We start from the raw sequence: 115,343 nt of genomic DNA on the forward strand, positions 1-115,343 counted from the left end.
ACTTTCGTGTTTAAACCACATTTCAGAGCCTTTGTTCTGCTCTTCTCACGATACACTAACGTGTATTCTTTTGCGGTCTTTTTTTCCGAAGTTCCGCCTCTTCCTGTCCGGTCGCTTCCACTCTCTCAAGTGAAAACTCTCAAACTGTTTACGGGTTCCTTTTCTCTCTTCTCGTTGTTTAATTTTCAAGGTCCTGTTTTACTCACCGTTAACTTCGCACCGGAGAGTGTTTACTATATTATCACACCCTTAAGAACTTGTCAACCATTATTGGCAAATTTATTTTGTAATTTACCAAAAAAGCATAAATTCACCAATAGCATTGCAGTTTGGCCATCATTTTGTTATAATTGTATATGTATTACTTTAAAAAATGATATGTTACCTTTAGAACGGCGGAGTAACCGGTTTAGGCCTAGCACAAATTACCGGTTATTCTTTAAAACATTCCGTTATTTTAACAGATCACCTTGGAGGAAAAGTCATATGCCGATTCGGATTCAATCCCAACTGCCTGCAATTAAAGTTCTTGAAGAAGAAAATATTTTTGTTATGACGCATGAAAGGGCAATCTCACAGGACATTAGGCCTCTTAAGATTGTTATTTTAAATTTGATGCCAACTAAAATAGAAACTGAAACACAGCTTTTGAGAATGTTGAGCAATACCCCTTTACAGGTTGATGTTGAGCTGCTGCAAATGGCGACACACACGAGCCGTCATACTCCGGCAACCCATCTGGACACATTTTACCAAACATTCGACGAGTTGAAAGCAGAAAAATTTGACGGAATGATTATAACCGGAGCCCCCATTGAAAACATGCCCTTTGAAGAAGCAGATTATTGGCCGGAATTATGCGAAATTATGGAATGGAGCCGCCACAATGTCTATTCTGTTATGCACATTTGCTGGGGTGCTCAAGCAGGCCTTTACTATCATTTCAATATTCCCAAATATACCTTGCCGCAAAAGCTATCCGGCATTTTTGCCCACCGGGTTTTGGACGAATTTCATCCGTTGGTACGAGGCTTTGACGACATCTTCTATTCTCCGCACAGCCGCAACACCGAAGTACGCCGGGAGGATATCGACCAGCATCCCGAGCTCACAATCCTCACGGACTCTGATTTAGCAGGCGTTCACATTATCGCCAATAAAAACGGACGCCAGTTTTTTGTAACCGGCCATCTGGAATACGACCGCAATACCCTTGCCAATGAATATAACAGGGACCTCAAGAAGGGTTTAAACCCCACCGTCCCCTACCACTATTTTCCAAACGACGACCCAAGCCAGTCCCCATTATTTACCTGGCGCAGCCATGGCGCGCTTCTCTTCTCCAATTGGCTGAATTATTACGTTTATCAGATTACACCATATGATTTGCTGGGAACGCCGTTTTAATGCGGATTCTCAGCGGCAATATGAAAATTGGACTTATCATAAGAGCGGGCAAGCCCGTAAATTTGTGAGTACGGAAGTTGTGGTTATGGATAAGTTCATTATAAAGAATATTTTTATAATAGGAGGGTGCAGTGTGAGATGGCAGCCTCTTATTTTATAGTTATCGAGCTACTAATAATTATATAGTTATATCAGTATCGAAATAATGATTGTGGCAGATTACAGAAATACGATATAATTAAATATAGAGGGTAGTTGGCGTGTGGACAAGCGGCAAAGAGAGGGTAAAATACAAATGAGGAAGAAAAGAAAAAAAATTAAATTTATTTTTCTGTTTTCGGTTTTGGCGATAGTCGCAGTTTTATTGATACCGTTGGCATTGAAATCTGAAAATTTAAGAGGGATAAAAGATAAAGTTGAAGAAGCGTTCAATGGCGGTCAGTTTAAAGACTCCTATAATGCAAAATCACTTATTATGACAGATCTTTCAAATGATGAAGATTTTATATATAAATGTCCAGAGGAACAACAGCTTCCTGCAAGCCTGGCAAAATTGTATGTTATTGAATATGCTTCAACTTTTGTAGAATTAGAGGACGTAATTTGGGCAAATCCAGAAGCGCTTGCACTGACAAAGGAAGGGTCTTCAGTTGCTAATATTGAAGCAAAAAAGTATTCTATTCATAATCTGTTTGCGGCAATGCTAGTACCGTCTGGAAACGACGCGTCTTATGTATTAGCTGATTATTGCGGCGGGATCCTTTTCCCTGAAGCAAAAACAAGTAACGAACGTATTAACGGTTTTATGAAGAATTTGAATACCTATATGCAGAATCAGGGATATAAGGACACTGTTTTATACGACCCCAGCGGTTTCGACACAGGAGCAAGGACAACTGTAGTAGATTTGAAAGCAGTTGTAAAGAAGCTACTGGAAAATCAATGGTTCAGGGAAATTGTATCTCAAACCTCTTATACGGCAACTTTGCCAGACGGGGTTACACAGACTTGGAAAAACACCAACACTTTTCTTGACCCGTCCTCGGAATACTATAACGAAAACGTGATTGGAGTGAAAACAGGTTCTTTATCAGATGATTATAATTTAGTGGTACTTTATAAAATGCACGGAAAAGAATTTCTAATATGCAGTCTGGGTTCTCAGTCGAACTCTTCACGGTATGATGATGTGAATTATATTTTAAAAACAATAAATGAATCGGGCTATTTAAAAGGTAATTAAGGGGGATTACAGTAAATTTTTGTACTTTCCGAAGGTTTTTACGTCTACCAGTAAACGCCCTATGATTTAGGTACACTGACTGATTTATAAAACAAAAAGAAAAAGCGGCCAGGCCGGGAGCAAAAAAACATTACTCCCGGCCTGGCCATTCCATGAGGAAGCTTGAAGCTCGTGCTAATTTTTATCTGCTCTTACTCAATACCACCGGGGGCCAGCCGGCCCAGCTCATTGATCTTATCGCACCATTTTCTGTAATCGTCGGGAGAGAACTCAGGAGTGATAGTATAGTACCTTCTATCTTGCACCAACATTCCCTCAGAATAGTTAAATTCACCGATCATTTTACTGTCATGGTACAACTGAACATTTATCCCTTCCCCTGCCCGGGGGCTTTGGTCATCCTGCAAGCAAACCTTCACCTCTTTAAACTGATCCAAAAAGCCCCTTATCTGTTCAGGATCGCTGCAAAGATATTCTTTCCCGCTGTCACCATTGAAAAAACTAATCGCATCTACTTCGTCAAAATTGACGCCCACCAGCTTTTCAACCGTAGTTTCCCGCGGTGTGCAGGAAGTTAAGCCAAAAAGCAGAAACGCCCCCAGTACTAAAACGCATAGACGTTTTATCGTTACCACTTCCTTTTAGAAAACACTCAGTGCTTCTCCTCAAACAATCCCCTTCGTTGCTTGCCAGGCCTTTCGTTGAGCGCGTTCCACCATGCCGCATTAAAACTCTCTGGAGCAATTTGATAGTATGCCGTCCCACGCTGATCGGGATTAACCAACAGGCAATCTCCCACTACATTGAATATTGCCTCCTCTTTGCCGTCCTTCAGAAAACTCACCAAAATTCCCCCGCCTGTTCTTTCCGGGTCTTCTCCTGGCTTCAGCCTCATTTCCCGCACCAGCTCTACAAAACGGCGAAGCTCCTCCGGGTCGTCGAACTGCTGCTTATACACCCCAATCTGTATGGAAACTGCGTCCATCTCATCTAGCCGGCAGCTAAGCACTTGTTCAACGGTTCGCTCACCCGCAGCATTGTTATGAGAAATCAGTAAAAAAACGCCTGCCGCCACAAAAACAAAAACTACGGCAATGGTTATAATGGACTTCTTCTGTCCAGACACTGCTATCACTCCTGTTTGTGCCATTTTACCAAACACCACTCTGGCTGTCCAACTCAAAACGCAACACTGCCCCATGCGCCGCTTAAACGCTAGGAATACCATACTCTGCAACCCGCAGCAACGCCAAGGTCCGGTAAAAGAAGGAATCTGTACTAAGGCTTTCCGATGTTTCCTTGAGCTTATAATAGGTACTTTCCTGTTCTCCGTATACCGTCAGCGTATCCCCGACTATCGATATCCTCACCAGCCGATTTTCCCCTTGATAGAAACTTAACCCTACTTCGCCGCCGCTGCTGTTGTGTGATTCTCCCTCCACGATAGCAAATTTCTTGAATTCATCAAGGAGGGCCTTAATCCGTGCGGTGTCATGTATTTCTCCGTACCGCGCACCCTGACCAATCGTAATTTTATCCACCTTGTCAAAGTCCACCCGCAGCGTTTTCTCAACCTCAGACAAATCCTTTGTACTGCAACCGGCCATAAACGCCCACAAAACGACGAAGGCAAGAAAAGCAGAAACAAACTTCAGTCTATTCTGCAAGCGCGCCACATCCCTTCAACAGCTTATTGTCTTGATCCTCGTAATAAATTGCGACAACAAGCCAAGGGCAGTCTATCCACCTCCGGCTTATAAACAATGAGGAAGCTTGAATCTCGTGCTAATTTTTATCTACTCTTACTCAATACCACCGGGGGCCAGCTGGCCCAACTCATTGATCTTATCGTACCATTTGTTATAATCCTCACGAGAGAATGCTGGGATAAGATCATAGAAAGCCCTATCGTTCACCAACCTTCCCTTCGTATAGCTAAAGACCCCTATTTCTTTACCGTCTTTGTACAAATGCGCATTGATCCCTCCCCCCATCCGGGGACTTTGGTCATCCTGCAAGCGGACCTTCACCCCTTTAAACTGATCCAAAAAGGCCTTCACCTGTTCTGAATCGCTGCAAAGATATTCCTTCCCTGTGTCTCCATTAAAAAATCTAATCGCATCTACTTCGTCAAAATTGACACCCACCAGCTTTTCAACCGTAGTTTCCCGTGGCGCGCAGGATGTTAAGCCAGCTATTAAAATAAAGCTAAGTATGGAACATATAATACGTTTCATCGTCACTCCCACCTATAATACCACATACTAATGAAGTCGGTATAGGCCCAAGGCCAATAATAAAAATGCGAAAGACCCGTGTCCCACCCTGTACAAACACGAACATAATTTCCGTCTGAGCAGCGTTGATAGCCCAAAGCTAAAAAACTATGACCATCCGGGCTCCCATTATAATGGGCTAAAAGCGAGTTAAAAACCAACGGAAAATTACAGCTAAGGTTATGGGTCAGCCAGTTCCAGTCCGTCGAAACCTCATAATCATCGCCCAGCGATTTTGTACTGGCATATTTGCGGATATAGCTACCCATTCCATCAAACCCCAACCGTGAATTGGTACCATCATCAGTTTTCATTTCAGTGTGCAGTTGCGCAAAAGACTGGGCATAGTAAGAAGAATACAGGCCGCTGACCCCCCGCTTTGTCTGCCAATATTTCAGCATATTCAAGCCGGCAACAGGAGTACAATGTTTATCATAATACGAAAATTGATTCATGGTAAACGGTACAAAGTCCGGGTACCATAAATTTTTGACATCTACCGCCTCATAAACCACCTGCCGGGTCTGTCCCGCGGAGCGCGCCGCACGCAGCGCGGCAGGATTTTCCCCCAGTTCCGCCGTACGCATGGCGCTCTCCGCCATCTGCAGCCGCGCTTCCGCCAGCTGGGCCTTCTGCAACGCCGTGCCGGAAGCCAGGTCATAATAATTGCCGTTTTTCTCTTTCAAATAAGTGTCCAGGCCGACAAACAGCACTTTTTCACCAGCCTGCGGCGCCTCCAGCGCTTCGCCCTGTACACAGTAAACGCCGTCGTAGCCAAATTGCACCAGGCACGCCTCCGCGCCGCTGAAGCTGTACACCATGTAGCCGGTTGCCGCGCCATCTGTTTGCAGGTTCAGCACGCAGCCGTTCAATGACCCGCTCAGGTCATAGGTCGGAATACAGGACGCGACCTGGGTGCGCTCATTCCAGGTACAGCTGGCATCCGCCTCGGCCCGCGGCAGAATCGAAGAAAACACCAAGGCCGAAAAATCCGGGGAAAGCGCATACCCACCGATTTCGCCCTCTGCCGCCGCCACAAAATCTGCCGTTCCCGTCTCCTCGGCTTTTTCCGGTTCCGTGGCCGAAACCGGCGCCGCTACGCAAAAGAACAACGCAACCGCCAAAATGACCGACCAAAAACGTCTGGATTTCCAACTCCTTGCCATTTTCATTCTCCTTTCATAAGTCAAGCTTCCTCACATTCATTATACTCTTATTGTTTTAAAACTCAACCCTTTATTGATATTTTTTATTATATTTATATAATTCAAATGAAACCGGCAGCAACATGCTTGTCCTGCAAACCGGCGCCCCTTTATCCAGCCTGGCCAACAAAATGATTAAAGAAAATGCAAAATAGTCCCGGCCAGCACCATTAGCCTGGCCGGGACTACCGCTTCACCCCGTCAACTGTTCTCTTAAATTGCGTAAAATAACCTTTTCCCGCCGGGAAACCTGCACCTGTGTCATGCCAAGCTCGCTGGCAGTCTCCGTCTGAGTTCTGCTTTTGATATAGCGAAAGTAAATGATGCTGCGGTCGCGGGCCTCCAGATTGCGAACAGCCTCCTTCAGCGAAAGCAGCTCCGCAATATTTTCCTCTTCGCCTTCAACGCGCACATCTACCTGCCCGCCGCCCTCCTCAGGATCCGCGGTCAGCGACAACGGCTGCTGGCCTGCGCATATTGCCTGGGCTGCAAGCTCCGGTTCCACCTGCAAAATATCAGCCAGCTCCCCTACCGAAGGCGGACGGCCCTCCCGCTCGGTAAAATTTGCCGTTTCGCGAGAGGCCTTGAGCGACAGCTCTTTTAAGGTCCGGCCCACCTTAACGGTTCCCCCGTCGCGGAAAAGCCGGCGGATCTCACCTAAAATAACCGGGACGGCATAGGTTGAAAAGCACAGCCCACGCTCTTCCTCAAAATGATCGACTGCCTTTACCAGCCCAACACAGCCGGCTTGGAAAAGATCGTCATACTCAATGCCACGCCCTTTGAAACGACGGGCGCAGGAATGTACCAGCCCCAGGTTTTCGCTGATCCGTTCTTCCCGGCTACTCATGCGCCACCGGACGGCGGGCCAGGCGTTTTCTCATGGTAACAGTCGTCCCCTTTCCCGGGTGGGAGGTTACACGCAGCCCATCCATAAAGCTATCCATGACGGCAAAACCCAAGCCGGCCCGTTCCTCGCCCCCAGTGGTAAACAGCGGCTCCATAGCCTGCTTTACGTTTTCAATGCCGCAGCCCTTATCGCGTATTTTCACCTGCAGCTCTCCGTTTTCAAACAGCTTTGCCGTTATGTATACCGTGCCAAGGGTGTCGCGGTAAGCATGAATAATACAATTGGTCACCGCCTCTGATACCGCCGTTTTAATATCGCTCAGTTCATCAATGGTTGGGTCCAGCTGCGCGGCAAAGGCCGCCACCGCTGCACGCCCAAAGGCCTCATTGGACGAACAGCTGAGAAAAGAGACCGCCATTTCATTAATGATTTTTTTCTTCTGTCTCATTTTTCTTCCACATCCTTTACCATCGTGCATAGATTCCGGATTCCTGCCATGGATACGATTTTTTCCAACTTTTCCGGCATGTTAGCCACGCAGACCTGGCCGCCCCACATGCTGACCAGCTTATAGCGGCCTAAAATTAAACCTACACCGGAGCTGTCCATAAACTGTACGCCGGAAAAATCCAATGTGAGCGTGTGCGGCTTCACCTGTGAAGCCGCCGAGTCGATTTCCTCACGGACCTCTCTGGCTGTATGGTGGTCAATTTCTCCTTCCAGTAAAGCGGTGAGCTCTCCTGACTTAAATACAAGCTGCACTGACATGAAAAACCTCCTTCGTCCGTATGAAAAAATAATATTATTAAAGAAAAGCTAGTATGGGCAGATTTATCCAAATTATTCCTATTTTTATTCAAAACAGAAACACCGGTAAATATCGTCACACGGCTAAAATAAAAGAACCTCCATCCACTAGGATAGAGGTTCCAGCATGCATATTTCCGCGAAAAGAGGGGACAAGCCCTCAGTTTTCCTTCGTCTTTTTTCGCTCTAACTCCTGAAAAACCAACGGCCTTATATCGCCCGCCAAATATAAAGAGCCACAGATTAACAACGGTTCCCCCCCAGCCTTTACAAGTGCCAGCCGCAGCCCCTCTTCGACATTGGCGGCCGGCTGGGCCGGTATTCTCCGTTTTTCCCAATACTGCGCCAATTCCTCCGCCGGCAGCGCACGCGGCCCGTTCGGCGCAACCGTCACAACACTGGAAAAAATGCCATCAAGCTCCCGGACTGCCGAATCTACGTCCTTATCCCGCATCATCCCGGTTAAACCGACAATTCGCTTATGCGTGACCTGTTTTTTTACAGCTCTTGCCAAAACGCGGATTCCATCCGGATTATGGGCGCCGTCCAATAAAACGACCGGGCTTCTGGAAAGCACCTCCAGCCTTGCAGGCAGGCGAGCCGCCGCTATTCCCTCTTGGACAGCCCGGTCTGAAATCTGCCAGCCCAGGCCGCGGAGCTCCTCAATAACAGAAAGCGCCGTAGCCGCATTTTTCATCTGATGCTCTCCAGCCATGGCAACGCGCACCGGGATCCCGTTTTTCCATAGCAGCTGCGTACCGTCAATAGAGGCTTCTACTAGCATTAAATCATTTAAACCGGCAATGACGAAGCGATTTTTCATCACCTCGGCTGTAATCTTCAGCATATTGAGCGCCGCACGGGGTTGGTCGGGGTAACAGACGCAGATGCCGCCTTGTTTCATGATGCCGGACTTCTCAAAGGCAATTTGCTCAATCGAATCCCCCAGTACAGCGGTATGGTCCAGCGAGATGGAGGTGATGACTGAAACCAACGGCGCGTCTATGATATTAGTCGCATCAAAACGTCCGCCGAGGCCTACCTCCAGCACAACCAACTGGCAATCCTGCCGCCGGAACCATTCGAAGCCCAGCGCCGTGATCCACTCAAACTCCGTAACCTGGATGCCGGATGCCTCCAGCCTTCTGATAAGCGGCAAATATTCCTCTACCAGCTCTGTCAAATCCCCGTGCGGGATAGGAATACCGTTCACTTGAATCCGCTCGCAAAAATCGGTGACGTGTGGTGAGATAAAAAGCCCCGTCCGGTAACCGGCCCTTTCCAGCACCTTGGCAATCATCTCCGAGACAGAGCCCTTCCCGTTTGTTCCGGCAACGTGCACAAAGCGCAGCGCTTTATGGGGATTTCCCATCTCCGCCAATAAACGTTCGATGCGCTCCAGCCCCGGACGCCGGACAAAGCGCTGGAGGGAATCAACCGTATGGACCGCTTCCTCGTATGTCAAAAGAAACCTCCCAAAGCCGTAAGGGCTTTTACAAAACTCATTTATTTCGTCAGCGCCTCTATGCCGGACTGAAGCAGCGCAATATGCTCCTTCAGCTTTTCCGCATTTTGGCGTACCCCTTCTACAACATTTGCGGGCGCTTTGCCGGTAAATTTCTCATTATTCAGCTTGGCCTCCGCTGTCGCATACTGCTTTTGCGCGCTTTCCAGTTCCTTCGTCAGGCGCTTGATCTCCGCCTCCCTGTCCACCAGCTCCTCCATGGGAATAAAAATCTGCGCATCCGGGGTAACAATGGTCACAGCGCCCGGAAGATCAAAGGCTGTTCCCGCCTCGATGCCGGTTGCATAAGCCAGGCGCTGGAAAATCGCCCTGCCGGCTATAAACAGCTCCGGCCTGGCAGAAGCAATGTAGAGCATTGTTTTTCTGCTCGGCGGCACGTTCATCTCGCTGCGGCGGTTCCGAACGGCACGCACCGCATTCATAATACTTTCCATCTGCTGCGCCTTTTCTGTAAAAACAAGCTCCTCCCTGTAAGAAGGATAGGCTGCAGTGACCAGGGCCTCACCCTCATGCGGCAGCGCCTGCCAGATTTCCTCGGTAATATAGGGCATAAAGGGATGCAGCAGCGCCAGTGTTCGCGACATCACCCAAACCAAAACCTGGCGTACCTGCTGCGCCGCGGCCTTGTCTTCACCGTTCAGGCGGATTTTCGCCAATTCGATATACCAGTCGCAGAACTGGTCCCAGATAAAATCATACAGCTTCTGCGCCGCAATGCCGAGCTCAAAATGCTCCAGATTTTCGTTGACCTCACCCACCACGCGGTTGAAGGAATCCAGAATCCATTGGTCTTCCATGGAAAGCTCAACCGGCAGACTGTTCGGAACATCATGGCCGTCAATATTCATCAGAATAAACCGCGAGGCATTCCAGATTTTGTTGGCGAAATTCCGGCTGGACTCTACCTTTTCGGTGGAAAACCGGGTGTCGTTGCCCGGGCTGATGCCGGTAATCAGCGTAAACCGCAATGCGTCTGCACCGTATTGAGCAATGACCTCAAGCGGATCGATGCCGTTCCCCAGCGACTTACTCATTTTACGCCCTTGTGCATCCCGGACCAGGCCATGAAAGAACACCGTATCAAACGGCGCCTGGCCCATGTGTTCCAGCCCAGAGAAGATCATTCTTGCCACCCAGAAAAAAATAATATCATAACCCGTCACCAGGGTGTTAGTGGGGTAGAAGTAGGCCAGGTCCTCCGTCTGTTCCGGCCACCCCAGGGTCGAGAAGGGCCAAAGAGCGGAACTGAACCAGGTGTCGAGCGTGTCCTCGTCCTGCCTTAAATCCGCACAGCCGCAGTGCGGGCAGCACTCCGGCGTCTCTTTTGCCACCACCGTCTCGCCGCAGGACGGGCAGTACCAAGCCGGAATCCGGTGTCCCCACCACAGCTGGCGGGAAATGCACCAGTCCTTGATATTATCCATCCAGTTAAAGTAGGTTTTCTCCATCCGTTCCGGAATAAAGCGGATCTTCTTTTCCTTTACCACTTCAACCGCCGGCTTTGCAAGCGGCTCCATTTTTACAAACCATTGCTTGGACACACGCGGTTCAACAACCGTGCCGCAGCGGTAACAGGTGCCGACATTGTGGCGGATATCCTCCACCTTAATCAAATAACCCTGTTCTTCCAGCGCCTTGACAATCGCCTTCCGGGCATCGAGCGCCTCCATTCCCTGGTAAGCTCCGCCGTTCTCATTGATGGTGCCATCCTCATTCATGACGTTGATGACTTCCAGCTGATGGCGCAGCCCAACCTCAAAGTCATTCGGGTCATGTGCCGGCGTAATCTTCACGACGCCTGTTCCAAAGTCCTGTTCCACATATTCATCCGCGATGACCGGAATTTCCCGGCCCACTAACGGCAGGACAAGCATTTTTCCAATCAGGGACTGATAGCGCTCATCTTCCGGGTGAACTGCAACAGCCGTGTCGCCCAGCATGGTTTCCGGACGGGTAGTCGCCAGCTCCAGGTAGCCTGAACCGTCCTTAAACGGGTAACGGAGGTGCCAGAAATGGCCGTTCTTTTCCTCAAATTCCACCTCAGCATCGGAAATGGAGGTCCGGCAGTGCGGACACCAGTTGATGATTCGCTCGCCGCGGTAGATCAGCCCTTTTTCGTACAGGCGGACAAAAACCTCACGCACAGCACGGCTGCAGCCTTCATCCAGCGTAAAGCGCTCACGTTCCCAGTCGCAGGAAGAACCCAGCTTTTTTAGCTGCTCGACAATGCGCCCGCCGTACTGAGCCTTCCACTCCCAAGCCTTTTCCAAAAACGCTTCGCGGCCCAACGCCTGCTTGTCAACGCCCTCCTTACGCAGCATCTCCACGATCTTCGCCTCTGTCGCAATAGAGGCATGGTCCGTGCCCGGCAGCCACAAAGCCGCATAGCCCTGCATACGGCGCCAACGGATCAAAATATCCTGCAGCGTTTCATCCAGAGCATGCCCCATGTGCAGCTGCCCGGTAATATTCGGCGGCGGAATCACAATTGTATATGGCTTTTTCTCCGGGTCACGCTCTGCGTGAAAATAGCCGCCCTGCAGCCAAAAGTCATAAATCCGATCCTCTACCTCCTGCGGGTCATAGGTTTTTGCCAATTCCTTACTCATCATTAAGCCCCTCTTTCCTCAATCATGCCGGGTGTTCCCCCGCCGTAAATACAAAAATCCCGCGTACAATGCTACTCGTACGCGGGACGAAACCAACAGCAACGGTTCGCGGTACCACCCGTCTTCGGACGCTGCTCACACAGCCCCCCTCCAGCTCCTCAAAATAAGGATACAGCCTGTAACGCGGCCAGACGGCCTACCCTAATAAAAAGACTTTCCTCGGGCAGGCGGCTCCGGGACGACTCATTCACAGAAAAGGGGCATCTGGTTTTCACCGGCCACCAGCTCTCTTTCTATGCCGGACTCTTCTGTCTTTTTCCCTTCACAGCCCTTAAATAAAACCTTAAATTTTATATATAGTATATACACACGTGCATTCTTTTGTCAAGCCCGTAATCATACGGATGCTTCCGGCTGATACGGCTCTTTCTTCACGCCCGTACGAATGGGCTTATGCTTAGTATTCTGGAGGGAAAAGGCAATATTCGTCGCATGGTCGGCAATTCTTTCCAGGTTTATCAATACATCGTTGTAAACTGCTCCGGACTGTGCGGAGCACGCTCCGCTATTCAGCCGCTCGATGTGCTCATCCTTCAAGCGATCGGTCTCCGTGTCTATATATTCCTCCTCATTATTGACCTTAAAGGCCAACTCATGGTCACCGCTGCCAGTAATAAATAGCTTGTAGGCGTCGTTTAAAATCTCTGTAACAGCCTTCCGCATCGCCTGCAGCTCCTGCGTGGCTAATGGGCTTAAATCCGCCTTGCCGCCGATCAAGATCTGCGCCTGCTCCGCGATGTTCTCGCTGTGGTCGCCGACACGTTCATAATCGTTGACTACATGGAACAAGGCCCCGACGACATCGCGGTCATTGTCCTCCAGATCCAGCGCATTTATTTTAACCAAATACTCCGTAACCTGTTGATTCAGATAATTGATGATTCCTTCCGTTTCCGCAATCTCCTGTATTTTTGCAGGATCCTTTTCCAACAGGGCCTCCATGGAACGGTTAAAGTTCCCCTGCGCCAATGTGCCCATCCGCTCCACCTCTTTTAAGACCTGCGCAACGGCAATCGGCGGAGTTTGGAGGATACGGGGGTCCAAGTAGTGAAGGCTCATGGCTTCTACCTTCTTATCCTCACCAGGAATAATCGTACAGGCAAGCTTTACCAGATAGTTGCTCAGCGGCAGCAAAATCGCCGTCGTTATTACATTGAACAGAATATGGATAAACGATATCTGCATCATGACATTATCGGGGAACAGCATCTGCACCCATGAGACAAGCGGCAGGCAGATGGTCAGCACCGTAAAGAGCGCTGCGCCGATGACGTTGAACAGCAAGTGTACCGCAGCCGTACGCTTTGCCGTTTTCGTCGTGCCGATACACGAGAGCAGGGCCGTAATGCAGGTGCCTATGTTCTGCCCGTAAATGACGAAAACAGAGGTGTTTAAGGTTGTGACACCGCTTGCCGCCAGCGCCTGCAGGACGCCGATTGAGGCTGAAGAGCTCTGAATAATGGCGGTAAATACCATGCCCACCAGCAGGCCCAGAAATGGGTTTTGCAGCTGGGAGACCAGATTAATAAAGAGCTCTGATTCACTGAGCGGCTCCATGGCCGTGCTCATCAGCGTCATGCCGAAGAATAGGATGCCGAACCCCGTGATGATCTGCCCAATATGCTTTTGAAAATTTTTCTTACAGAACATCATTATCACGACGCCTGTAAAAATAGCCAACGGGGCGATTTGGTTCAGCTTGATTGCAATCATAAAGCCCGTCACCGTCGTGCCAATATTAGCGCCCATAATCACCCCGACGGCTTGGCCCAGCTGCATGATGCCAGCATTTACAAAGCCGACCACCATGACCGTGGTCGCCGAAGAGCTCTGAATAACCGCCGTCACCAGCAGGCCGATCAACGCCCCCATGTATTTATTTGTCGTCAGGCGCTCAACCAGATTCTTCAATTTGGAGCCGGCAGCCAGCTCCAACCCTTCGCCCATCAGCTTCATGCCGTACAGAAAAAGCCCCAGGCCGCACAAGAGTGTCATTACATTTTCCAGCGTCATAAACACCATTCCTAAGTAATTTTGTTTTAATCATAAATTCTTATTGATACAGAGCATTCTTTTTCGATAAAATAATACCGTATATCCCCTTGTATATAATTCTTATTTAGAAATAAATATCTTTAATTTCAATCTTCCCCTTGGGTCAAAATCATAGTAAATCAATATTATATATTTAATAAATAATAAATTGATTTTGTGATTCTAGGCGTTTTTCTATTAAAGGATCTTAATTTCCGGTTAAAATTCTCCAATTTTTAGCGCACAATTTTATAAGGCTTTATTCCAAACGTGGAGCAGCTTGTCTTTTTACGGGACCCTGTATAAACCCGGCAGCAGCGTTCCTTTGCAGGCACAGTCCTCCGCCTGTAGCCACTGTGTATTAATTCAAAGGGCTTTGCGGCAGCCCGGCTGCCTCTGCCTGTCTTTTGGGCAGTACCGGCCCGGGCTCATGCGCGGAAAGCTTTCCATATGCCTTTTTGTTTTGTAAAACCTCCACGGTCTATACTGCCTTCCTGCCGCCCTGTCCGTATTGCCGGCAGGAGCGCCGCGGACATCTCACTAAACCGGTCCGCGCCTTCCGCGTAAAACAAGCTGGTGAAGCGGTAAAAAATATGATATAATAATCCCCGCAAAACGGATTGTCTTATCCTTGTTATGAAAGGACCCATGTTATGAAAAAAATAGGCGTCATGACTGACATTCATAATAATGCTGTCGCCCTTGAGGCTGTCTTGAATGTGTTTGACGCAGCCCAATGCGAGGAAATAATATGCTGTGGGGACATTGTTGGAATCGGCCCCTTTCCCCAGCAAACAGTTGATAAGGTCATGTGCATTCCGGGTTTAATTGCCGTTAGCGGAAACCATGACCGCTATTTAAGCGAGGGTATTCCCGAACAGGAACAAATGGATGCGGAAGAAATCGCCTATCACCAATGGGAAAGAGAAAAACTCTCCAAGCCCGCAAAAGATTTTATCACCGCACTGCCTGCCCGCATCGATCTTGAAATCGAGGCCGTAACCATCACTGTGCTGCATTACCCTATGAATAACAGAAATGAATACTACCCCTTGACCGGCCATTTACAGGCCAACGATTTCAGCCGTTTGTTGGGTGGCATTAATAGCAGCATTACCCTTTTTGGCCATGACCACAGGCAAATTTCCTATGAAACAGGCAGAAAAAAATATTTAAACTGCGGCCCTCTCGGCTGCCCGTCGGCAACGCGGAATATCGCCAGGGGCGGCATCCTGACCGTAGACAACGAGCACGCCGCTATGGATTTTATCGCTGTTCCCTATGATGTCCAAAAGGTAATCGATGAAATTGACAAAATAAACTATCCCTGCGCGGATAGTATCAAGCATATCTTCTACGGAATAAAATAGGAGCAAAGCCGCTGGACTGAAGTAAGCGGGCGTTCATCCATGCAGAAACATTGACATTGATTTCACAAAGATGTATGATAAAGGTTACGGAAATTAAGCCCCCTAATTTTTTATGACTATTTTATTCCCCGCCCGGTGCATCCCTGAGAATAGAGGAGATATTTTATGGAGCAGAACATACTACAGCGTTTACAAGGCATTTCCTCCCTGGTCGGCGGCACTCCGCTGCTGGAGATTTCTTTCCGGTTTGGCGGTCAGGAGCGGAAGATATATGCCAAGGCCGAATACTACAACCTGACGGGAAGTATAAAAGATCGCGTCGCGTACCATATTTTAAAAAAGGCCTATCTGAACGGCACTATTCACCCCGGCGACAGAATTGCGGAGGCAACCAGCGGAAATACTGGAATTTCTTTTTCCGCGGTTGGAAGCTACCTCGGGCACGAGGTCGTCATCTATATGCCGGACTGGATGAGCCAGGAAAGGATCCGGCTGATGGAAAGCTATGGCGCTACCGTCCGGCTTGTCTCCCATGAACAGGGCGGTTTCCTCGGCTCTATTCAAATGACGGAGGAACTTGCACGGGCGGGCGGCGTATTCCTGCCACGGCAGTTCTCCAACGGTGACAACGTCGAGGCGCACTATTTTTCCACCGGTGAAGAAATTGCCGTACAATTAGAGCGGCTTGGCCTGCGGGCCGATGGATTTGTGGCCGGAGTAGGTACAGGCGGAACCGTCGTCGGCACTGGGCGGCGGCTGAAGCAAGCAAACAGCTCCTGCAAAATTTTTCCGCTGGAGCCGTCTAATTCCCCGACGCTCTCCACCGGCTACCGTACCGGCGCACATAGAATTTACGGTATTTCCGATGAATTTATTCCCGATATTGTCAAAGGCGCCAGCCTGGATGATATACTCTCTGTAGACGATGGAGATGCCATTAATATGGCGCGCCTCCTTTCACAAAAGCTCGGCATTGGCGTGGGTGTTTCTTCCGGCGCAAATTTCCTTGGCTGCATCCTCGCACAGGAAAAGCTGGGCGGCGGCATCCTTACAACCGTTTTTGCCGACGATAATAAAAAATATCTGTCCACAGACTACTCCTGCCATCAGAATGAAAAAGACGGGGACCTCGCTCCTTTAGTTGAGCTATTGGGGGTAAGAGCCTATTCCTTCCGCCAATAGCATAGAGGAGCCCCAATCAAAAAGGTTTCCAGCCTCTGAAAAAGACGGCTGGAAACCTTTTTGATTAGAAACGATGAATGTTAATTTTCGTTGCTTGATTAACCGTCGCCAATCAGTATAATAGCTGGTAAAGGAGGCATTTTCATGATTGAAGATCGCATTAAAAGGCTGAGAAAGAATGCGGGTATGAGTCAGGAGCAGCTGGCTGTCCGGCTCTCGGTTGTCAGGCAAACTGTTTCAAAATGGGAAACGGGGCTCTCTGTTCCAGATGCTGAAATCGTCATTAAAATGGCGGAATTGTTTCATGTTTCCGTAAATGAGATTCTTGGAGTTGAGCCCAGCCCCTCCGTTGAAGATATAACCGAGGAACTGGCCAGGGCCAATGCACTCCTTGCCGAAAAGGCCGGCAGAGAGCGCAACCTCAGACTGGCAAACAAAAAGAGGGGATTTATTCTTTTATTATGCTTTACCGCGATGCTCCTTGCCCTTGCGGTAAAGCACCCCATTGTTTCCATCGTCCTCATCGGTATATGCCTTGTCTCAGCATTGCTTATTTTATACCGCAACCTTGCCCTGCTTACCAGTATTACAACAAGTGACCTGAAAATCCGAGCGCTGAAGGCGACAACCCTATTCGATGCCGCCCTTTTGTTGACAGGCATCGCCATTGCTGTTTTAACCGGGCTTCATGTCATTGAAATACCGGACGGCAACGAGAAGCTATTGGCCATGTCAATCGTTTCTGTTGTCATGATCTTTTCAGGGATAGTCTCTCCCAGGCTGCCGTTTAACAGGCATACGGGCCTCCGCCTGCCGTGGACCGTTCAGGACGAGGATACCTGGAATATCGCGCATCGCGTGCTTGGCTTTACAGCGTTCCCGATTGCGCTCCTCTACATTGCGGGCGCAATAACCATTGGGAACTTTGAAGCGGTTACGCTCTTCGCTGTCATTACCTGGGTGGGGCTCCCCGCGCTCATTTCCTTTATATTTTACTATCGTAAAATGCACGGCCGGTTATAGGGCCGCAGGGGCCTCCCTTTTCTAAAAAGCTCTAAGCCTGATAGCAGCGCCCCTTTTTCAGCATTAAAAGAGCCATCATATAACAAGCAGCCAACAGCAAGGAAAAGTTATGCTGGGAGCGGAACAAGACGACAAAGCCTAAAACAGAAAGCGGCAACAGCGTGAAAAAGGAAACAACCTCAATCACCTTACCAGCTGTTTCCAAGGGGTGGCGTAAGCATAAAAAGGCAAACAGCGTTTGCCCGCCGTCTAAAGGCTCTATCGGCAGCAAATTTAACACCGCTAACAGAAAATTAGCAGCAAAAAATACATTTTCCCCCTGCCCAAGGCTAAGGAATACCGCGCAGGCCACCGCATTGGCGCAGGGACCCGCGAGAGAAATCACCGCATCCTCAATATAATGGTTCGCCCGGCTCTCCCTTTTGACAATCTCAATACCAAAGGGGCACAGCCTCAGCTCTGCAGGCGGTGTTCTCAGTAAAAGCATAGCTAGTAAATGCCCGCTCTCATGAATCATAGCCGCCAATAAGCCATACAGCGCTACACCGTCCCGGTCTGTAAGCAGTAAAAAGGTCAATGCCGCCAAAAAAAAGAAGCTGATATGCAGGCGAAAACCCCTTATAGTAAAATTCATGGGGCCGGGCTCTCCGTTGCGGAATTTTCCTCGGAGGGTACGCCAGACGTTTCCGGGACTGTTGAAGCAGCCGAGGCCGCTGCGCCACCCTGACTGCTCTCGGTTATGGATGAGTCCGGCGAACTAACTGATGAACTGGGTGGAAACAGCGACCAAACGGCCTGGCGGACACCGTCAAGCTGCTCCTGCGCAACAATACTCTGATTCAAGGTCTGATAATACCAATCCTTTACCGCCTGGTATGCATCCCCACCCAGCAGCTTCACCACAAGCGCCGCCAGCAGCAGTACTCCGCAGACAGAAACCTGAACAATGGTTAAAAGGCGTTCACTGATTTTGCGCTCTTTTCGCCGGGTGCTCTCCAGCTTTACTTTTCCTACCCTATGTTCATAGGACGCCGCCTGCGGCATTTCTTGCAAGCTTTCATCTGCATCTTCCTGGAACAACCTCATCTTACAAACCTCCTTTTTCTTAGCACTACCAATATATGAGGAAGTTGTCCCAAACAGAACCGCGGAAACTCCGTTCAGCAATTAACATAAAAGCAGCAGCCTCCCGTATTGTATGGAAGCTGCTGTATCTTCTTTTTATTTATTTTTCATGATGCGGGTGAGTTCTTCCATAAAAGTATTAATATCCTTAAACTGGCGGTATACAGAGGCAAAACGCACATAAGCCACCTCATCAATACTTTTCAGCTTTTCCATTGCATACTCGCCGATCCGGCTGGAAGAAACCTCGCGATCCAGCGTATTTTGAAGTGTATTTTGAATATCATCCACCGCTTCCTCCAGGAGATTCAGCGGCACCGGCCTCTTCTCGCAGGCCCGCAACAAGCCGCGGAGCAATTTATCACGGTCAAAGGCCTCGCGGGATCCATCCTTTTTAATAACGATAACCGGAACTGTTTCTATAATTTCATAGGTTGTAAATCTTTTTCCGCATTTCAGGCATTCTCTTCTACGGCGAATACGTTCACCCTCGTCCGTTGGCCTGGAGTCGATAACCTTGCTTTCTTCATAAGAACAATACGGACACTTCAACGCCAATCACCTCTTCCTTCATCTTATAAATAAAGAATATACCATAATTACCCAGATATGCAAGAAAAACTTTTCAAAAAACACGCCGCTTCAACCAATTCTGACAGTTTATTGAAGTTTTTCCGGTACACTTCTATGATATAATCACCGCTGTAACCCATTTGCTGAAGCTGATTAAAAAAGTACTGATAGGGCACGCTTCCCCTCCCCGGCAGCAAACAGTCCTCCTGCCCGTCTCTATCATTGAGGTGAACATGCACCAACCGGTCCGCCATAGCCTCTGCCATTACAAAGGGGTCGCTCCCCGCCCGAAAGGACTGCTTAATATCCAAAACAAAGGCGCAGCTTTCTCCCAGCTGACAGCGCATGCGCCGGATAAAATCAGGAGACTCGCTGCGATATAGATTGACATTCTCCTGTGCCAGCGTTATGTGGTACCGCCGCCCCAACTGATACAATTTTTCATAGCGCTCAAAATACTGCTCTTCAGTCAGGCTTTTACTAACCTTCTTCTGCCCGTGCAGCACCACAATAGAAGCCCCCAATTCAGCGGCCGCCTCAAAGTACCGCTTATAAAACTCCTCTCCGTCATGAAACCGGCGAATATAGTCGGAAAAAAGCAAAAAGCTCTCGAATCCGGAGGTAAAGGGATGAATAGAGCGGACGGCTGCACCGCAGCCGTCCAAAATCCGCTTCTGCGTCTGAAGATAGGGCTTCTCAAGCTCAGAAAAAGAGTTTAAGAATACCTCAAAACGCCGGAAGCCCAATTGCAGGAGCCTATCCAGCGCATTTTCAGTTTCCAGCGGATATAAGCAAGCCGTAGAAATTCCGATCATCTGTACTCCTCTATACACTTTCTTTCCAATTTATTTTATCGAGCCAAACGCATTGCCATACCGCACCACTGACGAGGCCGCCATCGTGCCAATTTTTGTCTCGAAAAGCCATTGCCATTTCCGGTTGTCTAAAAGGCGCGGAAAAGCCCCACGGCTGTGGGACCATTTAAAAGCCGCCGGCTTATGAGGCGGCAGGAAAGGCAGGGATCACGCTGCCTCCTGCTCCCTATTTTCTCATAACCGATGGTCTTGGCGCCAGGCGCGTATGGTATCAATCATCGCCAAATAGCCCTCTGCCGGCACATAATCAGGGATGGAATTTCCGGAGCTGAACGCAATACCACCCCGCTCTTGAACCTTATCCAGACAGTCCAAAATGTAGTCCTTGATATAAGTCTCCGGATAGCGGCAGAGAACATCCGTGTCAATCCCGCCAAAATTTCCGATGCGATCTCCATACCGTTCCACCCATGTACTGAAATGCGCGATGCCGTCCTCATTCGAATGCTTGGCATCGATTTTTGCCCCGTCAATCAGCTCGTCAAAAACAGCAAACAGATTACCGCATGAATGCAGCAAAAACGGCTTACCCATAGCGTGAACCTTGTCCGTAATCCGACGATACTGGGGAATAATATTTTTACGGATATCATCTGTTGAAATCAGCGTCATGGTATTGAAGCCCAGGTCGTCGCCAAATCGCAGCACACAGAAAACATCTGAAAACTCCTCTATAAAGCGTTCCCAAATCCGATACTGCACATCCCCCATCGCCTTAAAAATATCTTCAAAAAGTTCCTCATCGTCTCCCTTGATATAGCACAGGTCCATATAGCCGACAAGGTCTTGCACCGTCTCAAAAAGCCCATTTCCAACTCCGCCTATCGCGCGCATTTCTGGGGGACAGGCCTCTGCAAAATTACGGATATAAGGCGCATAGGCTTCAAAATACAAACGGGGAATATCCTTCCAGGGGTACCGTTCAAAATCCGCACGATTTTTAATACAACCGTCCTTGTGTTCCCCTAGGGCTCCGCCGCCGACCAATACCCCGCAAAGGCAAAACTCCATAGAAGCTGTATCATATCCCATTTGTCGCCAGAAATCCCAATACTCTCGAAAGCCTTGCCTGCTTTCTGCCATGTCCTTTGAAAACATCTTGTCAAAGGGCCTGGTCCCCACGGTCTCAAAAATCACTTTCGCTCCAACAGCATGCTCGTACAGCGGTAATCGGGGCGCCCATTGGTTGTTGGCTGCCATGACAATATTTCGATAATCCGGCTGAAACTCATATTTCTTTAAAAGCACCACAGCAATTCCTCCCATAAGACCTCGTTTTGTCTTTGATAGCATTATAGCTTTATTCCCGGTAAGATTCAAGAGCTTGTTCTCACACCGTCTACAGGGCTGCTTCCGCTCCTTCCTCGGAGGGCGGGTCGTCGCGGATACAATCCAGAAAAGTTTGCAGCGGCTCTGTAAAATGCTTTGGCTCATTCCAAGCCGCAAAAATTTCATTTTGCAGAGAAAAGCCTGTAACCGGCAGCAGCTTCAGTGTTCCCCTGCATACTTCTCCCTGGATCAGCACGTCCGGCAGCACCGTGATACCCAGTCCGGCCTTGGCGGCCTGAACCAACGCCGTGGAATTTACACTTGTCCACAAGGGCTGCAGGGTTATGCCGTTCAGCAGAAAAAAGCTGTCCAGGGTGTCGCGAATTGCACTGCCGCGTTCCCGCAGCAGCAAGCGTTCTACAGCCAATTCTTCGGGGCTCCCGGGCTGTCCCGCCTGGAAGCAATAATCCGGGGCGCAAGCCACCTTCAAGGTATAGGCGGAGAAGGTTTCAAAGCCAAAGCTCCCATTTGGCCTGGCCCCCTCCAGCAGGGCCAGGTCGGTTTTCCCCGTCCGCAGCAGCTCCGTTACCTGAGTAGCGCTTGCCACCGTAACATTTACCGGTATTTGAGGCAGCCGTTGGGTAAATGCACATAAGACCCCGGGCAGCCAATAGCAGGCCATGGTAATGCAGGAGGCAATACGCAGCGGCGTTTCCTCCTGAAGGTGTTTTATGGTCCTATTGAGGTGCTCGTACTGCTCCACAATTCCGGAGGCCTGTTCCCAAAAACGGACGGCATAGGATGTCGGAGCCATCTCCCGCCCCCTGCGTTCAAATAAAACAGTGCCGGTTTCCTCCTCGAGATCTTTAATAGCATGTGAAACGGCAGACTGGGTCAGGTACAGTCTTTCCGCCGCCCTAGTAAAATGGAGCTCTTCAAAAACAGCTTTAAAAACAACCAAATGGCGTAGTGTCACCACAAAGCCCCCTTATGAATTAGATTCATGTTTCTTATTAAAAGATATAATTTTTATAATCAATTTGCAAGTGCTATACTGTAAACAAGGAGGAATGCACATGCGAACTCAAAAAAAGCGCTTACTCTACCCTTGGCTGTTTGGGGTAAACCTGTTCATCAGCACTTTCACCTTTGGCGGCGGATATGTTGTTGTGCCGATGATCCGCAAATACTACGTAGAGAAAAAACATCTGTTCTCTGAGGAGGATCTGCTAAACATGGCGGCGGTCGCACAGTCTACTCCCGGGGCGATTGCCATGAACCTTTCCGCGCTGGCCGGTTACCGAACCGCAGGCGTTCTCGGCGTGCTAGTCAGCTGCACGGCCGCCGTTCTGCCGCCATTAGTGATTTTATCCATTTTATCCGTATGTTATCAATCCTTCAGCAGCAATGAAATTGTGGCCAAAATATTGCTCGGCATGCAGGCAGGCGTTGCCGCCGTGATTGTGGAATTAATCATCGATATGTTCCGTACCATAATCCGTGAAAAGTCCTGGCTTTTTACCATTATGGCGCCCTGCGCCTTCGCTGCTAATTTTATCCTACAGGTCAATGTTGCCTTTATTTTACTGGCCTGTGCCGCGCTGTGCCTGCTCCGCGTTTATGTACGGCGTTGGAAAGGGGGCAACACGCTTGAATAAGCTAATCGCACTTTTTCTTGCCTTTTTTCAAATTGGACTGTTCAGCATTGGCGGAGGCTATGCTGTCATGCCCGCGATTCAGGAGCAGGTTGTTCACCAGCATGGGTGGCTGACTGAGAAAACCTTTACCGATATTATTACCATTTCACAGATGACGCCCGGCCCTATTGCGGTGAACACCTCAACTTTCGTCGGCATCCAAATTGCCGGTATTCCCGGCGCCCTGGTTGCCACCTTCGGCTGCGTTATTTCCGGCGTTGTCCTGGCAGTCCTGCTGTTTCGCTTCTTTCAGCGCCATCAGGGCTCTCTTTATGTTTCCGAAACGCTAAAGGGGTTGAAATCCGCATCACTCGGGCTGATTGCCTCTGCCGCCGCTACCATTTTATTGCTGACCTTTTGCGGGACCTCGGATCTGAATTTCGGCACAGCTATCCCCTTAAACTGGATGGCTGTCGCCCTATTTTCAGCCGCGCTTTTCTTACTGCACCGAAAAAAAATCAGTCCTATTCCCGCCATGCTGCTTACCGGGGTTGCAGGATTATTTTTATATTAATGAACAACCGGCGGCTTCCCTGTTAAAAGCTATCTCAAAAGCACAGCGCCAAGCAAGCTTCCACGCGTTGCCCGCGGAGCGGGCAGTAAACCCGTTATACTGCAACCATATAAGCCTTTGCGGTCTTGTTCCGCTCTTGAAATGCGCATTCTATGGTTTTGCGGACATTTTCCTGCCGCGCCTGGCACCCCCTCATACACTTACCGGGAAGTCTTTGCGCCGTCTTCAAAAAACTTAAAGACATGAACAAAGGCGATGCAGAAAGGTGACTTTCCGTATCGCCTTTGTTTGTAGCCAAATCACATAGACCGCCGTAATCCGCGGCTTATATCAGCGCCTGGGCAAGTCCATTCCGCCGCAGCAGCAGGGCCGCCTCTTCCGCGGAATGTGCCAGGCCGATATTGGGATAGCCCGCTAAATCCTTCTCATTTTTAAAGCCAAACCCAAAGCTGACGGCCATAAACTTCACACCTGCTTCCTGCGCCCCCACAGCGTCATAAGAAGTGTCGCCAATCAGCACTGCCTCTTCCGGGCGTATACCGCCCAACTGCTCCAGCGTAAGGCGTATAATATCCGCCTTTGTCCGTTTTGTTCCTTCTTGCGTACCAGTCACACAGTCAAAATATTCCAGCACGCCAAACTCCCGCAGGCCAATCAATGCCATATTCTCTCTTTTTAGGGTGCTGACGCCCAGCTTGACTCCCTCCGCATGCAGCAGAGCGACCAATTCGCGTATTCCCGGGTAAAACCGTACCTCATGGACGCCGGTGACGGCGTATTCCTTACGGTAGCGCCGCTCCGCTTCCTGTGCATCCGCAGCCGCCAGGCCCGAAACCGACCGGAAAGCGTCGTAAATCGGCGGCCCCACATATCTGCCCAGAAGCTCCTCACCCAAGGTCGGAAAATGCATCTCTTCCAAGGTCTTGTTAACACACTTAAAAATTCCCGGCGAGGTATCAATGAGCGTCCCATCCAGGTCAAATAATACGGCAGATAAGGCCATGCAATATCCTCCTGAAAAAATTAGTAAAATATTTTGCGATCCGTGTATTGGATTCATTATAACATATTTATTCTCTCTTTTCCACACACAAGCAGTGGATTGAACTGAAGTTTAACAAGGCAGGGCCACGGCCCATCGCTTAAATGAAAAGTCTTGCCGCAATCATTTTCGACCTGCTTTTACCATTTTCAGGATTCCTTTACCTTAAATTCTACATACCACAACGCATTTCCCTGCATGGTAATCGTGCTGCCCGGCCAGGAAATTCGTTCAAAGTCGTGCGCTTCGTCCACTGCATAACACACAGCTTCGTCAGGGTTCGCGCCTTTGACCGCCAAACTAAACCTGCATTCCTCCATATTTCTATTCACCAGCAGGACACCGCCTTTGAAACCATCTACCGCCGCACATACATAAACGTTCTCCGCGCCCGTCTCGCTGAAAGCTTCATTGCTAAGCTGGTAGAGCTTATGAAAACCGAAAAAGGCATAATACGCTTTATAGACATCATGCGTAGTAAAATTGAACAGGCCGCAATAGGTGGAAGTGATTTGAGCATCGTAATACATGCACATATCCGTGGAGGTCTTTTGCAGCGCGCACATCCCCGCCGCGATATTGGCGGCGTCCCGCAGGCGCCCCTTTTCCGCAATGCCCGGGTTCCATTCATTCAGGAATATTTCCACGCCGCCATAGCCGTACTGCTCCAGCTTTTTTCTCGCATAGGCGGCATAGCGCACATTATCCTCCACATCTGCATAACTATGCCAGGAAAAGAAATCTAGCACAGTGCCATTTTTTTGGCAATACTCCAGAAAACGATCCATAAAGTCTATAAAATAGCCGACCCTGGGGCTGGAATGCGCATCTCTGATAAAGCTGTCGGTATTGATGGCATAAAAACCGCAGGAACCGTAACCGCCCACCCGAATGCTGGGGAACAGTGCCTTCAAATGCCTGGCGGTAATATCATACATTTCAAAGAATTGCTCCGGCGTTCCCTTCCACATGGGATTATCCTCCACATCCGGCGTGTTGTCCGGTTCATTCCAAATTTCCCAGTACCGGATGCCAAAGTGGTAGCCGCCGGCCCAACCCTCATTATAATGGCGGACAATACCCGCACAAATGCGGGCCCATTTATGGAAGTCCTTCGGCGGATAGATGTGGTAGGCCCTTAAAAAGTGGAAGTTTTCAATAGTCGCGCCCAGACGGAAAAAGGGCTCTATCCCATATTTAACCATTTCCTCCAAGAGCCGGTCTGTAAAGGCAAAGTCATAGGAGGCCGGTTCTGTCTCATCCGCGTCAAAATCCGGAAAGATATTTTCAATATCCACAAAATGCGCCCCGCCAAACCGTCCGCCGGTATCATGCAGCCTTCCATATGGAACCCCGGCTTCCTGAAGCTTGGCAAACAAATTGTTTTCATGGGTGTCATAGGGCATGCAGGGAACATTGTTCACCGCATGCATGGGCTTAATCTTTCCCGTTTGTTTAGTAAAATCCACCTTAATCTTCTGCTCCATAAAAATACTCCTCCGCTCAATCATCTAAACCCACTCACCGGTTGGCTTTGCTTAGGTTATAGCATTGAGACGTTGTATTGTCAATAAAAATCGTTTTGGCTCACAGAGCTAACACGTTTGTTCGGCTCACAAAAGCCGGCGGTGAAGGTTTGGCACAGCCTCTAGTTTTATGCGCGCCTCATTTGACGGTTTGCCCCTGGGGCTCAAAGCACTGTGCAAATCCAGTCGAAATTTGCGGGTTAAACATTTAAAAAGAAAGGGTTCAAAAATACTGCGTCTTATTATGTTGAAAAATAGCGGTATCTGTACTTTTTCCTCATATGATAATGTTTGACAAATAAAATAAACGATTTTATACTGATAGTGTATTTTATTCACAATCAAACCGTACAGCTTGATTGAATCTAAAATGGAAGGAGGATCATTTTCGGTTTTTAGTCAAATATTGCGGGAAAATATAGGCATGCTTAACAGCTGTTTTAACAGCGGAAAATTGGAGGAACTTTTATGAAAAGGGTAAAGAAAATTAGTCAATTTGTTTCACTCTTTGTTTTCCTGGCGTTCGTGCTCGGAACGGTTCCCCTTTCAGCGCCTCAGGGTGTGGAGGCTGCCGCGCAGTCAACCGATTATGTTTTATTCGATTTCACAGAAAACGGCATGATGAAATTTCCACCCAAATGGGATACGGGCCTGTTTTACAGCACAGAGGATAATATGACCTATACCTACATGGACGATGGCTACTGGCGCCTTACCAGCCAGTCGGCGGAAGATCCATGGCTTGTTGCGTTACTGCCCCAAAACAGACAGTTCAGCGCAGCCTACAAATATGTTAAAATTCGTTATCGTACAGAAAGCACCGGCACCTACGGCAGGATTCTTTGGTCTCATGACGGCTCCGACTTGGGTGAAAGCCGCAGCCAAAATTTCAATATTCTGAATGACGGGCAATGGCATGAACAGATTATCGAGATATCCAATCCGGAATATACCGGGAATATTGATATTTTCCGCTTGAACCCCTTTAAAGGTGGAAATGTAAAAAATCAAACCTACGACCTGCAATATATCGCGCTTTTTAAAACCCGGCAGGAGGCAGAAGCCTACCAGCTCAGCCATGCCCCCATCTACTATGATTTTACCGACTCGTCGATTATGAAGCCCTCTGCGAGCTCCGGCACCGGCCTGTACTACTCGGATAATATGACCTACCAGTACACACCGGAGGGTTACTGGCGCTTCACCAGCCAGTCTGCGGAGGACCCCTTCTTTGTCGCAAATCTGCCGGCTAATCAACAGTTCGACTCCACCTACCGCTTTGTCAAGCTGTGTTACCGGACAACCAGCAGCGGGAACTTTGCCCGCCTATTCTGGTCTCACGATGGCTCCAACCTGGCAGAGAGCCGCAGTCAAAATTTCAGCATTCAAAACGATGGCCAATGGCATGAACAGATTGTAAAAATTACAAACCCGGAATTTACCGGAAAAATTGACATGTTCCGTTTGAACCCCATAAAGGGGCCCAGCGTTAAGGGCGACACCTACGACCTAAAATATATGGCGCTTTTTAAAACGCGGGCTGATGCCGAGGCCTACCAGACACTCCCGAAGCAGACGCATTCGGCAGTCAACGGCTCCACTGCGGCAATCGATGACCTCGGGAGGGAACTGCCGATGAACGATACCGCCGGCAACACCAAAAAAGACCGTTATGTCGGCCTATTTTACTTCCTGTGGCAAGGGCAGCATGGCGACGGCGGCCCCTATGATAACAGCAAAATCGTCGCAGCCAACCGGAATGCCCTCACCTCCGAGGCTAAATGGATGGAGCTGGGCGGCGGACCGGTAGGCGCTCATCACTTCTGGGGAGAGCCGCTCTTCGGCTATTACACCTCCGATGATGAATGGGTCATGCGCAAGCATGTTCAGATGCTGACCGACGCAGATGTAGACTACCTGGTCTTTGACACTACCAACGCGTTCACCTATACGTCCCAGGCCCTGAAGCTGATGGCGATTCTGGACGAGTATGCCGGGGATGGCTGGGATGTTCCGCAGGTAGCGTTTTATACCAATTCCTCCTCAGGCGATACTATGAATCGTATTTACAATGAAATTTACAAGGCGCATCCGGAATACGCTCATCTTTGGTTCCGCTGGGAAAGCAAGCCGATGATTATTGGAAACTCAAGTGACTCGGCGCTCTCCAACGAAGCTCGCAATTTTTTCCGCATCAAGGAGGCCCAGTGGCCCAACGAGGGCTACAAGGCGGATGGATACCCATGGATGGAATTTGACCGGATGTTTACCGGCAACGCCGTCTATGGGAAATATGGACGCCATGAAGTCATGAATGTCTCTATTGCCCAGCATTGTAATACCATCCGCTTCAGCAGCACAGCTTGGTACGGCGGCAACGACCACTCCAGAAGCTGGCATAATGGCGCCAACGACCTCTCAAACGGCGCCGTCAACATGGGCTATAACTTCGCCGAACAGTGGGAATATGCACTAGAACAGGATCCTGAAATGATCTTTATTACCGGCTGGAATGAGTGGGTTGCTCAGCGCCAGCCTGGCGCCGCTGGCCAGCCGATTGTCTTTGTCGACTGCGCCGACCAAAATACCAGCCGGGACGCCGAACCCATGAAGGGCGGCCATGGAGACAACTATTATATGCAGATGATCGATTACATCCGGCGCTATAAGGGAACGGACCCCGGTGTGGATGCCGGCGAAAATTATACCATTGACATCAGCGGCAGCTTCGCCCAGTGGGATAGCCCCAAAGTCACGGCCCAATACCAGGATTATGTCAATGATATCGGCAGCCGCAATACCAAAGGCTTTGGCAATATCTCCTATGTCAATACAACAGGCCGGAATGATATTCAAAACATGAAGGTTGCCCGGGATTCCGATAAGCTTTACTTCTATGTGGATACCGTCAGCAATTTAACAGCCCCCGTCGGCAATCACTGGATGACTCTGTTCATTAACACCGGCAACAGCCAAAACAAAAACTGGAAGGGCTATGATTATGTGCTGAACCGGGTCGCTCCCGAAAACGGCAAGGCCGTTTTGGAAAAATACAACGGCACGGGCTGGACAAAGGCCGCAGCCGTAGATATGAAGGCGGAAGGCAACAAGCTGATGCTTGCCGTCCCGCGCAGCTCTCTGGGCCTTGCTTCCAGCACAATTAACATACAGTTCAAATGGGCGGACAATTACCAGGAAGAACTGGATATTTGGACCTTCTATGAGGACGGGGATGTCGCTCCCTATGGACGCATGAACTATGTATTCAGCGAAATAGGCTGACAGGCCCTTATGTCCAACCGGCTAAAGCAAGCGGTAAAAGCGCTAAAAACCTGAGAAAACGGAGCCCGCTTCCTGTTCCTGCGCGGCCTCAGTAGAGGCTGCCGGAACGATGGAGCGGGCCTCTTATATTTTAAAACTCCGGCTTGTCTTTCACCCTTGTGTATGATAAGATAAAGCTCAGGTGGTGAATCGATATGAACGATAAAATCAATGCGAGCAGGTTTCTGGGGTTTGCGGGCCTTTATGAAAATGTTCGCCCCTCCGTCCCGGCAGCAGCCTGCGGCATACTCGTTGATTACTTCGGTAAAAAGCCCAGTACCACTGTCGACTTAGGCTGCGGAACAGGGCTGTCGACCATTGTCTGGAAGGACAAAAGCGAACGCATAATCGGCATTGAACCAAGCGATGATATGCTGGCAACCGCCAGGCATAAGGAAGCGGAAAATATTTCGTTTATCCAGGCGTTTTCGGACCACACCACGTTACCGGAAGATACCGCCGATATTGTCGTCTGTTCACAGTCCTTTCATTGGATGGAGCCCCAGTCAACCCTCGCGGAGGTAAATCGTATTTTAAAGCCGGGCGGCGTGTTCGCCACCATTGACTGCGACTGGCCGCCGGTCTGCGATTGGCGTGCTGAAAGCGCATACTGCGAACTCATGTCAAAGGTCCATCACATTGAAAGTGAGCATGCACGTATAAAGGAGAGCTTTCGCCGCTGGGATAAAAACGAACACTTATCCAATATAAAAAACAGCGGCTATTTTCGCTATTGCCGGGAAATCGTCTTTTTAAACCAAGAAAAGGGCGATGCCAACAGGTTCATTGGCCTTGCGCTCAGCCAAGGCGGATTACAAACCATCTTAAAGACACAGCCCAGCCTGATCGAAGCAGACATCGAGTTATTTGAAAAGAAAATACAAGCAATTTTTAATAACCGCGAATTTATGATTGGTTTTTGCTACCGCATGCGTGTAGGCATTAAATAGGGTAACTGCAAAGAAATCCATTGCCCCGCCAAGCATGCTTTTGGCAAAAAGCCGCCGTGGTTGGAGCATTTACAAATAAAGTACCGGAGCCGCCTGTCTGGCATAACTCCGGTACTTTATTTTATCCCTTTTCCCCGATTTTCTTCAGCAGCTCGCTCAGACTGGCCCGGTAGTGGCCGTCCCGCCCAATCAGCGCAGGCGCATGCAGCATGGAGCTGATGATGGCCTCCTCTACCGCACTGGCTGCGGCGCGAAAAACATTCTCCATCTCATCCTCCGCCAGCATACGCACATCAAAGGTCTGCGCCGTATTAAAATGTGGGATCCGGTTCGCTGTTGTAAAACCAATGGCAATTTCGCCGCTGCCGTGCCCCGTATAACCGCCCGTGCGGGTAATACCAACGACCGCACGCTTGCACATCCGTTTAACCTGACGGTCTATCATGGGAACGTCGGTCGCCAACACTACAATAATAGAGCCCTTGTCCCGCTCTTCTTCCTGAGCCGCCGCCTCTGCCAATTTTCGGCCTATAGGCTTCCCTGCCAGAATCATATCCTCCAGCCTTCCAAAGTTTGAGAGCACCAACGCTCCAATGGTGTAATCATGCCCATCGAGCGTTAAAATGCGGGACGAAGAACCTATGCCTCCCTTGATATGGTAGCAGCTCATACCCCGGCCTGCGCCGACTGCCCCCTCTTCAAACTGCTCCCGTGCATCCTCAATGGCGTCCTGCGCATCCTGCTCTGTCACATGCATGCCGCGGATATCATTTAAAAAGCCATCGTTGCACTCCATCACCACGGGGTTTACCGTGCTGGCTTCCCGCCCAATCTGCGGATTCTGCTGCTGCATATAGCGGGTCAGAGCAGCGGCAACCGTCCCCACACTATGCGTATTGGTCAAAAGGATAGGGGTTTCCAGTGTGCCCAGCTCCTCAACCTGCACGGTTCCAACGCTTTTGCCAAAACCATTGATGACATGGACCGCAGCCATGACCTTTTCACGGAACATATTGCCCCCATGGGGCAATATCGCTGTAACGCCCGTCTGCACCTCGCCGTGCGCCAGCGTTTTATGCCCCACCCGCACACCGGGAACGTCTGTAATCAAATTCCGCTTTCCTTTTTGAAAGCAATGGTCAAATTGGTATGAACACCCCATACAACTCCTCCTTTTAACATCTGAGCACCGTCCGTGCCTTCTTTATCATAACGCATCTATTTGCAAAAGGCAAATAAAGAAATAGACAAATATTTAGCGTAAACGTACTTAATCTTGTCTCTCTGCTCAAAGAAAAATGATAATTCTTTAACAGCATAATGGCTCTTCTTTTTTTCTTTATACTAATAATAAACAACTGTATCGCCGGTTTAAGAAAGGGGCAAGCTGGATGAATATAAAACTGATCGCGTTAGATATGGACGGGACGGTCCTGTTAAACGACCATACCACCATCACACCGCGCACGCTGAAAACAGTGCAGGCTGCCATTGACCAGGGAATCGAGGTTGTACCCGCAAGCGGGCGGGTTCTCTCTATTCTTCCGCGGGCCTTCCGGCAGTTGCGAGGAATCAACTACGCATTGACCTCCAACGGGGCTTCCGTAGTGAACATTCACACCGGAGAAACTATTTACCACAATGCCATCTCGGAAGAGCCCTCCCGTCAGCTGCTACGGCTGCTGACGGCCTGCAAGGCGGTTCCCGAGGTTTACTATGGCGGAAAGCCCCTGATTCAGAGCGGGCACCTCGACATTCTCCGCGCCAGCGGCGAAAAGCTAAATCAAGTTATATTAGACCACCTGACGCCTGTCGACAACCTTGCCGCTGCGATGGAAGGAAAATGTATTGAAAAAATTAATCTGGTTTGTATTGACCCCGCCAACCGCGCCGCTATTCTGAGTGGGCTGGAAGCAATCCGTGGGATATCGTTCATTGTTTTTGATACCAGTATAGAAATTAATTCCGCAACCGCAACCAAAGGCGATGCCTTGAAACATCTCTGCCGGTTCCTGGATATTCCCCTGGAGGACGCCATGGCAATTGGCGACAGTGACAACGACCTGGCCATGCTGGAGGCCGCAGGGTGGTCGTTCGCCATGCGAAATGCCAGTCCCCTTGCCCGGCGAACCGCCCGTTTTCAAACGTTGAGCAACGAACAGGATGGTGTTGCCCACGCCATTGAGCGCTATGTCCTGCGGCGCCCGGCCACTCAGCGCAGCAATACCCCGCTTATCGCTGCCGCAGCCGCCTTTGACCGCCATGACGCACAGCGTATCAACCATTTTATGAAGGTTTATGCCTACGCCAAGACCATCGGTGAAGGCGAATATCTGGAGGATACCACGCAATTCATCCTGGAAACAGCGGCCATTCTCCATGACATTGGCATTAAGCCTGCTTTAGAGAAGTATAACTCCTGCGCGGGCTCTTACCAGGAAAAGGAAGGACCCGCACCCGCACGTGAAATACTCCGGCGCCTTCGTTACCCGGAGCCCGTCATTGAGCGGGTCTGTTACCTGATTGCCCACCACCATACCTACAGCGGCATAGACGGGATGGATTATCAAATTTTACTCGAGGCCGATTTCCTGGTTAACGCCTGGGAAAGTTCAATGTCTACTGAGCAAATTCAATCCGCCTGCGAGCATATCTTTCAAACAGAGACCGGGCGAACCCTGCTGAACGATTTATTTCTGCTGCCGTAACCCCGGGTTATAAAAGCCGCCCGCGTATAAATTATAAAAAATTTATACGCGGGCGGCCTGCTTTTACCAGGGGATCGTGTTTTTCCGAACCTGACCGGGGGTACAGCCCATTTTCTTTTTAAAAATCCGGGTAAAATAGCTGACATCCTCATAGCCCACCAGCGCGGCGATATTGCCCAGCGGGACCGAGGTATAAACCAGCATATCCAACGCCTTTTTCATGCGCAAATTGAGGACGTATTGGTGTAACGAATAGCCAGACCAGGCGCGAAGCATGCGGTTGATATAGTTGGGATGAAAGGAAAACTGCTGCCCCAACATCTCATAGGTCAACGGTTCATTATAATGCGCATGAATAAAGTCTATGACACCCCGCAGCGATTGCTTTGTCCTCGCCTCAGGCTGTGCCTTTCCGCCAACTTCAACCAATTGCGCTACATAGGCAAGCCAGGCCTTCAAAAGCCCGTCGATCCGCGTTTTACAGTAGCGCTTCTGTTCCTCGTATTCCCTAGTGACTGCCAGCAGCTTCTCTCCGACCTGTACGTCCTCACGGCAGTCAATATGGTTTGGGAACCCGCTAAAGTCCTTGAACGATACCCTTTCCACAATTTGCTCCCGGCGGAAGAGCGACACCTCCAGGGGGCCAATTGGATAGGGCAGCTTTTCATGCGGCAAAAAAGTAAAGTGCAGCCCATTGAGTAAGAAGGGATCGGACGGGTCTGGTAAAATGTTATGCACCACACCGGGTTCATTAAAAAAAAGGTCTCCCTCACCGGCATGATAAGCCGTCCCGTTGATTTCGATCTCCCCCTTTCCCCGCATGACATACATAAAATGGTAGTCATAAATCATGCGCGGGCCATAAACACCGTTGGGCTCGCACTGAATAATATTCATATAATTGACGCGCGGATCGATTTCGTCCAGAGACAGCACCTGGTGGAATATCGGATTCATCATGACGCTCCTTCGGTTCGGAAAGTCCTAATTTTTGTTTTAATTATCCAGCGAAAATACTTCATTTACGTGCTAATATGAATGTACAACATGTGTCGGAAAAGTTCAATAGCCAATTCAATCCAGAGGAGGAGTTTTAGGATGGCAATGATCGAAAAGGCTCATGAAACCATGAGCAGCCGCGAACGGGTTGAAAGAACCTTCGCAATGGAGAAAACAGACCGCGTCCCCATAGACTATATGGCTAACGCCGCCATTAACCAACGCTTGATGGAAGCAGTCGGCGCCAAGGACGGCGACGAGCTGCTCTGCGCGCTCGGCGTGGATTACCGGGCCATTTCGGCGCCCTATATTGGGCCGAACCTTTTCCCCGCGCTGCCCAACCGCATGACCGACCCGGTCTATGGCTGCAACATGCGTTGGGTAGAGCACGAAACAGGCGGTTACTGGGATTTTTGTGATTTTCCCCTGCAGGAAGCGGACGACGAAAAAATTGAGAACTTTCCTGTACCCTCTCCCGATGACTTTGACTTCAGCGTTGCCGATGCCGCAGTGGAAAAATATCGCGGCTATGCCCTCTACGTCGGCAATGCCGGCACCTGCGACATCATCAATGCCACCGGGCGCGTCATGGGTATGGAGGACACGCTGGTCAATCTATATACGGAGCACGAGCCCACCCTGCATTATATTCATAGGCGCAATGACATGGAGATTGGTGTAATTGAGCGTATTCTCGACAAGCACGCCAAGGACATTTCCTTTTTGTGGATAGGCGAGGATCTGGGCAGCCAGATCGCGCCGATGATCAGCCTGGAACTGTACAGAAAGGTCTTTCGCCCCATTCACCAGCGCTACATCGACCTGGGCAAGGCCTACGGCCTCCCGGTAATGATTCATACCTGCGGCAGCTCAAGCTGGGCCTATGAGGATTTTATTGAAATGGGCATCAACGCGGTTGATACGCTCCAGCCCGAGGCTGTCAATATGGCCCCCGCCTACCTGAAAGAGCACTTCGGCGGACGGCTCTCCTTCCACGGCTGTATCTCCACCGCCGGCCCGCTGGCCTACGGAACCGCCCAGGCAACGGAGGCAGTCTGCCGCGAAACCCTGGAAATCATGATGGACGGCTACGGCTATCATTTCTCACCAACCCATGCCATTCAGGATAATACGCCGACCGAAAATGCCCTTGCTATGTATCAAGCGGCACACCGCTACGGTATTTACCGTTAAGACATCCCCCAAGCAAGGCGCTTGGGGGATGTCTTTCTACGGGGCCCGTATATGCTCAACCGGCGCTTCAGGCCAGAACCCCCATCCATTTCAAAACCAAAACGCAATCCCGAAAGGCCTGGCGATAAACATGGGACTCCTCCTGCCCGTCCGCAGACCTGATAAAGTCAAAGCATTCAAGCGCAAACGCTTTTTCATCCGTCTGGAACATCGCCTCGCAATCCTGTTCCATCTGCTCCATCTTTTCCTGTAGCAGGGCATATTGCCTTGTGCTCTTAAACGACTTTACCGCCTCCTCCAGCAGCTGGTCCATGATAAACTCAAACTCTTCCTTTGTACGCATAGCTTTATTTTCCTTTCAAAAATCGTACAACCCTTGAAAGCAGCCACAGCGTATGGTATAATATTTACGCTGTAATTGTCTTTCAGACAGTTGCCGTACTGGAAGTGGCTGGAACTTTTGTGGAGTGTTGAGCCACTTCCTTTCATTTTTTGAGGTCATCTTTTAACTTCTTAATCCCACGCCGGCCTGCTTCCATTTTATTGACGTTTTCTTGTTTGCAGTATTCTTCTAATATCTGCTTACACTCTTCATCATACTTAAGGGTCATGCGGTACGGCTTTGGATTATCCGTTGGACGCCCCAGTTTTTTTGTACCCAGAATCATCACCTCCAATTTAGGGCCTCCCTAATACTATCATTAAAGGCCTCCATAAGTCAATAGGTGTTTTCCATTTTTTGAAAAAATTTTTCAGAATTATAATCATCCAATATCACAGACGCTTAAAATGCGCCCGCTAATTAGTAAAACCCCGGAAATGCGCTTAAACAGCGTATTTCCGGGGTTTATTACTTATTCCCACTCGCTCCCCACGAAGCAATCCTAAACTGTTTTGTTTGGAGTATTTGTAAAACATTATTCTGATTCTTCTCATTATCCAGACATCATGGGCTATCTGAATTTTTGCTGCTATAGCGTTGCCACAACCGGACATCAATCCGCTGTCCATCTTGAACTAAAATCTTCTTTGCTCATTTCTAAAGCAGTATTTAGTTGGTTTAGAAATTGTTTTGATGAAATTCTCAATGAGGCCAGGTATTGCTTAATTGACATTCTAAGGTCTTTCAAAGAAGTTTTTGACTTAATCCAGTTTTGCGGCACAAACATCTTTCCGTTATCCAAAGCTTCTGAAGAGGCCGCTTCTAAAGCCATATTCAAGCAAATTCCAGCAGTTTCGACCACGGTATCCAACAAGTCAGCCGCTTTTAGTTTTTGTAATACCGCAGACGGGCTGGGCACAGAATCATTCATTTTGTTTATTTCACAAATAATTACCGAGATCGCATACAGCTGGTGATACGGCGCATAGGCCTTCATCGCAAGCAGGGTTTCATTCAACCCCATAGGATTGTCTTTATCCCATTTTGCATACAGTGTGCTAAACATAACATTCAACGCCTGCACATTTTCCGGCGAATACTCACGGCGAAATAGCTGATCAAAGTATTTATCGAATATTTTTGTTTCACCATAAGAAAGGTTGGGACGCTGTGAGTGCCACGCAATGAGCTGTTTGCCCAAATCCGTCAAATTAACGATATGGGCCGTATTATATCTGACCGTATCTACTTTCTCCCCCCGCTTGGTTACGAAGTAGCCATCTGTATAGAATTGCTCATATGCTTTTTTCAACGCTAATACCGCTTTATCATTGCTTCGTAAATCTCGAGCCTTTACCGCACTTTGACTGTTTGTCGAAGTGCTAATATTATCCGCTCTCTCCGTATCACTGATTTCATAAAAGCGAAACATTATGTAGGCATTGTCTGCCTTTTTTGCCGATTCACTACAGCCAAAAATTGTGCTAAGTGATTGACAACCGTTTACAACATTAAGCTCCTTTGCGGAAAGAATCCCATCATGAATGGATAAATGCGAACATATCGCCGTGATTCCATTATGCAGAAAGAAAAAATCTCCAGCATTATTCTTAATCGTTCTGGCGATTCCCTTATTAACTTTGTTGCCCGCTCCCAGTGACTGGCGAACATTTTTCCTGAACAAGCTGCCATCTTTGATTCCTGGAATCTTCACACAATCTCTTAAAGAAAGCGCTGCAATAACAGCTTTCGTTCCATCAATCATCAATTCCATATACTTTCCTTCTTCAAGCTGAAACTCATGATTGATATAGGGGCGATTCCTGTTCAACGCCTCATCATACTTGAATTTAAGCGTCTCGTTATCAACGACTACAAGATTGGCCGCAAAGGTTTCATCGTCTGCCAGCTCTCTTTGGAATATCTCAAGATCGTGCTGTGCAGAATTTGTCAATGCAGATGTCGTAATCAGTTCAAAACATACTTCATAGTCGTCCTCAAGTGCGGTTGCTATTTCATTGACCTTTATTTTCAGCTTTTGATTTGCGCCATCTTGAAGCCTCGCCAAGTCCTGTATTTGAATCCACGAAGAAAGAACTTCCCGGAGAGGTTCTGCGTCTATCGTATCCCCGCCATAAAATTTTCCCTGTATAATAAAGACTGTACTCGACTGGTTGTCGATATAAACAGCATCGATCTGCTTGTCCCCTGCACCGTCTGTGATACAGTCTTTTGTCTCGTGGGTATCAAGGTTATGAATATTACGAAGATACCACGCAACAAAGCGTTGACCGTCATTGGGAAAGTTCTCTTTATAATAGGGCTGATTGATGTCTGATAAAATCTTAGCGAACATTTTGTATAAGCTCACTCCCACTCGCCGAGTTAAATCCATTTCTAAACTTTTTTGTATAGAGGATTTCATTCGTTGTGGTTTTATTTGATACAGATTATCCTTATCCTACAGTCTATCCGAAATTCTGCTATCAAAAAACTATCAGTTCTGTGCTATCAACTAAACACTAAAAAGGTAGTTCCTCCGAATACTCTTGCACCATATGCTCTGTCTCAACTTGCTGAGAAGAATTATCCTCTGCAAGAATTGTGATCAGATCGATAATGTGCTGGTAAAGTTCATCAAAGGTCAATACCAATATATTGTTTAGGCTATTGCGGAAATTTTCAAAAGCGGCAATCTGATTAGTGGTCATTGATGACATTTTCCCAATAATCACAACACATTTCGGAGACAATACTTCAAATGATTCATTTCCTTGATGGCACAGAGAGTAATATTCTTTTGTGATTTTATCTCTGTAGTTCAGCACTTGATTAATGGCTCCGCTCAGTTCATAGCTGAAGCTAAAGGTTCCCCGATATGAATTTCCAATAATATCTGTACAGGGAGTTTTTATTTCAATCAGTGCGACATTTTGAGATAGCCTATTTTGATAAATGAAGTCACACAAATTTCCACCGCTATTGTTAATGCCTTTACCCCCAACATAAGCTTTATCTGCAAAAATAGTACATGGACATGCAAATATCTGTGCCAAGACCCATTGATTCTCTTTGAACACTGTAGTTTGCCAAAATTCCTCATTATCATTATCAAGGTTGCTCTCCATAAGCACTGCAATTCGTTTGAGCTTTTCAATGTTCAGAGACGCTGTCAAATGCTGCAAGTTCTCATCTTGTAACTCAGAAAGGCTTCTTTTCAAAGACTCAAGTGAACTCGTCTGAGTAATAAGACGAAGCAAAATTTTGACAAGGTCATAGTTTTCCTCATTTCCAATCATTCGTGCTGCGGAGGGATCATTTTGAATAATTGAGAGAAATTGCCGAAAACTACTGTCTACTCTCGTAAAGGTTGCTGAACCATATGGAATTTCACCCACATCATCAAACAGGTCGTAAAGCCGCTTTAATCCAATATATAGCTCATAAGTTTCACTGGTATCAAGCTGAAACTCCATCCAGTCTCCAACCTTAACTGAGCCTCGTGATACTCTTTCAGCAGAAGCATTACCATCACTCGGAAAAGCATCTCCACTTTTACGCTTCTTTTCGTAAAGAAGCTTCCCTGATACAGATTTGTGAGGTTCTTTTTCGTTTTTGACCAGTGTTGGCAAAAATTTGAACCTGAGCATATCTGTTTGATTTAAAACGATTGGGGAAGCAGTGGCGGTGACAGAAGATGTAGAAACAAGCTCAACAGTATCATCGGTCATATCGTGGACTTCTGGCGTCCGCAAATCTATTCTCATTTTCAACCTCCTATCTTTGCCAACTGCCGTGAAGCTCAAATCTTCTAAAACAGACTCACAACTCCATCCAGAGATTAGTTGAATATAAAAAATCCACACACCGTTGTATAATTGTTTTTTCTATTCCTGGATTTTTCATCATCTGCTTAATAGTACATTCCCATACAATCAGACACTTAATGCCACGCTCCAGCAATTCCGCTTTCACTGCAGCATCCCTTCGGACATTGTCATCAAACTTCTTCTGCCAAAAGTCCACGCGGCTCTTTGGCATATATGCATATTTGCAACCTGAGTGACGATGCCAGAAGCAGCCATTGACGAAAACCGCAGTATTGTATTTACGCAGAAAAATATCAGGATGGCCTGGAACAGACTTGTCTGCAATCCGGTAACGATATCCCTGTGCAAACAGCAGCTTTCGCAGATACACTTCAGGCTTCGTGTTTTTTGATCGTATCGCAGACATATTCTGACTGCGCTTTTCTGGAGAAACGATATCCGCCATCAGAGTCCTTCGACCTCGCGTACATAGGAAACGAACTTTGAAAGCGTCCATATTCTATCCTGTCGATCTGCAGGATAGGTCGTAATGTATTGTCTTGGAACAACAAGAATAACATTCTCACTTTGCATTTCATCCATCTGTGCCGGGGAAATTCCCTGCTGAAGCGTACAGAGATATTTGGGTCTGTCGCGCAAACGATCGGCTTCGTTGATAATCTGACGCCAGCGATCCTTGCAGGTCGTTTTGGCAGCCAGAGAGATTAGCTTGTCTGTCGGGAAGGTCATGTCATGATACGATGCCTGCGACGGGAAGATAAAGTCCGGTTTCTTGTTGCCCTCTGTAACAGCCTGTGCGGTGTATATAATTTCATTGCCGTCAAAAATTGCAGACAGATGATGTTCCAAGCTCTTTCCTGCTCGACTTTTCCTGCGGTTCAGAACCATATTGGCCATCGTGATAAATTCGTCTACGGATGCAAATCCACGCGCAATTGCATCTCCGTATCGGGCGTGTTCGATTGCACGAAAAAGTGCATACTCTGTATTTGTCCAGTCGATGATCTTGCGGTCAGGATTTGTGCGGATATATTCAAGATGATCATATACACGATTCTGTATGTCACGGGCTGCTGCGGACATATCCTCCGAAATTGGGAAATCTACTGTCAATCCTGCAATGAATTCCTGAATAGCAATCCGTTCCTGAGTTTCATCCTGTACCTGTCCAGCATCGATCAGTCGGTTTGTTTCTGTCGGACTGATACCGAACGCATCAAGGAACTGGTCGATGTCTTCTTCAGAGTTCAGTACAAATGCCTGATAGTCCTCGGCATCACATTTTGTAAATACAAAAAGAGCGCCCGTATACTCTGGCCGCAGGAAAGGAAAACCTCGTCCAAAATTCGTAATTCGATATTCGTTTCGTGTGCCCTGACCGTAGTAAATAAAACGAGTATCTGTTTCAATATCATCCTGCCACTTAACTTTTACCCATTTTTCCTTGTTTGCTCCTTTAATGCCCGGTTCATCAAAGAGAATGGGGATTGATGGCTTCGAAATATAGATTCCTGCCTGATGTCCTCCAGTTAAGCCGGTATCATTTGCCGAAAGAAATTTGCAGTAAGCCATTTGACTACTCAGAACTGCCTGTATTGCCTGAATTGCGTATCCTTCCATCATTTTAACCCACCATCCCTTCAACTTTATGAGAATTCATGGCAGAATCCATTTCTTCCAGTTTTTTTACGACAAGCTTTGCAACCTCAGCCATTAAAGGTACGACAACAGAATTGCCGAACTGTTTATACGCCTGGGTATCCGAGACGGGAATTTTGAAGCTGTCCGGGAAGCCTTGGAGACGGGCACATTCTCTTGGTGTTAGCCTTCTGGGATTTTTACCCTCCTGCGCGATCAGAATTTCAGACCCGTCTTTATAATATCTGGCACTGATGGTGCGGCTGATACCGTCAAGCGGTGCAATTCCATACCCGAATCCGTTACCTGCAGCCTTATGCTTGGCAGCATAATTCTGAAGATACGCCCACAGTTTATCAGAGAGAGTATACTTGTCACTTACATCGGGTTCAAGAATGTCTCTTATTACAGGAGCTTTTTCAGGCAGGGGCAGATCGAAATCAAACTCAACATCCTTGCCATATCGCTCCATGTCAAATCCAATAATCACAATACGCTCTCGGTGCTGAGGAACATAGTTTTTTCCATCCAGAATACGGAAAAATATTTTATAGTTAAGCTCAGCAAGAGATTCCTGAATCACCTTGAATGTGCGGCCTTTATCGTGGCTGCATAGATTTTTTACATTCTCAAGCATAAAGGCTTTTGGCCGCTTTGCCTTCAAAATCCTGCATACATCAAAAAACAGAGTTCCCTGTGTTTTGTCCTCAAAACCTGTCGCCCGACCCAAACTCTGCTTCTTGGATACACCCGCGATAGAAAACGGCTGACAGGGGAAACCTGCTACAAGAATATCATGGTCAGGTATATCGGCAGCATTTACTTTGGTAATGTCTCCATCGGGCTGCTCCCCAAAATTGGCGAAATATGTTTCCTGGCTGTATTTATTCCATTCATTGGAATATACACAGTGACCGCCGGCGCGTTCAAATGCTATACGCATACCGCCAATACCCGCAAACAGGTCAATAAAGGTATAACTGTACTCTTTGCAGGGAGTTTCCACTTTGTTTTTTATGAGCAATTGTCTGATAGCAACAGACAGGCAGTCCTGCATTGACTGTCCACTGAGTGCAGAATATTCACTTAATTCTTCATATATTGCATCATCAACACGAATGTGTACCTGCTTGGCCATATCAAAACCTCCGGCGGGAATATAGTGGTATCTATTGTTTCCCATTATAGCATGAATGCAAGTCTTTTTCAAGTATTCTGGGAAACGTAATACACCAGATAATTCCCAGAGTAATAAAAGGACCGCCCGTAGGGAGTCATTCTCCCTACGGGCGGCGTTTAATCAATTCTTGCCTTGCTGCAAGTTCTGGATATTCTTCTTTGCCAGCTCACTGGCCGATTTCCGGCGCTCTGCGCTATATGGGGCGTTCAGCTTGAAACTGAACCGCCCCTTTCTGATCTCAAATGTAAGGCATCCATTTTCATCGTCATCCACCAACCGGCACTCGGCCGGGTACTTTGCCGCATACTCACTTAACCTCTTTTTGAGGGAAGTGTTGTAGGTACACACCTCGATGATGGGGCTTGCCTCGTCAAAAAAGACGCTGGTTGTCTTTTGCTTCTTGGAAAGACCTGTTCTCATATAACCTCCGTATTTTTCATAAATTTTCTCCGGCTCTACACCGGAAAAAGTAAGTGGATTTTCGGATAGAAAGCCTCTTAACGATACCATGATTCAGTTTGGTTGCTTCTATCTGCAAAAATCCTTTTTTCTCAGGTCTACACGGGATTACCGAGCATCCCGGTCATACCGACGTTTTTGACTGCGTTTTTGCTCTTTTTCCGCCTGTTCCTGCCGCTTGACAGCGGCTACCGTTTCGGCTACGCGCTCCGACCCATAAGCCCGGCACAGCCGGTCATAATCTCTGGCGGTCTCCTGCAATTCTTCATTTTCGCCCTTGACCTCGGCCAACTGCTTTTTCAGATACGGAACCTCCGTATCATATTTGCGTTGCAACAGCTCAAATTTCTGGCAGACATCCAGATAAGCGCGGTAAACAGAGCGCACCACCTTGACAATCTTCTCCAACAGCGGCTTGGACTTTTTCTCCCGGTAGGATTTGGCGGACTCCATACGATCGGGGAGCGGTAGCAGGTCCTCCGGGTCGGAGGAATACTCGGCCGCCAATTTCTCCATGTGTTTTAGTTTAGGCGCTAATAGGCGAAGTTCCGTCTGCGCTTCTTTGGCCGCCTTCTCGGCTTCGACCTTATCTGTCCGAAGCTGGCCGATCTCCGCCTGAACCTCCGATTTTTCTGTTTGCAGCTCCGCCAGCCGCGCCTGTTCTCTTTCCACCTTAAACTGCGTCACCGTCAGATGCTCCTCGGAGCTGCCGCGCTCACCGCGCTCCACATCCACGTACCCGGCCTCACGCATATATTGGAAGAAATCGTCCTGCAACACGCTGTACGATTTTTTAAGAACAGGCTTGCCCTTCGCCGTTTTCAGCGGTTCGCCGGTGACTTCATCCAGAACTGGCTTGGACGCCCACTTCTTGCTCATGCTGACCTGCATGACCGTTTCTTTTACCTTGCCCACCAACGACTTGTCCTTGCAGCGTTTGGACCAGCGGATTTGCTTCTCCACCGCCGGTACATAGACCACATGGAGGTGGTAGTGGTACACATCCTGCCCCAGTGCCTCGGACATGGCCCGGTTGCGCTCGTCGGCGTGCATGACCGCCGATAGAATGTACTGTTCGCCGCCTACGATTTTGATTGCAGCTTGATATGCGTCGTGGTAAAATTGTTTTGCGAAATCATATCCGCCGTGGTTGAAGAAATAGGCGGAATTTACATCGAAGATCAGCTCGCCGTAGCGGAAAGCGTCCTCTTTGATGCCCCGTGTGGAGATCATCCCGTCCGCCTCCATCTGTTCAAACTGTTCCAGATAGCCGCCGTCCGGTTTCTTGAAGTGGACGTTTAGATGGGAACGTTCCGGGATGATATCCTGGTTGACATACGATTCTTTTTCACGCTCGTTATGTTGCTGGGCGTTTTTCAGTTTGGGTGTGGTCAGTCTCATATTTCTTGCGCTGGTACGATGGATACCGTCGCCTCTTGCCATAGAACTCCTTTCTCGCCCCACGAGGGCGGTTGAGATGCGGGTAGTTTTTTGGAGATGCACTTCTGCGGAAGTGTAATAACCCACTATGATACTTTCATCCTGCGGCTGCAAAGTATCGTGGGCTCTCCGAGGGGGAGTGCGGCTCCTGCGGGAGCCTCACCGCCTTTTTCGGCTTGCAGGTGATCCCCACAGCCTCAAAACGCGGTGTGACCGGCGCACTTTTCGCAACCGTGTTTGCTGCAATTCCGCCGCCCACGGGCCGGGAAAATCCACCGGATTCTCCCGGCCTTAGCCATCTCCAAATCTGCGGATTTCTCGATGGGGACGGGGATGCGGAAAGCGTGTGCCGTCAGCCAATTTGCCTTGTCTGCCAGCCACAGGAGCGTGTCACGCTCCTGTCCATGCCAACAGAGAGAAATTGACTTTGGTACTAATTTCATCTGCGGGATTAGTCTGAAAGTAAACACCTATTACCAGCGAAAATCCGGGAATACGCCGCGCCGGTCCAGGTACGCCTGCCGCGCCTGTTCCCGTTCTTCCGCGCTGGGTGCGGTCTTATATTTTGCATACAGCTCATGCCGCACCAAAGCGTCCAGCTTTTGCTCCAACCCCTGCCGGATTTCATCCTCGTATTCGTCATCATAGCCGAGGTGATACTCCACCAGCGCCACGAACAAGTCATAGGGAATCTGCACATTCTTCATTCGCTTCCGTTCCTCTCCGCGACGGCTGCGACGATAGCGACGGTTGTTTGGGTGGCAGCATTTTCACCGTTGCAACCGTCGCTACCGTCGCGCCCATCATCAACCACTTCAAAGGCCGGAGCCTCCACCAGCATATAAGTAAGTTTCACCTGCCGTCCGGAGTGGCGCGCCTTATTCTTATAGCCTACATGATATTCCTCCAGCAGCCTGCCGGATTTGACATTCAGATACTTACTCAGCGCGTTCGCCGCCATATTTACCTGTACCGCTGCGGCCAGTTCCGAGGGAGAGCCTGTCCACTCCTGACGCTCGGCGGAGACCAGCTTTGCAACTGCTTCCAGCACAGGGTCCGGCGGTTCCTTGTGCGGCTCGGTTTCCATGCGCTCCAAATTCCAAATCTGCGTTTCCGGGTCTTTTTTCAGATAGAGAATCTGATCCTGTTGGTCGCGCCCACCACATCAATGGTGGCCTCCAACGCGGTCCGCTTTTTCTTCTGCATCAGCAGAGAACCGTCCGCGCAGCCCAGCAGGCCAGTGGTGCCGGAGATCATCTCGAAAGCGTCCCCGGCGGGTTGTTTCCGGGTATGGTGGACGGTCAGAACACAGATACAATGCTTGTCTGCAAACTGCTTGAGCTTGCCGATGATCTCATAGTCGCTGGCATAGCTGTACGCCTCGCCGCCAACTTCCCGGATTTTCTGCATGGTGTCAATGATAATGAGTTTGGTGTCCGAATGTTCCCGCATGAAGTTTTCCAGCTGCTCGTCCAGACCGTTGCCGATTTTTCCGGCAGCGGTGGCGAAGTGCAGGTTGGGAGTATCATTCACGCCGTACATCATAAACATCCGGTTCTGGATGCGCTGGAAGTCATCTTCCAACGCGAGATAGAGAACCGTTCCCTGATGGACTTTGCACCCCCACAGTTCCTGCCCGGTGCTGACATGGTAGGCGATCTGCGCCACCAGAAACGACTTGCCGATCTTGGGCGCGCCAGCGAGAAGGTACGCCCCCGAATGGAGCAAGTTTTCAATAATGGGCGGGCGGCTTTTGTAGGTGGTCTGGAACAGTTCCGTCATGGTGAGCGTGTGCAGGTAGCGCGGGTCAGCCATACGCTGCATTTTGCGGTACATTTCCTCCAGATTTTCCGCTGGATTTTCCATTTCCCCGTTGCGTTTTGTCCCCGAAGCGGGTATACTGTTGTCAGAATCATTTTGAATGGACTGCCCGGCATCTGCGCCAACAGATGCGCCCAGGGCGGTCTTTTCTTTTGCGTCAATTCCCATAGGCAATTTCCTCCTGCATCCCGTTTAGAATGGTGGCGATCATGTGAATGGTGTCCAGCAGCTCGCCGTTCACACCCTGTCCGGCCTCAATCCGGCGCAGCTCGTCCAGCACAGCGGCCAGTTCGTCCCGGAGGGCCTTGTAGACTCTGGGATTGCCCTGCACTACGACCTCCTTTTCCAACAGCCGCCGGGTGATGTAGTCCTGTTTCGTCAGGCCGGACAGCTTGACGAAGATTTCAAGCTGCTCATCTTCTTCCGGTGAAACCCGGAAAGCCACCGTTTTGTTCCGCCAGCGGTTGTGGCGGTCAAGGTTTTTCATAGACATTGTTTTAAGCTCCTTTCTCAGTTTTCAGCGAGTCCAACTTGTCAGCCATTTCTACCTGACGGGTAGGGAACAGATGAGCATAGCGATATGTGATGTCGATACTCTCATGCCCTACCCGTTCTGCGATTGCCAAAGCGGTAAATCCCATGTCAATCAGAAGGCTAATATGGCTGTGTCGCAAATCATGTATGCGAATGCGTTTTACCCCTGTATCTTTGCAGCCACGTTCCATTTCTCTGCGGAGGTAGTGCTTTGTTATGGGGAATATCCGGCTGTCCGGTTCTACGCCGTAGAGTTGCTTGAGGTAGTCCTGTATCTCATCGCACAAAAATTGGGGCATCTGGATGACACGGTTGCTCTTGGGCGTTTTAGGTGTGGTGATAACATCCTGTTTGTTGAGTCGCTGATAAGATTTGTTGATGGTAACGGTATGCTTCTCAAAATCAAAGTCCGCCGGCGTCAGTGCTAACAGCTCGCCTTCCCGGATACCACACCAGTAAAGCATCTCAAAGGCATAAAAAGAAATAGGCTTATCCATCATCGCCTCAGAAAACTTGGTGTACTCCTCCCGCGTCCAAAACAGCATTTCCCGCCGTTCTTCTGTTCCCATATTTCCTGCCCTCTGTGCTGGATTGACTTGCAGGCCATAATATCTGATTGCATGATTGAAAATTGCGCTTAGCTGGTTGTGAACCGTTTTCAGATAGGTCTTGGATAGAGGTTTTCCATGACAATCAGTAAGGTTGCGGATTTCATTCTGCCAGTCAATAATATCCTTGGCCGTAATCTCCGACAGCTTCCGCTTGCGGAAATAGGGCAGAATTTTCTTCTGAATAATACTTTCCTTGGTGAGCCAAGTATTGAGTTTCAGTTTCGGTTTAACGTCCTTTTCGTACAGGGAAACAAAGCTCTCAAAGGTCATATTTATATCAGCCTGCTTTGCCATAAGAAACTCCCGCTCCCATGCTAATGCTTCCTTCTTAGTCGCAAATCCACGTTTGAGTTTCTGCTGGCGCTCGCCTTTCCAGTCGGTGTAGCGGAACTGTACATACCAGCTGCCGTTGTCCTTGTTTTTGAACGCTGCCATAAATTACTCCCCCTTCCTAACCGTCTCGGTTCTCGTGCCGTAAAACTTCTCATGGAAGAACTTGCGGTCAATCCGTCCTGCAATCGTGATGCAGCCCGTCTGCGCCAATTCCTCGTTCATTTTCTTGATGAGTTTGTAGGCATAGGGCTTGGATACCCCCAGCTCCGCGGCAACTTCATCAACACGCATAAAAATCTGTCCTACCATACGCAAAAACACCTTCCTTTCCTTGCCGTAATTGTTTCTTGTTTGCCGTTTCACCCTTCAGACTCTGGCAGGCAACCCTTCCCGGCGCTGTACCGTTTATTTTTCTCCTTGGCACGCTCATATCATCGCCTGCTTCTCCAGAGAAAGTATCTGTCGGACGGTCATTCAGTTTTGCCTCGTCTGAAATTCCCCCTTTCACCTTACAACGGACATTTTTTCGCCGTTTGGAGGGTACTCAATTTGTAAAATTTCTATGAACTAAACTAATTTGTTTATATCACCCTCATTATACTAAGCTTAATAGTTAAAGTCAAGCGGTTTGCAGAAAAATATTAAATAAATTTGTTTAGATTTATCTTGACTATCCTAAGCATTTCTGCTATGCTAAATTTATCAAGTTTCAGATAGGAGTTGGCCGTTATGGCGATTGGAGAGCGGATTCAGTTCTTTCGTAAATTGCGTGGTATGACCCAAAAATATCTTGGCACACAAGTTGGCTTCCCGGAGAAGTCAGCTGATGTTCGCCTTGCTCAGTATGAAACCGGAACAAGGACCCCCAAGGCTGATATGACTGCTGCACTGGCCAATATTCTGGATGTTTCGCCTCTGGCGCTGTCAGTACCGGACATAGATTCCTATCTTGGTCTGATGCACACCCTCTTTACCCTGGAAGATCGCTACGGCCTTAAAGTCTGCGAGTGTGATGGAGAAGTCCATCTCCGTGTAGATGTGTTTCAAGGCAAAGATGCTGCTGAGCTGAGCCGGTCACTGATTGCCTGGCGTGAACAAGCCGCCAAATTGGAATCGGGAGAGATCACCAGAGAGGAGTACGACCGCTGGCGCTACCGTTACCCCGAATTTGATACAACCCGCATCTGGGCTAAGGTCATTCCGCAGGGCCTCAGCGATATGCTGGCAGAGGAACTGAACAAGGACAAAAAGGATAAATAAAAAAGGTCTAACCGACTTGCAAAAATCGGTTAGACCTTTTCTCTTGGATAAGTTTTTAATCTGCACCTGCAAACCACCTGTTACCTGCCAGAAAATCAGCAAGTATGGATTTGATGAGTGCTATCAATCTGCTATCAAATGGGGGATTTTGGAAATCAAAAACCCAGTGTTTATGCGGGTTTGCGGACCCTCATATCCACTTTTTGCTTATTCCCACTCTATAGTCGCCGGGGGTTTACTGGTAATGTCATAAACAACACGATTGATATGCTTTACCTCATTGACAATGCGGGTACTGACACGGTCCAGCACTTCATAGGGAATCCTGGCCCAATCGGCTGTCATAAAATCGCTGGTAGTCACACCGCGCAGCGCTATGGTGTGGTCATAGGTACGACCATCCCCCATTACGCCGACACTGCGGATATTTGTCAAGACAGCGAAATACTGATTAATGGAACGGTCCAGCCCCGCCGCCGAAATCTCCTCCCGGAATATCGCGTCGGCTTCCTTGAGCAGTTCAAGCTTTTCGGGTGTAATATCACCCATAATGCGCACGGCAAGGCCCGGCCCGGGGAAGGGCTGACGCCAGACAAGCTTTTCGGGGATTCCAAGCTCCAGGCCTACCCGGCGCACCTCGTCCTTAAAAAGATTGCGCAGCGGCTCTATAATTCCCTCAAAGCCAATATTTTCAGGTAGGCCGCCGACGTTGTGGTGGCTCTTGATAACAGCCGCCTCGCCGGTTCCGCTCTCAACCACATCCGGGTAAATCGTCCCCTGGCAGAGAAAATCCATCCGGCCTAATTTTTTTGACTCTTCTTCAAATACACGGATAAATTCTTCGCCGATGATCTTCCGTTTTTTCTCAGGTTCGGAAACACCCGCCAGCCTTGATAAAAAGCGTTCACCGGCATCGACCCGAATCAAGTTCATATCAAATTGCCGGCGGAACACCTGTTCAACCTCATCGCCCTCATTTTTGCGCAGCATACCGTGGTCAACAAAAATACAGGTCAAATTTTTACCAATTGCCTTATGCACCATCACTGCGGCAACTGAGGAGTCAACGCCCCCTGAAAGCGCGCAAAGCACCCGGCGCTGCCCAACCCTCGCCCGAATTTGGCCGATGGCGGCTTTGACAAACGACGACATCTGCCAATCCCCGGAGCAGCCGCAGACCTCATACAGGAAATTTTTCAGCAATATATTTCCTTCGGCCGAATGCTCAACCTCGGGATGGAACTGTACTGCAAAGAGCTTTTTGTCCACATGCTCCATGGCGGCAACCGGACAATCTGCCGAACGCGCAACGACGGAAAAGCCTTGCGGTGCTGCGGCAATATAATCGGTGTGGCTCATCCAGCACACCGACTGCGCCTGCATATTTTTCAGCAGCAGGTTATCCTGCTGAAAGGCCACCTCTGTTTTCCCATACTCGCGAACCGGGCTCTGCGCAACGGTTCCGCCCAGCGCATTAGCCATCAGCTGTGCGCCGTAGCAAATTCCAAGTACCGGAATCCCGAGGGTAAAAATTTCCGGGTCGCAGACCGGCGCGCCCTTTTCATATACGGAATTTGGCCCCCCTGAAAATATAATTCCCTTATAGCCGCTCTCCCTGATTTTTTCAGCCTTGATATGGTAGGGCTTAATCTCGCAGTAAACCTTCAGATCCCGGACCCGGCGGGCAATCAACTGGCTATATTGGCCGCCGAAATCCAAAATAAGTACAACCTCGTTTTCTAACATCATTCAACTCCTGTTCTATTCTACGGTAACCGATTTGGCAAGATTGCGCGGCTTATCAATATCGCACCCCTTCATGGAGGATACATAATAGGAAAAAAGCTGCAGTGGCACCACCGCCAAGGATGGAAGCAGCATTTCATCAGCGGACGGGACATAGAGCGCATAGTCCGTTTCCTTTTCAATCATCCGGTTATCCTCAGAGGTAAGCCCTAACACCATTGCACCGCGCGCTTTTACTTCCTTGACATTGCTCATCATTTTCTCAAACAGTTTTGTTTGTGTAGCCAGCGCAATGACCAGTGTCCCATCCTCGATCAGGCTGATGGTCCCATGCTTCAGCTCACCGGCAGCATAAGCCTCAGAATGAATGTAGGAGATTTCCTTCAGCTTCAGGGAACCCTCCAGGGACATGGCGTAATCCAGATTGCGCCCAATGAAAAAGACATCCTTCACGTTGAAGAATTTGGACGCCAAATACTGGATGTCCTCCTTATTTTCCAGGATCTTTTCAATTTTCTCTGGGAGCAGCTTCAACTCCTCAATATAGGAGGCGTATACTTCCTGAGAGATGGTCCCCAGCTTCTCAGCGAAATAAACAGCCAACAGGTAAACCACCGCTAATTGCGTGCTGTAGGCCTTGGTTGTCGCTACAGCGATTTCCGGCCCTGCCCAGGTATAAATTACATCGTCGGAGTCATTCGCAATGGAGCTTCCCACAACATTGACAATGGACAGCGTTCGGGCCCCCAGGCGCTTTGCCTCGCGCAGCGCCGCCAGGGTGTCGGCTGTTTCTCCGGATTGGCTGATGACCAACACCAAGGTCTGCTCATTGACGACCGGTTCGCGGTAACGGAACTCCGATGCTACATCAACCTCAACAGGGATGCGCGCCAGCTTCTCAAAAATATACTTGGCGACAACGCCGACATGGTAGGCCGAGCCGCAGGCAACAATGCTGATCTTAGAGAAGCGTTCAATTTCTTCCTTGGTCAGCGTAATATCGTCAAGGACAATCCGTCCATCCTTCAGCCGCGGAGAAATGGTGTCGCGGACAGCCTTGGGCTGCTCCATAATCTCCTTCGCCATAAAGTGCTCATATCCGCCCTTTTCCGCCGCGGAAATATCCCAATCAATATGCACCTTTTCTTTTGAAACCGGCTCCAGGTCCAGGTTATAGACCTGAACGGAGTCACGCTTTAGGACGGCGATTTCATTGTCATTCAGACGGTAGATGCTTCTGGTCTTACTGAGAATTGCGGGCACATCGGAAGCGATGAAATTTTCATGCTCCCCCAAGCCGACAATCAACGGGCTGTCTTTACGCACCGCGATGATTTCATCGGGACGTTCCGCACAAATAACCCCCAACGCATAGGATCCCTCCACCTTCTGCAATACCTTTACCATGGCCTCCAGTATATTTCCTTGGTAATAGTAATCCAGCAATTGGGCCACGACCTCGGTGTCCGTCTCTGAAACAAAGGCTTTGCCGTGCCGGTGCAGGGACTCGCGCAGAGAGAGGTAATTTTCGATAATCCCATTATGTACCACCGCAAATTTTCCGGAGCCGCTCACCTGAGGATGGGAGTTGACGTCGGAAGGCGCGCCGTGGGTCGCCCAGCGCGTATGCCCGATGCCAATGTTCCCCGGCAGGCTTTTTCCGCCGTCGATCATATCATTTAATATCTTCAGGCGCCCTTTCGCCTTGACTACCTGAAGAGAGGTACCGTCATAAACTGCCACACCGGCGGAGTCATAGCCGCGATATTCCAGCTTTTCCAGGCCCTGCAGCAAAACAGGCGCCGCCTGACCATCGCCCACATAGCCAACAATTCCACACATTGCTTTCATCTCCTGTCATAAAATCTCTGCCATAGCCCGGCAGTTCAACGTATATCTTTCGGTTCTTGCAAAGGTACGAACCAGCCGCACTGTTCCCCGTCATTCAGCGGTAGATGACATCCTCCCTAGCCGGGCCATTGGAGACCATTGTGATGGGAAAGCCGATGCGCTTTTCAACAAATTCAATATAGCTTCGCGTATTTTCAGGAAGCTCCTCATAATTTCGGATGCCGCGGATATCGCATTTCCAGCCGGGAAGAACCTCAATAACCGGCTTACAATGCTTAAGCCGGCTGGTAGTAGGGAAATACTCAATTCTTTTTCCATCCAGCTCATAAGCTACACAAACGGGAATTTCATCTAAATACCCCAGCACATCCAGCACGGTAAAAGCCACGGCGGTGGTTCCCTGCGCCTCACAGCCATAACGGGTCGCCACCAGATCCAACCAGCCCATCCGGCGCGGACGCCCGGTGGTAGCGCCAAATTCACCGCCGTCACCGCCACGGCGGCGAAGTTCGTCGGCTTCATCGCCGAAAATCTCGCTGACAAATTCACCCGCGCCAACCGCGCTGGAGTAGGCCTTCACTACCGTTATAACCTCCTGAATGGCATAAGGAGGGACACCGGCGCCGACTGCGCCATAACCGGCCAGAGTCGAGCTGGAGGTAACCATTGGGTAAATACCCATATCGGGGTCCTTTAGTGCGCCCAGCTGTCCTTCCAGCAATATATTCTTACCCGCTCTCACCGCCTGATGCAACAGCGCTACTGTGTCGGCGACATAGGGCCGCAGCTGCTCGCGGTACTCCATCAGCTGATCAAATACAGCTTCCACCGTAAGCTCCGGCTGGTGGTACAGATGCTTATAAAGTACATTTTTGAGGGTGACCACATGTTCTACCTTTTCTTTCAGATCCGACTCGCTGCCAAAAAGCTCATGAACCTGAAACCCGATTTTGGCGTATTTATCGGAGTAAAACGGCGCGATACCCGACTTTGTCGACCCAAAGGACTTTGAGGAAAGCCGTGCCTCTTCAAAGGTGTCCAACTCAACGTGATAGGGCATAACAATCTGGGCCCGGTCGCTGACCAGGATATTGGGCTCGGGAACACCGCGCTCCGCCAGCGATTTCAGTTCCTTGATCAAATTTTCGACACTGAGGGCGACTCCATTTCCAATTATATTCGTAATATGGCGGTAAAATACACCAGAGGGCAGCTGATGCAGCGCAAACTTGCCGTAGCTGTTTACAATTGTATGACCGGCATTGCTTCCACCCTGAAACCGCACGACTATATCCGACCTAGCAGCCTCTGCATCTGTAATTTTACCTTTCCCTTCGTCTCCCCAGTTTGCACCCACAATTGCTTTTACCATATACCTTGCACCTACCATTCTTTAAATCGATCCTGCGTGGCAACACGCATAGTGAATATTCGTACCGCTTATAGCCTATCCTCATTCCCCCATTATTCTTTACTGGACACACTGGCATTTATTATATCAAAAATGCAAAAAATGAAAAGAGAACTGCACTAAACACAATAAAGCCGGCGCGTCCTTTAAACGTTAATTTCTGTTTTCTCTTCCGAAACGCCGGCATAATTGCGCAGCAGCGGTTCGACCGTCTCCGTGATAAACTCCTCTGTCTGCTGCGGTGCACAGCCGACATAGTTCTCCGGACGAACGATGCCAGCCAGTTCCTCCAGGGTCACTCCGAAGGCCTCGTCAGCGGCAATGCGTTCCAGCAGGTCATTTTCGCCGCCCTCTTCCTTGACGACCCTGGCGGCCGCCATGGAATGTACCCGGATGCGCTCATGGAGCTGCTGACGGTCCGCTCCTCGCTTCACGGCATCCATCATGATATTCTCCGTGGCCATGAAGGGCAACTCCTTGCGCAGACGCTGATCAATGACCTTCGGATAAACCACCAGGCCGTCTGTAACGTTGACATAAAGATTCAGAATACCGTCCACGGCCAAGAAGGCCTCTGGCACACTGATGCGCTTATTAGCAGAATCATCCAGTGTCCGCTCAAACCATTGTGTTGCGGCTGTAATCGCAGGATTCAGACTGTCCACCATTACATAACGCGCCAGAGAAGCCATGCGCTCCGTACGCATCGGATTGCGCTTATAGGCCATGGCCGACGAGCCAATCTGTGTTTTCTCAAAGGGCTCCTCCACCTCTTTCAAATGCTGAAGCAACCGGATATCATTAGAAAATTTCGCGGCGCTCTGGGCGATTCCGCTGAGAATAGAAAGCATCTGGCTGTCCAGCTTACGGGAGTAGGTCTGCCCGGAAACAGCAAAGCAGTCCTGATACCCCATCTTCTCCGCAATCAGATGATCCAGCTTCTTCACCTTTTGCCGGTCACCGTCGAAAAGCTCTAAAAAGCTGGCTTGAGTGCCGGTCGTCCCCTTAGAACCCAGCAGCTTAGCTTTGGAGAGCTGGTACTCCACATCCTCCAAATCCATGAGTAAGTCTTGCAGCCACAGCGTTGCCCGTTTGCCGACTGTTGTCGGCTGAGCCGGCTGGAAATGGGTGAAGGCCAATGTAGGCAGGTCCTTATACTTCAGTGCAAATGCAGACAGCGCACGGATGACCTGTACCAGTTTTGTCCGAACCAGCCGCAGGGCATCGTGCATGACGATGATATCTGTATTATCGCCGACATAGCAGGAGGTTGCCCCCAGGTGGATAATCGGGCGAGCTTTAGGGCACTGTTCGCCGAAGGCATAGACATGAGACATAACGTCATGGCGCACAACCTTTTCCCGCGCCTCCGCTACCTCATAGTTAATTTCATCCTGGAAATCGGCCATCTCGTCAATCTGCTCCTGCGTGATGTCCAAGCCGAGCTCCTTTTCAGCCTGAGCCAGGGCAATCCACAGCTTTCGCCAGGTTCTGAATTTTTTATCCGGTGAAAAAATAAATTTCATTTCAGCATCCGCATAGCGTGCGGAAAGCGGAGATTCATAACTCTCTTTTTGGGTGCTCATCCATCCCATTCCTTTCCTGTTTTCTGTCAAATTACTTCATGATGCATAAACGGGCGCGCTATGCGTAAAACCCGTATAGCCCTCCCGTTTATCCGTTTCATTCTAAAAAATTAAAGGCCGATTCTTTTCATCATTTCTGCATAGGCCTCTTCCACACCGCCCATATCACGGCGGAAGCGGTCTTTATCCAGCTTCTCATGGGTATGAATATCCCAGAAGCGGCAGGTATCCGGAGAAATCTCATCCGCCAGCAAAATCTTCCCATGGAAACGGCCAAATTCGAGTTTAAAGTCAATCAGTTCAACATCGATCTGCTTAAAGAAATCACAGAGGATTTCATTGACCTTCAGCGCCATGGCCGCGATTTCATCCACTTCTTCCTTTGTGGCAAAGCCGGCCGCGAGGATATGGTACTCATTGACCATTGGGTCGCCCAGGTCGTCATCCTTATAGCAGAATTCCAGCACCGTGCTTTTCAGCTCCGTGCCCTCTTCCAGTCCCAGGCGCTTGGCCAGGCTGCCCGCCGCCTTATTGCGGACAATGACCTCCAGCGGTACTATGGAAACCTTTTTGACAACCGTCTCCCGGTCGTTGAGCTCCTCAACCAAATGAGTGGGAATGCCATGCTTCTCCAACAGCTTGAACATAAAGTTGGACATGCGGTTGTTCACGATGCCTTTGCCGGTAATGGTTCCCTTTTTCTGGCCATTAAACGCGGTTGCGTCATCCTTGTAGTCTACAATGCAATAATCCTCATGATCTGTGGCAAATACCTTCTTTGCCTTTCCCTCATAGAGCTGTTCGCGCTTTTCCATGATGACTGACCTCCCAAAATAATTTTTGATGATCTTAACAGGGCTGTCCCTGGTTTAAATAATGTTCAGAAAAGATGAAACCTTCGTAATATCCACAACCGAAAGCTGCGTTGTTTTAACGTTTTTGCAGCAGGTCAAGAACGCGTTCGCCGTATCCAGCGACGTCAGGCAGGGCAGCCCACACTCTACCGCATTACGGCGGATCAGGTAGCCGTCACGGTTGTGTACCGCGCCTCTGGAGGGCGTATTGATGACCATGTCGATTTTCCCAGAGGTAATCAAATCCAGAATATCGGGCTTATTTTCACCGATTTTATTGGTGCGAATGGTAGGAATATCATGGTCATTAAAGTAATCCGAGGTGCCGGGGGTCGCATAAATGGTCCAGCCAAGGTCATGGAGCGCCTGTGCTATCGGCAGCACCTCTTCCTTATCGCTGTTTTTCACCGTAATAATAATACGGCCCTTGTTAATCATATGAACGCCGGCCCCGTAGAAGGCCTTAATCAGCGCCTCGTCATAAGTCCGGGCCACACCGAGCACCTCGCCGGTGGATTTCATCTCCGGCCCCAGATTAACGTCCGCGCCATAGAGTTTTTCAAAAGAGAAAACCGGCATCTTAATGGCAATCCAGTCCTTCTCCGGCTGCAGGCCATATTCATAACCCATCTCGGGCAGGGTTTTGCCGAAGAAGGTCCCCACCGCAAGCGGAACGATCGGAATATCCGTCACCTTAGTGATATAGGGCACCGTACGGGATGAACGGGGGTTGGCCTCAATCACATAGACCTCATTATCCTTGACAATAAACTGAATATTCAGCAACCCCTTGACCTTCAGCGCTTTTGCCAACTTGCGTGTATAGTCGACAATCACCTCCTGCATTTCCTTAGAAACGCCGATTGCCGGGTAAACCGAAATACTGTCGCCGGAGTGAACGCCCGCGCGCTCAATGTGCTGCATGATGCCCGGGATGAGAGAATCCACGCCGTCACAGACCGCGTCAACCTCAACCTCCGTACCCATGATATATTTATCGACCAGAATCGGATGCTCCTGCGTTACGCGGTTGATAATACCGATGTGTTCAATGACATCCTCGTCTGAATAGGCAATATGCATTCCCTGCCCGCCAAGCACATATGAGGGGCGGACCAGGACCGGGTACCCGAGATCATTCGCTGCCGCGATGGCTTCCGCGCAAGTAAACACCATGCGCCCCTCCGCCCTGGGAATATTGCACTCGTTCAAAACTGCGTCGAAGCGCTCGCGGTCTTCCGCACCGTCGATGCTGTCAAAGGAGGTGCCCAAAATTGGAACGCCCATTGCCTCAATGGCGCCAGCCAGCTTAATTGCCGTCTGCCCGCCGAACTGCACCACCGCGCCGTCCGGCTTCTCCAGTTCAACAATATGGAGCACATCCTCCTCGGTCAGCGGTTCAAAATACAGCTTGTCTGCTATATCAAAGTCTGTACTGACCGTCTCCGGATTGTTATTAACGATAATGGTCTCGCACCCCTGCTCCCGCAAGGCCCATACACTGTGAACGGAACAGAAATCGAACTCGATACCCTGGCCTATGCGGATCGGACCGGAGCCAATGACCAGAATTTTCTTTCTGTCCGAGTTCGGAATAGATTCATTCTGGCTTCCGTAGCGCGAATAGTAATAAGGCGTCTGCGCGTCAAACTCCGCAGCGCAGGTATCTACCATCTTATAGACCGGCGCAATCTCCCAGCGCTTCTGAAGCGCCCGCAGCTCTTCCACAGGTTTGCCGGTCAGTTCTGATATTGTCCGGTCCAGGAAGCCGGTCTCCTTCGCTTTCAGCAGCAGGGTACGGTCAAGTTCATCTCCGCTTAGACTCTTTTCCACCCGGACAATCTCCATAATCTTATCCAGGAACCAGGGGTCAATTTTGGTAATCGCATGGATTTCCCCGATGGTAACCCCTCTGCGAAGCGCTTCTGCAATTACAAACAGGCGGCGGTCGTCCACATCATGCAGTTTTTGCAGAAGCTCCTCTCTGGTCAGCCCCTTGAGGCTCTTATCAATCAAGCTGAAGGAATTTTGCTCCAAAGAACGAACAGCCTTCATCAGGCCCTGCTCAAAGGTCGGCGCAATGCTCATTACCTCGCCCGTGGCCTTCATCTGCGTCCCCAAGCTGCGTTTGGCGTAGACGAATTTATCAAACGGCCACTTGGGAATTTTCACAACGCAATAATCCAGCGTCGGCTCAAAGCAGGCAAACGTTTTTTGCGTAATGGCGTTGGGGATTTCATCCAGCGTATAGCCCAGCGCTATTTTGGAGGCCACCTTGGCAATCGGGTAGCCCGTCGCCTTGGAGGCGAGCGCCGAGGACCGGCTGACTCGCGGGTTGACCTCAATGACGCAATATTCAAAGCTGTTGGGATTCAGCGCAAACTGCACGTTGCAGCCGCCCGCCACCTTCAGCTCGGTAATAATATCCAGCGCAGCGGTGCGCAGCATCTGCGTTTCCTTATCCGCCAGCGTTTGGCAGGGCGCCACAACAATGGAATCGCCCGTGTGCACGCCAACCGGGTCAAAGTTTTCCATATTACAAACGGTAATGCAGTTGCCGTTGCTGTCCCGCATAACCTCGTATTCAATTTCTTTCCAGCCGGAGATACAGCGCTCAATCAAAACCTGATGCACGCGGCTGCGGTGCAGGCCCAAGGAGGCAATAGTGGCCAGTTCCTCCTTGTCATGGGCAATGCCGCCGCCGCTGCCGCCGAGCGTGTAGGCCGGGCGAATGACTACCGGGTAGCCAATCCGGGCCGCAATCTTCAGGCAGTCCTCCAGCGACTCGGCCACCTCGCTCTCCGCGCAGGGCTGGCCGATCCGGTCCATTGCCTCCTTGAAAAGCTCGCGGTCTTCCGCCATGCGGATGGTATCCGCACTGGTACCGATCATTTCCACATGGTGCTCGCGCAGGAAACCGGACTCCTCCAGTTCTACCGCCAGGTTCAGCGCGTTCTGCCCGCCCAGCGTCGGCAGAATACTGTCGGGATTTTCTTTCAGGATTACCTTTTTAACCGTCTCCGCCGTCAGTGGTTCAATGTATACCTTATCCGCAATTTCACGGTCGGTCATAATGGTCGCCGGGTTGGAGTTAATCAGAATGACCTCTACCCCCTCCTCCCGCAGCGCGCGGCAGGCCTGTGTACCGGCATAGTCAAACTCTGCGGCCTGGCCAATGATAATCGGACCGGAGCCGATGATGATTACTTTTTTAATTTCCTGTCTTCTGCTCATAGCTGGCCTCCTCCGATCAGATGAATAAATTTGTCAAAGAGAAATCCGGTGTCGAGCGGGCCCGGAGAAGCCTCAGGATGGAACTGCACCGAAAAGACCTTGCCGTTTTTATAGGTCAGGCCTTCCACGCTTTGATCATTCATGCTGACAAAGCTGACATCGGCAACCGCCGGATCCACCGTGCCGGCGTCAACGACAAAGCCATGATTTTGCGAGGTAATGTAAACCCGGCTTGTCTGTAGGTCTTTTACCGGGTGGTTAATACCCCGATGTCCATATTTTAACCGATACGTGCTTGCGCCCTTCGCCAGGGCCATCAGCTGGTGTCCAAGGCAGATGGCAAACGTCGGAATACCGTAGTCATAAACCTTTTTCAGTTCCTGAATTGCCTTTGTGCAGGCTGTCGGGTCGCCCGGTCCATTGCTCAGCATGATCCCATCCGGGTTAAAAGCCAGCATATCTTCAAAATTCGCGTCATACGGGAAACACTTTACCGTACAGCCGCGCTTCACCAGAGAACGGACGATGTTCAGCTTTACACCGTAATCCGCCAGGGCGACCCGGATTTTTCCATCCCCATACACCTTTCCGCCATTGCAGCTGACTTCCGGGACGTGGGACTTCAGCGCAAAATCTCTGATTTTCTGCTGCATAGCGGCGGTATCAATATTCTCGCCATAGCAGATCATCCCCTTCATCGTCCCGCTCTCACGCAAAATCCGGGTCAGGGCCCGGGTATCCAGGCCATACATGCCCGGAATTTTATTTTGCTTAAGATAAGTGTCAAGAGAAAGATCGCAGCGAAAATTGCTGGCAAGCCCGGAAACTGAGTGTACAATAAAGGCGCCGAGCCACGGCCGGGTAGATTCCGCGTCATCATAGCAAATCCCATAGTTCCCCATCAGCGGAAAGGTCATGACCACTCCCTGCCCGGCATAAGAAGGGTCTGTCAAAAGCTCTGTGTAGCCGCACATAGCAGAATTAAATACAACCTCACAAAGAACGTCGTGTTCGTAGCCGAACCCGACGCCTTCAAAAGTCTTTCCGTTTTCCAGCATTAGCAATGCCTTCATTCAACCACCATCCATCTTTTAAAATCAAGCCGGGCAGCGGTGAGACGCCTCTCCAGCAAACCTACAAACGACCGCGAACAGAACCCATCGGCTTCAACGCCCGCCGATGCTTGTCCTTTTTACATTATTATATCAAATTATAATGGAACCGTCAAAGACAAATTCCGCTCCGCCTTCCATATATACCGTGCCGTCCAAAGCCCAGTCGATCCTCAGGTCCCCGCCCAGCAGATGCACCAGTACACTGCGCTGTGCACGGCCCGTAAGAGCCGCAGCGACGGCAGAAGCACATGCCCCTGTACCGCAGGCCATCGTCTCGCCGGACCCGCGCTCCCAGACGCGCATCTCCAGTTCATCCGGCGAAATTACGCGAATGAACTCTACGTTTGTCTTCTGAGGAAACCAGGGGTGGTTCTCAATCGCCCTGCCTACGCGCTCAACCGGGGCAGCAGCAGGATTTTCCACAAACAGCACCGTGTGCGGGTTTCCCATTGAAACGCACACGCCATGGTACAGTACGCCATCCACCTCAAGCGGCAGGTCCTGCGCCGAGGCCCCCTCCGGCGGTAGCACGGGAAGCTCGGCGGCGTCCAAGCCGGGCTTACCCATGTCAACCTGAATAGACTTCACACAACCGTTCGCTGTATTTAAATGAAGCTCCTTGATTCCGCTCAGGGTCTCAATTTGCAGGCAATCCTTTTTTACAATCCCTTTTTCATAGAGGTACTTTCCCACACAACGAATCCCGTTCCCGCACATCATAGCCCGGGAGCCGTCGGCATTATATAGATCCATCATCGCATCCGCCTGTTCAGAGGGGCGAATCAAGATCAGCCCGTCCGAGCCAATGCCAAAATGGCGGTCGCTGAGCCGCACCGCCAGCTCCTCCGGATGGGGTACGTACTCTTCAAAACAGTTCACATAAATATAATCGTTGCCAATGCCCTGCATTTTGGTGAAATTCATGGGTAACCTCCGTGCAAACTCAGAACTTATTTAGGTATTTCTCAATCTCCCATTGCGAAACCCGGGTAGAATACTCATTCCACTCTTTTTCCTTCGCCTCGGTATATTTTTCATACACATGGTCGCCAAGCGTCTCCTTCATAAAGGGATCGGCTTTCATAAGAATAACGGCTTCACGCAGCGTGGAAGGCAAATTTTCTATTCCGTTTACCACGCGGTCTTCCTCTGTCATATCATAAATATTCGCGGAAACAGAAGCCGGAGGCATGAGGTCCTCTCGGATTCCTTCCAGGCCGGCCGCCAACAGAACCGCCAGCTCCAAATAAGGGTTGCAGGCCGGGTCGGGCGAACGCAGCTCAACACGCGTGCCCATGCCGCGGCTGGCCGGCACACGGATCAGCGCACTGCGGTTGCTCTCCGTCCAGGCGATGTAACAGGGCGCCTCATAACCGGGCACCAGCCGTTTATAGGAGTTTACCAGCGGGTTCGTAATGGCGCACATGCCCTGGATGTGCTTCAAAATCCCCGCAATGAAATTATAGGCAATACGGCTCAGGCCGTTGGGGGAGTCCGGGTCATAAAAGGCGTTTTTACCATCCTTAAAAAGGCTCATGTTGGTATGCATACCAGACCCCGCCTGCCCGAACAAAGGCTTTGGCATAAACGTAGCGCAAAGGCCGTGGGAATCCGCAGCGGATTTCACCACCATTTTAAAGGTCAAAATATTATCTGCCGCACTCAGCGCCTCACTGTACTTAAAGTCAATCTCATGCTGAGCGACTGCGCATTCATGGTGGGAGGCCTCGATTTCAAACCCCATATCCTCCAAAGTCAGGCAAATATCCCGGCGGCAGCTTTCACCGACATCGGACGGGCCCATGTCAAAATAGCCGGCCGCGTCATAGGTGTTGGTCGTCGGGTGGCCGTACTCATCGGTATTGAAGAGGAAAAACTCGCACTCAGGGCCCACGTTAAAGCGGTAGCCCATATCAGCAGCCTCCTGAAGGGTTTTGCGCAGCAAATAGCGGGGGTCCCCCTCAAACGGCGTGCCGTCCGGCTTATAAACATCGCAGATCAAGCGGGCAATATGCCCGTGCTGGTGGTGCCAGGGCAAAATGCAGAAGGTGTCCAGATCCGGCCGCAAATACATATCGGACTCCTCAATCCTGACAAAGCCTTCAATAGAGGAACCGTCAAACATACACTGGTTATCCAGCGCCTTTTGTGCCTGGCTTCTTGTGATGGCCACATTTTTCAGGGAACCAAAAATATCGGTGAATTGCAGCCGAATAAATTTGACGTCGTTTTCTTCCAGTAGTCTTAATACATCTTCTTTCGTATACGATGGCATACTAAAAATTCCTCCTATTGTATAAGTTCTTCAAAGAACCGGCAGACAAGCATACAGCCAAAATCCAGCCTAAACCGTTACTTTGGTGTAAATAAAAATAACAAGGCCGCTCTGCTGACAGAACCTCCTTGTTATGATTTCTATATAATATTTTACATTTATTTTATTATATCTGCCATAGCGTGTCAACATTTTTTCTGTTTCTTGGCACGATTTATCTGAATGCACAAAAAAAGAAGAATTTGCTCTCAATTTCCGTCTGTTTCCTTTTTATGCAATATTTAAAACAAAACTTGCATTTTGCCCATTTTCCCGCCCACCCGGATGCAAGAGGCTGCCCAAAGCAGGAGGCCGCGGCAAGCCCGCAGGCCCATAGTCCGGTTCCACCGTCAATAAGCCGTATAACCATCCTGCCTGTTCAAAAAAAGAGTCGTAAGAAGCCGCTGGTTATCTGATAAAACGGTCTTTCGCCAAAGCTTTATTTTTTTTTCGGAAACGATTGTTTTTTGAATAATTTTGTGATAAACTTGTAAACAGTAAGAATTTACATCAAAATATTAAGTGGAGGTTATTGCTATGTCCTATGTAAGTGAACAGCTGGAACATGTCATCCAATGTAACCCGGGCGAGCCGGAATTTCATCAAGCCGTTACGGAAGTGCTGAAAACGTTGGAGCCTGTTATTGAGCAGAACCCCAAATACCAGGAGGCCGGTATTCTGGAGCGCCTGACCGAGCCGGAACGCCAGATAAAGTTCCGCGTAACCTGGGTGGACGACCAGGGCAAGGTCCGCGTTAACCGCGGCTACCGCGTACAGTTCAACTCTGCGATTGGGCCTTATAAGGGCGGCCTCCGCTTCCATCCTTCCGTTAACCTTGGCATTATTAAATTTCTCGGGTTTGAGCAAATTTTCAAAAACTCTCTGACCGGCCTGCCCATCGGCGGCGGCAAAGGCGGTTCGGACTTCGACCCGAAGGGTAAGTCTGACCGCGAAATTATGGCCTTCTGCCAGAGCTTTATGACCGAACTCTACCGCCACATCGGTGCCGATGTGGACGTTCCCGCCGGCGACATCGGCGTAGGCGGCCGTGAAATCGGATATTTATTCGGCCAGTATAAGCGCATCCGCAATATGTATGAGGGTGTTCTCACCGGAAAAGGCCTGACCTTCGGCGGTTCGCTGGCTCGTACGCAGGCGACGGGCTACGGACTTCTCTATTTCACCGAGGCCATGCTGAAGAAAAGCGGATCTTCTGTTGCAGGCAAAACCATCGCTATCTCCGGCGCCGGCAACGTGGCCATTTATGCTTGTGAAAAAGCGGTGCAGTTGGGCGGCAAGGTCGTCACCATGAGCGACTCCACCGGCTGGATTTACGATGCCGAGGGCATTGACCTCGATGCCGTTAAGGAAATCAAGGAGGTCACGCGCGCACGTCTTAGCGAATACAAAAATTACCGCCCGAACGCGGAATATCATGAGGGCAAGGGCGTCTGGAGCGTAAAGTGTGACATCGCTCTGCCCTGCGCCACCCAGAATGAGCTCCTGCTCGACGATGCCAAGGCTCTGGTAGCCAACGGCGTAATTGCTGTTGCCGAGGGCGCAAATATGCCGACCTCCATCGAGGCAACTGAATATTTACAGGCTAACGGTGTGCTGTTCGCCCCCGGTAAGGCCAGCAATGCCGGCGGTGTTGCAACCTCCGCTCTGGAAATGTCCCAAAACAGCATGCGCCTCTCCTGGTCCTTTGAGGAGGTTGACGCCAAGCTGAAGGGCATTATGGAAAACATCTTTGCACAGGCTGACGCCGCCGCTGAAAAATACGGCGCACCAAAGAACTATGTTCTCGGCGCCAATATCGCGGGCTTTGTCAAGGTGGCAGAGGCTATGATGGCCGAGGGCGCTATCTAAGACCGGCCGCGGCAAGCAGGTAAAAATTTCTATATGGCAAAGAGTGGCGGATCCCTATGGATGATGTGTGAATCCATGAGGGCCGCCGCTCTTTTTTATTTTCAGGATAGCCTGTATTTTTCCGCAGGCATCTGCCTATTCTTGCTATATAGAACCCGCTATGCCCCCTCGTTTCTCTAAATTTTTATTGACAGCGGCCGTCAACGCCAGTATTCTATAAGAGTGTTTTTTTATTTTTGCCGTTTAAAGAAGCGCTTTCATCAGCCGGCACGATGAAAGCCTTTCTTTCATCGATCCAGCCGGCAGTTAGGATTTGCAACGATATGAAAAACAGTAGAATTTTACTTACCCTGAAAAGTATGATCGTAGGCGGCACCATGCTGGTTCCCGGTGTCAGCGGCGGCTCCATGGCCATGATTCTCGGTATCTACGACAAGCTTGTATCCTCCGTAAGTTCTTTTATGAAGGACAAGCGCAAAAACCTGATTACACTTGTCCTTTTTGCGATCGGCGGCGGAATCGGTATGCTGCTCTTTGCCAACCCCTTACTTCGGCTCATCGAGTGGTCCCCCATGCCTACACTCTATTTTTTCATCGGTGCTGTCGCCGGTGGTATTCCGCTTATGGTCAAGCAGGCAGAGGTTAAAAAATTCTCATGGAAACAGCCGTTTTATGTCGCCGCCGGCATTTTGATCGTCCTGCTTTTCACCTTTATTCCCACTGGCACCTTCCAAGCGGGGTCCGACAACGGTATTGTCAATTTCCTTTTGCTTATGCTGGCGGGCTTTATTGCCGCCGTCGCCCTAGTACTGCCGGGAATTAGCGTTTCCTATTTTCTGCTGCTTCTCGGCCTGTACGATGAGACCATGCGCGCTATTACCACGTTTTATTTTCCTTTTTTAATTCCCCTGGCCCTCGGGCTGCTGCTGGGGATCATTCTCACCACCAAGCTACTGGAACGCGCCATGAAACGCCACCCTCAACCGACCTACCTGATTATTCTCGGCTTTGTGCTGGGGTCTATCGCCGAGGTTTTTCCTGGTATTCCCACCTGGCCGGAGCTGCTTTTGTGCCTCGTTACCCTTGTTGCTGGCTTTCTGGCCATCTATTTCCTCTCCCGTCAGGAACTGAAGTATGAGGAAGCATGACACCGGCAACGGGGCGCCATACGGTTCGCGCCGGCCCCCGAATCCTGATAGAAGCCTCGTTGTTTTACCCGATAAATTGTAAAGTTTTAAGGTGCTTCCGCTCCGCCGGGCGGAGAGAAAAACGGCCTCTGCCCCGACAAAGGAACGCCGTTGGTTCGAGTAATTGAACCAACGGCGTTCCTTTGTTTGGTTATAAAGAGCTTATCGTATTTTTACTGAGAAGCCCAGACTTTCGCTCTCGCCCGGATTCAGTGTCCGCATAGCGTGCTTTTCTGTGAATTCATCGCCTTCATCCGTTCTTGTCGCGCAACCCGCCCATGGCTCCAGGGCAACAAACGGGCCCCTGTTCCGCGCGGACCAAATGCCCAGCATCGGGAACTGAGAAAAATCCATTTCCACTCCCCTGTCTGAAACACGGCTCAGCAAACGAACCTTTCTGGAAGAAAGATTCTCAAAAACCAAGGCATCTTCCGCAAACAGTTCATGCCGAAGCGGCAGGATATCCATGTGCTCAAAATGCTTGAGTACATGGAATACATCGATTAACCCGCCTTCCGCAATGCGGGGACAATCTGCCGTCTCCTTTTTCTCAAAGCGGACTTCATAATCTTCAAACCGTTCCCCCGGCAGCAGCGGCACGTTAAAGGCCGGGTGCCCGCCTATGGCATAGGGCATGGAAACATCTCCCGCATTCTCGACCGTAAAAACGGTGCTAAGCACATTTTCAGCCAAGCTGTATTCTACCCGCAGCACAAACTCAAAGGGGTATTCCTGTTTACTCTGCTCATCTGCCTTCAAGGTAAAAACTACCCGGCTCTTCGATTGCTTATCTGCCTGGAAAACCCGGTGGCGGGCCAGGCCGTGCTGCTTCATCGTATACCAATTTCCGTTGATCCGAGTCTTGCCATCTCGAAGAGCACCGACAATCGGAAACAGAACCGGGGCACAGCCGCTCCAGTAGGCCGGGTCCCGCTGCCAAAGATATTCCACACCGTCTGCGGCGCACAGGCTCATCAGCTGCGCCCCCTCCGGCGAAATCTCAGCCGTTAGGGTGCCGTTGGAAAGCTGAATCCATTCCTTCATGACGATTGTTCCCCTTTCTTCGCGCTATTTGAGCTCGTTTCTTAGCTTTGCCTTTTTATAAATAACGATGCCGATATACAGCGCCAGGAATCCGGCCAGAACCGCCACCAGTGTCATGGTCTCACCGGGGCCACCCATCTTTACCTCAGCCCACAATGTGTCAAGCTGAAGGCTTGTTTCGGTGGGTAAATTGACAAAAACCTCCGAACGATCCAGAACCTCCTGTGGGGGGTAAAAAATCGGGCTTTCCACCATCTCCTCCGGCAGCAGCTCTTTTGCGGCGCTTTCCGGTGTGGAGTAGCCAATATATTCCATGTTGGCGGCAGCAATTTCCGGGTCGCATAAAAAATTAATATACGCTTCTGCCTCAGCCTTATGCTGGCTGCCCTTAGGAATACACATGGCATCGACAAAGAAGTTGGTGCCCTGCTCAGTGGGGATGGTAAAACCGATATCCTCGTTATCTTCCACCAAAATCGCCGCGTCTCCTGCATAATAAGGCCCTAGCCAGGCCTCGCCGTTTTCCATCTTGCTGAAAATCTGGTCCATAACATAAGCCTGTACCAAAGGCTTTTGCTGCTTTAGTAGGTCTGCTGCTTGAATCCATTCATCCGCATCCGTGGAATTAAACGAAAAGCCGAGCAGCTTTTGTGCAATGCCGAATGTATCTCTCGGATTGTCAAACATGAGGATTTTACCCGCATATTTTTCGTTCCACAGCACATCCCAGCTCTTTGTCTCCTCCTCAGAGACATAATTTTTGTTGTAGAAGATGCCCACAACTCCCCAGGTGTAGGGGACCGAATACTCATTTTCAGGGTCATAAAGCGGGTTGCGGTACGCCTCGTCTATATATTGGAAGTTGGGAATATTGTTGAAATCTAGTTTTTCCAGCATCCCCTCGTCAATCATCTTTGAAATCATATAATCCGAGGGAATAATCACATCATAGCTGGCGCCGCCGCTTGCCAGCTTGGAATAAAGCGACTCGTTGTCCGGGTAAGTCGTATAATTCACCTGTATACCCGTGCGCCGGGTAAATTCCGCGTTGATGTCTATGGTTCCGTCCGTTCCGTCGGAGATATACTCCCCCCAATTATAGACGTTGATCGTCACGCCGGTGAGCGGGGCCGCCTCCTCGGTTTCTGCAAGAAGGGTTTTAGGAAAGGCTGCCCACACACCCAGGGCCAAAATCAGAACGCCGCAAAGGGCTGTTATACGCCGCCTCATGCTTCACCCTCCCTTTGCAGCTTTCTTTCCAGTTTTTTCTCCCTGGATTGCCGGATATTAACTACCAGCAACAGAAGGAGAATGATGACAAACAGAAGTGTGGAGAGTGCGTTGATTTCAGGACTGATTCGTTTACGAGTCATGGAATAGATAAAAATCGGCAGTGTCTGGGTAGTGCCGCTGGTAAAATAGCTGATGATAAAATCATCAATCGAAAGAGTAAAGGCCATTATCATGCCGGTAATAATCCCGGGCATAATCTCTGGCAGCACGACCTTGACAAAAGCCTTGGCCGGCGGGCACCCCAAATCCTGCGCCGCCTCATACAGATTAGCGTCCATCTGGCGCAGCTTCGGCAGCACCGAAAGGATCACGTATGGTAGGCAGAAGGTAATATGTGCGAGAATGATGGACAGCATTCCCAGCTCCCAGTCAAACGCGTTGGCAACGAACACAAACAGCAGCATAAGAGAAACACCTGTGACAATTTCCGGGTTAACCATTGGGAAATTCGTCACGTTCATAACCAGGCGCTTCCGCCATTTTTTCATATTGCTGATGCCAATGGCTGCCGCTGTTCCCAGCACCGTGGCAAATATTGCCGCCACCAGGGCAATAATCAGGGTGTTTTTCAGGGCATCCAGCAGCATACGGTCCTCAAACATCTGGACATACCATTTAAAGGTAAAGCCGGACCAAACTGTCCTGCTCTTTGTGGCAGAATCATTGAAGGAAAAAACAATCAGAACCACAATCGGAGCATATAAAAAAATAAAAATCAAAGCAACGTAAATTCTTGAGAGTAATTTTTTCATATCATAATCCCTCCCGTTGCCTTCTCGCCGTCATCAAACTGATTCATAATACCCATACAAATCAGAATCAGCACCATCAGCACCAATGAAATGGCCGAGCCCAGATTGGGGTTGTAAGCGCTGCCGAGGAACTGCATATCAATCAGGTCTCCAATCAGCAGATTGGCTCCGCCCCCAAGCATTTTAGAGATAATAAAGGTGCTGACTGCGGGCACAAACACCATGGTAATGCCGGAAATTACCCCCGGCATGCTGATGGGGAAAACCACCTTTAGAAAAACGCGTTTTCCATCGGCCCCCAAGTCCTGCGCCGCCTCAATGACCGAATTATCGATTTTGGTCAATACGGAATAGATGGGCAAAATCATATAAGGAACATAGTTGTAAACCATGCCGAGAACCACTGCTCCCGGCGTATTGATAAGCGGTAGGCGCCCCAGGCCGATTGCCGCCAAAAAATTATTTATTAGGCCGTTATCCTCCAGCAGGGTCATCCATGCATAGGTGCGCAGCAGAAAATTCATCCACATCGGCAGCATAACCAGCATAATCATTACATTCTGCCGCCGCGCCTTGCAATGCGCAATAATATAGGCCAAGGGGTAACCAATGAGCAAGCAAACAAACGTCGCAATTGCGCCCAGCCAGATCGAGCGCAGGAATACGTTGGAATACTGCCCCACCTGCATAATATTTTCCAGGCTAAAGGACCCGGATTTATCCGTAAAAGCAAAAAATATAACCAGGAACATTGGAACGATGATAAAAATCGCCATCCACACCAGATAAGGCGCCGCTGCAGCTTTCGACTTCAATCTACTTCCGCCTCCTCGCCATTGTCATTCTGAGGCATATATTCATCCATTTCGTCGCTGAATGTGCTGTAATCGCCAAAAGTCCCCGAATATTCAGACTTTTTCATAATATGGATGTCGTCCGGCGTCAGCTGCAAGCCAATACGCTTGCCAGCCTCCTGGTAATCCGTCGACTGGATCATCCATTTAAAGCCCTGTACATCCACAATGAACTCAAAATGGACCCCTTTAAATGTCACGCTCGTTACCTCGCCCGTGAGCATCGTTGACTCCGGCTCCACCATGTCGATGTCCTCCGGACGAATGACCACATCGACCGGCTCATCTTTGGCAAACCCCTTATCCAAGCACTTAAACTTTTTGCCTGCAAATTCACACAGGAAGTCCTCATGCATAATGCCGTCCAGAATATTACTTTCACCGATAAAATCCGCGACAAAGGCGTTTTTCGGCTCATTATAAATATCCTGCGGCGTACCAATCTGCTGAATAATCCCCTTGTCCATAACCACCACGGTGTCGCTCATAGACAGCGCTTCCTCCTGGTCATGCGTGACAAAGATAAATGTAATACCCGTGGCCTGCTGGATCTTTTTCAGCTCCACCTGCATGTCCTTGCGCAGCTTCAGGTCCAGCGCGCCGAGCGGTTCGTCCAGCAGCAGGATTTTAGGGTCGTTGGCGAGCGCGCGCGCAATTGCCACGCGTTGCTGCTGCCCGCCGGAAAGCTGGTGGATCCCCCTGTGGGAAAAGCCCGAGAGGTTGACAAGCTCCAGCATCTCCTTGACGGTCTTTTTTACTTCGCTCTCCTTTTTACCGTGGACCCGCATCCCAAACGCCACGTTATCATACACATTCAGGTGCGGAAACAGGGCATATTTCTGGAAAATGGTGTTGACAGCACGCTTATGCGGCGGCAGGTCGTTGATCCGCTTTCCGGAAAAAAAGACGTCGCCGGCATCCGGTTTGATAAAGCCCCCTATGATGCGCAGCGTCGTCGTTTTGCCGCAGCCAGAGGGCCCGAGCAGGGTAACAAATTCCCCGTCTCGTATGTTCAGGTTTAAATCCTGAAGCACATTCTCCCCGTCAAACGACATTGAGATGTTTTTGAGCGAAATAATTGGTGAGTTTTCCATAATCTGCATCCCCTTTGCGGTAATATCGTTACGTTAAGCCCGGCGCTTGGGCCCGCCGCAAAACAGGTTTACGGCAAACCCTCGAAAAATCACTTTCAGGCCGGCAGCGGCCCTATTTTCGCAATGGCAACGAAAAAATGCTTTTTCTCGGACAGCCTCCGCCGCATAAAGCGCGCATCGGCAAATCCAAGACGCAAGCCCCAGCCATATGGTTTCAGAGTTCTGCCCCCGCAAAGAAATAAAAAACGAAGTGGTCGCGGCAGTATCAGATGGCCAGTTATTTTACGGATGCAAACGCAACGATATAAATATAGAGAAAAAAGCCTTAATTGTCAAGATAATTTTTTATTTTTCTGCAAATTTCCACTTTAATCTAAAATACATGTAAAATTAAAGTGATTTCCTCTGTTTTTCTCTTGAATCCTTTTATTTTCTCTTTCTATATTTCTCCACTACTATTTTTATGCCGCGGGCTTCTTCAGCACCGTATCCCCCATCCGGCAAAAATTTTGTAATTTCACTGCAAACGTGGTAAAATATCAAACCAGGCGAATGCGCATAAATAAGCGGTAAAGGTTGGCGAATGTGCAGATGGCAACTGAATTATTTAGCAAAAAAAGCCTTAAAAGGCTGATTTTCCCCCTGATTATTGAGCAGATTTTGGCAGTGACCGTCGGCATGGCGGACACCATCATGGTTTCGTCGGTAGGTGAAGCCGCCGTTTCCGGGGTGTCCCTGGTCGATATGATCAATGTCCTACTCATTAATATCTTTGCAGCGCTCGCAACCGGCGGCGCAGTCATCACCTCTCAATACCTCGGCGCCCATGCCCCTGAAAAAGCGCGCAGCTCTGCAAACCAGCTTATACTTTCCTCTCTGGTGATTTCGGCCGCCGTCATGATTTTTACCTATTTCCTGCGTTCCGCTCTGCTTCGCCTGATCTTCGGTTCCATTGCGGATGATGTCATGCAGAACGCGCTGACCTACTTTGCCATATCCTCGTTTTCCTACCCTTTTATTGCCCTTTACAATTCCTGCGCAGCACTGTTCCGATCCATGGGAAATTCCAAAATTTCCATGGTAACCTCGCTGATTATGAATGCCGTCAATATTGCTGGAAATGCTATTTTAGTCTTTATATTTCACATGGGGGTCGCCGGCGTCGCTCTGCCCTCGCTGATCTCCCGTGTTCTCGGCGCATTGATGCTGCTTGTCCTGCTGCACCGCCGCAAGCATGAGGTCTATTTGACCTACCGCTCCTGTTTGCTGCCCAAATGGGCGATAATCAAACGGATTTTACATATCGGCATTCCAAATGCCCTCGAAAACAGCATGTTTCAGCTGGGCCGAATCCTCGTTGTCAGCATCATTGCTACTTTCGGCACGGTTCAAATTGCCGCGAACGCTGTAGCCAATAATCTGGACGCGCTTGGCTGTATCCCCGGGCAGGCCATGAGCCTGGCGATGATTACCGTTGTCGGGCAGTGTGTCGGTGCACGTGACTACGAACAGGCCAAGCACTACGCCAAACGCCTAATGAAAACGACCTACCTCATCACCGCACTTTTAAACGGCGCTATCTTGCTGGCCCTCCCCCTCATCCTTTTCTTTTACAACCTTTCACCGGAGACGCTCAGCCTTGCCACTACCCTTGTCTTTATTCATGACGGCTGCGCCATTCTGCTGTGGCCCGCCGCCTTTACCCTGCCCAACGCCCTGCGGGCTGCGAACGACGTCCATTTTCCCATGGTCATCTCTATTTTCTCCATGTGCCTGTTCCGCATTATCTTCAGCATCCTCCTCGGTCAAAATCTAGGCTGGGGCGCAGTGGGTGTTTGGGTTGCCATGGTTCTGGACTGGATATTCCGTGCCGTCTGTTTCATTTGGCGATTCGCCGGGGGAAAATGGCAGCTGAAAAAACTGTAAACCGCGTAATTTATGAATGAATAAAAAATGAATCGAAAACTATTTTAATAAAACGTTGCAGTTTTTCACAAAAAAATATACAATATATTTTATGAATACCACTTATTCTGCCCATATTATCTAGGAGGCCACTCTTTATGATTGATTATACCGGGCTCGAATGCCCCATATGTGGAGAAAAGTTTACCGCCCAGGACGACATTGTCGTATGCCCTGAATGCGGCGCACCCTATCACCGCGCCTGCTATTTGCGTGAAGGCAAATGCGCTTTTGCAGATAAGCACGGCACTGCTGAGGCATGGCAGCCGCCTAAAAAAGAAGCCGCACAAGAAAACGCGGAAGCACAGAGCAAGGATGAAAAGCGCTGTCCACGCTGTGGAAAGTCCAATTCCAGCCAAGCGCTTTTCTGCGACCACTGCGGTCTCCCGCTCTCCGGTGGCCAAGCTGCGCCGCCAGCCTACACCGCCTCAGGCGGGTTTCCCCCATTCCAGGGCGTTCCTCCGCAAGCCCCAACCGGAGGGCCTCAGAACGGCCCGGCGTCTCCTCAGGGTCCCTTTCAGAGCCCATTTGGCGCCGCCCCTTTCTTTTTAGACCCTATGGGCGGCGTTAATCCCAACGATCAAATCGACGGTGCGCCGGTAAACGATATTGCTAAATTAGTACAGACAAACACCGCCTATTACCTGCCTACCTTTTTTAATCTGCGCCGGTACCGCCGGAACCGTTTCAATTTTTGCGCCTTTCTGTGCAGCGGCGGCTGGATGCTATATCGGAAACAATATAAGACAGGAGCGATCGTGACCGCTTCCATGCTCTTGCTATTTATTCTGGAGATTTATTTTACCGGCCTGTCGCAGCCCATCATAACCAACATGCTGATTCAGGCGGGCGCATCCCCAGGTACTGCCGTCACTATGGAGCAATATATGCAGGCTATGCAGGGTCTTTATTCTCTCCCCTGGACAGACATGCTGATTTTAATCATCCCCTTCCTCTGCAGCTTGGGGCGCCTCATCATTATGTTTATTATTGGGTTTACCGGCAACAAAATGTATTGTAAGCACTGTGTCCAGAAAGTCCTGCGCATACGCGAATCCACCGGCGTCCCCGACGAACAGGCCCTGCAGCTGCAACAACAGGGCGGCGTCAATACCGCGCTTGCCGTTTGCATGTTGGTTTGCTATGTGATTTTAATGTGTATTCCCCAGCTAATGATTTAACGGTGTTCAGAGTCTGTTTATTAAGATTGATAAAAGCAAAGGAGTTTCGAGATCATGAAAGTTACAAAAGCAGTTATTCCCGCAGCCGGCCTGGGTACGCGTGTTTTGCCCGCTACAAAATCCATGCCGAAAGAGATGCTGCCGATTGTCGATAAACCCGCCATTCAGTACATTGTCGAAGAGGCCGTACAATCCGGCATCACCGACATACTCATCATTACTAACCGTGGCAAAGGCTTGATAGAGGACCATTTTGACCGTGTCCCCGAGCTGGAGGCCCGCTTAGAAAACGGCGGCCCCGAAAAGGAAGCGATTTTAAAGGATGTAATCGACATCGCCCACCGGGCCAATATCTATTTTGTACGCCAGAAGGAGACTCGCGGCCTGGGCCATGCCGTCAATTGCGCCCGCTCCTTTATTGCCAACGAACCCTTTGCCGTACTCTACGGCGACGATGTCATTTTGGGGAAAAATCCGGTGTGCGGGCAATTAATCCGTGCTTATGAGGAATTTGGGCTCGGGGTACTCGGTGTGAAGGAGGTCAGCCCTGCGGCTATTCACAAATACAGCTCCCTGAAGGTTGAAAATATTCGCGGCTGTTATTATAAATGTACGGACATGATCGAAAAGCCCAGTGAGGGGCAGGTCATGTCGCTGTTTTCCATTTTAGGCCGCTGCGTGCTGCCGCCGGAGATCTTCGACATTCTCGATCAAACCGCACCCGGGGCCGGCGGGGAAATCCAGCTCACTGATGCCATGTGTACGCTCGCACGCAGCAAAGGCATGGTTGCCGTGGACTTTGACGGGCGCCGTTATGATATGGGTAATAAGCTCGGCATTATGCAGGCAAACTGTGAGGTCGCGCTTGAGCATCCTGAAATTGGCGGCGCATTCCGGACTTATCTGAAGGAGCTTGCCAAAACTCTGTAAGCATGTTTTGCAGAAGATTAGCCTTGACTTTAGCAGGATGGTCTGGTATAATTTTTCTGTTAAACTGTGTGGGAATGCAGTTTTTATCCTTGCTCCGGTTTATGCCGGGGCCAAAGTCCAAAAGGAGGTGTCACAATGCCAGAAGTAAAACATTCCTATGAAACTGTTTTTATCCTCTCCACAAAGCTGGGTGAGGAGGAAACCGCCGCCCTGGTGAAAAAGTTTACCGATTTGGTTGCGGCAAACGGTACCGTAGACAGCGTTGACGAGTGGGGAAAGCGCAAGCTCGCCTATGAAATCAACAAGGAGAGCGAGGGCTATTACACGCTGATCAATTTCACCAGCGTTCCGTCCTTTACCGCAGAGCTGGACCGTGTTTACAAAATTACAGACGGAGTGCTTCGTTCTTTAATCATTCGCAAGGATGTATAAGGATTGAAAGCCTGAAAAGCTGAAAGAGAGTGATTTCATGCTCAACGCTGCTATTCTCATGGGCCGCTTGGTAGCCGACCCCGAACTGCGGCATACATCAAACGATATTTCTGTGACAAGCTTTACCGTTGCTGTCGACCGTTCATATGTTAAATCCGGGACGGACCGTCAGGCCGATTTTATCGACGTAGTCGCTTGGCGCAGCACTGCTGAGTTTGTTTGTAAGTATTTCCGTAAAGGCCAGCTGATTGCTATTCAGGGCTCCATTCAAACCAGAACCTATGTTGACAAGGACAACAACAAGCGCAAGGCGGTTGAGGTTGTCGCTGACAGCGTCCATTTTGCGGAGCCTAAGCGTGACAGCGCCGCTTCCGGGAGCACGTATCATTCGCGCCCTGATTCCATGGAACCAGCCGCGCCGGCCTATTCCAATGGAAGTGTTGGCGATTTTGAGGAGATTCCCTCGGATGACGACCTTCCGTTCTAACAGTTTCAGAAGATCACAATAAGGAGGTTTTAGCATGGCTGAACGCAACGATAGACCCGAGAGGTCTGACCGCCGTCCCGGCGGGCGCAAGGGCCGCAAAAAGGTTTGCGCCTTCTGCGTAGATAAAGTAGAATCCATCGATTACAAGGATGTTGCAAAGCTCCGCCGCTTTATTTCTGAGCGCGCGAAGATTCTGCCCCGCCGTGTAACCGGCACCTGTGCCCGCCATCAGCGCGAGCTGACCGTCGCCATTAAGCGCGCCCGTCATCTTGCACTGCTTCCCTTCAGCAGCGACTGAGGCACTATAACGGATTTAGATAAAAGAGACAAGCAACATTGCTTGTCTCTTTTTGAACTTTTAAGGAGATTACCGATGATTATCGATGCACATATTCACCTATTTCCGGATCCAATTGCCCAAAGAGCAATTCCGCACCTGGCCTCCATCTGCAAAAGCCCCGCCTTCACCGATGGTACTCTGGCCCAAACAGAACAAAAGCTGCGAGAATGGGGCGTAAATATCGGCGTTGCCATGCACATTGCCACCAAGCCATCCCAGCAAAAAAGCGTTAATACATGGGCCGCTTCCATTCAAGGCGGCCGGCTTCTTTGCTTTGGCTCCGTCCACCCGGATGCCGAGGACTGGCCCGAGGCTCTTCAATATATCAAAAACGCCGGGCTGCGCGGTATTAAAATGCATCCGGATTACCAGGATTTTTTTATTGACGATAAACGCTTATTTCCCATTTATGACGCGATAGCCGCCCTGGAGCTTCCCGTCACCTTTCATGCAGGCTGGGACCCGCTGTCTCCCGATTGTGTCCACGCATCGCCCGCGGCGATTAAAAGGGTTGCCAAGCTTTTTCCAAAATTAAAAATAATCGCCGCTCATATGGGAGGTATGCGCCTTTACGACGAGGTCGAAGAAACGCTGGCAGGGAGTGATCTCTTCTTCGATACCTCCATGTCCGCCCGTCTCTGTCCACCGGAACAATTTGTCCGCCTAGTCCATAAGCATGGCGCCGATCATGTTCTGTTTGCCAGCGACTGCCCCTGGAGCCGTTCCTGCGATGAGCTCCAATATATTGAGGCCTCTTCCCTCTCCAGTGCGGAAAAGGAAAAAATTTACTTTCGCAATGCCTGCGAACTTTTTCACCTGCCAATCTGACAAAATACTTGCAAAGCGCTGTCAATCAGGCTATACTTCTTTCATATCCCGATTATTAAAACTGGAGGAGTTAACAACCATGCAGTACACATCGATTCGCCCTGGGCAGGTTTGGCTGGATACCAACGGAAACCGTATTCAGGCGCACGGCGGCTCTATTATGGCTATTGGCGACACCTTCTACTGGTACGGCGAAAACAAGGAAAAGACACGGCCGGACAACGGCATTTGGCACTGGGGGGTTCGCTGCTACACATCCAAGGACCTCTATAACTGGGAGGACCGGGGCCTTATCATTCCACCCGAGCCCGACGATCCCTCTTCCCCCATTCATCCGTCCAAATGTATGGACCGCCCGCATATTCTGTATAACCGCTTCACTAAAAAGTATGTTTGCTGGCTGAAAATCATGGAGAAGGACGGTACTCAGACCGAAACCGTGCTGACCGCCAGTGATATTCTGGGCCCTTATACCATGGTTCACCGCGGCCTACGCCCCTTGGGTATGAGCGCAGGAGATTTCGACCTTGTGTGCGACCCTGTGGACGGAAAGGCCTACTATTACTTTGAACGGGTTCACAGCGAATTGATCTGCGCGGATCTGACCGACGATTACACCAATGTCACCGGCTATTATTCCACTCATTTTCCACTCGTACAGCCTCCCTTTGTCCGCGAGGCTCCCGCCCATTTTCTTCGCCGGGGCAAGCATTACCTGTTTACCTCCGGGACCACTGGCTATCATCCGAACCCCTCTGAGATTGCCTGTGCGGATACCTACCACGGTCCGTGGACGCTTTTGGGCGACCCGCATCCATTCGACACCTCACGCACCTCTTACAACTCACAGATTACGTCTGTATTTAAACATCCCGGCAAGAAGGACCTATACATCGCTTTAGCCGACCGCTGGATTCCTAATCTGCCAACCGAGGGCAGCGAGGACTTTGCCTCCGGCGCACAGTCCCGCCATACTCAAACCTTGTTTGAATATATGTTTAACCCCGACCCCGAAATTCGCCAAAAATGTCCCGTCCCCTTCACAGCATACGATGAAAGCCTCTCACATCCCAACACCTCCATTGCCGATTATGTGTGGCTTCCCATCCGTTTCGACGGAGACATCCCCTACCTGAGCTGGGAGGACGAATGGCGAACCGAGGACTTTGCGTAAGAACCTCAAGTACTTGCTTTCACGGCAAGACCAGAAGCACGAAAATTCTCTGTGGCTAAAAATTAATTCATGATATTAGAAGGACATCATAAAAGGCCTGTGCGGTTTTAACCGCACAGGCCTTTTGCCTATTCAAAACAAATATATTATCCCTGAGTGCTCGTATTCGTTTCTGGATTTGGGCCCTTGCTGACGACTAGAACCACCTGAGAACCATAGGGCAACTGCGTACCCGCCTGTGCATCCTTATAGCCGATTACGCTGCCAGCCGGTATCGTATCGCTATACTGCTCAATCTTCGTTGGAATAAAGCCTCTATCTGCAACAGCTGTAGAGGCCTCGGCCAATGGCTTTCCAGCAACATCCGGCAGTTCGCGGTTTCGCGGGCCTTTGCTGACAACAACCACAATCGCCGTTCCCTTCGCCATATCATTTCCTGCTTCGGGTGTTTGAGAAATAATATAGCCCTCCGGTACAGTGTCGTCAAACTCCTTGGCCGAAGCAGCCAAAACCTGATAATCTTTTGTAGTTTCGGCTGCCAGCTCATCATAATTTTTACCAACTAAATTAGGCGCGGGGATGGTGTCCTCCGCAGTGCTGGAGACCTCCGAGGCCTCCGATTCCAGTTGAGAGGGAAGCTCAGATAAAACCGCCGATGAACTTTCACTTTCCGTTCCTCCAAAGCTTCCGCCCGTTGAAAGCCAGATCACACCGGCCAAGGTAAAGACCGCTAGACAAATCAGGCACGAGCCTACAGCCCACACAAAACGCGGAACTCCTTTTTTCTTCTCGGGCAGCTCCGGCTCGGCATTTAGCGGATAAGGCGAAGGCATATTCCTGAGTTCTGTGTTGGCAATGCTGGACGTTACACTGGGCGCCGCCGAAAGCTCCTCACGTAAACGCTCAAAGGTTTGCGTACGCTTATCCGGCGCTACCTGAAGCCCGTTCGCCAATGCGGAAACCACGTGCGGGGGAATATCACGAATAATCGAGGTTGGGATCAGCAGCCTTGAATCCGCTCGCCTTTTTAGGGCGTCCTGCGGAAGTAAGCCGGTTAGCGCAAAGAAAAGCGAGGCCGTAAAACCATAAACATCTGTCGCCTCATTGGGCGTATAGCCTTTTACATACTGTTCAATTGCCGCACAGCCCGGAACCACGTCAAAGGGAAGCTCCATCTCGTCACGGCGAACCGCAGTGGTGCAAAAGCCCTCCAGGCGCATTTTCCCGTCCTGAGTAACCACCAAGGTTTCCGGCGAGATGCCCAAATGGCAGATTCCTGCCGCGTGCAGGGTACTTAAGGCCGACAGCACCGGCATAAACAGCGGCCTTGCGTCGTTCCACAGCAGCTTTCCACCCCTGCGCTCAACAAAAAAACGAAGGCTGATGCTTTCTCTCCATTCCGATACAGTATACGCGGTGTGGTTCTCTTCAAAAATATCATAGATCTGTACAATTGCCGAAAGCTCCCGCAAATGGGCCACTTTTCTCGAATATTCCAAAAAGTTAGCGATGCATTCATCAAAGGCAACCTCTTTTCCCCCGATGATGCGAACCACAGCGCCATCCTCTGTGCGGGCACACAGGGTCGATGGATAAAACTCGCGGACAGCAACAGAAATATTCAGTACCGTGTCGTAACCAATATAGGTAATCCCCTCGCCGTTACGGTTTTTCTCACGGCCAATGATATAACGCCCTTGCAGCCGAGTATGAAAAGGCAGCGCGTCGCCCCTTTGCCTCTCATTTGCCGGATAGCCGCAATTCGGGCAGGCCTCTTTGCCGTCGAGCTCCGACATACAGTTCATGCACAAGGTTTTACCCTCATGATTGATAATATCCGACATAGCAGCACCTCTCCCTTGCCCGTTATTGCCTAACAAGCTTATTCTTCGCTTTCTGCATCCGGATTATCCCAATTGTGCCATACATTTTGCACGTCATCGTTGTCTTCCAGTGCATCCAGCAGCCGCTGCATCTTGGTGGCGGTGTCTTCATCCGCCAAGGTCGTGTAGGTACTGGGTACCATTTCAATTTCAGCCGAAACAAATTCATAGCCTTTGTCCTCCAGCGCTTCCCGAACGGCACTGAAGTCATCCGCCTCCGTATAAACCTCAAAAACATCCTCATCCGCCTGAAAATCAGAAGCGCCCGCCTCCAGGCAGTCCTCCATTACCCGGTCCTCGTCGCGCCCTTCCTTTTCAATGACGATAACGCCTTTTTTCTCAAACAGAAAAGAGACACAGCCGGTGGTTCCCAGGTTCCCCCCAAATTTATCGAAATAATGGCGCACATCGGCCGCCGTACGGTTGCGGTTATCCGTAAGTGTTTCTACAATAACGGCAACACCGCTCGGGCCATAGCCCTCGTAGGTAATGTCCTCATATTTGGTCGTGTCGCCGTCGCCGGCCGCCTTTTTGATAATGCGGTCTATATTATCGTTTGGTACATTGGCAGCCTTCGCCTTCGCTATACAGTCCTTTAACCGGGAATTTGATGCAGGGTCAGGGCCACCGCCTTCTTTAACCGCTACAGCCAGTTCACGGCCGATTTTTGTAAAAATCTTTGCCTTTGCGCCGTCGGTTTTCTCTTTTTTTCGCTTGATGTTGTTCCATTTCGAATGGCCTGACATAAAAAATCCTCCGTTAATCTATAGAATAAAATAGCCAAAATACCTCGTCTTCTTTAAGTAGCGCCGTAAAAAAAGCCCTACTTGCTTCAAGAAGGGATTATTTAAGGTAATTATATCATAAAAACTTCCATATGACAAGTATTGCCGGTAAAGCGGGGAAAAGACGCTCCGCGCAAAGGAAAACTATTTGTTAATTTCCAAACCTTGTTATTGACATTACCGGAAGGTTTGAATTACAATTAATTGATAAGTATTTTATCCTATGAAATTTTAATTGATATTTCGTTTTTTTAATAATAAACAAATAGTAATTTTTGATTTCTACAAGAACAGAACCTCTTACTGAACCTAAGAAAGGCATGGTGAGCCCAGAATTATGAAGATTGGACTGGACATTGGCTCCACAACTATTAAATGCGTTGTTTTAGACGAAAATGAAAACATTGTTTACAAATCCTATGAACGGCATATGTCTCAAATCACCCAGAAGATGACCGAGCTTCTGCTCAAGATCAAAAACGATATTTTAGGCGGCGCCTCTGCACAGCTGACCGTGTCCGGTTCAGCCGGTATGGGGATTGCTCAAACCTGCCATCTCCCTTTTGTGCAGGAGGTTTACGCCACCCGCATTGCCACCGGCCGGCTTCTTCCAGACACGGACGTCATCATTGAGCTCGGTGGCGAGGACGCGAAGATTTTGTTCCTTACAGGCGGCACGGAGGTCCGCATGAACGGCTCCTGTGCCGGTGGCACCGGCGCTTTTATAGATCAAATGGCGACCCTTTTAAATATTACGCCGGACGAAATGAACCAGCTGGCCGGGCAATATGAAAAAATTTATACCATCGCGTCGCGGTGCGGCGTTTTTGCCAAGTCCGACATCCAGCCCCTGCTCAACCAGGGGGCCCGCAAAAGCGATATTTCCGCCAGCATCTTTGCGGCGGTAGCCAACCAGACTATTGCCGGCCTGGCGCAGGGCCGAAAAATTTCTGGTAAGGTGCTCTATTTAGGCGGACCGCTTACCTTTCTTTCCCGGCTGCGCTTTGCGTTCGACACCGCCTTGCAGACAACGGGCATCTGCCCGGAAAACTCCCTTTACTTCGTGGCATTAGGCGCCGCCTACAGCAGCATAGAGGATATCGATCTGGATAAGGCACTTGAAAACATTGCAAGCTACGGCAACCAGGCCGCCTTCCTTTTTATTCCCCCACTCTTTGAAAACGAGGCGGAATATAATGAATTTAAGGCGCGGCACGCCGCCAACAAGGCGCCCCGGGGAGACATTAGTGCCTATACCGGCAGGGCCTATCTTGGCATTGATGCGGGCTCCACTACCGTCAAGGCTGTGGTCATCGGCGAGAACGGAGAAATCCTGGACTCGGTCTACCGCGGAAACTCCGGTAATCCCGTCCCCATTATCCGCGAGTATTTGCTGGAGCTTTTTCATCAGTATCCTGCACTCCGTTTTGCAGCCGCAGCTGTAACTGGGTATGGCGAGGAGCTGCTGCGAAACGCCTTTGAACTGGACTACGGCATTGTTGAAACGGTTGCGCACTTTACAGCCGCCAAGCATTTTCTGCCGGACGTGGATTTCGTCATCGATATCGGCGGGCAGGATATGAAATGCTTTAAAATCCGCAGGGGCGCCATTGACAATATTTTCCTCAATGAGGCTTGCTCCTCCGGCTGCGGCTCCTTCCTGCAAACCTTTGCCAATACGCTGGGCTACGATATAGCCGAATTTGCCGAAATGGGCCTTTTTGCTAAACGCCCTGTCGACCTGGGCAGCCGCTGCACCGTCTTTATGAATTCTTCTGTCAAGCAGGCGCAGAAGGACGGCGCTACAACAGAGGACATTTCCGCAGGATTATCTGTGAGCGTCGTCAAAAACGCCATTTATAAAGTCATCCGTGTCTCCTCTGCCGAGGAGCTTGGACGTAATATTGTCGTGCAGGGCGGCACCTTCCTCAACGATGCCGTCTTACGTGTTTTTGAAAAGGAGATGGGCGTCCATGTAGTCCGTCCGGATATTTCCGGCCTAATGGGCGCATATGGCGCTGCGCTGTATGCCCAGAGCAAGAGCAACGGCCAGGAGAAAAGCAGCCTGATTTCTTTGGATGAGCTGAAGGATTTTAAGCACGAGGTAAAGGTAACCTCCTGTGGCTTATGTAATAACCACTGCCGCCTGACCATTAACATATTCGGCGGCAACCGGCGTTTTATCGGTGGCAACCGCTGTGAGAAGCCCGTTACCAAGCGCTCCGGCGGCGGCAGCGAGCTGAACATGTACGCCTACAAGCTGGATCAGCTGCTCTCCTATAAGCCTGTGGCGGGAAAACGCGGAAAAATCGGGATTCCCATGGGGCTGAACATGTATGAACTGCTCCCCTTCTGGCACACATTTTTCACCCAGCTGGGCTTTGAGGTTGTCACCTCTGGACTCTCCAACCGGGACCTGTACATTAAAGGACAGGCGACGATTCCCAGTGATACTGTATGTTTTCCGGCTAAACTCATGCATGGCCATGTACTCTCCCTGGTAGAAAATGATATTAAAACGATTTTTTACCCCTGCATGTCCTATAATTTTGATGAGGGCCTGGGTGACAATCATTACAATTGTCCGGTGGTAGCCTACTACCCAGAGGTTATTTCTGCCAACACGGCCGTATTGCAGAAACTGACCTTTATCCATGATTATGTCGGCATTCACCGGCGGAAAGACTTCCCCAAAAAGATGGCGGAAATTCTCAGCCAGTATTTTCAGGATATTGATGAAAAAGAGGTAAAGGCTGCGGCAAAAGCGGCTTATGGTGAATATGAGGCCTACCTGGCCCGAATCCGGGCGGAGGGCGACCGGATGATCCAACAGGCGGAGTCTGAAAAGAAACCGATTATTATCCTCAGCGGGCGCCCGTATCATCTGGACCCGGAAATCAACCACGGCATCGATAAGCTGATCACCAGCCTGGGCGCCGCCGTTATTTCAGAGGATGTCGTCAGCTGCCGTGTAGAACACTTTCCCACCACAGTCCTGAACCAATGGACCTACCATGCACGCTTGTACGCCGCTGCAAAATATGTTGGCGGCAAACCCAACATGAACCTTGTTCAGCTCGTCTCCTTTGGGTGCGGTGTAGATGCCATTACCACCGACGAAGTTCGCTCCATTCTGGAAAAGAACGATAAAATATATACGCAAATTAAGATTGATGAAATCAGCAACCTCGGTGCGATCAAAATTCGTCTGAGAAGCTTATTTGCGGCATTGGAACAGTAAAAGGAGGTTTATAATGGCAGAACTTATTTACGATAAAGACGGACGTCTTCTGTTTACAAAGGAGATGAAGGAAGAATACACCATTCTGTGCCCGATGATGCTCCCCGTTCATTTTGAGCTGTTTGTCAACGTATTCCGCAATTGCGGTTACAAAGTAGAGCTGCTCACCAACGACGGGCCCGGGGTCGTGCAAGAGGGGCTGAAATACGTTCATAACGACACCTGCTACCCCGCGCTTCTCGTAATCGGACAGTTTATCGATGCGCTGCACAGCGGGAAATATGACCTAAATCGCACCGCCCTCATTATCACTCAAACCGGCGGCGGCTGCCGGGCAAGCAATTATATTCACCTGCTGCGTAAAGCCTTGCACAAAGCCGGACTGGATCAAATTCCCGTCATTTCACTGAACCTTTCTGGGCTGGAGAAAAACCCAGGCTTCTCCATTAATCTCTCCATTATCCGCCGTCTGGTGGCCGCTATTGCCTATGGCGACGTATTGATGTGCCTAAACAACCAGGTCAAGCCCTATGAGGTAAACGCCGGCGAGAGCGAGAAGCTGCTGAAAACCTGGACTGCCAAGCTCTCCAGGCAATTGAATCAGGGACAAGGAATCGGCCTGAAGCAGGAAAAGGAAAACCTGTTTGCAATTGCGCGCGACTTTGCCGCTATCAAGGTTCAGCGTGTTCCGAAGGTCCGCGTTGGCATTGTCGGTGAGATTTATGTAAAATATGCGGCCTTTGCCAACAATCATCTTGAGGAATTTCTCGCCGATCAGGACTGTGAGGTGAATGTGCCTGGTTTAATGAATTTCGTTCTGTTTAAGGTCGACAACCGTTTGGAGGACATTAAGCTTTATGGCGGTAGTAAGGCCAAATACCGGATTATCAAGCTCTTGTTTGACTATTTGACCGATATGCAGGATATTATTACCGAGGCTATTCAAACACAGCCTCAGTTTGAGGTCCCCGGCGATTATGAGCACATCAAAAAGCTGGTAAAGGGCGTTATTGGCTACGGCAACAAAATGGGCGAGGGCTGGCTTTTGACTGCCGAAATGCTGGAGCTGGCGGAAGCCGGCTACGAGAATATTGTCTGCGCCCAGCCCTTTGGCTGCCTGCCTAATCATATTTGCGGCAAGGGGATGGTGCACCGCATTAAGGCTCTGGACGAGCGCGCCAATATTGTACCCATTGACTACGATCCCAGCGCCACACGGGTAAACCAGGAAAACCGTATTAAGCTCATGCTTGCGGTCGCCAGAGAAAATCTTGCAAAGAAAACAAACGCTGAAAAATAATAACAACACTCTAATTCCAAACGCCATGCAGCGTCTTCGGCCGGCTGCACGGCGTTTTTCTATGTTCCTACTCCGCTAAACGAGGGTTTGTCAGCTGAATACGATAAACAAAAGAGCATCTGCATTTTAGCAGATGCTCTTAAACATTGATATTGTTCAGTTTCTTAAGCTTTGGCGCCTGCTTCTAAACGCTTCTTCTGCTTATGGTTCTGCCACATCACATAAAGCGGCCCAGCCAGGCAGACGGAAGAATAACAGCCAGCGACAACGCCGACCATCATCGGCAGCGCAAAAGTCATAACACTTGAAATATTGAAAATCATGCCAACAATAAACACTGACGTAATTGCGGCAAACGTACACAGCGTAGTATAAATGGAACGGGTCAACGTCTGATTAATACTGGTATTAACCAGCTCGGAATAGGAGGCCTTGGGCCCCAGCAGCCTGCGATTTTCACGTACACGGTCATATATGATAATTGTGTTATTCAGCGAATAACCCAAGATGGTCAGCACAACCGCGATAAAGCTGTCGTTAATCGGAATCTGGAAAATAACGAACACAAAGTAGACAATCGACACATCATGCAGCAGCGCAACAATGGCCATAACACCAGCCGAGGTTCCCCCAATTTTGCGGAAACGGAAGCCGACATAGATAATCAGCAGCACAAAGGTAATGGCGATTGCCACCAGGCATTTTGCAAAGAAGGATTGCCCCATGGTCGGGTCAACAGAATTGGACTGCGACACGGCAAAACCAGCATCCGGATATTCCTTTGTCAAAGCCTCGGCAATTTGTTTCTGAACGTCAATCGAAATGGACTGGCTGCCGGTAAAAGAAATAGAAACACTGTTTTTCGCGGCCTCTGCGTCCTGATTCATATTTTCGTAAATCCGCACATCCACATTCTGGCCCGTAACCTCTTCGACCTTGCTTTCAACAACACTCTGATCAATTTCACCGGAATAGGTGTAATTAATCATTGCGCCGCCTTTAAACTGAATGTCCAGGGCTGTTCCAAAAATAACATTAAAAATAACGCCGGCCAAAATAATTGCTAATGATATCGTGAAGTAAATCTTCCGGTTCTCATAAAATTTAACATGAAAATTCTTCATTCCGCAGCACCTCCAAACAACCATTTTTTACGCAGCGGTTTGAAGCTGGAAAGCGATTTCGTCATTAGACGAGTTGTGCCGACACCAAAGAGGAAGTTGCCAATATTTCCTATCAGCAGCGTATAACCGAAGGAATAAATCGACCCCGTTGTTGCAGCGCCAAACCAGAAAGAAAGGATATTAGTGGGTCCAAATACAACCATCAAGATCAGGGAAACTAAGATCGTCGTTACATTGCCGTCAAAGATTGCCCAGAAGCTGTTGTCGTCGCCCTTTTGAATTGCGCCGTCCAATGTTTTGCCCGCCCACAGCTCTTCTTTAATCCGGGTCGCCGTAATAATGTTGGCATCCACGCCCATTCCAATAGACAAGATAATACCCGCAATACCGGGCAGCGTTAACGTAAAGCTGTTGACAAACGGGAAATAACCGGAAACCGCCGCGAAGCACAAAGCTACCTGACCCAACAGGGAAATCACCGCGACAAAACCGGTCAGCCTGAACACCAGAATCATGAAAATGCAAACCAGTGCAAAAGCTACAACTCCCGCAATCAGCATTGCCTCCAGCGATGCCTCGCCCATCAGCGGGCTAATGGTACCAAAGTTGGAGCTTGTCAGCTTAAACGGCAGGGCACCCGCATTAATCTTCTCTGCCAGTGCGGCAGCCTCGGAGGCTGTAAACTGGCCGGTGATGGAACACTGTCCGTTGGTAATTTCCTTCTGTACGGTCGGGTAGGAAATCATCACATCATCCATCCAGATGGAAATTGTCTTATTCAACAGTTTCTTTGTAGCCTCGGCAAACTTTTCCTTGCCGCTGTCCTCCAGCTCAAGGGCCACCTCATAGGCCACCTGTCCCGTTGTTGAGTCCTGATAACTGACTGCTTTTGCCGATTTGATGTCGCTGCCTTCTAAAATGACATTGCTGGCAGTATCCCCCTTCGGCGTCTTATAAATCACATTGCCGTCCTCATCAACATCCTCGCTCTCATATTCATTTCCCTCACGGAAAGTCAATTCCGCCGTGGCCGAGAGCTCCTGAATAGCCGCTTCCGGGTCGAACTCCGTTTCGCCGCTCTTCCAGGGGAACCGGACAATAATGCGGCCCGTTGTCGCATCGGTGTACAGCTCATAGTCTGTAATGTGATTACTGATCATGCGAAGCTCAATAATCGACCGCGCCGCATCGAGCTGCTCGCTCGTGGGCTTCTCCTCCGTATCAGGCACAAAGGTTGCCTCTACGCCGCCGTTAATGTCAATACCCCATCGAATGTCACTGGCACCTTTTATGTAGGTTTCCTTATTATCTCCGTTTTGTCCATGAATACCAAAAATTGACGTGCAGAACAAAGCTATAATAAGGAGGGCAACGATGAAAAAGACAGGTTTTCCTACTCGCTTCATGCGTATTTCCATCCTCCATTTGATATATTTTCCACGAATTAACGTAGAAATAACAAACTAATTATATGGTCATTCATCAAGAAAGTCAATGAAAATCCAATAATTAGTTTGTTATCATCATTCTGATATCCTGTTTTGATTCTTAAAATGCAGCGGCAGCCGGTTATTTTTGTAAAAGCTTTTCTACAGCCGCCAATTCTACGCTAAGGCAGAACAGCTCCATCGCCAGCTCCAGCTCTTCAATCGGCGGGTAGGTCGGGGCCACACGGATATTGCTGTCCTGCGGGTCTTTGCCGTAAGGATAAGTCGCGCCCGCGCCGGTCAATACAACGCCGGCTTCCTTGCACAGTTCCACCACACGCTTGGCGCAGCCCTCCAGAACATCCACACTGACAAAATAACCGCCGTTGGGTTCCGTCCAGGCGGCGATCCCCTTACCGCCGAGTTCCTTCTTCAGCCAACGTATGACTGCCTCAAACTTCGGCGCAATAATTGCACGGTGGTGTGCCATTTGCTCTTTTACACGCTCCATGTTGGGCAAAAAGTAAATATGCCGCAACTGGTTGAGCTTATCCGGGCCAATCGTCTGGAAGGAGTAATGGCGGCGCAGTTCCTTCAGGTTGGCCTCGCTGGCCCCCATCGCGGCGACACCGGCGCCAGGAAATGTAATTTTACTGCTGGAAGCAAAGAATATCGGCAAATCCTCCGAGCCGTTCTTCCTACACTCTTCCCAGAGGCTCAACAGACTCTCCGGACAATCCGTCAGGTCATGCACGCAATAGGCGTTATCCCAAAAAATACGGAAATCCGCCGCCGCAGGCTTGAGCGCCGCAAAGCGCCGCACGGTTTCGTCCGAGTACGTATACCCCTGCGGGTTACTATACTTCGGCACGCACCAAATCCCCTTGACGCAGGGATCCTTGACGTACTCCTCTACCAGATCCATATCCGGCCCTTCCGGCGTCATCGGCACCGCAATCAATTCCATACCAAAATACTCAGAAATGGCAAAATGGCGGTCGTAGCCCGGCGCCGGGCACAAAAATTTCACACAGTTCTGGCGGCCCCAGGGCTTACAATCCGAAAATCCGTGCGTCATCGCGCAGGAAATGGTGTCGAACATCATATTTAGACTAGAGTTCCCGCCTACGATGATATTGCCTGCCTCCAGGCCCATCATCTGTGCAAAAAGCTCGCGAAGCTCCGGCAAGCCGTCCGCAACGCCATAGTTCCGGCAATCGTCCCCAGTCGAGGAAACCAGCTGTGAGCTTGAATTTAAAAGATCGAGCATCGGCATGGAGAGCTCCAGCTGCTTTGTGCTGGGCTTGCCCCTGGCCATATTAAGCTTTAACCCCCTAGCCTTAAACGCGGCATAGCGTTCTTCCAGGTCGGCCTTCTTCAGCTTCAGTTGCTCCTCAGACATCTCGCAATAGTTCAATTTGCGCATCTCCCTTTAATAAAATGCAAAAATACAAACTTCAACTGTTAATATTGTATTCCAAACGCCATAAAAATGCAAGATAAATTTCATATTCCTTCATATTAGCCTATGAAACAAGTTTTTTTCGGCTGGTTTCTGTTTAACACGCTATACCGGCACATAAAAGGCGCAAAAGCCAGGTCTATGCCCCGCTTCTGCGCCCCAACGCTGTGAAAGCTATAAATTAAAATTCCGCTACACCCGTAGTGCGCGGGAACGGCAAAACATCGCGGATATTGGAAATTCCCGTCAAGTACATAACCAAGCGTTCAAAGCCCAGGCCAAAGCCGGCATGCTTGGTACCGCCATAACGCCGAAGGTCCAAATACCACCAATAGTCCTCTTCGCTTAAACCCAGCTCCTGCAAACGCTGCCGCAAGGCCTCCAGGCGCTCCTCTCTCTGGCTGCCGCCAATAAGCTCGCCGATGCCGGGAACCAACATATCCATTGCCGCCACCGTTTTGCCGTCATCATTCAGGCGCATATAGAAGGCCTTGATCTCCTTGGGGTAATCCGTCACAAACACAGGCCTGTGGAAAACCTGCTCCGTCAGATAACGCTCATGCTCTGTCTGCAAATCGCAGCCCCACTCTACCGGATATTCAAAATTGCCGTTATTTTTCTTTAAAAGCTCGATTGCCTCAGTATAAGTAACGCGGCCAAAATCTGCGCTCGCTACCTGCTCGAGCCGTTCCAGCAGGCCTTTGTCAACAAATTGGTTGCAAAATTCAATATCCTGCGGACAAGCCTCCAAAACCGAGCGAATGACGAACTTAACCATTTTTTCGGCAAGATCCATATCGCCGGCAAGGTCAGCAAAGGCAATCTCTGGCTCAATCATCCAAAACTCAGCAGCATGGCGCGGGGTATTGGAGTTCTCTGCACGGAAGGTCGGGCCAAACGTATAGACCTTGCCAAAAGCCATTGCCATGCATTCCGCCTCCAACTGGCCCGATACCGTCAAGGAGGTATGTTTGCCGAAGAAGTCACCGGCAAAGTCTGCCTTGCCGTCCTCCGTCTTGGGGACATTGTCCATATCCAGCGTCGTAATGGTAAACATCTCTCCGGCGCCCTCACAATCGCTGCCGGTAACAATCGGCGTATGCACATAAACAAAACCATTTTCATGGAAAAACTGATGAATCGCAAAAGCTGCGGCAGACCGTACCCGAAAAGCCGCGCTAAACAGGTTTGTTCTGGGACGCAGATGGGCTATTGAACGCAAGAACTCCACGGAGTGGCGCTTTTTCTGCAAAGGATAATCCGGTGTGGATGCCCCCTCCACTTCAACCTGCTGAGCATGCATTTCAAAGGGCTGCTTCATTTCCGGTGTTAAAATAATCGTACCCGTGACGCTGACGGCGGCCCCGACATTCAGTTTTACAATATCCTTAAAGTTTGTCAGATTCTGTTCTTCCAAAACAACCTGAAGCCCTTTAAAGCAGCTGCCATCATTTAAGTCCACAAATCCAAGCGCCTTGGAATCGCGTATCGTGCGAATCCAACCGCATACCGTGATTGTCTTTTCCGCGTAAAACTCTTTGTCTGCAAACAGCTTCGCGATTTCAACCCTATCCATGTGCTTTCATTACCTCCAAGCTCAAAATATATAAAATCATAAAAGACTATTCTGTAACTGTCGCGCGGCCCTTCACCCCTGGCCTTAACGCATTGCCCCTTACTGTTTTTTCCTATTTTTGTAATTATATAACAGATTCATATAAAACACAAGTACGGCGGCGCTTTGCCCGGTCCATCTTGCGGCCTTTTCCCCATAACCACCGGCAGCTGCGCACCATGGAAGCACCGGGTTTATCATTCGGAATGGACCTTTTTTTTATTATTTCGTACTTTAATTTCCCAATTATACAATAAACCGTCCACAGCAAAGGTAAAATACCTTCATTGCGAACGGTCAATATGTGCTTTAACCGGGACAAAAACTGTTTATTTGCGGTTAAAAATAGACATAATATCCGTGAAATCCTCATCCCCCAGAACAGACTGATCCCGGGTGGACGGTTTATCCGCAGTACGGCTGGCGCCACCTGTCGAGGAGCTGTTTCCCGCCGGCTGTTTGCTGCTCTCTGCTGCGGTTCCTCTGTCCCCGTCATGCGTTGGGAACCCGGTTGCAATTACCGTTACACTCATCTCATCTTCCATTGTTTCATCGAAGGCCGCACCCCAGATGATGTTGGCGTCCTCATGTGCCTGAGAGGTAATCATGGACGAGGCCACCTCAATTTCCTCCAGGCCAATGTCCGGAGAAGAAGTAATATTGATAATAACGCCCTTGGCGCCGTTAATGGCTGTCTCAAGCAACGGGCTGGAGATCGCCATCTCTGCCGCAGCCTCCGCCTTGTCCTTGCCTGAAGCCCTGCCCACGCCCATATGCGCGTAGCCAGCATCCTTCATTACTGCCGTAACGTCGGCAAAGTCCAGGTTTACTAGGCCGGGCAGCTTAATCAAGTCGGAAATACTCTGTACACCCTGGCGCAAAACGTCATCGGCGATAGAAAACGCATTCAACAAGGTAATTTTCTGCTCATTGACTAATTTTAAACGTTCATTTGGAATGACTACCAAGGAGTCTACATGCTCACGCAGAGCAGAAATTCCATTCTCAGCCTGCTCCATGCGGCGCTTACCCTCAAACAGAAACGGCTTTGTCACAATACCAACCGTCAGGATTCCCATGTCCCTGGCAACCTCTGCCACCACCGGCGCAGCGCCGGTACCCGTGCCGCCGCCCATACCTGCAGTAATAAACACCATGTCGCTGCCACGGATTGCCGCGGAAATCGCCTCACGGCTTTCATCCGCAGATTTCTGCCCGATTTCCGGCTTGGAGCCAGCGCCCTTCCCATGGGTGACCTTTTCACCAATTTGAATTTTCTGCGTGGCCTTGGAGCGCTCCAAAGCCTGATGATCGGTATTAACGGCAATAAACTCCATGCCCTTCGCACCCATTGTCACCATGCGGTCCACTGCGTTGCCGCCGCCGCCGCCGACACCAATTACTTTTATCTGAACTCCGTTATTATCGAAATCATTCTCAATCTCAAAAGACATCTTGCCGCGTCCTCCTTAAATTTAAACGTCATATTCAATAAGCAGCACATGAAAACGCTACCATATGCAGTACCAAATTTTCAACTAAAGCTAAAGAAACCAATATAAGTATAATTTAACACGTTTGCTTCATAATTTCAATAAGTATTTTTAAACAATACACATTTCTCAGGATTTCTGAGCCATTTTATTTTTTACCGGCGCTATTCCTCCGAACCAGCCGGGGAAGCACCGGATTCACCGCCCTCCTGTGAGGCACTTTCGGATTTGCTGGAAGATGTTTCCGGTGAGAAATAGGACTTATTATTGTCCTTTACCAGGGACAGGTCCAGGGTTCCCCTGTCCGAATCCGTCAGCTTGCCCCCATCCAGCAGGCTTTGCTTAAAGATTACGCGCAGCTTATAGTCAAAATCAACCGGCATGCCTAGATTTACTGTGATTCTGTCATCATAAAGCAGTTGAACCTTATACAGGTAGCTTAAATCGATCTCTGTGATTTTATCCAGGCCGCTGTCCGCTATTGCCTGCATTAGCTCTGTAAAGGTGGATGTTACGTTCTCATCCTCGTAGACAACCTCTTTCCCCGGCTCCGCCGAGGCTACCTGCACGCCCTTGATGAGCGGGCAGCCCGCCGGCTTTTCATCCGAAATCTCCAACGCCTTTCCTGTGCTGCCGACCAGGAGGTATTGGTTTTGGTAAGTAAAGGCAGCGGCGGCATGATCCTCCTCCACATCGATGACAAAGGTATCCGGCAGGCTCAATGAAATATGTGCCGCCTTTACATAGGGCAGCTTTGACTCCACCGCCTTCTCAGCGGCGCCAAGATCTGCTAAAAATAAATTATCGCCCTTTTCAAGCCCGGAAGCTTCCGTCACCTCCTCTGTGGAATAACGGGAAATCCCCTGAACCTCAATGGCCTCCACCTTAAATAAAATGGTAAGCGCAAGAATGAGCGCCGCACAAAGCACAATAAAAAACATGGAGGCATAAAAGAACAGCAGCCGGCGCTTCCTTTTGCGGTTCCGGATCGCCGCATTTCTTCCACGGTTTGGTCTGCTCATTTTTCCACTTCCTTTATGTTTGCCTAAATTCGTTTGATTTCAGCACCCAGTGTTTTGAAGCTGTCTTCTATATTTTCATAGCCGCGGTCAATATGATGAATGCCGCCGACACGTGTAATTCCGCCCGCAGCCAGCCCCGCGACTACCAGCGCCGCGCCGCCGCGAAGGTCCGCCGCTTCAACCGGTGCGCCGGACAGCCGCTCCACGCCTTCTACAATCGCTACACGGCCCTCCACTTTAATATTGGCTCCCAGGCGAAGCAGTTCACCGACATGCTTATAACGGCTTTCAAAAATATTTTCCACAAAAATACTGGTTCCCTTCGCCAGACAGGTCATTGTCATAATCGGCGCCTGCGCATCCGTCGGAAAACCGGGATAGGGCATTGTGCGGATGCTCTTCACACGCGAGAGCCGGTCCGGCGCCTTCAGGCGGATTCTGTTTTGGTCCACGCTGACCTCGCAGCCGCTCTCCTCAAAGACAGGGAGCACCGGCAGCAGATGCGCGGGAACAACATCCTTTAATTCGATATCCCCCCCGGTTACTGCCGCCGCGCTGAGATAGGTCGCCGCGGCGATCCGGTCGGGGATGACGCGATGCTCGCAGCCGCTCAAATGCCGAACCCCTTCAATAATGATCGTGCTGTCGCCAACGCCATGAATTTTCGCACCACAGGCATTCAGAAAATCCGCTAAATCGCAAATTTCAGGCTCACGTGCGGCATTGGAAACTACTGTAATCCCTTCCGCACATACGGCGGCAAGCAAAATATTCTCCGTTGCGCCCACGCTGGGGAAGGAAAGGCCAATGGACGCCCCCTTCAAATGCTCCGGCACGCTACAGGACAGGCAGCCGTGGTCCTCTTCAATCAGCACGCCCATCTTGCGAAGAGCCTGCAAATGAAGATCGATCGGGCGTGGGCCCAGCTCACAGCCCCCGGGGAAAGAAAGCGTAGCCTTGTGCATGCGGTTGATAATCGCGCCCAAAAAAACAATCGAGGAACGCATCTCCCGCATAAGCGCATCCGGTATATCCCAATATTGCGCATTTCTTGCATCCACGGTAACCGTGCTGCCCTCTCTGATCACCTTACAGCCTAGATGCCTCAGGATTCTTGTCGAGGCGTCTACATCCGATAACTGAGGGCAGTTATGTAGCACGCACTCTCCATCGCAAAGCAAGGTTGCGGCCATCAAGGGAAGCGTGCTGTTTTTCGCGCCATGCACCGACAAGGCTCCATTCAGGCGGCTGGGCCCCTGTATTACTAAATTGGCCATCGTAATTCCCCTCTACATATGAAACTCGTTCTACGATTTCTCGCAGAATTATTCCATACTATGCGGGGTGTTCCAGCGCTGTGAAACTCAGTTTACAAGTCCCCGGAGGATTGAATAAATGCGTTCATTGGCATCCAGGATTGCCATTTTTTTTGCATTGCCCCCCAGCTCTGTTATGGTTTTAGGGTCCCTGAACAACTCCTCTACACGTCCGGTCAACGTTTCCCCCGACAGATCCTTTTCCTCTAAAATGGAGGCCGCGTTTTGGTTGACCAGCGCCATTGCATTATGGTATTGATGATTTTCCGCCACATTGGGCGATGGGATCAGGATGGAGGCCTTTCCCTGCACCTGCAGCTCTGAAAGCGTAATGGCTCCTGCGCGGCAAATCACCAAGTCCGCAGCGGCAAGGCACAGCGGCATATTATCAATGTATTCCCGAATATCAATATTCTTATGTTTTTCCAGCAAAACCCCTTTTTCCCTCAGTAAACCAGGGAACCACTTCCCCCACTGGCCGTAACCGTGGATGTGCTGAAACCGGTCTGTTTGTGCGCTCCAAGCCAGCAGATCTGCAACCGCTTCGTTAATCTTGCGCGCGCCCAGGCTGCCGCCGAAGCTCAAAATCAGCGGCCGGCTGTCAAGGCCAAGCGCCGCTCGGGCCTCCAGCTTTTTGGCGCGAATCACTTCCGGTCTCACTGGGTTGCCCGTAAGCACGCACGCAGCCGAAGCCGGCAAATACTTTTGGGCCTCCATGACGGCAAGCATTGTCTTTGCTGCCCGCTTGCTCAGCGCCTTATTGGTCACCCCGGGATAGGCGTTCTGCTCATGAATAACCGACGGGATGCCCAGCTTCATAGCCTCACGGATGACCGGGCCGCTCACATAGCCGCCCGTACCCATGCAGACATCCGGCTTAAACTCCTGAATAATCCGCTTGGCCTCCTGTGTCGATGTAAAAAGGTGCGCCACGTTCTGTACATTCCTTTTTAAATTTTTCCAATTAAGCTTGCGCTGAAAACCCGCGATGGTAATGCTGCGGAATGTATAGCCGCATTGGGGTACCAGCCGCTCTTCCATGCCGCCCTTCGCACCTACATATAGTATTTGGGCGCCGGGTTCTTTTTCCCTTATGGTTCCGGCTACTGCCAGCGCCGGGTTGATATGCCCGGCAGTTCCCCCTCCGGCAAAAAGAATTTTCATACTCTTCATTACGTTCACCCTGTTTCTCTATGTTTTCTCAATCGCGGAATTTCGGCTGATTGAAAGTAAAATCCCCATTTCAGCCAGCAGGATAATCAAAGAGGTACCGCCGGCACTGAAAAAGGGCAGGCTGATCCCTGTATTGGGAATGGTGTTGGTTACGACCATGATGTTCAAAATAACCTGAATGCCGATTTGAACCGTAAGCCCGACTCCCAGCATCATGCCGAATTTATCTTTCGCCCTCAGCGAGACGGTAATTCCGCGCCAGATAAGCATCGCAAATAGAATAATAACAATCAGCGCGCCGATAAATCCCAATTCTTCACATAGTACGGAGAAAATAAAGTCATTCTGCGGCTCGGGCAGATACAGGTATTTTTGCCGGGATTGCCCCAGCCCCAGCCCCAGCAGTCCCCCGGAGCCAATCGCCATGAGCGACTGCCGTGTCTGCCAGGTGTCCGCCAGAATCTCCGCGGTAGCGTTGGGGTCAAATGGATTTTGCCAGGCGGCAATGCGGGCATATGCATACGTAAATTTATCCGTAAAAAACAACAGGTAGGCTGCCGCTGCCCCCAAAGCGCCGAACGCCAGACCAAACCAGCGCAGCTTTACGCCCCCGACAAACAGCATAACGCCGGCGAGCATTAGAATAATCAGGGTTGCAGACATATGATTTTCCATAACCACTAGGCCCGCGATAGACCCCAATATAAGCACATAGGGCAGCACACCATAACGGAAGGTCTGCATCTTATCAAAATTAATAGAAATAAGATGGGCAAAAATTAGGATTAACGCAAATTTGGCGATTTCAGAGGGCTGGAAATTGACCGGGCCGATGTACAGCCAGCGGTACGCCCCCTTGATGTTCGGCACCAGAGGGGTATCTCTGGCGACCAGCATCAACACCAGCATGATATAGGTAACCAACAGGATGGGAATGGCAAATTTATGAAAATGGTGATAATCAAAATATGATACCAGCACCATGATGATAACGCCGGCAACCGCAAAAATGGATTGGTTCCGAATAAAATAGTAGCTGTCACCATTCATATTGTAGTATGCATAGGCATAGCTGGCGGAAAACAGCATGACAAGCCCGATCGTCAGAAGTACCAGCACCAAGAAAAACAACGGCAGGTCCATCCCGCTGCGTACAGAAAAAAGCTTAAACTTTTTTTTGACCCTCCTCAGCATTCCGGAAGGCCCCGTTTTTGACGGCGTACCCTCTCCCCGGCGTTTGGGGGCGGTTCTTTCTTTCGCGCGCACAGCCATGAAGCGGCACTTCCTTTCTTCTACTAAAGAGGTCTAAAAAACAAGAATATTCATAGTATATCTATTCCGGTTTCTTTCATCCGTAAAATCCGGAAAAACTGGTTAAAACCATCCAGGTCGCAAGCGCTCCGGTCAGAATCGTTACCAAAGAGAATACAACGCAGATTTTCACCTCGCTCCAGCCGCACATTTCAAAATGATGGTGGATTGGCGTCATTTTAAAAACGCGTTTCCCATGGGTGAGCTTGAAAAACACCACCTGAATGACTACTGAAACAATTTCAACAATATAGACAATGCCGACCAGCAAAATAAGAATAGGCATATTCATGCCAAAGCCAAGCGCGCATACAATGCCGCCGAGAAACAGCGAACCGGTGTCGCCCATAAACACCTTAGCAGGGTTAAAGTTCCAAATTAGAAAGCCCAGGCAGGCGCCCGCGGTCGCCGCCCCCACAATGCTGGTGCCGTAGTACTCCAGCAGGCCTGACATCAGCATAAAAAAGGTGCTGTAGAAAAAGGTGACCGAACCGTTCAGGCCGTCAATTCCATCTGTAAAATTAACGGCGTTGACAACCCCGACAATTCCAAGGAGCGATAAAATCCAGTAGAAAACACCCAAATCCACCAGTCCTACCAAAGGGACATAGGTTGCCGAGCTTCCCCCTGAGAGGTAGACCGACAGAAGATATGCGCCGGCTACCAGGAATTGCAGCACCAGCTTCTGGCGTACATTCAGCCCCAGGTTCCGCTTTTTTACAACCTTGATATAATCATCCAGAAACCCAATCATGCCGAAGCACACCGCCATCAAAATGCCCGCGATTACCTGAGTGGTCCGAAAGCCCAGCGTCAGCTCCAGCTTCCCGCCTTCGGTGCTGAAAAGGTAGATTGGCAGGCAGATCGCGCAAGCGGTAACAATACCAATCATAAACATGAAGCCGCCCATGGTCGGCGTACCGTTTTTCTTTTGGTGCCACTTCGGCCCAACCTCGCGGATTGTCTGGCCAAAATTGATTTTGTGCAGAAAAGGGACCATCCATTTCCCCAGCAGTGCTGTAATGGCAAAGGCAATTGCCGCCGCAACCATTGTCCAAATCCCATCCATTTCAAAATTCCCCTTTTACTCTGAAGTTTATAGTCATCGGTCAGCCCAAATAAGCAGAAGCCGGAAATGAATTTAAAGCGTCCATCATTATCGCAAACGGTACGCCGGCTGTCAACGCAGCGGCTGCCGCCGCAATGGCCGGCAATACCGCACCGCGATCCGCCATTCCGTTCAGCCTTACTCTTCCAATCAGTCCAATGCCAACAATTTCAAACGCGGCCGCGCTGCCGGCCACACGAATATTGCGCGCCGTAAAATCCGCGCTGTCGCTGCTGTCTGAAAAGGTCACCAGGTGCGCGCCACAGCTGGCCAGCTCCGGCCGCAGCCTGATGTCGGCAATACAATCCATCCCGGGGCCAGGCAGCGGCTCAGCAAGGAAATCCTCTGAAGTAAACACCGCCATGTCTCCGGCGGCGCCTCCCTTCATTTCGGTAAGCGGAAGCAGCTCAAGCTCCCGCCCGCAGGACTGAACAATCCAAGCCAGAAGCGCTTTCGTCATTTGTGCCTTTGGAGGTAAATAGACCCGCCTGGGCCTGCAATTACAACCACTCATCGTACAAACACGCCTTCCTCTTTAATGCACCGCTTCTTTATCTACAAAATTAACTGTAATAACCGTTCCGGGCGCCACCTTGGTTCCCGGCTCTATGTCCTGTGTGTCCGACGTAACATTGCTGCCAGTCAGCGCTGCGCCTGTGATTTTTAGGTTCAAATTATACTGTGCCGCGGTTTCGTTCGCTTGAGACAAGGTCAAACCTGTCAGCGCCGGCACCTCAACCGTCGTCTCGGTGCTGCTCTCGTCCGTATAAAGGATCACCGTGCCGCCTTTAGGGATCGCCTTGCCTCCCTCTGGAATCTGAGCGACAACCGTATCTCCGGAGCCCATGACCTTACAGCTCAGCGAGGCGTTGCTGATCGTCTCCTTTGCCGTCCGAAGCTCATTGCCGGTGACACTCGGCGTTGTGGTGTCCAGCTTTTGCAGTTCTTCCTCGGTATATTTACGCTCAATTCCCAAATACGGCAAAATCTCCGACATGGTCTGTGCAAACGGGGGGCCCGCAATTGCACTGCCGAACACCTGGCCGTTTTGCGGAAGCGGTTCATCAAAAAACACCAGCATAACAATTTCCGGGTCATCCGCCGGCGCAAAGCCGCAATAGGATGCGATGTATCTCTTTTCACCCTCGCGGCCCTGAGCATTCCATTCGTCAATTTTTTCCGACGTTCCGGTTTTCCCCGCGATGCGGTAGCCGGCAATATACCCGTTTTTGGCGGTGCCGGTGGTCGCGGTATCCTGCAGCATCTTACTGACGCGCTTGCTGGTATCCTCGGAAATCACCTGGCGTTTTACAGATGTATCGATGGTTTTGACGATGTTGCCGTCATCATCAATAATCTTACTGACAACGTGTGGCTGCACCATATAGCCGCCGTTCGCTACAGCTGCCGCAGCAGTGATCATTTGGATCGGCGTCACGCGGAAGGTCTGTCCGAACGCTGAGGTCGCAAGCTGTGTCGGCCCCAGCCCCGCGGCATCATAATAAAGGCTCTTGCTGACCTCGCTTTCACCCGGCAGGTCAATCCCGGTCTTCTGCGTCATACCGAAGGCCTCGAAATATTTGAAAAAAGTATCTGCCCCCAGGCGCTCGCCCAGCTGCATAAATACAGGGTTGCAGGAATTGCTCAGGCCCTGGGCAAAGGTTTCGCTGCCGTGCCCGGCCGTACGCCAGCAACCGATGGATATGCCGCCGACAACATAATGCCCGCTACAGCTAAAGGGGGAGCTCTCATCAACAACCCCTTCCTCAAGCCCCATTGCGGCAGTAACCATCTTGAAAACAGAGCCGGGGTTGTAGGTGTCGCTGACACATTTATTACGCCACTGCTTTTCCAGCGCTTCTTTCTTTGCCGCCGCTTGCTCGTCGCCGCTCAGGGCTGCTACCTGGGCCTTTTCTGTTTCGTCAGCCAGTTCAGAGGGATTGTTAGGGTCAAAATCCTGCTTGACCGTCATTCCCAGGATCTCGCCGGTTTTTACGTTCATAACAATGCCGCAGGCACGGTTTCGCACGCCGCAGTTAACCGCAGCTTCCTCCACTGCCTTCTCCAAAATATGCTGGACAACCTCATCAATCGTCAGCACTAGGCTGTAGCCATTCTGTGCGTCGACCTTTTGCTCATATTGAAACGGCATATCGGTTCCGCGGGCGTTTCTCGCGGTAACCAGTTTGCCCGAAACGCCCGAGAGATAATCGTTATAAGAAGCCTCTACGCCAATAACGCCCTGATTTTCCGAGTTTGTAAAGCCGAGGACCGTAGAGGCCAGGGAATTATAGGGGTAATAGCGTTTAAAGTCCTCCTCCAAAATAATCGCATTGCCCAGCTCATTGTCATTTTTAAACTTCAGGACCTCGTTTTTGACATCGGTCTCAACCTTGCTCTTAATTCTGTAATAAAAGGTTTTTTTCTGCAGAGCCTTCATAATATCATCCGGCTCCATATCCAGAATTTCTGCCAGGCCGTTGGCAATCAACGTCCTGGTTTCGTCATCCTTGACATAGTTCGGGTTGAGCACTATCTTCCACACGGTAGCGCTCTGTGCAAGCACCTTCATATTGGCATCATAAATGGTTCCCCGCTGTGCGGTCAGGGAAACATCCTGCGTCTGTATGTTAATTGCCCGTGTGCGGAGCTCTTCGCCTTGGATAATCTGCAAATGAAACAAACTGACAATGATTGTTCCAAAGCCGCCAATAATTAAAAACAAGAGCACAAAAGTGGTCCGCCGCCACATGCGTACGGTTGGTCCCTTCGCCATCTAGCCACCACACCTTTCTGCAGCGCAAACTGCCGTCTAAGCCCTACGGCTCAATCCTATAAAAATGGAAGTCAAGATCAAGTCTTAACTTCCATATCCAGTAAGTCCCAGACCATGTCTGTATCCATACTTATTTCCAAAGGCCGGGGATTATGCCAAACTATGAGAGCAACTGCTGCAACCAGTTCCAAATGGCAGTGAAAATATTTTCGTCCTCCGCGCCATTGAGGACCTGCCCTTGATCCCCGCCGGAGACGCCGATATATTCTACCTGGTTTTTCTCAATCTTCTGCATGCCAAGCTGATTTTTCGCATAGTCCTCTACCGAGTCCAACGAAAGCTCGGCAGCTGATTTCATCTGAAGCTGTGTATATATACTTTCGCTTTCGGCCAGCGACTTATTTGCCGTATTGATTTTTTCTGTCAGCTCCGTCATTTGTACCTGCCCATAAATCAGCATGCCCACCGTTCCCACCGTGAAAATAAGCGCCACAAAAAACGAGAGCATTTTAAAGGGATGCAGCTTGGGCCTGCGGTTCTTTTCCAGCTCCTTTTCCGGCAGGGAAATCACGTTATTTTTTTGTACCCGGCGTGCCGGTTGGGCCCCTTCCCTGGGTTTGGGCTCAAACATCGCAAAATCATACGCCTTATTATCCTGTAAAGCCATTGCTGAACTCCCCCTGTTCTCTGTTGGTATTTTATCTCCGTTATCTATTCATCTGAAAGCTTTGTACACACCCTGAGGCGGGCACTTCTGCTGCGCGGGTTCTCTCGGACCTCTTCCGCGCTGGGTGCAAGCCCTTTTTTGTAAAGCAGCTCCGCTCGGGGCTTTTTTCCACATACGCAAACCGGAAAATCCGGCGGGCAGGTACAGCCCCGGCACCATTGCGCCATCTTCTGCTTGACAAGCCTGTCCTCTAACGAATGGAAGGTTATAACCGCCAGACGCCCCTGTGTTTTTAAAAGAGCAAACGCGGCATCCAGCCCCTGCTCCAGACAATCGAGCTCTCCGTTCACCGCGATGCGGAGCGCCTGAAAGGTTTTTCTGGCGGGATGCCCCTGCTCTCTGCGCACAGCTGCAGGTACCGACTCCTTGATGATCTCCGCCAGCTGGCCAGTGGTCTCAATTTGTCCTTTTTCCCTTGCCCGGGTTATTCCCTGTGCAATTCGTTTTGCGTTCCGGTCCTCTCCATACTGGCTAATAATCCGCGCCAGCTCCTGCCAGCTCAACTGATTGACCAGATCACGCGCGCTTGTGCCCGACTGGCTCATCCGCATATCTAGCGGTGCGTCCTGGTGGTATGAAAAGCCCCGTTCCCCATTATCGAATTGATAAGAGGAGACGCCTATGTCCAGCAAAACGCCGTCTACCGCCTTGAAGCCCAGCTTTTCCGCAATGCGGTCCATCGCGGAAAAATTCCCCTGGTAAATAATTGCGTTGGGGTTTGCCGCAAAGCGCTTTTGAAGCACTGCAACCGCATCCGGGTCCTGGTCAATGGAAATCAGCTTCCCGTTTCCCAGCAAGCGGAGTATTGCCTGAGAATGGCCGCCGCCGCCTGCCGTACCGTCAATATAGATCCCCTCCGGGGATATTGATAAAGCTTCCACCGTCTCCTGCAGCAAAACGGATTTATGCTGAAACTCCAAAGGCCACACCCCTTTTCTCTGTATGCGCTATAGGGAAAGCTCGTCCATAACAGCGGCAACGCTGTCTTCTGTAAGGGTGTCATTGAAAGCGTTCCACCTGCCGGCATCCCAAATTTCCGCACGTTTCGACGCCCCAATAAAAACAACGTCCTTCGCCAGCTGCGCGTAATCACGCAGGTTTTGCGGCAGCAGAATCCGTCCCTGTTTATCCGGCTCTACCTCTACGGCGCCCGCAAAGAAAAAACGCTGTAGCCCCTTAGCCTTGCTCATGGGCATAGCCATAATTTTCTCTTGAAGCTTGTCCCATTCGGACGGTGAAAGTACAAACAGGCAGTTATCAAGGCCCTTTGTAACATAAAATTTATCGCCGAGATCCTCCCGAAATTTTGCGGGAACAATAATCCGGCCTTTTACGTCAATATTATGTTGGTACTCTCCTATCAACATAGCCTTGCCACTTTCCTGAAGCTGAAATGGAGCAGCCGCCCCACTTAGCACCACTTTCCTCTACTTTCTACCACTTCATGCTATAAATTATAGCGTAATCCCCACTCAAATGCAACTACTAATTTTTTATTTATGTAAACTTATATGGCAAAATTTGGTTATTTTTTAATCAAATTCTCCCGGCCGAACGCCTTTTTTGCATTTCAAGCGCCGGGTACAGCCGGCAGAAGAGGGGCGGTTTACGAATAATGTATAAACTTTTTCTCTAGCCAACACAATCCACGAAGGCTTCCCTGCAATGTACACCGCCTTTTGTATATTTATCCTGTATATAATTTTATTCACTTAACCGCCATGCCTTTCTCGAATAACAAAAAGAAAAGCGAAGACGGATTGCTCCGTCTTCGCTTTTCAGCTTCCCTGTATATTTGCGGTTATTCTATTACCTTCTTTTTTCTGCAGCCGGTGATTAAGACGATGGAAATTACTCCTGCCGAAGCAACCATAAGGGCAACCCAAAGATTATAGTTGCTGTTGTCGCCCGTACCAGGGCTTTGCGTATCTCCATTCTGCGGCTCAGCCGGTTTGGAAGGCGTTACGCCGCCGATAGCCTTTACAATGAACGCCGCCTCTGCGGGTTCGGCAACCAGCCGGCCGTCCTCGTCACGGGTAATGTCTACCTCATAGGTATTGCCCTCGATAAACTCATAACCCTCCGGTGCAGTCACGGTCTCAATACCGCCGCCTATGCTGTCGAAGTATTCGGTATAACCCAAGTCCTCCAGCACGTTTCCGTCCGGCGTTTTGAATATGATATTCACCGTTGCTTTCGGCTCAACCATAATCTCTACCACAGGATTTGTGACCGTCCACTTGCCATCAGACCACACAAGGGAAGTAGGATACAGCCAATCTTCGTCCGGATGGGCGGGGATGATCTCCATATACTCATAGGGAATCGGAATGTCCTCACGGCTGTATGCCCCTGCTTGGTCGAACGTAATTGTTCCTCCGCCCGGCACAGGGTTGCCCTCTCCGTCCACATATTTTACTTCAAAGGAATAGTCGGAGGGATTCACTTGGGGAATGGGCAGTGTAATCTCTATTGCTCCAATGTTTGAGTAAAAAGTTTGATCTGTAGCAAGCAAATATGATTGGAACTTATAGGTCTTCCCAGGAGTCAGGCCGGTAAACACAGGAGATTCCTGCCAATCGCCGCCGTTGGAATATACCGCTCCTTCGATTTCCTTCAGAGTAACCGAGGTTTCGGTTACTTCCGCCGCCTCCATCTTAGGCGCTGACGGACGGCTTGGTACTGTTAAATGATAAATTGTACTGGCAAAATCCGCATTGGTGGCCTGCCGCTGGATATACAAATCCACGCCCGGCGTCACCGGAATGTTCTTTCCGTTCTCGCAACGGGTGGCATCAGACATATCCGGATTTACACTGTATGCGTAAACGTCACTGAAAGGGTCTACTGTTTGTTCGTTAGCATAGTCAATGTTAATCGTTGAAACCGTCCTGCGCTTCGGAATATATTCTGTCAAACTGCTGCCGCCTGCCAGCGGCTCAACCGTCAGCTTGATTTCTTCCTCCGTACTGATGAGGGAGGAAATGGAACCGCCGGAAGGGATTACATTTCCCTGATTGTCTTTTACTCGATAGGCTGATTCATCATAACCGATTGTTTCTGCTTCGTAATCATAAGTCAGCATACTCCGGTAAAGATTCATCTGATAGGTACTGGTGGTTTTTCCTTCTTTTTCCACTTGAACAGCAACCTGTGTGGTTTGGCCCGGCCTCAGAAGAATATCATGGCTCCAGTCAGACGAATTTAATTCCATGCCATTCACATAGATGGTATCTCCGCTTTGTGCCATCACCTGCACCATTTCTGCCTCGATAGGAAAATAAATGGTTTCCTCTGTCAAGCCGTCGGTTTCCAGATGCTTGGTTCCGCCTTCAAATCGAACGGCAAAATCGGTAAGCTGCGCCACCGCTTTCGTGTAGGTCTTCGTCACTGTATTTCCTTTTTTACCATCTTTGACCGCATACGCTGAAACTGTTGTTTCGGATCCGTCATCCAATAGATTATCAAGTACAACCCCTGTATCTGTCAATCGGAAAGCTTTTCTGCCGTCAACTGAAACCCAAATTTCGTCAGCGCCTTCGGCATCTAAAGAAAGGAACGTGTTATTTTCAACCGGGCCTTCCATCTCGGAAAAACGGACGGTTGGAACCGCTTCGCCTGACTCCGGCAGTAGGTTGGTAAAGCCTTTGATACAGACATTGGAAATATAAAAATCACCGGCGTTTCCCGCAACATCGAGCCACTGCCCGTCAGAAAGAACATAGCTTTCTCCTCCGTTCCCCAGATGTTCAGGAACATACTCTTCGTTTGGAACCGGGCACCACTCAATAGGCAGCGGCGATTCAAATTCGGGATTTTCCCATGTGACGACAATGCTGAAGCGTTCGCCGGCTTTCAAAGAAACCGGCTCTTTCAGCTCAATGGTATGGTAACCCGCATAAGGCTCCGTCCCGGTCTGATTTTGGAGTGCAAGCCGGCCGGATTCCGGCTGTCCTTCTTCCACCCCTGTGTAAACCGATATAGAATACTCTGTCCCGGCGTCGGTTGTGTAAAAAGACACTGCTTCCAGCTGTTCATCCGACGCTGCGGTAAAAATATTGGCAGCGGTTGACCTAGTAAGCTGTTCAGCATCCGTCGCTACTGAATAGGACCAGCCTGCCGTGTCATACTGATAATTTTTTGTATAGTTGTCCGCTTCCTCAAGCAGATAGGCGGGACCTGTCGTGATGCTTTTATCCTCATAGGAGAGCCAAAAATAACCGTCGTCACCCCAATCGGCGCCCCAGCTGTTGCGGATCAGCCATGCCCCGTCGTGCTCCGGCTGCTTCCCCTCAAGGAAATTTTCTTTTGGATAGTTGTCATCCCAGCCTGCAATCAGGACCGCATGGTCTGTTGAAACCGGTTCGCTGTTGTACCAGGCGGAGGTTTCCTCGTTATAATAGTCGGACATTCCGCTGGAATAATAATGAATGGTGATAGACATATTATTCATAAGCATCTGCTTGATAATTGCCGTATCGATATATACATCCAATCCCCAGTCCGAGTCAAAATAGTTACCATTAGGCATATAATAGGCGTCCTGCAAATGATAGTCCGCCGCATACCGCAAGGATTCTTCGGGATTCTGTTGATTTTGGGGATTCAGCGGCGCTCTTTCTTCAAATACCGGTCCTTTCCAGGCAGCCATGGCGGCAACTGCATTTGCATCATTACCGCCCGCCATATAAGGGTCTTCAACCGGCCGGCTTTCTTCTTCCTCCGGCCCGCGGAAAGTAAACCATGTGGTGTGAATCGGAGAAAACGAAGTTTGCGGGAACTGCTCCATCAAAGGGCTTGCCGCAGCAGAATTGGCGGCGATCGCCCAGCAGATGCCTAAAGGATTTTGATCGAGCACCGGCTCTACCTTGCCGTAATCCCGCAGATCGTATTCCTCCGGCAAAAGGGCGTTCTGCATGGCTCCTAGCCGCGCATAGCTTTTCGTCAAATAGGAAAAATCCTGATATACGGGCATAGCGCCCTGCTTTCCGTTTTCCTCCCATTCCACATAATCGGGATTTAACTGGGATTCATCAAAATATTTAGCCAGCGGGCTTGTTTTCGCCGTTCCGTCGCCGCTTGTTCCGTCCGTTCCCCTTGCGTAAACCGGCGTGGTCGCCAGCAGCGAAATTACAAGCACACCGCTTAAAACCCGGTTGATCCATTTGGATTTCAAAGAACCAGCTCCTTTACCTGATATTTGTTTTCCCTCTCAATAGGGTTGTTTTGGGTGTCGTTCATCCCGTTGTTATGCTGCGTCCTGGAGCCTATCCGCCGCTTCGGGCAGCCAGGAGCCATTTGCCAGCATCGAGAGCATTTCCTCAGTGGCGGCGGTATAGGCGACCTCGACCTCGCTGCCATTTGCTACCAGAAATTCAGACAAACCGTATTCATCCTCGGCCTCTGCCGCCCAGTCATAAGTATAGCCAAGCCGTGTCCAGGGGTAGGCACTGTCAAAATAGCTCCAGATAATATTGCCGTCAAACCACTCCTTAAAGGCCTCGTCCGTATTTTCCGCTAGGGAAGCGGTCATGGTAACGTCTCCAATCTCCTGTACATTCGCGGGGCGCTGGACATCCTCCGGCTTCACCCACATGGCGGTGAAATGGGTACTTTCGTTGTCCGGCGTCAGGCCGATGAGCTGCCGCAGGCGGGCGGGCCAATCGGTTACGCCGTCTTTGCTTTCCTGATACCAATCGGCCAGCTCGCCGCCGGTAAAGGTCCAGACCTCGCCCCATTCGATCTCAACATCCTTGCCGTCCGGGTAGCTGTCCGGATATTTGTGGAAGGTAAGCAGCAGCACCCGGCCTTCCTCGTCATATACGGCATAAGGCTCGCCTTTTTCCAGGCTGACAAGCGGAAAAATCTCGTCGGCTTCTACCGTCATGGCATCCTGTACTGCTTCGGCGTATAACTCTTCCGGCGTTTTTGGGGTGTCTTCTACGGTCCTCGCCGGCTGTGCCTCCGGGCGGGTAACGCCGTATGTAATCCCCCAGGTGCCGCCAACCGCTGCCAGCACAAGCACAAGCGCCAGCACCAGGCTGATTTTCGCCTTCAAAAATTTCTGCATTGATTATTTCTCCTTTTTGAAAAACAGGCGCACAGACGTGGCTGTGCGCCTGTTTCATTCGTTAATTTTCTTCCGCTATCGAGTCGGTACTTTCCATAATCGTATCCACTACGGCGGCGTATTCGCCGTCCGGCAGAGGATTATTTTTTAGTTCCTCCGCTGTTTTTGTCATCAACATCCATGCGGAATAGGAAAAATGCTGATTGCCAAAAATGTCAGTCACCACGAACTGATAGCCGTAATCACCGGCCTCCAGCGGTTCCTCGGTAATTACATACTCGCCTTGCGGAACCTCCTGCTCCCGTTCTAGGACTTTTGAATACTCCGGCAACCCGTCTGCACCAAGCGTCAGGGTTTGATAAGGATAATAGGCGGTAATCTTGTCGGTAGGCTTTAACTCGGTAATCTCCTTGTCCGACATCCCCGTGACCGGGTCAATGCCGTTCCATGCGCCCAGCAGCTTGTAGTAACCGCCGTTTTCATAGGCGTCATCCCAGATAAAGGCAAAACGCAGGTTGGTACGCTCCCCGTTAAGGGAGATGGGCGCTGTGAAAATGATGTAATCCTCAGTATCTTCCACCGGCGTGACATACAGCTTACAGCCGTTTAAGGCCAGCCAGATCCCGCGGAAGTTGCTGTGGAAGCTCAACCCATCCTCACTGGTAAACATATCGTTGTCCCGTCCGAACCACGAGCCAGTCATCACTGGCGTATCGCCGTTCATACCAAGCGAATACTCCAGCAGCAGGAAGTCCACCGAGAGGATATAGTTGCGAGAGGATTCGTCTAAAGCGATTTGGAACGAGCCGTCCTCCGCCTCGCTGCCAAGGTCGGTAAACTTAACCGGTTCCTCCGGAATATTGCTGTAAACGCTTTTCAGGTATTCCCGGTAGGATTCGGACGGGCAGATATTGGCGTAGTATTCGCTTAACTGCTGTTCCTCCACATGGGAAGGGTAATAGAACGAAAGCCCTCCCGATTTGCTTTTCTGCGCGCCGTTTACCTTGTAGACGATGGCATCGTCCAAAGCATCTATCAGCTCCTTCGAGTCATCCACATCCACGGCGTTCTCGGCAAAGTGGCGCAGGTCGATCATATTGCTATAGCCTTCCTCGCCGGAAGTGCCGCCGTATTTCTGGCTATTTTTAGCGCTTTGGGCAATGCTTTGAATGCCCTTGGCCTCCACCGCGCTTTCCTTCATATTCCCGGCCATGGCGTCAAAGGCTTTCTGCACGCCCTCCAGCTTGCTAAGATCTAAAACCGACAGGGTGGCGGTGGCTTCCTTTCCGCCCGCCTCGCATTTAGCATAGTAGCCGTCGCAGACCGCTTTGCCCAGAGCTCCGCCGGAGATGGACTTGTCTGCGGAGATAGCGCCGAACAGCACGCCATAATCCCAGCCGCCGGAAGGCTCGATCTCCTCGGAGGCCAGCAGATAGCGGGCATAGGGCTTCAGCGTGGAGGCCGTTTCATAGTTTGCCATCAGGCAGGCGTCAAAGCCAAACAATTCAAAGCGGTCGGTCATCTGCTCCGACACGGTCTCCAGGGCACCGTCCATCTCGGCGAGGGTCAGGGCGTCGAAGCCATAGTTTTCATCGTTGGCCGCGCCCTCGATGCTGCCGCTGCCGTGATCCCAAACAATGACGCACATCTTCTCGGCGGGGTAATTTTCAACCCCGTAGGAGAGGAAACCGGCAAAGGTCTGCTGATCGCCCATGTTCGCTTGGGGCAGGCTCTCCAGGAGGGAGAGCCCGCCGTCCTTTACCAGCCAGCGGTTAATGCTGTCATTCGGTATGTCGTGAGAGCGCCATTTTTCCGCGCCGCCGGTCTGGATCACGACGTTCACATTGTCCGGGATGTCGGCGGCAAGGATCTCGTCCAGGTTCTTGCCCGCCGCCCCCATCTGTGTTTCCAGGTTAGAGCCGCACAGGTAGAGGAAAACACTCCACGTGTCCGCCTCGCCCATGGGCTTTTCCTTTGGGGCGGAACAGCCGGAGACAAGCCCCGCCAGCAGGCACAGGCAGAGCATCAGCCCCATCGCACGCTTTTTCATATGCTTCACAATCTTCATCCCATACTTCTTTGCAAATGATTTTTAAGATATCTTAAAACAAATGCAGTCATACCTCGTCAGATCACTGAAGTCGGATTTGCAGTCATCTTCTAAATTCTTCCGCTGAATGGATGATTCGTTTAGCGGGGCATAGTCCAGATCCAGCTCATAATCATAAAAGAAGAAGCAATAGGTCTTATCCCAATCAATATCTAATACAAGCTTATCCCTATCGTTTGACTTTTCATATCCGATCATCTCCAGCTCCTGCTCGACGGTCTTCCCGTGCATACGGCTGTTAAATTCAGAGATTACGGAGTCTGTCCACGTAAACTTTGTACCGTTGTTCCAATATGATATGCTCTCGCGAGAGATGTAAAGTGTTTTCTTGGCGGCATACATATACACGTCTCCATCTGTTCTGCGCTGAACCGCCTTTTGCTCCAGGACACTGTTGAGCTTTTCAAACTGGCTGGTCAGATTCTGAATGGTGCTGGTATCCTGATCGCCGTACTGATAATACGAGCACAGGAGCAGGTATGAATTCAGCATCTCGAATTGGATAGCGGTCCGGAACGCTTCCCGTTCGTCATATCCCATGGTATCGAAGTTATAATAATACGTCATATATTTATCAAAGGAATCCAACACATTGCCGCTGCTTGTGGTAGTGACCGACGTATACACGTTCGTAAAGTAATTTTTTAAAAACGTAAAGGTGCCGTCCCGGTCATTGTCCGCAACCTGTTTCATCACCTGGCCCATATACTCTCCCCAGGCCTCGCCATCGTCCTCCGGCTTCGCCGTTGGCGCTGTCACGCCCTGTTCCTCCAGCTTTTTCTGCGCATTTTGGATTTTACTCAGCGCATATTGCCTATACTGCGACAGCATCATCAGCTTATCGGTGTAAAAATCACCGATAGACGCGCCGGCCATGTCGCCGCGCAGGCCGTCGATTTCCATGGAGAGCCCATTAATATCATCATGTAGGCTCATAACAGCGTCATAGACTTTATCCAGCTTTGCCTTCTCCGATTCAATCACACCGAGCATTTCCAACCCGCTGTATACGGCGGAAATGCCGCTGAATACGCCGGAACCCACATCTACGATGGAGCCCCAGGTGGTGTTCCCAAAGCCGCCGACAATATCCTTAATCTGACCAACTTCCATTTCGGTGAACAGGCGGCCCATACTCGCCTGGCTGTATTCCCGCGTATAGGATGTTTCCCGCGCCGTGGGATCGCCCCAGCGGCTGGCCAGCGCGCCTGCCTCCAGCTTCACCGTCCCGTTCAGGCTCATTTCCTCTACGGATACGCCGTTCGACGGCATGGACACCTTCAGTTCTGCTGTCGTATCGCTCGTGCGGGTGATGGAGACAACGGATGCGTCCCCAAAATCACCGGCAAAGGAAACCATGTCATTTTCTAAGCTTTCGGCAAAGACGCCCGCGTTGGCGTATAGAATCAAGGTAATATCATACTTCCCATCTTTTTCCTCCGCGTAGTCGAACACCGGGTAAAAATTCGCACTGCCTAAATCCGCTTCTACTGTCAGCGGCTCGCTGTTGCCGGCGGCATCCGCCGCGATGGTCAAGTTCTTGCCGTCCAAGGCGGCTCCCGCGCTGTTTTTATCCGAAACACCCGGCACATCTAGGGTCAAAACGCCCTCGGTACCGCTCTTCTTTTCAAAGCCGCTTACCGAAGCGCCGTCCATCTGAAAGCTTTCCGCTGCCGCCTTATCGGTAAAACGGTATCCGCCCAGAAGGATCGGAACAGTTACCTTTCCGTTCTCCGCAGTCAGCTTTGCTGCATCCAGATACACTGCCGCATCGTCTACCGGGATAAATACTTCTATCGGCTTCGCGCTGTCAACGACAGCGGATGAATCCAGGCAAATACCGCCGTCCAAATAAGCGTTGGAAGATTCGTCTTTGAGGATCTCGCCGGTGAGCTGCATGGTCAGGTTTTTGCCGGACGCGCTCAAATCGGCAACAGTAAGATTCGCAAAAGCGCCGCTTAATTGAATATCCTCTTGAGAAACATCATTTGTATAGGAGCCTTCATTCAGTTCCAGCGTAATACGGACTTCCTTATCCAGTGCCGATACCGATTTTACATTCGGGGTCAGTGTGTACTCCGGATAAACGACGTTGGCTTTCGCCAATACAGCGTCCTTGCCGTCATCTTTTTTTCCTTTTACGGCAATGCCGTACCCCGAAGGTTTATTTTCAGCAGCTTTCCCGTCGGAGAATGCAATCTCCAGCGTATGTTCGTCCTTGCGGGTTACACTGTCCACCGAGGCGGTAACTTCGGTACTGTAATCATCAAGATTGACATCGCTTTCCTCTTTATCCCCCTCGGCGTCAAGCGCTTCGCCAAGCGCTTTTTCGTCCATAACAAAATAACCGATATAAATATTCTCTGCGGAAATATCTTCGGGGAAGCTAACGTCTTCCGCTGTAACAACCGTCGTAAATTTTCCTTCCGCGTTATACGACATATCTGTTGCGCTTCCTTGGATTCCTTCTTTCTCTTCTTCCTTGCTGCTGCATCCTGCAAACACGGTCATCAGCATAACGCCGGCAAGCGCGCCGCTGATAATCCGCTTCCATCGTTTTTTCATCATTATTCCTCCTAACACAAATGAAAAATATGATTTATGATGTGAGACTGACCGGTTTCAAACCAAATCACTGTTAAGCGGAGAGCCAAGGATCTCTTCATTCTTTTGCAAGATACGCCCCTCCGCCAGCGGCTGATATCTTAATATTTTTTGAAGCAGCTCCGAGCCGGATAGATCTGACAGCTTCGCCCGGGTATAGACGAGATCAACAGGGTGATTCATTGTATATTGAATCGCCGGCAGGGCCGCTTCAAAAAGAACAACCGCCACAGCGGCATTCAAATTGGATAACAGCTTCGCGGCTCTATTCAGAGCCATTCGGTCGCTGTCAACGACCATAATAACCAAAGTATGTTCCTCCTGTCTGTTGTTTTGGCATTTAGTATAGCAGGCAAAGCGTATCAAAAGCGTATCAAAGCTTTACAAAAATAAAAAAGCCCGCATACTTTGACCCGGGCTTTTCATTCGTCTATTCTTTAAAAAAATGGAGCGCTGCGTTTTGAAGCTCTGCCCAACTGTATTGTGGGAGATAGTCGTCTCGAAAATGGTTGATCGCAATTGGGTCGCCATCCAAAAAGCGGTAATAATCACAGTCCAATACTTTTGGATCTACTGCTAAACGGTTGAAATCCCTCAATAGGATGCAGCCCGCGCCAACATTTTTTAATGTGGTTTTAAGACTGCGGACAATATTACGAAAATATGATTTTCCAGATGAGGAACCATCCGCATCCTCGAAAAGCGCAGCATAGGCTTCAGCCGTTGTTGTTCCCGTCCCTTTTTTGTCAATGAGGAAAGCAAGCAGCTCTTTTGCCTTGGAACGGTCAAATTTAACCGGTTTTTCATTTACGAAAAGTTCAAATCCTCCAAAAGTCTGCACACGGAATTTTTGTTTCGGCTCATCACCGTAAATAAAGGTCAGTTCACGAGCAATATCACCTTCCGAAATTGGCTTAAGCAAATATCCTGTGGCATGTATTTGATAAGCCTGTACCGCATATTCCTGATAGCCTGTCACAAAAACAATGTGAATATCCGGCTGTAGCCGTTTCATCTGTATGGCCAGGTCAATACCGGTCATACCTCCCATTTGAATATCTAAAAAAGCGGCGTCAACCATCTGCTCTCTTATTGCTTCCAAGGCCGTTATGGGCGATGAAAACGTCAGGATTTCATCCTTTGGACGCACGCTGTGAAGCGCCTCCGCTATTTCATCCAGCATGTAGGCCTCGTCATCTACTGCAATAAAAAGCATTACATCCCCTCCTTCGGTATTCGCATGGTGACGGTAGTTCCCTCATTGCTGCTTTTAATTTCAACCGTTCCGTGTACCATCGCTTGAAGCCGGGAACGGACATTTTCAATTCCGATATGCGCGTGTTCGCCCAAATTAGCAAATGTTTTCGCCTTTTCAATGCCAACGCCGTCGTCGGAAATGGTCACGATATGAGCGTCCGGCGCTTCGGCTGTGGAAATGGTAATCACGCCGCCTTCATCTCTGTGCAAAATCCCGTGCCGCACCGCGTTTTCCACAAGAGGCTGTAAGGTGAGCGGTGGGATTTTGAAATTGTTGTGCTGAATATCGTAGACAATACGCAGGCGGTTATGAAACCTTTGCTGTTCCAATGATAGATAATTCATCACATGGGTTAGCTCCTGCTCAAACGGAATGGGATTCCGGTTATGCAGGCTATCCATATTACCGCGCAGGAACATGGAAAACTCTTTGGTTGCCTTGCGTGCCGCTTCGGGATCGTGTCTGCAAAGGTGCGAGATCGTTGCCAATGCATTATATAGGAAATGAGGCTGTATCTGGCTTAGCAGGATATCAATCTGCAATTCCGCCAGTTCCTTTTCCCGCTGGTGAAAAGCCAGCTCCTGCTCATGCTGAATATTTATAAAAAGGATGAGTATATTCAGCGTAATAATCGGACTGACAATTCCAAGCCCGCGAAACATTGTTTGTATCAGCATAGAAACCGGCGGAAGCAATAAATAAAGGTGGAAAAACACCATTTCTCTGCCTGAAAGCTTCTTTCGATTTACAAAAATACAAATGATACATAAAATCATATTAAGAACCGGAATCACTTGTGAAAGCAAAAACAGATTGCCGCGCTGGTACCCGTTCTCGTTTATATAGAAGATGGATCCTGTGAGCGGACTAAGAAGCGCCAAAATTACCTGCACTATGCATAGAACGGCTACCGTTAAAATAAAATATTTGCTTTGCCGTTTTGTAAGCTTTAAATATTCCTTTACATAACTGGAAATAAAAAAAAGAACAAGAGCAGAGCTTATATAATAAAGGAGCGTCAAAGCTGTCAATAATATTTTTTCTCCAGACGAGATAATATCACGAATTGCCCAGTCCCCGATATCGCCTAAAATCATTAAAGCATTGGAGATACACAGTCCCATA

Annotated in this window: 96 protein-coding genes, 1 pseudogene and 1 other annotated feature; of the genes and pseudogenes, 24 read left to right on the plus strand and 73 right to left on the minus strand. The window is 49.9% G+C overall.

Annotated features, from left to right (window positions below):
• The first annotated feature begins 486 nt into the window (after positions 1-486).
• Complete coding sequence (metA, locus tag DPQ25_RS10725) at positions 487-1,407, plus strand: homoserine O-acetyltransferase MetA (RefSeq protein WP_112333181.1); 921 nt, start codon at positions 487-489, stop codon at positions 1,405-1,407.
• Between the two features lie 262 nt (positions 1,408-1,669).
• On the plus strand, positions 1,670-2,650 hold the full coding sequence (locus DPQ25_RS10730; protein WP_242978301.1) for a serine hydrolase: 981 nt from the start codon (positions 1,670-1,672) through the stop codon (positions 2,648-2,650).
• A gap of 191 nt (positions 2,651-2,841) precedes the next feature.
• On the opposite strand, the gene DPQ25_RS10735 is transcribed toward DPQ25_RS10730, so the two are convergent.
• The 11 genes from DPQ25_RS10735 to DPQ25_RS10785 all read right to left on the minus strand — a co-directional run bounded on the left by DPQ25_RS10735 (position 2,842) and on the right by DPQ25_RS10785 (position 13,995).
• Positions 2,842-3,285 carry a hypothetical protein gene (locus DPQ25_RS10735; RefSeq protein ID WP_112333183.1) on the minus strand — a complete coding sequence of 148 codons (444 nt, stop codon included), beginning with the start codon at positions 3,283-3,285 and terminating at the stop codon, positions 2,842-2,844.
• A gap of 17 nt (positions 3,286-3,302) precedes the next feature.
• Positions 3,303-3,800, minus strand: coding sequence for a hypothetical protein (locus tag DPQ25_RS10740; RefSeq protein WP_146740557.1), 498 nt, complete (start codon positions 3,798-3,800; stop codon positions 3,303-3,305).
• A 58-nt stretch (positions 3,801-3,858) separates the two neighbouring features.
• A complete protein-coding gene (locus DPQ25_RS10745) occupies positions 3,859-4,317 on the minus strand; it encodes a hypothetical protein (protein WP_112333185.1) in 459 nt (152 codons plus the stop codon).
• Between the two features lie 135 nt (positions 4,318-4,452).
• Complete coding sequence (locus DPQ25_RS10750; protein ID WP_112333186.1) at positions 4,453-4,887, minus strand: hypothetical protein; 435 nt, start codon at positions 4,885-4,887, stop codon at positions 4,453-4,455.
• Between the two features lie 2 nt (positions 4,888-4,889).
• The gene (locus tag DPQ25_RS10755; RefSeq protein ID WP_112333187.1) at positions 4,890-6,092 is read right to left on the minus strand and encodes a hypothetical protein; all 1,203 of its coding nucleotides are present in this window, start codon (positions 6,090-6,092) and stop codon (positions 4,890-4,892) included.
• Positions 6,093-6,324: 232 nt separating this feature from the next.
• Positions 6,325-6,981: a sigma-70 family RNA polymerase sigma factor gene (locus DPQ25_RS10760; protein WP_112333188.1), complete on the minus strand. Its 657-nt coding sequence runs from the start codon at positions 6,979-6,981 to the stop codon at positions 6,325-6,327.
• Positions 6,974-7,429 carry an anti-sigma F factor gene (gene spoIIAB, locus DPQ25_RS10765; RefSeq protein ID WP_112333189.1) on the minus strand — a complete coding sequence of 152 codons (456 nt, stop codon included), beginning with the start codon at positions 7,427-7,429 and terminating at the stop codon, positions 6,974-6,976. Before spoIIAB ends, DPQ25_RS10760 begins: the two co-directional genes overlap by 8 nt.
• Positions 7,426-7,749, minus strand: a complete 324-nt coding sequence (locus DPQ25_RS10770) for an STAS domain-containing protein (protein ID WP_112333190.1) — start codon at positions 7,747-7,749, stop codon at positions 7,426-7,428. The genes spoIIAB and DPQ25_RS10770 overlap by 4 nt, the downstream gene beginning before the upstream one ends.
• Before the next feature lie 199 nt (positions 7,750-7,948).
• A complete protein-coding gene (locus DPQ25_RS10775) occupies positions 7,949-9,253 on the minus strand; it encodes a bifunctional folylpolyglutamate synthase/dihydrofolate synthase (protein WP_112333191.1) in 1,305 nt (434 codons plus the stop codon).
• A 41-nt stretch (positions 9,254-9,294) separates the two neighbouring features.
• Positions 9,295-11,922 carry a valine--tRNA ligase gene (locus tag DPQ25_RS10780; RefSeq protein WP_112333192.1) on the minus strand — a complete coding sequence of 876 codons (2,628 nt, stop codon included), beginning with the start codon at positions 11,920-11,922 and terminating at the stop codon, positions 9,295-9,297.
• Between the two features lie 79 nt (positions 11,923-12,001).
• Positions 12,002-12,257 (minus strand) — a binding site (T-box leader).
• Between the two features lie 61 nt (positions 12,258-12,318).
• Complete coding sequence (locus tag DPQ25_RS10785; protein ID WP_112333193.1) at positions 12,319-13,995, minus strand: Na/Pi cotransporter family protein; 1,677 nt, start codon at positions 13,993-13,995, stop codon at positions 12,319-12,321.
• Between the two features lie 674 nt (positions 13,996-14,669).
• On the opposite strand from DPQ25_RS10785, the gene DPQ25_RS10790 reads away from it, so the two are divergent.
• The 3 genes from DPQ25_RS10790 (at position 14,670) to DPQ25_RS10800 (ending at position 17,591) form a co-directional block, all read left to right on the plus strand.
• Positions 14,670-15,386, plus strand: a complete 717-nt coding sequence (locus DPQ25_RS10790) for a metallophosphoesterase family protein (protein ID WP_112333194.1) — start codon at positions 14,670-14,672, stop codon at positions 15,384-15,386.
• 165 nt (positions 15,387-15,551) lie between these two features.
• A complete protein-coding gene (locus DPQ25_RS10795) occupies positions 15,552-16,568 on the plus strand; it encodes a PLP-dependent cysteine synthase family protein (protein WP_112333195.1) in 1,017 nt (338 codons plus the stop codon).
• Between the two features lie 144 nt (positions 16,569-16,712).
• On the plus strand, positions 16,713-17,591 hold the full coding sequence (locus DPQ25_RS10800; RefSeq protein ID WP_112333196.1) for an XRE family transcriptional regulator: 879 nt from the start codon (positions 16,713-16,715) through the stop codon (positions 17,589-17,591).
• A 31-nt stretch (positions 17,592-17,622) separates the two neighbouring features.
• Here DPQ25_RS10800 and DPQ25_RS10805 read toward each other — a convergent pair whose 3' ends face one another.
• The 6 genes from DPQ25_RS10805 to DPQ25_RS10830 all read right to left on the minus strand — a co-directional run bounded on the left by DPQ25_RS10805 (position 17,623) and on the right by DPQ25_RS10830 (position 22,409).
• The gene (locus tag DPQ25_RS10805; protein WP_112333197.1) at positions 17,623-18,225 is read right to left on the minus strand and encodes a site-2 protease family protein; all 603 of its coding nucleotides are present in this window, start codon (positions 18,223-18,225) and stop codon (positions 17,623-17,625) included.
• A complete protein-coding gene (locus tag DPQ25_RS10810; RefSeq protein WP_112333198.1) occupies positions 18,222-18,677 on the minus strand; it encodes a hypothetical protein in 456 nt (151 codons plus the stop codon). The genes DPQ25_RS10805 and DPQ25_RS10810 overlap by 4 nt, the downstream gene beginning before the upstream one ends.
• A gap of 135 nt (positions 18,678-18,812) precedes the next feature.
• Positions 18,813-19,268 carry a transcriptional regulator NrdR gene (nrdR, locus tag DPQ25_RS10815; protein ID WP_112333199.1) on the minus strand — a complete coding sequence of 152 codons (456 nt, stop codon included), beginning with the start codon at positions 19,266-19,268 and terminating at the stop codon, positions 18,813-18,815.
• A gap of 47 nt (positions 19,269-19,315) precedes the next feature.
• Complete coding sequence (locus DPQ25_RS10820) at positions 19,316-20,104, minus strand: sugar phosphate isomerase/epimerase family protein (RefSeq protein WP_242978302.1); 789 nt, start codon at positions 20,102-20,104, stop codon at positions 19,316-19,318.
• Positions 20,105-20,338: 234 nt separating this feature from the next.
• Positions 20,339-21,415: a uroporphyrinogen decarboxylase family protein gene (locus DPQ25_RS10825; protein WP_242978305.1), complete on the minus strand. Its 1,077-nt coding sequence runs from the start codon at positions 21,413-21,415 to the stop codon at positions 20,339-20,341.
• Positions 21,416-21,503: 88 nt separating this feature from the next.
• Entirely contained in the window at positions 21,504-22,409 is a 906-nt protein-coding gene (locus DPQ25_RS10830; RefSeq protein WP_177577009.1) for a LysR family transcriptional regulator, read from the minus strand.
• Between the two features lie 100 nt (positions 22,410-22,509).
• Between DPQ25_RS10830 and DPQ25_RS10835 the strand changes: the two genes are divergently transcribed.
• Both DPQ25_RS10835 and DPQ25_RS10840 read left to right on the plus strand, forming a co-directional pair.
• Positions 22,510-23,091, plus strand: a complete 582-nt coding sequence (locus DPQ25_RS10835) for a chromate transporter (RefSeq protein ID WP_112333202.1) — start codon at positions 22,510-22,512, stop codon at positions 23,089-23,091.
• Positions 23,084-23,644 carry a chromate transporter gene (locus DPQ25_RS10840; protein WP_112333203.1) on the plus strand — a complete coding sequence of 187 codons (561 nt, stop codon included), beginning with the start codon at positions 23,084-23,086 and terminating at the stop codon, positions 23,642-23,644. The genes DPQ25_RS10835 and DPQ25_RS10840 overlap by 8 nt, the downstream gene beginning before the upstream one ends.
• Positions 23,645-23,969: 325 nt before the next feature.
• Here DPQ25_RS10840 and DPQ25_RS10845 read toward each other — a convergent pair whose 3' ends face one another.
• Both DPQ25_RS10845 and DPQ25_RS10850 read right to left on the minus strand, forming a co-directional pair.
• The gene (locus DPQ25_RS10845) at positions 23,970-24,647 is read right to left on the minus strand and encodes an HAD hydrolase-like protein (protein WP_177577011.1); all 678 of its coding nucleotides are present in this window, start codon (positions 24,645-24,647) and stop codon (positions 23,970-23,972) included.
• A gap of 188 nt (positions 24,648-24,835) precedes the next feature.
• Positions 24,836-26,173, minus strand: a complete 1,338-nt coding sequence (locus DPQ25_RS10850) for a GH39 family glycosyl hydrolase (RefSeq protein WP_177577013.1) — start codon at positions 26,171-26,173, stop codon at positions 24,836-24,838.
• A gap of 507 nt (positions 26,174-26,680) precedes the next feature.
• Here DPQ25_RS10850 and DPQ25_RS10855 point away from each other — a divergent pair.
• Both DPQ25_RS10855 and DPQ25_RS10860 read left to right on the plus strand, forming a co-directional pair.
• Positions 26,681-29,494, plus strand: a complete 2,814-nt coding sequence (locus DPQ25_RS10855; RefSeq protein WP_112333206.1) for a glycoside hydrolase family 71/99 protein — start codon at positions 26,681-26,683, stop codon at positions 29,492-29,494.
• A 194-nt stretch (positions 29,495-29,688) separates the two neighbouring features.
• Positions 29,689-30,483: a class I SAM-dependent methyltransferase gene (locus DPQ25_RS10860; RefSeq protein ID WP_112333207.1), complete on the plus strand. Its 795-nt coding sequence runs from the start codon at positions 29,689-29,691 to the stop codon at positions 30,481-30,483.
• A 121-nt stretch (positions 30,484-30,604) separates the two neighbouring features.
• On the opposite strand, the gene DPQ25_RS10865 is transcribed toward DPQ25_RS10860, so the two are convergent.
• Entirely contained in the window at positions 30,605-31,645 is a 1,041-nt protein-coding gene (locus DPQ25_RS10865; protein ID WP_112333208.1) for a DmpA family aminopeptidase, read from the minus strand.
• A 229-nt stretch (positions 31,646-31,874) separates the two neighbouring features.
• On the opposite strand from DPQ25_RS10865, the gene DPQ25_RS15260 reads away from it, so the two are divergent.
• Positions 31,875-33,191, plus strand: a complete 1,317-nt coding sequence (locus tag DPQ25_RS15260) for a Cof-type HAD-IIB family hydrolase (protein WP_112333209.1) — start codon at positions 31,875-31,877, stop codon at positions 33,189-33,191.
• A gap of 63 nt (positions 33,192-33,254) precedes the next feature.
• Here the strand turns inward: DPQ25_RS15260 and DPQ25_RS10875 are convergent, their stop codons facing one another.
• The gene (locus DPQ25_RS10875) at positions 33,255-34,148 is read right to left on the minus strand and encodes a helix-turn-helix transcriptional regulator (RefSeq protein ID WP_207657310.1); all 894 of its coding nucleotides are present in this window, start codon (positions 34,146-34,148) and stop codon (positions 33,255-33,257) included.
• 141 nt (positions 34,149-34,289) lie between these two features.
• On the opposite strand from DPQ25_RS10875, the gene DPQ25_RS10880 reads away from it, so the two are divergent.
• Positions 34,290-35,384 carry a uroporphyrinogen decarboxylase family protein gene (locus DPQ25_RS10880; protein ID WP_242978307.1) on the plus strand — a complete coding sequence of 365 codons (1,095 nt, stop codon included), beginning with the start codon at positions 34,290-34,292 and terminating at the stop codon, positions 35,382-35,384.
• Between the two features lie 67 nt (positions 35,385-35,451).
• Here the strand turns inward: DPQ25_RS10880 and DPQ25_RS10885 are convergent, their stop codons facing one another.
• The 14 genes and pseudogenes from DPQ25_RS10885 to DPQ25_RS10950 form a co-directional block, all read right to left on the minus strand.
• A complete protein-coding gene (locus DPQ25_RS10885) occupies positions 35,452-35,727 on the minus strand; it encodes a hypothetical protein (protein WP_112333211.1) in 276 nt (91 codons plus the stop codon).
• Between the two features lie 142 nt (positions 35,728-35,869).
• Positions 35,870-36,052, minus strand: coding sequence for a hypothetical protein (locus DPQ25_RS10890; RefSeq protein ID WP_242978315.1), 183 nt, complete (start codon positions 36,050-36,052; stop codon positions 35,870-35,872).
• A gap of 327 nt (positions 36,053-36,379) precedes the next feature.
• The gene (locus tag DPQ25_RS10895) at positions 36,380-38,122 is read right to left on the minus strand and encodes an AIPR family protein (protein ID WP_112333213.1); all 1,743 of its coding nucleotides are present in this window, start codon (positions 38,120-38,122) and stop codon (positions 36,380-36,382) included.
• 166 nt (positions 38,123-38,288) lie between these two features.
• Positions 38,289-39,533, minus strand: coding sequence for a Shedu immune nuclease family protein (locus tag DPQ25_RS10900; RefSeq protein WP_112333214.1), 1,245 nt, complete (start codon positions 39,531-39,533; stop codon positions 38,289-38,291).
• Between the two features lie 55 nt (positions 39,534-39,588).
• Positions 39,589-40,041, minus strand: a complete 453-nt coding sequence (locus DPQ25_RS10905) for a very short patch repair endonuclease (protein ID WP_112333215.1) — start codon at positions 40,039-40,041, stop codon at positions 39,589-39,591.
• A complete protein-coding gene (locus tag DPQ25_RS10910) occupies positions 40,041-41,219 on the minus strand; it encodes a type II restriction endonuclease (RefSeq protein ID WP_242978309.1) in 1,179 nt (392 codons plus the stop codon). The genes DPQ25_RS10905 and DPQ25_RS10910 overlap by 1 nt, the downstream gene beginning before the upstream one ends.
• 1 nt (position 41,220) lies before the next feature.
• On the minus strand, positions 41,221-42,372 hold the full coding sequence (dcm, locus tag DPQ25_RS10915) for a DNA (cytosine-5-)-methyltransferase (RefSeq protein WP_112333216.1): 1,152 nt from the start codon (positions 42,370-42,372) through the stop codon (positions 41,221-41,223).
• 162 nt (positions 42,373-42,534) lie between these two features.
• The gene (locus DPQ25_RS10920; RefSeq protein WP_112333279.1) at positions 42,535-42,834 is read right to left on the minus strand and encodes a hypothetical protein; all 300 of its coding nucleotides are present in this window, start codon (positions 42,832-42,834) and stop codon (positions 42,535-42,537) included.
• 147 nt (positions 42,835-42,981) lie between these two features.
• Positions 42,982-44,316 (minus strand): plasmid recombination protein, encoded by a 1,335-nt coding sequence (locus tag DPQ25_RS10925; protein WP_112333217.1) that lies wholly within the window; start codon positions 44,314-44,316, stop codon positions 42,982-42,984.
• A gap of 470 nt (positions 44,317-44,786) precedes the next feature.
• Positions 44,787-45,020, minus strand: coding sequence for a complexin-2 (locus DPQ25_RS10930; protein WP_087271867.1), 234 nt, complete (start codon positions 45,018-45,020; stop codon positions 44,787-44,789).
• Positions 45,021-45,115: 95 nt separating this feature from the next.
• Positions 45,116-46,302 (minus strand): annotated as a pseudogene (locus tag DPQ25_RS10935) (AAA family ATPase); the annotation flags it as partial.
• Positions 46,292-46,627, minus strand: coding sequence for a plasmid mobilization protein (locus DPQ25_RS10940; RefSeq protein WP_112333218.1), 336 nt, complete (start codon positions 46,625-46,627; stop codon positions 46,292-46,294). The pseudogene DPQ25_RS10935 and the gene DPQ25_RS10940, both read right to left, overlap by 11 nt.
• Positions 46,628-46,631: 4 nt before the next feature.
• Positions 46,632-47,714, minus strand: a complete 1,083-nt coding sequence (locus DPQ25_RS10945) for a site-specific integrase (RefSeq protein WP_112333219.1) — start codon at positions 47,712-47,714, stop codon at positions 46,632-46,634.
• Positions 47,715-47,717: 3 nt separating this feature from the next.
• On the minus strand, positions 47,718-47,921 hold the full coding sequence (locus DPQ25_RS10950) for a MerR family transcriptional regulator (protein WP_112333280.1): 204 nt from the start codon (positions 47,919-47,921) through the stop codon (positions 47,718-47,720).
• A 420-nt stretch (positions 47,922-48,341) separates the two neighbouring features.
• Here DPQ25_RS10950 and DPQ25_RS10955 point away from each other — a divergent pair, with 420 nt between their 5' ends.
• Positions 48,342-48,872: a helix-turn-helix domain-containing protein gene (locus tag DPQ25_RS10955; RefSeq protein ID WP_112333220.1), complete on the plus strand. Its 531-nt coding sequence runs from the start codon at positions 48,342-48,344 to the stop codon at positions 48,870-48,872.
• A gap of 207 nt (positions 48,873-49,079) precedes the next feature.
• Here DPQ25_RS10955 and guaA read toward each other — a convergent pair whose 3' ends face one another.
• The 9 genes from guaA to glnA form a co-directional block, all read right to left on the minus strand.
• The gene (gene guaA, locus DPQ25_RS10960; protein WP_112333221.1) at positions 49,080-50,621 is read right to left on the minus strand and encodes a glutamine-hydrolyzing GMP synthase; all 1,542 of its coding nucleotides are present in this window, start codon (positions 50,619-50,621) and stop codon (positions 49,080-49,082) included.
• Positions 50,622-50,633: 12 nt separating this feature from the next.
• A complete protein-coding gene (gene glmS / locus DPQ25_RS10965) occupies positions 50,634-52,460 on the minus strand; it encodes a glutamine--fructose-6-phosphate transaminase (isomerizing) (RefSeq protein ID WP_112333222.1) in 1,827 nt (608 codons plus the stop codon).
• A 103-nt stretch (positions 52,461-52,563) separates the two neighbouring features.
• The gene (locus DPQ25_RS10970) at positions 52,564-53,841 is read right to left on the minus strand and encodes an adenylosuccinate synthase (RefSeq protein WP_112333223.1); all 1,278 of its coding nucleotides are present in this window, start codon (positions 53,839-53,841) and stop codon (positions 52,564-52,566) included.
• Positions 53,842-54,026: 185 nt separating this feature from the next.
• Positions 54,027-55,466 (minus strand): adenylosuccinate lyase, encoded by a 1,440-nt coding sequence (gene purB, locus DPQ25_RS10975; RefSeq protein ID WP_112333224.1) that lies wholly within the window; start codon positions 55,464-55,466, stop codon positions 54,027-54,029.
• Positions 55,467-55,576: 110 nt separating this feature from the next.
• Entirely contained in the window at positions 55,577-56,281 is a 705-nt protein-coding gene (gene purC, locus DPQ25_RS10980; RefSeq protein WP_112333225.1) for a phosphoribosylaminoimidazolesuccinocarboxamide synthase, read from the minus strand.
• A gap of 54 nt (positions 56,282-56,335) precedes the next feature.
• Entirely contained in the window at positions 56,336-59,554 is a 3,219-nt protein-coding gene (carB, locus tag DPQ25_RS10985; RefSeq protein WP_112333226.1) for a carbamoyl-phosphate synthase large subunit, read from the minus strand.
• Positions 59,551-60,627, minus strand: coding sequence for a carbamoyl phosphate synthase small subunit (locus DPQ25_RS10990; protein WP_112333227.1), 1,077 nt, complete (start codon positions 60,625-60,627; stop codon positions 59,551-59,553). Before DPQ25_RS10990 ends, carB begins: the two co-directional genes overlap by 4 nt.
• 132 nt (positions 60,628-60,759) lie before the next feature.
• Positions 60,760-61,593, minus strand: coding sequence for a diaminopimelate epimerase (gene dapF / locus DPQ25_RS10995; protein WP_112333228.1), 834 nt, complete (start codon positions 61,591-61,593; stop codon positions 60,760-60,762).
• A 19-nt stretch (positions 61,594-61,612) separates the two neighbouring features.
• Complete coding sequence (gene glnA, locus DPQ25_RS11000) at positions 61,613-62,944, minus strand: type I glutamate--ammonia ligase (protein WP_112333229.1); 1,332 nt, start codon at positions 62,942-62,944, stop codon at positions 61,613-61,615.
• Positions 62,945-63,520: 576 nt separating this feature from the next.
• On the opposite strand from glnA, the gene gdhA reads away from it, so the two are divergent.
• Together gdhA and DPQ25_RS11015 are read left to right on the plus strand one after the other, a co-directional pair.
• The gene (gdhA, locus tag DPQ25_RS11010) at positions 63,521-64,852 is read left to right on the plus strand and encodes an NADP-specific glutamate dehydrogenase (protein ID WP_112333231.1); all 1,332 of its coding nucleotides are present in this window, start codon (positions 63,521-63,523) and stop codon (positions 64,850-64,852) included.
• Between the two features lie 323 nt (positions 64,853-65,175).
• A complete protein-coding gene (locus DPQ25_RS11015) occupies positions 65,176-66,000 on the plus strand; it encodes a DUF368 domain-containing protein (protein ID WP_112333232.1) in 825 nt (274 codons plus the stop codon).
• Positions 66,001-66,201: 201 nt separating this feature from the next.
• Here the strand turns inward: DPQ25_RS11015 and DPQ25_RS11020 are convergent, their stop codons facing one another.
• Genes DPQ25_RS11020 through potA form a run of 5 tightly spaced genes read right to left on the minus strand, consistent with a single transcriptional unit; the run spans position 66,202 to position 71,076 of the window.
• Complete coding sequence (locus DPQ25_RS11020) at positions 66,202-67,083, minus strand: aldose 1-epimerase family protein (RefSeq protein ID WP_112333233.1); 882 nt, start codon at positions 67,081-67,083, stop codon at positions 66,202-66,204.
• Between the two features lie 24 nt (positions 67,084-67,107).
• Entirely contained in the window at positions 67,108-68,313 is a 1,206-nt protein-coding gene (locus DPQ25_RS11025) for an ABC transporter substrate-binding protein (RefSeq protein ID WP_112333234.1), read from the minus strand.
• Entirely contained in the window at positions 68,310-69,128 is an 819-nt protein-coding gene (locus DPQ25_RS11030) for an ABC transporter permease (RefSeq protein WP_112333235.1), read from the minus strand. Before DPQ25_RS11030 ends, DPQ25_RS11025 begins: the two co-directional genes overlap by 4 nt.
• Entirely contained in the window at positions 69,125-69,904 is a 780-nt protein-coding gene (locus tag DPQ25_RS11035) for an ABC transporter permease (protein WP_112333281.1), read from the minus strand. Before DPQ25_RS11035 ends, DPQ25_RS11030 begins: the two co-directional genes overlap by 4 nt.
• 35 nt (positions 69,905-69,939) lie before the next feature.
• The gene (potA, locus tag DPQ25_RS11040) at positions 69,940-71,076 is read right to left on the minus strand and encodes a spermidine/putrescine ABC transporter ATP-binding protein (protein ID WP_112333236.1); all 1,137 of its coding nucleotides are present in this window, start codon (positions 71,074-71,076) and stop codon (positions 69,940-69,942) included.
• A gap of 591 nt (positions 71,077-71,667) precedes the next feature.
• On the opposite strand from potA, the gene DPQ25_RS11050 reads away from it, so the two are divergent.
• The 8 genes from DPQ25_RS11050 (at position 71,668) to DPQ25_RS11085 (ending at position 78,413) form a co-directional block, all read left to right on the plus strand.
• Complete coding sequence (locus DPQ25_RS11050) at positions 71,668-73,002, plus strand: MATE family efflux transporter (RefSeq protein ID WP_112333238.1); 1,335 nt, start codon at positions 71,668-71,670, stop codon at positions 73,000-73,002.
• Between the two features lie 137 nt (positions 73,003-73,139).
• Positions 73,140-74,222 carry an RING finger protein gene (locus DPQ25_RS11055; RefSeq protein WP_112333239.1) on the plus strand — a complete coding sequence of 361 codons (1,083 nt, stop codon included), beginning with the start codon at positions 73,140-73,142 and terminating at the stop codon, positions 74,220-74,222.
• Between the two features lie 54 nt (positions 74,223-74,276).
• Positions 74,277-75,152 (plus strand): UTP--glucose-1-phosphate uridylyltransferase, encoded by an 876-nt coding sequence (locus DPQ25_RS11060; RefSeq protein ID WP_177577015.1) that lies wholly within the window; start codon positions 74,277-74,279, stop codon positions 75,150-75,152.
• A gap of 135 nt (positions 75,153-75,287) precedes the next feature.
• Complete coding sequence (gene rpsF / locus DPQ25_RS11065) at positions 75,288-75,584, plus strand: 30S ribosomal protein S6 (protein ID WP_112333241.1); 297 nt, start codon at positions 75,288-75,290, stop codon at positions 75,582-75,584.
• Between the two features lie 37 nt (positions 75,585-75,621).
• Positions 75,622-76,071: a single-stranded DNA-binding protein gene (locus DPQ25_RS11070; protein ID WP_112333242.1), complete on the plus strand. Its 450-nt coding sequence runs from the start codon at positions 75,622-75,624 to the stop codon at positions 76,069-76,071.
• Positions 76,072-76,105: 34 nt separating this feature from the next.
• Positions 76,106-76,369, plus strand: coding sequence for a 30S ribosomal protein S18 (gene rpsR / locus DPQ25_RS11075; RefSeq protein WP_112333243.1), 264 nt, complete (start codon positions 76,106-76,108; stop codon positions 76,367-76,369).
• A 75-nt stretch (positions 76,370-76,444) separates the two neighbouring features.
• Complete coding sequence (locus DPQ25_RS11080; RefSeq protein WP_112333244.1) at positions 76,445-77,239, plus strand: amidohydrolase family protein; 795 nt, start codon at positions 76,445-76,447, stop codon at positions 77,237-77,239.
• 79 nt (positions 77,240-77,318) lie between these two features.
• On the plus strand, positions 77,319-78,413 hold the full coding sequence (locus DPQ25_RS11085) for a family 43 glycosylhydrolase (protein WP_112333245.1): 1,095 nt from the start codon (positions 77,319-77,321) through the stop codon (positions 78,411-78,413).
• Positions 78,414-78,559: 146 nt separating this feature from the next.
• Here DPQ25_RS11085 and DPQ25_RS11090 read toward each other — a convergent pair whose 3' ends face one another.
• Positions 78,560-80,257, minus strand: a complete 1,698-nt coding sequence (locus DPQ25_RS11090; RefSeq protein ID WP_112333246.1) for a PASTA domain-containing protein — start codon at positions 80,255-80,257, stop codon at positions 78,560-78,562.
• Between the two features lie 38 nt (positions 80,258-80,295).
• Entirely contained in the window at positions 80,296-81,042 is a 747-nt protein-coding gene (locus tag DPQ25_RS11095; protein ID WP_112333247.1) for a YebC/PmpR family DNA-binding transcriptional regulator, read from the minus strand.
• A 376-nt stretch (positions 81,043-81,418) separates the two neighbouring features.
• On the opposite strand from DPQ25_RS11095, the gene DPQ25_RS11100 reads away from it, so the two are divergent.
• Positions 81,419-84,322 carry an acyl-CoA dehydratase activase-related protein gene (locus DPQ25_RS11100; protein WP_112333248.1) on the plus strand — a complete coding sequence of 968 codons (2,904 nt, stop codon included), beginning with the start codon at positions 81,419-81,421 and terminating at the stop codon, positions 84,320-84,322.
• A gap of 13 nt (positions 84,323-84,335) precedes the next feature.
• Positions 84,336-85,622: a 2-hydroxyacyl-CoA dehydratase gene (locus DPQ25_RS11105; protein WP_112333249.1), complete on the plus strand. Its 1,287-nt coding sequence runs from the start codon at positions 84,336-84,338 to the stop codon at positions 85,620-85,622.
• A gap of 164 nt (positions 85,623-85,786) precedes the next feature.
• Here DPQ25_RS11105 and secF read toward each other — a convergent pair whose 3' ends face one another.
• From secF to DPQ25_RS14735, 22 genes are all read right to left on the minus strand, one after another.
• The gene (gene secF, locus DPQ25_RS11110; protein WP_112333250.1) at positions 85,787-86,746 is read right to left on the minus strand and encodes a protein translocase subunit SecF; all 960 of its coding nucleotides are present in this window, start codon (positions 86,744-86,746) and stop codon (positions 85,787-85,789) included.
• Positions 86,743-88,152, minus strand: coding sequence for a protein translocase subunit SecD (gene secD / locus DPQ25_RS11115; RefSeq protein ID WP_112333251.1), 1,410 nt, complete (start codon positions 88,150-88,152; stop codon positions 86,743-86,745). The genes secF and secD overlap by 4 nt, the downstream gene beginning before the upstream one ends.
• A 163-nt stretch (positions 88,153-88,315) precedes the next feature.
• Positions 88,316-89,599: an aminotransferase class I/II-fold pyridoxal phosphate-dependent enzyme gene (locus DPQ25_RS11120; RefSeq protein ID WP_112333252.1), complete on the minus strand. Its 1,284-nt coding sequence runs from the start codon at positions 89,597-89,599 to the stop codon at positions 88,316-88,318.
• Between the two features lie 217 nt (positions 89,600-89,816).
• Positions 89,817-91,211: an asparagine--tRNA ligase gene (gene asnS, locus DPQ25_RS11125; RefSeq protein WP_112333253.1), complete on the minus strand. Its 1,395-nt coding sequence runs from the start codon at positions 91,209-91,211 to the stop codon at positions 89,817-89,819.
• A 368-nt stretch (positions 91,212-91,579) separates the two neighbouring features.
• Positions 91,580-92,704: a cell division protein FtsZ gene (gene ftsZ / locus DPQ25_RS11130; protein WP_112333254.1), complete on the minus strand. Its 1,125-nt coding sequence runs from the start codon at positions 92,702-92,704 to the stop codon at positions 91,580-91,582.
• A gap of 203 nt (positions 92,705-92,907) precedes the next feature.
• Positions 92,908-93,765 (minus strand): cell division protein FtsQ/DivIB, encoded by an 858-nt coding sequence (locus tag DPQ25_RS11135; RefSeq protein WP_112333255.1) that lies wholly within the window; start codon positions 93,763-93,765, stop codon positions 92,908-92,910.
• A gap of 23 nt (positions 93,766-93,788) precedes the next feature.
• Positions 93,789-95,042 (minus strand): UDP-N-acetylglucosamine 1-carboxyvinyltransferase, encoded by a 1,254-nt coding sequence (murA, locus tag DPQ25_RS11140; protein WP_112333256.1) that lies wholly within the window; start codon positions 95,040-95,042, stop codon positions 93,789-93,791.
• Between the two features lie 87 nt (positions 95,043-95,129).
• Positions 95,130-96,245 (minus strand): undecaprenyldiphospho-muramoylpentapeptide beta-N-acetylglucosaminyltransferase, encoded by a 1,116-nt coding sequence (gene murG, locus DPQ25_RS11145; RefSeq protein WP_112333282.1) that lies wholly within the window; start codon positions 96,243-96,245, stop codon positions 95,130-95,132.
• Between the two features lie 27 nt (positions 96,246-96,272).
• Positions 96,273-97,448, minus strand: coding sequence for a putative lipid II flippase FtsW (gene ftsW / locus DPQ25_RS11150; protein WP_242978311.1), 1,176 nt, complete (start codon positions 97,446-97,448; stop codon positions 96,273-96,275).
• A gap of 154 nt (positions 97,449-97,602) precedes the next feature.
• Entirely contained in the window at positions 97,603-98,634 is a 1,032-nt protein-coding gene (mraY, locus tag DPQ25_RS11155; protein ID WP_112333258.1) for a phospho-N-acetylmuramoyl-pentapeptide-transferase, read from the minus strand.
• Positions 98,635-98,674: 40 nt separating this feature from the next.
• Entirely contained in the window at positions 98,675-99,133 is a 459-nt protein-coding gene (locus tag DPQ25_RS11160; RefSeq protein WP_112333259.1) for a hypothetical protein, read from the minus strand.
• A 75-nt stretch (positions 99,134-99,208) separates the two neighbouring features.
• Positions 99,209-101,449 (minus strand): penicillin-binding transpeptidase domain-containing protein, encoded by a 2,241-nt coding sequence (locus tag DPQ25_RS11165; RefSeq protein ID WP_112333260.1) that lies wholly within the window; start codon positions 101,447-101,449, stop codon positions 99,209-99,211.
• A gap of 160 nt (positions 101,450-101,609) precedes the next feature.
• Positions 101,610-102,116 (minus strand): hypothetical protein, encoded by a 507-nt coding sequence (locus DPQ25_RS11170; RefSeq protein ID WP_112333261.1) that lies wholly within the window; start codon positions 102,114-102,116, stop codon positions 101,610-101,612.
• A gap of 44 nt (positions 102,117-102,160) precedes the next feature.
• Positions 102,161-103,096 carry a 16S rRNA (cytosine(1402)-N(4))-methyltransferase RsmH gene (rsmH, locus tag DPQ25_RS11175; protein ID WP_112333262.1) on the minus strand — a complete coding sequence of 312 codons (936 nt, stop codon included), beginning with the start codon at positions 103,094-103,096 and terminating at the stop codon, positions 102,161-102,163.
• Positions 103,097-103,123: 27 nt separating this feature from the next.
• On the minus strand, positions 103,124-103,543 hold the full coding sequence (gene mraZ / locus DPQ25_RS11180) for a division/cell wall cluster transcriptional repressor MraZ (protein WP_112333263.1): 420 nt from the start codon (positions 103,541-103,543) through the stop codon (positions 103,124-103,126).
• Between the two features lie 434 nt (positions 103,544-103,977).
• On the minus strand, positions 103,978-107,352 hold the full coding sequence (locus tag DPQ25_RS11190; protein WP_112333264.1) for a lectin like domain-containing protein: 3,375 nt from the start codon (positions 107,350-107,352) through the stop codon (positions 103,978-103,980).
• A 72-nt stretch (positions 107,353-107,424) separates the two neighbouring features.
• Positions 107,425-108,246 carry a hypothetical protein gene (locus DPQ25_RS11195; RefSeq protein WP_112333265.1) on the minus strand — a complete coding sequence of 274 codons (822 nt, stop codon included), beginning with the start codon at positions 108,244-108,246 and terminating at the stop codon, positions 107,425-107,427.
• A 61-nt stretch (positions 108,247-108,307) separates the two neighbouring features.
• Positions 108,308-110,314, minus strand: a complete 2,007-nt coding sequence (locus DPQ25_RS11200; RefSeq protein ID WP_112333266.1) for a clostripain-related cysteine peptidase — start codon at positions 110,312-110,314, stop codon at positions 108,308-108,310.
• A 24-nt stretch (positions 110,315-110,338) separates the two neighbouring features.
• Positions 110,339-112,921, minus strand: a complete 2,583-nt coding sequence (locus DPQ25_RS11205) for a hypothetical protein (RefSeq protein ID WP_112333267.1) — start codon at positions 112,919-112,921, stop codon at positions 110,339-110,341.
• Positions 112,922-112,978: 57 nt separating this feature from the next.
• Positions 112,979-113,269 carry a response regulator gene (locus DPQ25_RS11210; RefSeq protein ID WP_112333268.1) on the minus strand — a complete coding sequence of 97 codons (291 nt, stop codon included), beginning with the start codon at positions 113,267-113,269 and terminating at the stop codon, positions 112,979-112,981.
• A 121-nt stretch (positions 113,270-113,390) separates the two neighbouring features.
• Positions 113,391-114,176, minus strand: a complete 786-nt coding sequence (locus tag DPQ25_RS11215) for a LytR/AlgR family response regulator transcription factor (protein WP_112333269.1) — start codon at positions 114,174-114,176, stop codon at positions 113,391-113,393.
• Positions 114,176-114,895, minus strand: coding sequence for a sensor histidine kinase (locus tag DPQ25_RS14735; RefSeq protein WP_177577017.1), 720 nt, complete (start codon positions 114,893-114,895; stop codon positions 114,176-114,178). Before DPQ25_RS14735 ends, DPQ25_RS11215 begins: the two co-directional genes overlap by 1 nt.
• Between the last annotated feature and the right edge of the window lie 448 nt (positions 114,896-115,343).

This window comes from Hydrogeniiclostridium mannosilyticum (assembly GCF_003268275.1).
GTDB classification, from domain to species: Bacteria; Bacillota; Clostridia; order Oscillospirales; family Acutalibacteraceae; genus Hydrogeniiclostridium; species Hydrogeniiclostridium mannosilyticum.

Bases quoted from the DNA above. Each gene is read 5' to 3' on its own strand.
- metA (WP_112333181.1), top strand. From the start codon at position 487: ATGCCGATTCGGATTCAATCCCAACTGCCTGCAATTAAAGTTCTTGAA.
- DPQ25_RS10740 (WP_146740557.1), bottom strand. From the start codon at position 3,800: ATGGCACAAACAGGAGTGATAGCAGTGTCTGGACAGAAGAAGTCCATT.
- DPQ25_RS10750 (WP_112333186.1), bottom strand. From the start codon at position 4,887: ATGAAACGTATTATATGTTCCATACTTAGCTTTATTTTAATAGCTGGC.
- DPQ25_RS10755 (WP_112333187.1), bottom strand. From the start codon at position 6,092: ATGGCAAGGAGTTGGAAATCCAGACGTTTTTGGTCGGTCATTTTGGCG.
- DPQ25_RS10760 (WP_112333188.1), bottom strand. From the start codon at position 6,981: ATGAGTAGCCGGGAAGAACGGATCAGCGAAAACCTGGGGCTGGTACAT.
- spoIIAB (WP_112333189.1), bottom strand. From the start codon at position 7,429: ATGAGACAGAAGAAAAAAATCATTAATGAAATGGCGGTCTCTTTTCTC.
- DPQ25_RS10770 (WP_112333190.1), bottom strand. From the start codon at position 7,749: ATGTCAGTGCAGCTTGTATTTAAGTCAGGAGAGCTCACCGCTTTACTG.
- DPQ25_RS10780 (WP_112333192.1), bottom strand. From the start codon at position 11,922: ATGAGTAAGGAATTGGCAAAAACCTATGACCCGCAGGAGGTAGAGGAT.
- DPQ25_RS10785 (WP_112333193.1), bottom strand. From the start codon at position 13,995: ATGACGCTGGAAAATGTAATGACACTCTTGTGCGGCCTGGGGCTTTTT.
- DPQ25_RS10790 (WP_112333194.1), top strand. From the start codon at position 14,670: ATGAAAAAAATAGGCGTCATGACTGACATTCATAATAATGCTGTCGCC.
- DPQ25_RS10795 (WP_112333195.1), top strand. From the start codon at position 15,552: ATGGAGCAGAACATACTACAGCGTTTACAAGGCATTTCCTCCCTGGTC.
- DPQ25_RS10800 (WP_112333196.1), top strand. From the start codon at position 16,713: ATGATTGAAGATCGCATTAAAAGGCTGAGAAAGAATGCGGGTATGAGT.
- DPQ25_RS10805 (WP_112333197.1), bottom strand. From the start codon at position 18,225: ATGAATTTTACTATAAGGGGTTTTCGCCTGCATATCAGCTTCTTTTTT.
- DPQ25_RS10810 (WP_112333198.1), bottom strand. From the start codon at position 18,677: ATGAGGTTGTTCCAGGAAGATGCAGATGAAAGCTTGCAAGAAATGCCG.
- DPQ25_RS10820 (WP_242978302.1), bottom strand. From the start codon at position 20,104: ATGATCGGAATTTCTACGGCTTGCTTATATCCGCTGGAAACTGAAAAT.
- DPQ25_RS10835 (WP_112333202.1), top strand. From the start codon at position 22,510: ATGCGAACTCAAAAAAAGCGCTTACTCTACCCTTGGCTGTTTGGGGTA.
- DPQ25_RS10845 (WP_177577011.1), bottom strand. From the start codon at position 24,647: ATGGCCTTATCTGCCGTATTATTTGACCTGGATGGGACGCTCATTGAT.
- DPQ25_RS10850 (WP_177577013.1), bottom strand. From the start codon at position 26,173: ATGGAGCAGAAGATTAAGGTGGATTTTACTAAACAAACGGGAAAGATT.
- DPQ25_RS10855 (WP_112333206.1), top strand. From the start codon at position 26,681: ATGAAAAGGGTAAAGAAAATTAGTCAATTTGTTTCACTCTTTGTTTTC.
- DPQ25_RS10860 (WP_112333207.1), top strand. From the start codon at position 29,689: ATGAACGATAAAATCAATGCGAGCAGGTTTCTGGGGTTTGCGGGCCTT.
- DPQ25_RS10865 (WP_112333208.1), bottom strand. From the start codon at position 31,645: ATGGGGTGTTCATACCAATTTGACCATTGCTTTCAAAAAGGAAAGCGG.
- DPQ25_RS15260 (WP_112333209.1), top strand. From the start codon at position 31,875: ATGAATATAAAACTGATCGCGTTAGATATGGACGGGACGGTCCTGTTA.
- DPQ25_RS10875 (WP_207657310.1), bottom strand. From the start codon at position 34,148: ATGAATCCGATATTCCACCAGGTGCTGTCTCTGGACGAAATCGATCCG.
- DPQ25_RS10880 (WP_242978307.1), top strand. From the start codon at position 34,290: ATGGCAATGATCGAAAAGGCTCATGAAACCATGAGCAGCCGCGAACGG.
- DPQ25_RS10885 (WP_112333211.1), bottom strand. From the start codon at position 35,727: ATGCGTACAAAGGAAGAGTTTGAGTTTATCATGGACCAGCTGCTGGAG.
- DPQ25_RS10890 (WP_242978315.1), bottom strand. From the start codon at position 36,052: ATGATTCTGGGTACAAAAAAACTGGGGCGTCCAACGGATAATCCAAAG.
- DPQ25_RS10895 (WP_112333213.1), bottom strand. From the start codon at position 38,122: ATGTTCGCTAAGATTTTATCAGACATCAATCAGCCCTATTATAAAGAG.
- DPQ25_RS10900 (WP_112333214.1), bottom strand. From the start codon at position 39,533: ATGAGAATAGATTTGCGGACGCCAGAAGTCCACGATATGACCGATGAT.
- DPQ25_RS10905 (WP_112333215.1), bottom strand. From the start codon at position 40,041: ATGGCGGATATCGTTTCTCCAGAAAAGCGCAGTCAGAATATGTCTGCG.
- DPQ25_RS10910 (WP_242978309.1), bottom strand. From the start codon at position 41,219: ATGATGGAAGGATACGCAATTCAGGCAATACAGGCAGTTCTGAGTAGT.
- dcm (WP_112333216.1), bottom strand. From the start codon at position 42,372: ATGGCCAAGCAGGTACACATTCGTGTTGATGATGCAATATATGAAGAA.
- DPQ25_RS10920 (WP_112333279.1), bottom strand. From the start codon at position 42,834: ATGAGAACAGGTCTTTCCAAGAAGCAAAAGACAACCAGCGTCTTTTTT.
- DPQ25_RS10925 (WP_112333217.1), bottom strand. From the start codon at position 44,316: ATGGCAAGAGGCGACGGTATCCATCGTACCAGCGCAAGAAATATGAGA.
- DPQ25_RS10930 (WP_087271867.1), bottom strand. From the start codon at position 45,020: ATGAAGAATGTGCAGATTCCCTATGACTTGTTCGTGGCGCTGGTGGAG.
- DPQ25_RS10940 (WP_112333218.1), bottom strand. From the start codon at position 46,627: ATGTCTATGAAAAACCTTGACCGCCACAACCGCTGGCGGAACAAAACG.
- DPQ25_RS10945 (WP_112333219.1), bottom strand. From the start codon at position 47,714: ATGGCAGCGTTCAAAAACAAGGACAACGGCAGCTGGTATGTACAGTTC.
- DPQ25_RS10950 (WP_112333280.1), bottom strand. From the start codon at position 47,921: ATGGTAGGACAGATTTTTATGCGTGTTGATGAAGTTGCCGCGGAGCTG.
- DPQ25_RS10955 (WP_112333220.1), top strand. From the start codon at position 48,342: ATGGCGATTGGAGAGCGGATTCAGTTCTTTCGTAAATTGCGTGGTATG.
- guaA (WP_112333221.1), bottom strand. From the start codon at position 50,621: ATGATGTTAGAAAACGAGGTTGTACTTATTTTGGATTTCGGCGGCCAA.
- glmS (WP_112333222.1), bottom strand. From the start codon at position 52,460: ATGTGTGGAATTGTTGGCTATGTGGGCGATGGTCAGGCGGCGCCTGTT.
- DPQ25_RS10970 (WP_112333223.1), bottom strand. From the start codon at position 53,841: ATGGTAAAAGCAATTGTGGGTGCAAACTGGGGAGACGAAGGGAAAGGT.
- purB (WP_112333224.1), bottom strand. From the start codon at position 55,466: ATGAGCACCCAAAAAGAGAGTTATGAATCTCCGCTTTCCGCACGCTAT.
- purC (WP_112333225.1), bottom strand. From the start codon at position 56,281: ATGGAAAAGCGCGAACAGCTCTATGAGGGAAAGGCAAAGAAGGTATTT.
- carB (WP_112333226.1), bottom strand. From the start codon at position 59,554: ATGAGCAGAAGACAGGAAATTAAAAAAGTAATCATCATCGGCTCCGGT.
- DPQ25_RS10990 (WP_112333227.1), bottom strand. From the start codon at position 60,627: ATGAAGGCATTGCTAATGCTGGAAAACGGAAAGACTTTTGAAGGCGTC.
- dapF (WP_112333228.1), bottom strand. From the start codon at position 61,593: ATGAATTTCACCAAAATGCAGGGCATTGGCAACGATTATATTTATGTG.
- glnA (WP_112333229.1), bottom strand. From the start codon at position 62,944: ATGCCATCGTATACGAAAGAAGATGTATTAAGACTACTGGAAGAAAAC.
- gdhA (WP_112333231.1), top strand. From the start codon at position 63,521: ATGTCCTATGTAAGTGAACAGCTGGAACATGTCATCCAATGTAACCCG.
- DPQ25_RS11015 (WP_112333232.1), top strand. From the start codon at position 65,176: ATGAAAAACAGTAGAATTTTACTTACCCTGAAAAGTATGATCGTAGGC.
- DPQ25_RS11020 (WP_112333233.1), bottom strand. From the start codon at position 67,083: ATGAAGGAATGGATTCAGCTTTCCAACGGCACCCTAACGGCTGAGATT.
- DPQ25_RS11025 (WP_112333234.1), bottom strand. From the start codon at position 68,313: ATGAGGCGGCGTATAACAGCCCTTTGCGGCGTTCTGATTTTGGCCCTG.
- DPQ25_RS11030 (WP_112333235.1), bottom strand. From the start codon at position 69,128: ATGAAAAAATTACTCTCAAGAATTTACGTTGCTTTGATTTTTATTTTT.
- DPQ25_RS11035 (WP_112333281.1), bottom strand. From the start codon at position 69,904: ATGGCGATTTTTATCATCGTTCCAATGTTCCTGGTTATATTTTTTGCT.
- potA (WP_112333236.1), bottom strand. From the start codon at position 71,076: ATGGAAAACTCACCAATTATTTCGCTCAAAAACATCTCAATGTCGTTT.
- DPQ25_RS11050 (WP_112333238.1), top strand. From the start codon at position 71,668: ATGGCAACTGAATTATTTAGCAAAAAAAGCCTTAAAAGGCTGATTTTC.
- DPQ25_RS11055 (WP_112333239.1), top strand. From the start codon at position 73,140: ATGATTGATTATACCGGGCTCGAATGCCCCATATGTGGAGAAAAGTTT.
- DPQ25_RS11060 (WP_177577015.1), top strand. From the start codon at position 74,277: ATGAAAGTTACAAAAGCAGTTATTCCCGCAGCCGGCCTGGGTACGCGT.
- rpsF (WP_112333241.1), top strand. From the start codon at position 75,288: ATGCCAGAAGTAAAACATTCCTATGAAACTGTTTTTATCCTCTCCACA.
- DPQ25_RS11070 (WP_112333242.1), top strand. From the start codon at position 75,622: ATGCTCAACGCTGCTATTCTCATGGGCCGCTTGGTAGCCGACCCCGAA.
- rpsR (WP_112333243.1), top strand. From the start codon at position 76,106: ATGGCTGAACGCAACGATAGACCCGAGAGGTCTGACCGCCGTCCCGGC.
- DPQ25_RS11080 (WP_112333244.1), top strand. From the start codon at position 76,445: ATGATTATCGATGCACATATTCACCTATTTCCGGATCCAATTGCCCAA.
- DPQ25_RS11085 (WP_112333245.1), top strand. From the start codon at position 77,319: ATGCAGTACACATCGATTCGCCCTGGGCAGGTTTGGCTGGATACCAAC.
- DPQ25_RS11090 (WP_112333246.1), bottom strand. From the start codon at position 80,257: ATGTCGGATATTATCAATCATGAGGGTAAAACCTTGTGCATGAACTGT.
- DPQ25_RS11095 (WP_112333247.1), bottom strand. From the start codon at position 81,042: ATGTCAGGCCATTCGAAATGGAACAACATCAAGCGAAAAAAAGAGAAA.
- DPQ25_RS11100 (WP_112333248.1), top strand. From the start codon at position 81,419: ATGAAGATTGGACTGGACATTGGCTCCACAACTATTAAATGCGTTGTT.
- DPQ25_RS11105 (WP_112333249.1), top strand. From the start codon at position 84,336: ATGGCAGAACTTATTTACGATAAAGACGGACGTCTTCTGTTTACAAAG.
- secF (WP_112333250.1), bottom strand. From the start codon at position 86,746: ATGAAGAATTTTCATGTTAAATTTTATGAGAACCGGAAGATTTACTTC.
- secD (WP_112333251.1), bottom strand. From the start codon at position 88,152: ATGAAGCGAGTAGGAAAACCTGTCTTTTTCATCGTTGCCCTCCTTATT.
- DPQ25_RS11120 (WP_112333252.1), bottom strand. From the start codon at position 89,599: ATGCGCAAATTGAACTATTGCGAGATGTCTGAGGAGCAACTGAAGCTG.
- asnS (WP_112333253.1), bottom strand. From the start codon at position 91,211: ATGGATAGGGTTGAAATCGCGAAGCTGTTTGCAGACAAAGAGTTTTAC.
- ftsZ (WP_112333254.1), bottom strand. From the start codon at position 92,704: ATGTCTTTTGAGATTGAGAATGATTTCGATAATAACGGAGTTCAGATA.
- DPQ25_RS11135 (WP_112333255.1), bottom strand. From the start codon at position 93,765: ATGAGCAGACCAAACCGTGGAAGAAATGCGGCGATCCGGAACCGCAAA.
- murA (WP_112333256.1), bottom strand. From the start codon at position 95,042: ATGGCCAATTTAGTAATACAGGGGCCCAGCCGCCTGAATGGAGCCTTG.
- murG (WP_112333282.1), bottom strand. From the start codon at position 96,245: ATGAAAATTCTTTTTGCCGGAGGGGGAACTGCCGGGCATATCAACCCG.
- ftsW (WP_242978311.1), bottom strand. From the start codon at position 97,448: ATGCTGAGGAGGGTCAAAAAAAAGTTTAAGCTTTTTTCTGTACGCAGC.
- mraY (WP_112333258.1), bottom strand. From the start codon at position 98,634: ATGGATGGGATTTGGACAATGGTTGCGGCGGCAATTGCCTTTGCCATT.
- DPQ25_RS11160 (WP_112333259.1), bottom strand. From the start codon at position 99,133: ATGACGAAAGCGCTTCTGGCTTGGATTGTTCAGTCCTGCGGGCGGGAG.
- DPQ25_RS11165 (WP_112333260.1), bottom strand. From the start codon at position 101,449: ATGGCGAAGGGACCAACCGTACGCATGTGGCGGCGGACCACTTTTGTG.
- DPQ25_RS11170 (WP_112333261.1), bottom strand. From the start codon at position 102,116: ATGGCTTTACAGGATAATAAGGCGTATGATTTTGCGATGTTTGAGCCC.
- mraZ (WP_112333263.1), bottom strand. From the start codon at position 103,543: ATGTTGATAGGAGAGTACCAACATAATATTGACGTAAAAGGCCGGATT.
- DPQ25_RS11195 (WP_112333265.1), bottom strand. From the start codon at position 108,246: ATGCAGAAATTTTTGAAGGCGAAAATCAGCCTGGTGCTGGCGCTTGTG.
- DPQ25_RS11200 (WP_112333266.1), bottom strand. From the start codon at position 110,314: ATGAAGATTGTGAAGCATATGAAAAAGCGTGCGATGGGGCTGATGCTC.
- DPQ25_RS11205 (WP_112333267.1), bottom strand. From the start codon at position 112,921: ATGAAAAAACGATGGAAGCGGATTATCAGCGGCGCGCTTGCCGGCGTT.
- DPQ25_RS11215 (WP_112333269.1), bottom strand. From the start codon at position 114,176: ATGCTTTTTATTGCAGTAGATGACGAGGCCTACATGCTGGATGAAATA.
- DPQ25_RS14735 (WP_177577017.1), bottom strand. From the start codon at position 114,895: ATGCTGATACAAACAATGTTTCGCGGGCTTGGAATTGTCAGTCCGATT.